Source organism: Microaerobacter geothermalis (assembly GCF_021608135.1).
GTDB lineage: Bacteria > Bacillota > Bacilli > DSM-22679 > DSM-22679 > Microaerobacter > Microaerobacter geothermalis.
The window spans coordinates 1-115,343 of the sequence record NZ_JAKIHL010000003.1; the positions used below are offsets into that span (position 1 = coordinate 1).

The 115,343-nt window shown below is 41.2% G+C and carries 107 protein-coding genes, 3 tRNA genes, 2 pseudogenes and 1 other annotated feature (1 of these 113 running past the window's edge); of the genes and pseudogenes, 91 read left to right on the plus strand and 21 right to left on the minus strand.

All coding sequences use genetic code 11. The annotated features are described in order from the left end of the window. Nucleotides 1-311: 311 nt before the first annotated feature. The 7 genes from L1765_RS02900 to L1765_RS02930 all read left to right on the plus strand — a co-directional run bounded on the left by L1765_RS02900 (nucleotide 312) and on the right by L1765_RS02930 (nucleotide 6,249). Nucleotides 312-986 carry a FadR/GntR family transcriptional regulator gene (locus L1765_RS02900; protein ID WP_407942190.1) on the plus strand — a complete coding sequence of 225 codons (675 nt, stop codon included), beginning with the start codon at nucleotides 312-314 and terminating at the stop codon, nucleotides 984-986. Between the two features lie 24 nt (nucleotides 987-1,010). Further along, a complete protein-coding gene (locus tag L1765_RS02905) occupies nucleotides 1,011-1,214 on the plus strand; it encodes a glutamate decarboxylase (protein ID WP_236404536.1) in 204 nt (67 codons plus the stop codon). A gap of 18 nt (nucleotides 1,215-1,232) precedes the next feature. Beyond that, nucleotides 1,233-2,096 (plus strand): acetyl-CoA carboxylase, carboxyltransferase subunit beta, encoded by an 864-nt coding sequence (gene accD / locus L1765_RS02910; protein WP_236404538.1) that lies wholly within the window; start codon nucleotides 1,233-1,235, stop codon nucleotides 2,094-2,096. Further along, a complete protein-coding gene (gene accA / locus L1765_RS02915) occupies nucleotides 2,089-3,063 on the plus strand; it encodes an acetyl-CoA carboxylase carboxyl transferase subunit alpha (protein ID WP_236404541.1) in 975 nt (324 codons plus the stop codon). The genes accD and accA overlap by 8 nt, the downstream gene beginning before the upstream one ends. A gap of 537 nt (nucleotides 3,064-3,600) precedes the next feature. Then, nucleotides 3,601-5,358 carry a pyruvate kinase gene (gene pyk, locus L1765_RS02920; RefSeq protein WP_236404543.1) on the plus strand — a complete coding sequence of 586 codons (1,758 nt, stop codon included), beginning with the start codon at nucleotides 3,601-3,603 and terminating at the stop codon, nucleotides 5,356-5,358. A 76-nt stretch (nucleotides 5,359-5,434) separates the two neighbouring features. Beyond that, nucleotides 5,435-5,854, plus strand: a complete 420-nt coding sequence (locus L1765_RS02925; RefSeq protein WP_268928668.1) for an acyl-CoA thioesterase — start codon at nucleotides 5,435-5,437, stop codon at nucleotides 5,852-5,854. After that, entirely contained in the window at nucleotides 5,854-6,249 is a 396-nt protein-coding gene (locus tag L1765_RS02930) for an FxsA family protein (protein ID WP_236404545.1), read from the plus strand. Before L1765_RS02925 ends, L1765_RS02930 begins: the two co-directional genes overlap by 1 nt. On the opposite strand, the gene ytvI is transcribed toward L1765_RS02930, so the two are convergent. Beyond that, the gene (gene ytvI / locus L1765_RS02935; protein ID WP_236404546.1) at nucleotides 6,237-7,373 is read right to left on the minus strand and encodes a sporulation integral membrane protein YtvI; all 1,137 of its coding nucleotides are present in this window, start codon (nucleotides 7,371-7,373) and stop codon (nucleotides 6,237-6,239) included. The genes L1765_RS02930 and ytvI overlap by 13 nt on opposite strands. 268 nt (nucleotides 7,374-7,641) lie before the next feature. Between ytvI and citZ the strand changes: the two genes are divergently transcribed. From citZ to pnpS, 12 genes are all read left to right on the plus strand, one after another. Continuing rightward, the gene (gene citZ, locus L1765_RS02940) at nucleotides 7,642-8,754 is read left to right on the plus strand and encodes a citrate synthase (RefSeq protein ID WP_236404548.1); all 1,113 of its coding nucleotides are present in this window, start codon (nucleotides 7,642-7,644) and stop codon (nucleotides 8,752-8,754) included. 139 nt (nucleotides 8,755-8,893) lie between these two features. Further along, on the plus strand, nucleotides 8,894-10,189 hold the full coding sequence (gene icd / locus L1765_RS02945) for an NADP-dependent isocitrate dehydrogenase (RefSeq protein ID WP_236404550.1): 1,296 nt from the start codon (nucleotides 8,894-8,896) through the stop codon (nucleotides 10,187-10,189). A 40-nt stretch (nucleotides 10,190-10,229) separates the two neighbouring features. After that, the gene (gene mdh / locus L1765_RS02950) at nucleotides 10,230-11,156 is read left to right on the plus strand and encodes a malate dehydrogenase (protein ID WP_236405060.1); all 927 of its coding nucleotides are present in this window, start codon (nucleotides 10,230-10,232) and stop codon (nucleotides 11,154-11,156) included. Between the two features lie 72 nt (nucleotides 11,157-11,228). Beyond that, on the plus strand, nucleotides 11,229-11,708 hold the full coding sequence (locus L1765_RS02955; RefSeq protein WP_236404552.1) for a hotdog family protein: 480 nt from the start codon (nucleotides 11,229-11,231) through the stop codon (nucleotides 11,706-11,708). Nucleotides 11,709-12,155: 447 nt separating this feature from the next. Then, nucleotides 12,156-13,841, plus strand: a complete 1,686-nt coding sequence (locus L1765_RS02960; protein ID WP_236404554.1) for a peptide ABC transporter substrate-binding protein — start codon at nucleotides 12,156-12,158, stop codon at nucleotides 13,839-13,841. 102 nt (nucleotides 13,842-13,943) lie between these two features. Continuing rightward, the gene (locus L1765_RS02965) at nucleotides 13,944-14,888 is read left to right on the plus strand and encodes an ABC transporter permease (RefSeq protein ID WP_329609981.1); all 945 of its coding nucleotides are present in this window, start codon (nucleotides 13,944-13,946) and stop codon (nucleotides 14,886-14,888) included. A gap of 24 nt (nucleotides 14,889-14,912) precedes the next feature. Next, nucleotides 14,913-15,812, plus strand: coding sequence for an ABC transporter permease (locus L1765_RS02970; RefSeq protein WP_407942191.1), 900 nt, complete (start codon nucleotides 14,913-14,915; stop codon nucleotides 15,810-15,812). Between the two features lie 13 nt (nucleotides 15,813-15,825). After that, the gene (locus L1765_RS02975) at nucleotides 15,826-16,845 is read left to right on the plus strand and encodes an ABC transporter ATP-binding protein (protein WP_236404565.1); all 1,020 of its coding nucleotides are present in this window, start codon (nucleotides 15,826-15,828) and stop codon (nucleotides 16,843-16,845) included. Further along, nucleotides 16,838-17,803, plus strand: a complete 966-nt coding sequence (locus L1765_RS02980) for an ABC transporter ATP-binding protein (RefSeq protein ID WP_236404568.1) — start codon at nucleotides 16,838-16,840, stop codon at nucleotides 17,801-17,803. Before L1765_RS02975 ends, L1765_RS02980 begins: the two co-directional genes overlap by 8 nt. Before the next feature lie 330 nt (nucleotides 17,804-18,133). Continuing rightward, nucleotides 18,134-18,592 (plus strand): hypothetical protein, encoded by a 459-nt coding sequence (locus tag L1765_RS02985; RefSeq protein WP_236404570.1) that lies wholly within the window; start codon nucleotides 18,134-18,136, stop codon nucleotides 18,590-18,592. Between the two features lie 14 nt (nucleotides 18,593-18,606). Beyond that, complete coding sequence (locus L1765_RS02990; RefSeq protein WP_236404571.1) at nucleotides 18,607-19,308, plus strand: response regulator transcription factor; 702 nt, start codon at nucleotides 18,607-18,609, stop codon at nucleotides 19,306-19,308. Further along, nucleotides 19,305-20,744 (plus strand): two-component system histidine kinase PnpS, encoded by a 1,440-nt coding sequence (pnpS, locus tag L1765_RS02995; protein WP_236404573.1) that lies wholly within the window; start codon nucleotides 19,305-19,307, stop codon nucleotides 20,742-20,744. The genes L1765_RS02990 and pnpS overlap by 4 nt, the downstream gene beginning before the upstream one ends. Here the strand turns inward: pnpS and L1765_RS03000 are convergent. The 3 genes from L1765_RS03000 to L1765_RS03010 form a co-directional block, all read right to left on the minus strand. Then, a complete protein-coding gene (locus tag L1765_RS03000; RefSeq protein ID WP_236404575.1) occupies nucleotides 20,718-21,113 on the minus strand; it encodes a DUF3899 domain-containing protein in 396 nt (131 codons plus the stop codon). The two genes, pnpS and L1765_RS03000, sit on opposite strands and share 27 nt — an antisense overlap. Before the next feature lie 155 nt (nucleotides 21,114-21,268). Further along, nucleotides 21,269-22,000 carry a SpoIVB peptidase S55 domain-containing protein gene (locus tag L1765_RS03005; protein WP_236404578.1) on the minus strand — a complete coding sequence of 244 codons (732 nt, stop codon included), beginning with the start codon at nucleotides 21,998-22,000 and terminating at the stop codon, nucleotides 21,269-21,271. Nucleotides 22,001-22,187: 187 nt separating this feature from the next. After that, nucleotides 22,188-23,165 (minus strand): DMT family transporter, encoded by a 978-nt coding sequence (locus tag L1765_RS03010; protein ID WP_236404580.1) that lies wholly within the window; start codon nucleotides 23,163-23,165, stop codon nucleotides 22,188-22,190. Nucleotides 23,166-23,432: 267 nt separating this feature from the next. Here L1765_RS03010 and hflK point away from each other — a divergent pair, with 267 nt between their 5' ends. The 18 genes from hflK (at nucleotide 23,433) to L1765_RS03100 (ending at nucleotide 39,707) form a co-directional block, all read left to right on the plus strand. Then, nucleotides 23,433-24,368, plus strand: a complete 936-nt coding sequence (hflK, locus tag L1765_RS03015) for an FtsH protease activity modulator HflK (protein WP_236404582.1) — start codon at nucleotides 23,433-23,435, stop codon at nucleotides 24,366-24,368. Next, complete coding sequence (gene hflC / locus L1765_RS03020) at nucleotides 24,368-25,300, plus strand: protease modulator HflC (protein ID WP_236404584.1); 933 nt, start codon at nucleotides 24,368-24,370, stop codon at nucleotides 25,298-25,300. Before hflK ends, hflC begins: the two co-directional genes overlap by 1 nt. Before the next feature lie 150 nt (nucleotides 25,301-25,450). Beyond that, nucleotides 25,451-28,087: a DNA polymerase I gene (gene polA / locus L1765_RS03025; RefSeq protein ID WP_236404586.1), complete on the plus strand. Its 2,637-nt coding sequence runs from the start codon at nucleotides 25,451-25,453 to the stop codon at nucleotides 28,085-28,087. Nucleotides 28,088-28,173: 86 nt separating this feature from the next. After that, entirely contained in the window at nucleotides 28,174-28,998 is an 825-nt protein-coding gene (gene mutM / locus L1765_RS03030) for a DNA-formamidopyrimidine glycosylase (RefSeq protein ID WP_236404594.1), read from the plus strand. A 97-nt stretch (nucleotides 28,999-29,095) separates the two neighbouring features. Further along, complete coding sequence (ytaF, locus tag L1765_RS03035) at nucleotides 29,096-29,734, plus strand: sporulation membrane protein YtaF (RefSeq protein ID WP_236404596.1); 639 nt, start codon at nucleotides 29,096-29,098, stop codon at nucleotides 29,732-29,734. 95 nt (nucleotides 29,735-29,829) lie between these two features. Then, a complete protein-coding gene (gene coaE / locus L1765_RS03040) occupies nucleotides 29,830-30,447 on the plus strand; it encodes a dephospho-CoA kinase (protein ID WP_236404604.1) in 618 nt (205 codons plus the stop codon). Nucleotides 30,448-30,458: 11 nt separating this feature from the next. Further along, nucleotides 30,459-31,019: a lytic transglycosylase domain-containing protein gene (locus L1765_RS03045; RefSeq protein ID WP_236404606.1), complete on the plus strand. Its 561-nt coding sequence runs from the start codon at nucleotides 30,459-30,461 to the stop codon at nucleotides 31,017-31,019. Nucleotides 31,020-31,122: 103 nt separating this feature from the next. Then, a complete protein-coding gene (locus tag L1765_RS03050) occupies nucleotides 31,123-32,157 on the plus strand; it encodes a glyceraldehyde-3-phosphate dehydrogenase (RefSeq protein WP_236404607.1) in 1,035 nt (344 codons plus the stop codon). A 146-nt stretch (nucleotides 32,158-32,303) separates the two neighbouring features. Further along, nucleotides 32,304-33,149: a polyamine aminopropyltransferase gene (speE, locus tag L1765_RS03055; RefSeq protein WP_236404609.1), complete on the plus strand. Its 846-nt coding sequence runs from the start codon at nucleotides 32,304-32,306 to the stop codon at nucleotides 33,147-33,149. 40 nt (nucleotides 33,150-33,189) lie between these two features. After that, a complete protein-coding gene (gene nrdR / locus L1765_RS03060) occupies nucleotides 33,190-33,642 on the plus strand; it encodes a transcriptional regulator NrdR (protein WP_236405073.1) in 453 nt (150 codons plus the stop codon). Between the two features lie 26 nt (nucleotides 33,643-33,668). Beyond that, nucleotides 33,669-35,345: an MBL fold metallo-hydrolase RNA specificity domain-containing protein gene (locus L1765_RS03065; protein WP_236404611.1), complete on the plus strand. Its 1,677-nt coding sequence runs from the start codon at nucleotides 33,669-33,671 to the stop codon at nucleotides 35,343-35,345. A gap of 38 nt (nucleotides 35,346-35,383) precedes the next feature. Further along, nucleotides 35,384-36,820, plus strand: coding sequence for a replication initiation and membrane attachment family protein (locus L1765_RS03070; RefSeq protein ID WP_236404633.1), 1,437 nt, complete (start codon nucleotides 35,384-35,386; stop codon nucleotides 36,818-36,820). Then, complete coding sequence (gene dnaI / locus L1765_RS03075; RefSeq protein WP_236404641.1) at nucleotides 36,817-37,737, plus strand: primosomal protein DnaI; 921 nt, start codon at nucleotides 36,817-36,819, stop codon at nucleotides 37,735-37,737. Before L1765_RS03070 ends, dnaI begins: the two co-directional genes overlap by 4 nt. A gap of 89 nt (nucleotides 37,738-37,826) precedes the next feature. Then, nucleotides 37,827-37,902 (plus strand) — tRNA-Ala (locus L1765_RS03080). A gap of 30 nt (nucleotides 37,903-37,932) precedes the next feature. After that, nucleotides 37,933-38,008 (plus strand) — tRNA-Phe (locus L1765_RS03085). A gap of 6 nt (nucleotides 38,009-38,014) precedes the next feature. Continuing rightward, nucleotides 38,015-38,103 (plus strand) — tRNA-Leu (locus L1765_RS03090). A 184-nt stretch (nucleotides 38,104-38,287) separates the two neighbouring features. Next, nucleotides 38,288-39,184 (plus strand): cation diffusion facilitator family transporter, encoded by an 897-nt coding sequence (locus L1765_RS03095; RefSeq protein WP_236404643.1) that lies wholly within the window; start codon nucleotides 38,288-38,290, stop codon nucleotides 39,182-39,184. A gap of 154 nt (nucleotides 39,185-39,338) precedes the next feature. Then, entirely contained in the window at nucleotides 39,339-39,707 is a 369-nt protein-coding gene (locus L1765_RS03100) for a hypothetical protein (RefSeq protein ID WP_236404645.1), read from the plus strand. Between the two features lie 174 nt (nucleotides 39,708-39,881). Here L1765_RS03100 and L1765_RS03105 read toward each other — a convergent pair whose 3' ends face one another. The 6 genes from L1765_RS03105 to L1765_RS03130 all read right to left on the minus strand — a co-directional run bounded on the left by L1765_RS03105 (nucleotide 39,882) and on the right by L1765_RS03130 (nucleotide 46,685). After that, entirely contained in the window at nucleotides 39,882-41,312 is a 1,431-nt protein-coding gene (locus L1765_RS03105) for a TRAP transporter large permease (protein ID WP_236404646.1), read from the minus strand. After that, nucleotides 41,309-41,818, minus strand: coding sequence for a TRAP transporter small permease (locus L1765_RS03110; RefSeq protein ID WP_236404648.1), 510 nt, complete (start codon nucleotides 41,816-41,818; stop codon nucleotides 41,309-41,311). The genes L1765_RS03105 and L1765_RS03110 overlap by 4 nt, the downstream gene beginning before the upstream one ends. Nucleotides 41,819-41,947: 129 nt before the next feature. Then, on the minus strand, nucleotides 41,948-43,027 hold the full coding sequence (locus L1765_RS03115; RefSeq protein WP_236404650.1) for a TRAP transporter substrate-binding protein: 1,080 nt from the start codon (nucleotides 43,025-43,027) through the stop codon (nucleotides 41,948-41,950). 306 nt (nucleotides 43,028-43,333) lie between these two features. Further along, the gene (locus L1765_RS03120) at nucleotides 43,334-44,380 is read right to left on the minus strand and encodes a TRAP transporter substrate-binding protein (RefSeq protein WP_236404652.1); all 1,047 of its coding nucleotides are present in this window, start codon (nucleotides 44,378-44,380) and stop codon (nucleotides 43,334-43,336) included. 15 nt (nucleotides 44,381-44,395) lie between these two features. After that, nucleotides 44,396-45,082, minus strand: a complete 687-nt coding sequence (locus tag L1765_RS03125) for a response regulator (RefSeq protein WP_236404654.1) — start codon at nucleotides 45,080-45,082, stop codon at nucleotides 44,396-44,398. Further along, complete coding sequence (locus L1765_RS03130; protein ID WP_236404655.1) at nucleotides 45,075-46,685, minus strand: ATP-binding protein; 1,611 nt, start codon at nucleotides 46,683-46,685, stop codon at nucleotides 45,075-45,077. Before L1765_RS03130 ends, L1765_RS03125 begins: the two co-directional genes overlap by 8 nt. 138 nt (nucleotides 46,686-46,823) lie before the next feature. Between L1765_RS03130 and L1765_RS03135 the strand changes: the two genes are divergently transcribed. The 5 genes from L1765_RS03135 (at nucleotide 46,824) to thrS (ending at nucleotide 54,570) form a co-directional block, all read left to right on the plus strand. Further along, a complete protein-coding gene (locus tag L1765_RS03135) occupies nucleotides 46,824-47,792 on the plus strand; it encodes an MBL fold metallo-hydrolase (RefSeq protein ID WP_236404657.1) in 969 nt (322 codons plus the stop codon). A 96-nt stretch (nucleotides 47,793-47,888) separates the two neighbouring features. Beyond that, nucleotides 47,889-49,736, plus strand: a complete 1,848-nt coding sequence (gene asnB / locus L1765_RS03140) for an asparagine synthase (glutamine-hydrolyzing) (protein WP_236404659.1) — start codon at nucleotides 47,889-47,891, stop codon at nucleotides 49,734-49,736. Between the two features lie 256 nt (nucleotides 49,737-49,992). Continuing rightward, nucleotides 49,993-51,099, plus strand: a complete 1,107-nt coding sequence (gene mqnC / locus L1765_RS03145) for a cyclic dehypoxanthinyl futalosine synthase (RefSeq protein ID WP_236404668.1) — start codon at nucleotides 49,993-49,995, stop codon at nucleotides 51,097-51,099. 200 nt (nucleotides 51,100-51,299) lie between these two features. Beyond that, nucleotides 51,300-52,229 (plus strand): putative sporulation protein YtxC, encoded by a 930-nt coding sequence (gene ytxC / locus L1765_RS03150; RefSeq protein ID WP_236404677.1) that lies wholly within the window; start codon nucleotides 51,300-51,302, stop codon nucleotides 52,227-52,229. A gap of 403 nt (nucleotides 52,230-52,632) precedes the next feature. Continuing rightward, nucleotides 52,633-54,570 (plus strand): threonine--tRNA ligase, encoded by a 1,938-nt coding sequence (thrS, locus tag L1765_RS03155; protein WP_236404692.1) that lies wholly within the window; start codon nucleotides 52,633-52,635, stop codon nucleotides 54,568-54,570. Nucleotides 54,571-54,655: 85 nt separating this feature from the next. Here thrS and L1765_RS03160 read toward each other — a convergent pair whose 3' ends face one another. Further along, nucleotides 54,656-54,958, minus strand: coding sequence for an MTH1187 family thiamine-binding protein (locus L1765_RS03160; RefSeq protein WP_236404694.1), 303 nt, complete (start codon nucleotides 54,956-54,958; stop codon nucleotides 54,656-54,658). Between the two features lie 127 nt (nucleotides 54,959-55,085). Between L1765_RS03160 and ilvD the strand changes: the two genes are divergently transcribed. The 4 genes from ilvD to rplT all read left to right on the plus strand — a co-directional run bounded on the left by ilvD (nucleotide 55,086) and on the right by rplT (nucleotide 58,103). Next, the gene (ilvD, locus tag L1765_RS03165) at nucleotides 55,086-56,756 is read left to right on the plus strand and encodes a dihydroxy-acid dehydratase (RefSeq protein WP_236405075.1); all 1,671 of its coding nucleotides are present in this window, start codon (nucleotides 55,086-55,088) and stop codon (nucleotides 56,754-56,756) included. Between the two features lie 70 nt (nucleotides 56,757-56,826). Then, nucleotides 56,827-56,940: a sequence feature (ribosomal protein L20 leader region), on the plus strand. Next, entirely contained in the window at nucleotides 56,936-57,496 is a 561-nt protein-coding gene (infC, locus tag L1765_RS03170; protein WP_236404698.1) for a translation initiation factor IF-3, read from the plus strand. (Overlaps the previous feature by 5 nt.) Before the next feature lie 15 nt (nucleotides 57,497-57,511). Further along, entirely contained in the window at nucleotides 57,512-57,712 is a 201-nt protein-coding gene (rpmI, locus tag L1765_RS03175) for a 50S ribosomal protein L35 (protein WP_236404704.1), read from the plus strand. Nucleotides 57,713-57,743: 31 nt separating this feature from the next. After that, nucleotides 57,744-58,103, plus strand: a complete 360-nt coding sequence (gene rplT / locus L1765_RS03180) for a 50S ribosomal protein L20 (protein WP_236404706.1) — start codon at nucleotides 57,744-57,746, stop codon at nucleotides 58,101-58,103. Nucleotides 58,104-58,161: 58 nt separating this feature from the next. On the opposite strand, the gene L1765_RS03185 is transcribed toward rplT, so the two are convergent. Beyond that, nucleotides 58,162-58,479 (minus strand): hypothetical protein, encoded by a 318-nt coding sequence (locus L1765_RS03185; protein ID WP_236404708.1) that lies wholly within the window; start codon nucleotides 58,477-58,479, stop codon nucleotides 58,162-58,164. A gap of 92 nt (nucleotides 58,480-58,571) precedes the next feature. Beyond that, complete coding sequence (locus tag L1765_RS03190) at nucleotides 58,572-59,465, minus strand: polysaccharide deacetylase family protein (protein ID WP_236404709.1); 894 nt, start codon at nucleotides 59,463-59,465, stop codon at nucleotides 58,572-58,574. A gap of 904 nt (nucleotides 59,466-60,369) precedes the next feature. Between L1765_RS03190 and ilvB the strand changes: the two genes are divergently transcribed. From ilvB to L1765_RS03220, 6 genes are all read left to right on the plus strand, one after another. Continuing rightward, nucleotides 60,370-62,100: a biosynthetic-type acetolactate synthase large subunit gene (gene ilvB, locus L1765_RS03195; protein ID WP_407942185.1), complete on the plus strand. Its 1,731-nt coding sequence runs from the start codon at nucleotides 60,370-60,372 to the stop codon at nucleotides 62,098-62,100. A gap of 3 nt (nucleotides 62,101-62,103) precedes the next feature. Continuing rightward, nucleotides 62,104-62,607 (plus strand): acetolactate synthase small subunit, encoded by a 504-nt coding sequence (gene ilvN / locus L1765_RS03200; protein ID WP_236404712.1) that lies wholly within the window; start codon nucleotides 62,104-62,106, stop codon nucleotides 62,605-62,607. A gap of 37 nt (nucleotides 62,608-62,644) precedes the next feature. Then, nucleotides 62,645-63,634, plus strand: a complete 990-nt coding sequence (ilvC, locus tag L1765_RS03205) for a ketol-acid reductoisomerase (RefSeq protein ID WP_236404714.1) — start codon at nucleotides 62,645-62,647, stop codon at nucleotides 63,632-63,634. Nucleotides 63,635-63,659: 25 nt separating this feature from the next. Continuing rightward, nucleotides 63,660-65,222: a 2-isopropylmalate synthase gene (locus tag L1765_RS03210; RefSeq protein WP_236404717.1), complete on the plus strand. Its 1,563-nt coding sequence runs from the start codon at nucleotides 63,660-63,662 to the stop codon at nucleotides 65,220-65,222. A gap of 113 nt (nucleotides 65,223-65,335) precedes the next feature. After that, on the plus strand, nucleotides 65,336-66,421 hold the full coding sequence (gene leuB / locus L1765_RS03215; RefSeq protein WP_236404719.1) for a 3-isopropylmalate dehydrogenase: 1,086 nt from the start codon (nucleotides 65,336-65,338) through the stop codon (nucleotides 66,419-66,421). A 209-nt stretch (nucleotides 66,422-66,630) separates the two neighbouring features. Then, nucleotides 66,631-67,887 (plus strand): M48 family metallopeptidase, encoded by a 1,257-nt coding sequence (locus L1765_RS03220; RefSeq protein WP_236404721.1) that lies wholly within the window; start codon nucleotides 66,631-66,633, stop codon nucleotides 67,885-67,887. A gap of 187 nt (nucleotides 67,888-68,074) precedes the next feature. Here the strand turns inward: L1765_RS03220 and pckA are convergent, their stop codons facing one another. Both pckA and L1765_RS03230 read right to left on the minus strand, forming a co-directional pair. Beyond that, nucleotides 68,075-69,658 carry a phosphoenolpyruvate carboxykinase (ATP) gene (gene pckA / locus L1765_RS03225; RefSeq protein ID WP_236404730.1) on the minus strand — a complete coding sequence of 528 codons (1,584 nt, stop codon included), beginning with the start codon at nucleotides 69,656-69,658 and terminating at the stop codon, nucleotides 68,075-68,077. A gap of 194 nt (nucleotides 69,659-69,852) precedes the next feature. After that, nucleotides 69,853-70,623, minus strand: a complete 771-nt coding sequence (locus L1765_RS03230) for a DUF169 domain-containing protein (protein WP_236404732.1) — start codon at nucleotides 70,621-70,623, stop codon at nucleotides 69,853-69,855. 179 nt (nucleotides 70,624-70,802) lie between these two features. Here L1765_RS03230 and L1765_RS03235 point away from each other — a divergent pair, with 179 nt between their 5' ends. After that, entirely contained in the window at nucleotides 70,803-71,882 is a 1,080-nt protein-coding gene (locus L1765_RS03235) for a DUF6687 family protein (protein WP_236404742.1), read from the plus strand. Between the two features lie 137 nt (nucleotides 71,883-72,019). Here L1765_RS03235 and fdhD read toward each other — a convergent pair whose 3' ends face one another. After that, the gene (fdhD, locus tag L1765_RS03240; protein ID WP_236404744.1) at nucleotides 72,020-72,826 is read right to left on the minus strand and encodes a formate dehydrogenase accessory sulfurtransferase FdhD; all 807 of its coding nucleotides are present in this window, start codon (nucleotides 72,824-72,826) and stop codon (nucleotides 72,020-72,022) included. 103 nt (nucleotides 72,827-72,929) lie between these two features. On the opposite strand from fdhD, the gene fdhF reads away from it, so the two are divergent. The 7 genes from fdhF (at nucleotide 72,930) to cimA (ending at nucleotide 81,793) form a co-directional block, all read left to right on the plus strand. Continuing rightward, on the plus strand, nucleotides 72,930-74,978 hold the full coding sequence (gene fdhF / locus L1765_RS03245) for a formate dehydrogenase subunit alpha (RefSeq protein ID WP_407942187.1): 2,049 nt from the start codon (nucleotides 72,930-72,932) through the stop codon (nucleotides 74,976-74,978). 173 nt (nucleotides 74,979-75,151) lie between these two features. Then, entirely contained in the window at nucleotides 75,152-76,654 is a 1,503-nt protein-coding gene (locus L1765_RS03255; protein ID WP_236404754.1) for an LCP family protein, read from the plus strand. 42 nt (nucleotides 76,655-76,696) lie between these two features. Beyond that, a complete protein-coding gene (locus L1765_RS03260; RefSeq protein ID WP_236404757.1) occupies nucleotides 76,697-77,782 on the plus strand; it encodes a 6-phosphofructokinase in 1,086 nt (361 codons plus the stop codon). Between the two features lie 120 nt (nucleotides 77,783-77,902). Beyond that, a complete protein-coding gene (gene modA, locus L1765_RS03265; RefSeq protein WP_236404759.1) occupies nucleotides 77,903-78,715 on the plus strand; it encodes a molybdate ABC transporter substrate-binding protein in 813 nt (270 codons plus the stop codon). Between the two features lie 15 nt (nucleotides 78,716-78,730). Then, nucleotides 78,731-79,408: a molybdate ABC transporter permease subunit gene (gene modB, locus L1765_RS03270; protein WP_236404761.1), complete on the plus strand. Its 678-nt coding sequence runs from the start codon at nucleotides 78,731-78,733 to the stop codon at nucleotides 79,406-79,408. Nucleotides 79,409-79,413: 5 nt separating this feature from the next. Further along, a complete protein-coding gene (locus L1765_RS03275) occupies nucleotides 79,414-80,052 on the plus strand; it encodes an ATP-binding cassette domain-containing protein (protein WP_236404778.1) in 639 nt (212 codons plus the stop codon). A gap of 124 nt (nucleotides 80,053-80,176) precedes the next feature. Next, nucleotides 80,177-81,793, plus strand: a complete 1,617-nt coding sequence (gene cimA, locus L1765_RS03280; protein WP_236404780.1) for a citramalate synthase — start codon at nucleotides 80,177-80,179, stop codon at nucleotides 81,791-81,793. 42 nt (nucleotides 81,794-81,835) lie between these two features. Here the strand turns inward: cimA and L1765_RS03285 are convergent, their stop codons facing one another. Further along, nucleotides 81,836-82,042 carry a hydrogenase maturation nickel metallochaperone HypA gene (locus tag L1765_RS03285; RefSeq protein ID WP_236404783.1) on the minus strand — a complete coding sequence of 69 codons (207 nt, stop codon included), beginning with the start codon at nucleotides 82,040-82,042 and terminating at the stop codon, nucleotides 81,836-81,838. Between the two features lie 188 nt (nucleotides 82,043-82,230). Between L1765_RS03285 and L1765_RS03290 the strand changes: the two genes are divergently transcribed. The 21 genes and pseudogenes from L1765_RS03290 (at nucleotide 82,231) to L1765_RS03390 (ending at nucleotide 101,449) form a co-directional block, all read left to right on the plus strand. Beyond that, nucleotides 82,231-83,499, plus strand: a complete 1,269-nt coding sequence (locus tag L1765_RS03290; RefSeq protein ID WP_236404785.1) for a 4Fe-4S binding protein — start codon at nucleotides 82,231-82,233, stop codon at nucleotides 83,497-83,499. A 69-nt stretch (nucleotides 83,500-83,568) separates the two neighbouring features. Continuing rightward, entirely contained in the window at nucleotides 83,569-83,949 is a 381-nt protein-coding gene (locus tag L1765_RS03295; protein ID WP_236404794.1) for a c-type cytochrome, read from the plus strand. Nucleotides 83,950-83,976: 27 nt separating this feature from the next. Further along, the gene (locus tag L1765_RS03300) at nucleotides 83,977-85,353 is read left to right on the plus strand and encodes a cbb3-type cytochrome c oxidase subunit I (protein WP_236404796.1); all 1,377 of its coding nucleotides are present in this window, start codon (nucleotides 83,977-83,979) and stop codon (nucleotides 85,351-85,353) included. Between the two features lie 189 nt (nucleotides 85,354-85,542). Continuing rightward, a complete protein-coding gene (locus L1765_RS03305) occupies nucleotides 85,543-85,698 on the plus strand; it encodes a hypothetical protein (RefSeq protein WP_236404798.1) in 156 nt (51 codons plus the stop codon). 209 nt (nucleotides 85,699-85,907) lie between these two features. After that, the gene (locus tag L1765_RS03310) at nucleotides 85,908-86,321 is read left to right on the plus strand and encodes an ArsR/SmtB family transcription factor (protein ID WP_236404812.1); all 414 of its coding nucleotides are present in this window, start codon (nucleotides 85,908-85,910) and stop codon (nucleotides 86,319-86,321) included. Beyond that, complete coding sequence (locus tag L1765_RS03315; RefSeq protein ID WP_236404819.1) at nucleotides 86,318-88,462, plus strand: heavy metal translocating P-type ATPase; 2,145 nt, start codon at nucleotides 86,318-86,320, stop codon at nucleotides 88,460-88,462. The genes L1765_RS03310 and L1765_RS03315 overlap by 4 nt, the downstream gene beginning before the upstream one ends. A 108-nt stretch (nucleotides 88,463-88,570) precedes the next feature. Beyond that, on the plus strand, nucleotides 88,571-90,283 hold the full coding sequence (locus L1765_RS03320; RefSeq protein ID WP_236404821.1) for a pyruvate oxidase: 1,713 nt from the start codon (nucleotides 88,571-88,573) through the stop codon (nucleotides 90,281-90,283). A gap of 56 nt (nucleotides 90,284-90,339) precedes the next feature. After that, nucleotides 90,340-90,495: pseudogene (locus L1765_RS03325) on the plus strand (heavy-metal-associated domain-containing protein); the annotation flags it as partial. Nucleotides 90,496-90,623: 128 nt separating this feature from the next. Then, nucleotides 90,624-90,875, plus strand: a complete 252-nt coding sequence (locus tag L1765_RS03330; RefSeq protein WP_236404840.1) for a phosphatase PAP2 family protein — start codon at nucleotides 90,624-90,626, stop codon at nucleotides 90,873-90,875. Nucleotides 90,876-90,903: 28 nt separating this feature from the next. After that, nucleotides 90,904-91,440: an RNA polymerase sigma factor gene (locus tag L1765_RS03335; RefSeq protein ID WP_236404842.1), complete on the plus strand. Its 537-nt coding sequence runs from the start codon at nucleotides 90,904-90,906 to the stop codon at nucleotides 91,438-91,440. 14 nt (nucleotides 91,441-91,454) lie between these two features. Further along, the gene (locus L1765_RS03340) at nucleotides 91,455-91,943 is read left to right on the plus strand and encodes an anti-sigma factor family protein (RefSeq protein ID WP_236404844.1); all 489 of its coding nucleotides are present in this window, start codon (nucleotides 91,455-91,457) and stop codon (nucleotides 91,941-91,943) included. A gap of 25 nt (nucleotides 91,944-91,968) precedes the next feature. Continuing rightward, the gene (locus L1765_RS03345; protein ID WP_236404845.1) at nucleotides 91,969-92,808 is read left to right on the plus strand and encodes a bactofilin family protein; all 840 of its coding nucleotides are present in this window, start codon (nucleotides 91,969-91,971) and stop codon (nucleotides 92,806-92,808) included. Nucleotides 92,809-92,837: 29 nt separating this feature from the next. Next, a complete protein-coding gene (locus tag L1765_RS03350) occupies nucleotides 92,838-93,461 on the plus strand; it encodes a DedA family protein (protein WP_236404854.1) in 624 nt (207 codons plus the stop codon). A gap of 25 nt (nucleotides 93,462-93,486) precedes the next feature. Next, on the plus strand, nucleotides 93,487-94,752 hold the full coding sequence (locus L1765_RS03355; RefSeq protein ID WP_236404856.1) for a VTT domain-containing protein: 1,266 nt from the start codon (nucleotides 93,487-93,489) through the stop codon (nucleotides 94,750-94,752). A 25-nt stretch (nucleotides 94,753-94,777) separates the two neighbouring features. After that, a complete protein-coding gene (locus L1765_RS03360; RefSeq protein WP_236404858.1) occupies nucleotides 94,778-95,347 on the plus strand; it encodes a YqaA family protein in 570 nt (189 codons plus the stop codon). 16 nt (nucleotides 95,348-95,363) lie between these two features. Next, nucleotides 95,364-96,023: a phosphatase PAP2 family protein gene (locus L1765_RS03365; protein ID WP_236404861.1), complete on the plus strand. Its 660-nt coding sequence runs from the start codon at nucleotides 95,364-95,366 to the stop codon at nucleotides 96,021-96,023. 444 nt (nucleotides 96,024-96,467) lie between these two features. Then, on the plus strand, nucleotides 96,468-97,412 hold the full coding sequence (locus L1765_RS03370) for a metal-dependent hydrolase (RefSeq protein WP_236404862.1): 945 nt from the start codon (nucleotides 96,468-96,470) through the stop codon (nucleotides 97,410-97,412). Between the two features lie 239 nt (nucleotides 97,413-97,651). Beyond that, nucleotides 97,652-98,554: a ubiquinol oxidase subunit II gene (locus tag L1765_RS03375; RefSeq protein WP_236404864.1), complete on the plus strand. Its 903-nt coding sequence runs from the start codon at nucleotides 97,652-97,654 to the stop codon at nucleotides 98,552-98,554. Nucleotides 98,555-98,572: 18 nt separating this feature from the next. Next, the gene (locus tag L1765_RS03380) at nucleotides 98,573-100,549 is read left to right on the plus strand and encodes a cbb3-type cytochrome c oxidase subunit I (RefSeq protein WP_236404875.1); all 1,977 of its coding nucleotides are present in this window, start codon (nucleotides 98,573-98,575) and stop codon (nucleotides 100,547-100,549) included. Next, nucleotides 100,546-101,151 (plus strand): cytochrome o ubiquinol oxidase subunit III, encoded by a 606-nt coding sequence (gene cyoC, locus L1765_RS03385; RefSeq protein WP_236404884.1) that lies wholly within the window; start codon nucleotides 100,546-100,548, stop codon nucleotides 101,149-101,151. Before L1765_RS03380 ends, cyoC begins: the two co-directional genes overlap by 4 nt. A gap of 1 nt (nucleotide 101,152) precedes the next feature. Beyond that, nucleotides 101,153-101,449, plus strand: coding sequence for a cytochrome o ubiquinol oxidase subunit IV (locus tag L1765_RS03390; protein WP_236404886.1), 297 nt, complete (start codon nucleotides 101,153-101,155; stop codon nucleotides 101,447-101,449). 22 nt (nucleotides 101,450-101,471) lie between these two features. Here the strand turns inward: L1765_RS03390 and L1765_RS03395 are convergent, their stop codons facing one another. Further along, on the minus strand, nucleotides 101,472-102,404 hold the full coding sequence (locus L1765_RS03395; protein ID WP_236404888.1) for a cation diffusion facilitator family transporter: 933 nt from the start codon (nucleotides 102,402-102,404) through the stop codon (nucleotides 101,472-101,474). Nucleotides 102,405-102,485: 81 nt separating this feature from the next. Beyond that, entirely contained in the window at nucleotides 102,486-102,830 is a 345-nt protein-coding gene (locus tag L1765_RS03400; RefSeq protein ID WP_236405081.1) for a YnfA family protein, read from the minus strand. Between the two features lie 86 nt (nucleotides 102,831-102,916). Here L1765_RS03400 and L1765_RS03405 point away from each other — a divergent pair, with 86 nt between their 5' ends. Next, on the plus strand, nucleotides 102,917-103,285 hold the full coding sequence (locus L1765_RS03405) for an ArsR/SmtB family transcription factor (RefSeq protein ID WP_236404903.1): 369 nt from the start codon (nucleotides 102,917-102,919) through the stop codon (nucleotides 103,283-103,285). Nucleotides 103,286-103,352: 67 nt separating this feature from the next. Here the strand turns inward: L1765_RS03405 and L1765_RS03410 are convergent, their stop codons facing one another. After that, nucleotides 103,353-104,237, minus strand: coding sequence for a LysR family transcriptional regulator (locus tag L1765_RS03410; RefSeq protein ID WP_236404905.1), 885 nt, complete (start codon nucleotides 104,235-104,237; stop codon nucleotides 103,353-103,355). Nucleotides 104,238-104,705: 468 nt separating this feature from the next. Between L1765_RS03410 and selD the strand changes: the two genes are divergently transcribed. The 6 genes and pseudogenes from selD (at nucleotide 104,706) to lgt (ending at nucleotide 110,567) form a co-directional block, all read left to right on the plus strand. Then, nucleotides 104,706-105,755: a selenide, water dikinase SelD gene (selD, locus tag L1765_RS03415; protein WP_268928670.1), complete on the plus strand. Its 1,050-nt coding sequence runs from the start codon at nucleotides 104,706-104,708 to the stop codon at nucleotides 105,753-105,755. Nucleotides 105,756-105,952: 197 nt separating this feature from the next. Then, a complete protein-coding gene (locus L1765_RS03420; protein ID WP_236404909.1) occupies nucleotides 105,953-107,242 on the plus strand; it encodes an MFS transporter in 1,290 nt (429 codons plus the stop codon). Nucleotides 107,243-107,551: 309 nt separating this feature from the next. Further along, a complete protein-coding gene (locus tag L1765_RS16165) occupies nucleotides 107,552-107,746 on the plus strand; it encodes a hypothetical protein (RefSeq protein WP_236404911.1) in 195 nt (64 codons plus the stop codon). A gap of 208 nt (nucleotides 107,747-107,954) precedes the next feature. Further along, nucleotides 107,955-109,352: pseudogene (gene merA / locus L1765_RS03430) on the plus strand (mercury(II) reductase); the annotation flags it as partial. A gap of 69 nt (nucleotides 109,353-109,421) precedes the next feature. Further along, nucleotides 109,422-109,757, plus strand: a complete 336-nt coding sequence (locus L1765_RS03435; RefSeq protein WP_236404913.1) for an ArsR/SmtB family transcription factor — start codon at nucleotides 109,422-109,424, stop codon at nucleotides 109,755-109,757. 36 nt (nucleotides 109,758-109,793) lie between these two features. Next, a complete protein-coding gene (lgt, locus tag L1765_RS03440; RefSeq protein ID WP_236404921.1) occupies nucleotides 109,794-110,567 on the plus strand; it encodes a prolipoprotein diacylglyceryl transferase in 774 nt (257 codons plus the stop codon). 301 nt (nucleotides 110,568-110,868) lie between these two features. Here lgt and L1765_RS03445 read toward each other — a convergent pair whose 3' ends face one another. Next, complete coding sequence (locus L1765_RS03445) at nucleotides 110,869-111,057, minus strand: type II toxin-antitoxin system HicB family antitoxin (RefSeq protein ID WP_236404923.1); 189 nt, start codon at nucleotides 111,055-111,057, stop codon at nucleotides 110,869-110,871. A gap of 204 nt (nucleotides 111,058-111,261) precedes the next feature. Between L1765_RS03445 and L1765_RS03450 the strand changes: the two genes are divergently transcribed. The 3 genes from L1765_RS03450 to L1765_RS03460 all read left to right on the plus strand — a co-directional run. Further along, nucleotides 111,262-112,206, plus strand: coding sequence for a C40 family peptidase (locus L1765_RS03450; protein WP_236404925.1), 945 nt, complete (start codon nucleotides 111,262-111,264; stop codon nucleotides 112,204-112,206). A gap of 167 nt (nucleotides 112,207-112,373) precedes the next feature. Further along, nucleotides 112,374-113,489: an aminopeptidase gene (locus L1765_RS03455; protein ID WP_236404927.1), complete on the plus strand. Its 1,116-nt coding sequence runs from the start codon at nucleotides 112,374-112,376 to the stop codon at nucleotides 113,487-113,489. 183 nt (nucleotides 113,490-113,672) lie between these two features. Continuing rightward, a protein-coding gene (locus L1765_RS03460) for a methyl-accepting chemotaxis protein (RefSeq protein ID WP_236404929.1) crosses the window boundary here: on the plus strand, nucleotides 113,673-115,343 show its 5' portion. 63 nt of this gene lie beyond the right edge of the window; only the first 1,671 of its 1,734 coding nucleotides appear in the window; it begins with the start codon at nucleotides 113,673-113,675; its stop codon lies off the right edge, out of view.

Genomic DNA, 115,343 nt, shown 5'->3' on the forward strand with positions numbered 1-115,343 from the left:
GATCAGAGACAAACAGTAATTTGATATTCGTGCTCGCAGCAACAGGAATTTGTGCTCAATGATCGATGCTGTCCGTTTAGTTCGCGGGGTCTGATATTGCTACCACCATAAAGATTTACGACTTACCATTCCCCTGTTCAATTTCCATTATGAGAAGATGACGATGATACAGTAACTAGGTAACTACTGGATGGAATTATTTTCATGAGAATTTGTGACCCTGCGGGTCATGTAAGTTTAGTTTCCTTCAATAGGAGAGAGGGAGGACATTTCCTCCCTTTTCATTGCATACGATGAAAGAGGTGAGCTTTTTGGCTGATGTCATCAGAGAAAAAAAGGTATATCATGAAATATTGCTTCATATCAATCAAATTATCATTGATGACAATTTAAAGCCGGGAGATAAATTACCTTCGGAAAGAGAACTCTCTGACAGATTAGGGGTTGGTCGTTCTTCTGTAAGAGAAGCTCTTCGAGCTCTGGAATTATTGGGACTCATTACAACCAGACGGGGAGAAGGGACTTTTATCCAACACTCCTCTACCCATCGATTAGTGGAAATTTTGGCTTTTTATATTTTACGGGATGACAAATCAAAAATGGATCTGATGGAAATGAGAAAAATCATTGAAGGAGACGCTGTTCGACTGGCTGCCCATAGGATTAATGAAGAACAAATTAGCCAGATGGAACAAGTTCTCCTTCGGGGGGAAAAACGTTGGATGGAAACGGGTGTGATTCCATCAGAGGAAGATTATTTATTTCATCGTCTCATTGCAGTATCAAGTGGAAACACTTTATTATTAAGGATATGGGAACCCATTGCCCAATTTAGTAAAACCATTCGGGAGGAGTCCCTTTCAAGAACTGGAAGGCCCGAGTATTCCTTAAAGGAACACAGGGAGATATTGGAAGCCATTAAAGAAAGAAATGAAAATAAAGCTTATGAGAAAATGAAAACACATCTTGAAAACAGCTTATTGTAGGGATAGGTAAGGAGGACATTGAAGATGTGGACGGTCATCTACATCGCTTCCAATTCCAATATGGCAGAGAGGATTAAGAACAGGTTGACGAATGAAGGGTTTCTTGTAAAAATAAGACAAAGCCGTTTATCCAAAAAGCAGTATGAGATATTGGTTCTTCAGAGTGAACTGGAAGAAGTGCAGGAAGTATTAAGTTTTATTCTTCAGAAGACCTCTAAACACGAATAAGTATTGTGAGGTGCGATTGTGTTAAAGGATCTATTTTATAAGAGAAGGAAATATGCAACCATTCCTTCTGAACAAGCAAAAAAAGAAATACCTGAAGGACTCATGATAAAATGTCAGGAATGCAGTACCATTTCTTATACAAAGGAATTGGTAAAAAACTTAAAGGTTTGTTCAGGATGTGGTTTCCATTTTCCGATGTCAGCCAGGGAAAGAGTACGTACCATTTTGGACGATGGGCACATTTTTGAATATGATCGAGAACTAGTATCAGCTGATCCCTTAAAATTTCCCGACTACTTGAATAAAGTAGAGAAGGATATGGAAAAGACAGGATTATCTGAAGCTGTCGTTACAGGAGAGGGAACCATTAATGGATATCCCGTCGTCCTTGGAGTGATGGATTCCAATTTCAGAATGGGAAGTATGGGATCTGTGGTTGGCGAGAAAATTACGAGAGCCATAGAAAGGTCCATTCAAAAAAAGTATCCCTTTATCCTCTTTTCAGCTTCAGGAGGAGCCAGGATGCAGGAGGGTGTCCTAAGTTTGATGCAAATGGCCAAAACCAGCGCTGCCCTTGCCAAACTCCATGAGAAAAAGATTTTATTTGTTTCTGTTTTAACTAATCCGACAACCGGTGGGGTATCCGCCAGTTTTGCCTCACTGGGGGATATCAATATTGCCGAACCCAAAGCTTTAATTGGTTTTGCCGGAAGGCGCATCATTGAGCAAACCATCCGCCAGAAATTGCCCGATGATTTTCAGACGGCAGAATTTCTTTTAAAGCACGGACAATTGGATATGGTTGTTCCAAGAAAAGATTTGAAAGGGACCCTTGCCAAGATTTTAGATATCCATATGGAACGGAGGGTGGTCCATGGCTAATGAACTTTCCTTTGAAAGGCCCTTGATCGAGTTGAGGGATAAAATTGCCGAACTCCGTCGTTTTACCGCAGAAAAAGGAATTGATTTTACCGATGAAATCAATCGGCTGGAAGAAAAGCTGCGGAAATTGGAGAATGATATCTATTCCAATTTAACCCCTTGGCAAAAAACACAAATTGCAAGGCATGCCGCAAGACCCACTACCCTGGATTACATCGGACTGCTCATAAAAGATTTTATTGAACTACATGGTGACCGGTGCTTTGGTGATGATCCGGCGATTGTTGGAGGGATCGGAAAATTTGAAGGAATTCCCGTCACTGTGTTGGGACATCAAAAGGGGAAGGACACCAAAGATAACATCGCCCGCAATTTCGGAATGCCCCATCCAGAAGGATACCGCAAAGCCCTTCGATTAATGCAGCAGGCAGATAAATTTAATCGCCCTATTATATGTTTCATTGATACCCCTGGAGCCTATCCGGGGATGGCGGCGGAAGAGCGAGGACAAAGTGAAGCGATTGCCCGTAATCTAAAGGAGATGTCTTCCTTCGGAGTACCCATTATATGCGTCGTTACCGGTGAAGGCGGTTCTGGGGGGGCTTTGGCTCTTGGGGTTGGAAATCATATCTATATGCTGGAAAATTCCATTTACTCTGTGATCTCCCCTGAAGGAGCTGCTGCTTTATTGTGGAAGGATGCCAGCCTTGCTCAAAGGGCGGCTGAAACGATGAAAATCACCGCCCAAGATCTGTATGAACTAAAAATTATTGATGGAATCATTCCCGAGCCAATGGGTGGGGCCCATAAAAATGTAAAAGAAACAGCCAGCCACATCCATGAATTTGTATCTAAGGCCCTTAAGGTATTGCGTCCCCTGTCACGAGAACAGCTGATTGAACAGAGATACGAAAAGTTTAAACAAATCGGTCAGTATATGACTCTGGAAGAAGTTTTTTCTTCTTGAAGGAGGCGCGGACGTGTAAATCTTTAGTTCCACTTCTATTGAGAAATGAGAGTCTATATAGACGGAACTAAACATCCATGACCTGTAGAGTCACAAATTGATATGAAAATGTATTTTCATATCAAAGAATTCACTAAGGATAGCCTTCGAGTTCGTACTTAAGCGAAGAGGCTAAAGAACGGGAATTAGCCCTCAAACTGTCTCCACCTTTGAAATACCCGGATGTTTTTGAGGGCTCCGTTCTTTAGACTTGAAGCGGACCTGAATCACTTCTATGCACGAACTCGACTAGCGACGTGGGAATCTTTAGTTCCACATCTATAGCATCGGATAAAAGAAATTTAAAAAACTCCCGATTTTCGGGAGTTTCTTGTTTCATGAACCAATATTAACCATCCAATCGCATTAAACCAGGAGAAATTGAAAATAGTCAACTGAACAAAAAAACATAAAAATTTATTTTGGTTCTTTAAAGGATTTAAGGTGAAATTCGTGAAATATTAAGGATGGAATGATACACAGAAGGAGGAAACTTTCATGATAAGAAAGACGAAAATCATATGTACGATTGGCCCTGCCAGTGAAGAGATAGAAACATTAAAGAGATTAATTGAATCAGGAATGAACGTGGCTCGCCTCAATTTTTCTCATGGGGATTATGAGGAACATGGAAGAAGGATTGAAAACATTAGAGAAGCAGCCAGACAATTAGGTGCCAATGTGGCCATACTATTAGATACAAAGGGTCCGGAAATACGCATCGGCAAACTGTTGGAAGAGCCAATTCAGTTACATGCTGGAGATCAAATCACATTAACCACCGAAGAATTGTTGGGAACTAAAGAAAAAATATCCATCACTTATTCTGGACTTCCCGGAGATGTACATAAAGATTCCACCATTTTATTGGATGATGGATTAATTGAGTTAAAAGTGATTTCAGTGACGAATAAGGAGATTTTGTGCCGTGTGGTAAACGGAGGTGAATTGAAAAGCAGAAAAGGGGTCAATGTCCCTGGAGCACAGATAAAACTACCAGGTATCACCAAAAAAGATGCCGATGATATTAAGTTTGGCATTTCCCGGGGAATTGATTTCATAGCAGCTTCTTTTGTCAGAAAAGCTTCAGATATACTGGAAATTAGGGAAATCCTTGAAAATGAACAAGCTGATTTCATTAAAATCATTGCTAAAATTGAAAATCGTGAAGGTGTAAATCATGTGGATGAAATATTAGAAGTAGCGGACGGAATTATGGTGGCCAGGGGAGATTTGGGTGTTGAAATTCCGGCAGAAGAAGTTCCCTTGGTACAAAAACAATTGATTAAAAAGTGTAACAATAAAGGAAAAGTAGTCATAACGGCTACCCAAATGTTAGATTCCATGCAGAGAAATCCGCGCCCAACAAGGGCTGAGGCCAGCGATGTAGCCAATGCGATTTTTGATGGCAGCGATGCCATTATGTTGTCCGGTGAAACGGCTGCCGGGAAATATCCCGTGGAAGCTGTCGACACCATGGTTAAAATTGCATTAAAAACAGAAGAGGCCCTTACGTACAGGGAGATCCTGACAAATCAGAGTCTGGCCCAGCAGAAAAATATAACTGATGCGATCAGCCAAGCTGTTGCCAATGCGGCATTGGATTTGGAGGCTTCAGCGATTATTACTTCAACTGAAAGCGGACATACGGCTCGAATGATATCCAAATATCGTCCAAAAGCCCCGATCATTGCGATTACACCTAATCCTAAAGTGATGCGCCATTTGGCATTGGTTTGGGGTGTGGTTCCTCTTCAGGGAATTCCGGCTGAAACAACAGATGAAATGTTGGATATTGCCATTAATACTTCGATTGATTCCGGCCTGATCAAGCGTGGAGATCTTGTCATCATCACGGCTGGCGTACCGGTGAGAGAGCCAGGTACAACCAATCTGATGAAAGTTCACATCGTCGGTGATATTGCAGCAAAGGGACAGGGGATTGGACACAAAGTCGTTACGGGCAAAGTTGTGGTTGGACTAAATTCAGAAGATATTCTCCAGAGATTTAAAAAAGGTGATATTCTTGTCACCTTGGGAACAGACAAGGATATGATGCCTGCCATTGAAAAAGCTTCCGCCATCATTACCGAAGAGGGAGGCTTAACATCCCATGCAGCCATTGTTGGCTTAAACATGGGTATTCCTGTGGTTGTCGGTGTGGAAGGAGCTACGAAAACTTTTCATGATGGGATGGAAGTAACCGTTGATTCCGAAAGGGGGCATATTTATCGTGGACATGCCAAGGTGCTGTAAACAAGCACCGACTTCTAACATCTGATAATCAACAAATATCGCAACATTGACTTTGTTCTGATAGGGAGTGAAAATATTGGGAAAAATATTTGAGACAAAATTGAGGGTTCGCTATCAGGAAACCGATAAAATGGGTGTTGTCTATCATTCCAATTATTTAATTTGGTTTGAAGTGGGAAGAACTGAATTAATTCGTTCTGTGGGTCTTCCCTATTCCCTTCTTGAAGAGAAAAATCTTCTTCTGCCAGCCATTGAGGCCAACTGCCGTTATCTGTCACCGGCACGTTATGACGATGAATTGCGAATTAAGACACAGATTGAAGAAATGACAGGTGTTCGTATCCAATTTAAATATGAAATATGGAGAATGATTGATCAAACTCTTCTGGTAGAGGGCTTCACCAAACATGCATGGGTAAATGAACGGATGAAACCCATCAGCCTGAAATCAAAGTTTCCCGAAATTTATCAATTAATTTTATCGGAGGCCTTATAATGTTGCGCATACTTTTGCTGGTGCTAATTGTTATTCCGATCATGGAAATTTGGGGATTGGTTACTGTGGGGGGATGGATTGGTCCCTTTTGGACCATTTTGCTGGTGATTCTTACGGGTGTATTGGGAGCATATCTGGCGAAGAAAGAAGGGACACAAGCACTGAAACGGGCAAAGGAGCAATTGGCCTATGGACTGCCCCCAGGTGAAGCGATATTGGATGGGATTTGCATTTTCGCTGGTGGACTTGTGTTGCTTACCCCGGGATTCTTTACGGATGCTATGGGGTTTCTGCTTCTTTGGCCTCGCACAAGGAAATATGCAAAAAATTGGATGAAAGAATGGATTAGGAAATGGCTGGATAAAGGAAGTTTTACCATCCATTATCGCCCATAGGTTCCATACTTGATATAGTGCCAAAGATCATGAAAGACATGTGCGCGGTGGAGTGCAGTGATGGTTACGACCAATGCAGGGCCAATGATCAGACCGATAAACCCAAACAGTTTCATTCCGGCAAATAGAGAAATTAACGTGATTAATGGATCAAGTCCAACGTTGGATGATAAAATTTTGGGTTCTATCATCTGTCTGATCATGACGATCACTCCGTATAAGGCGGATAAACCAATGACCAGAGCATAGTTCCCTGTGAAAAAGGAATAGGCAATCCAAGGGATAAAAATAGCGCCCGTTCCCAAATAGGGCAATAAGTCTACCAGACCAGTGAGCAATCCGATCGTGACGGCATACTTTACCCCTAGAATCAATAACCCAATCATCATGATCACGGCGGTAATAGAAATTAAAGTGAGCTGTGCTTTTAAAAAACCAAATAACGCATATTGAAGATCTTGGACGACGGCTCCAACACTCATTCTTGCTTTCATAGGAAGGAGCTTTTTCGTCCCCTTTTTTATTTTGGTCAAGTCTTTGCTGATAAAAAATGAAGCAAGGACGGAAATCACGATAAAGGTTGCTGCATTGGGAATTGCTGTTAATAATGATGCAATGGAGCCCAGTGCATGTTCTACTAAATTCCCTAAACCATTAACCAATTCGCTCATTCCGTCAGTCAGATATTTCTCAAAATTCCCTTGGAAGCCTGGATTTAACTGGTATATGATGGATTTCATTTGATAAGTTACATGCAACATAATATCTTCTGAAATAAGCTGTTGGGAAAATTCGGCTAGCTGAGAAAGGTATGAGGGAATAACCTTGGATAAATTTTTTATTTCTATCACAATTTTTGCAATGAGGATGGAAATTCCGGTAATCATAATACTAATAAAAAACATAAGGATAAAAAAAACAGAAAACCACCTTGGCATTTTTGTTTTTTGTTGAAAGAAATGGACAAAGGGGTCAATCAGGTATGCAATTATAAAGGCGATAAGAAAAGGGTAAAACAAAGGAAGAGTAAATTTTACTATAAGGATAAGCAGGATTAAGATAAAGGTGACGAAATAAAAACGTTCGATAGGCATCAAAGCTTCCCACTCCTCTAATAAATTCATATTGAACATGGGAGGAAATTGGATAATTCGTCATTGTTACAAATATATATTTTTATAATCCTGATCATAGGACAGGAATTTTGGAGAAACACTTTATTCACAAATGGACAAATTTAATTTATAATTGAAGAGAATTGAATACTTTTAAAATTGTCTTTTTTTGTCCATTTCATGTTTATCATCAGGGGGTTACGTCACAAATTGTCAGGGGAGTCCGTTTTGATGATTCCACATCAAAACCTTAAATAAAGAAAAGGAGAGATAAAGGATGAGTGGACGCGGATTAGAAGGAGTTGTTGCAACTTCATCAGCCATTAGTTCCATTATTGACGGTGTGTTGACTTACCGTGGAATTAATATTGATGAACTTGCAGAGAATGCCACGTTTGAAGAAGTGATCCATCTTCTGTGGCATGGAGAGTTGCCAAAAAAAGATCAACTGGATCAACTAACAAGGGACCTTGCCGAACATGCAGGAATACCAGAAGAAATTATTTCATTCCTTAAAGCTGTTCCAAAAACAGGGGTTCATCCAATGACTGTTTTGAGAACGGCAGTTTCCAACTTGGCTATCTATGATCAAGATGCAGAAGATATGTCACCGGAGGCTAATTTAAGAAAGGCTATTAAATTAATGGCGAAGACCGCTTCTATTGTTGCTGCGTATGCGAGAATACGGAATGGACAGGAGCCTGTTACACCGAAGAGCGGTTACAATTTTTCACAAAATTTCGTGTATATGCTGACGGGAAAAGAGCCGGATCGTGTTGCTGTTGAAGCCATTGATAAGGCGTTAATTCTTCATGCCGACCATGAATTGAATGCTTCCACATTCTCTGCCAGAGTAACGGTTGCCACACTTTCAGACATCTATTCTGGAGTAACAGCAGCAATTGGAGCTTTAAAAGGTCCTCTTCATGGAGGTGCCAATGAACAAGTGATGGCCATGTTGGAGCAAATCGGCGATATTTCCAATGTTGAATCTTATATTCAACAGAAATTGGATAATAAAGAAAAAATCATGGGATTTGGTCATCGCGTATACAAAGATGGAGACCCGCGGGCTAAGCATCTTCGGAAAATGTCCAAAGAACTGACGGCTCTGACTGGAGAACCTAAATGGTATGAAATGTCTACAAAAATTGAGGATCTTGTTGTTCGTCAAAAGGGATTAAAACCAAATGTGGATTTTTATTCCGCTTCTGTTTATTATAGCTTGGGAATTCCGCGTGATTTGTTCACACCCATTTTTGCCGTCAGTCGGATGTCAGGATGGACTGCACATATCATGGAACAATATGCCAATAATCGCTTGATCCGTCCTCGTGCAGAATACGTTGGTCCTGTTAACGCACACTACGTTCCGATTGATGAAAGATAGGGAATTATCTCAGAACTAGACGGGTAATACCTTTATTTTTTGGATAATATAAACCGGGAATAATCATTGTTGATAATGGAAACGGGGTGTTACGGTTTGTAACTCCCGTTCCTGTTTGTACTTTTAAGGAGGGTTTGGGATGTCACTTTTTGAAAAATTAGAAATGCCGACAGCGGGGGAGAAAATTACCATAGACAATGGGAAGCTGAATGTGCCCAATCATCCGATTGTTCCATTTATCGAAGGAGATGGAACCGGACCTGATATTTGGGCTGCATCAAAGCGAGTATTAGATGCAGCTGTCGAAAAGGCATACAATGGTGAAAAGAAAATTGAGTGGTTTGAAGTATATGCCGGGGAAAAAGCGTACAATACCTTTGGTGAGTGGCTACCGTCTGATACGTTAACGGCAATTAAGGAGTATCTTGTGGCCATCAAAGGTCCTCTTACGACTCCCGTTGGAGGAGGAATTCGCTCTTTAAATGTAGCCCTTCGCCAAGAGCTGGACTTATACGTTTGTCAACGTCCGGTTCGTTATTTTAAGGGTGTTCCATCTCCTGTTAAAGCCCCGGAGCTAGTGGATATGGTTATTTTCAGAGAGAATTCTGAAGATATCTATGCCGGAATTGAATGGGAAGAAGGAACCCCTGAAGTGAAAGAAGTGATTCAATTCCTGAAAGAAAAAATGGGAGTAAAAAAGATTCGTTTTCCTGAGACCTCGGGAATTGGAATCAAGCCAGTTTCCAAAGAGGGAACAGAGCGGCTGGTTCGTGCCTCCATTGAATATGCCCTTGTTCATAATCGCAAAAGCGTCACACTTGTACATAAGGGCAATATTATGAAATACACCGAAGGAGCCTTCAAAAACTGGGGTTACGATGTGGCGGAAAAAGAATACGGAGATAAAGTATTTACTTGGGCCCAATATGACCGAATTAAAGCGGAGCAAGGATCAGACGCAGCTAATAAGGCACAGGCTGCTGCAGAGGCGGAAGGCAAAATCATTGTAAAAGATGTCATAGCCGATGCTTTTTTACAGCAGATTTTAACCCGTCCTGCGGAATATGATGTGATCGCCACTCTAAACCTGAATGGGGACTATATCTCTGATGCCTTAGCGGCCCAAGTGGGAGGGATTGGCATAGCACCTGGTGCTAATATTAACTATGTAACCGGTCATGCTGTTTTTGAGGCAACCCATGGAACAGCACCTAAATATGCTGGACTGGATAAAGTAAATCCTGGTTCAGTCATTTTGTCCGGTGTGATGATGCTGGAATACATGGGATGGAATGAAGCAGCTCAGTTGATTGTAAAGGCTTTGGAGAAGACGATTGAATCTAAAGTAGTTACCTATGATTTTGCTCGCTTAATGGATGGAGCAAAGGAAGTTAAAACTTCACAATTTGGCGATGAGTTAATTAAAAATCTATAATCAACCTAATAAACTATAGGGTGAGGGAGGAATTTCTGTGATTAAGAGAAAAAAAATCACCATCGTTGGTGCTGGAAACGTGGGGGCTACAGCGGCTCATTGGGCAGCATCTAAAGAGTTGGGAGATGTTGTTCTGGTTGATATTGTTGAAGGGGTTCCTCAGGGGAAAGCCCTGGATTTAATGGAAGCAGCCCCGGTAGAAGGATTTGATTCCATTGTTATTGGAACAAACAATTACGAGGATACCAAAGACTCTGATGTTGTTGTCATCACAGCAGGAATTGCCCGCAAGCCTGGAATGAGTCGTGATGATTTGGTGAATACCAATGCCAAAATTGTAGGTTCAGTGGCTGAGCAAGTGGCGAAATATTCACCTAATGCGTACATTATTGTGGTTTCCAATCCTTTGGACGTCATGTGTGAAGTGGCCCGGCGTGCTTCAGGATTCCCTAAACATCGGGTGTTTGGACAGTCCGGTGTATTGGATTCCGCAAGATTCCGTACTTTTCTTGCCAGAGAACTAAATATCTCCTTTGAAGATGTTAGTGCATTTGTTTTAGGAGGTCATGGAGATGACATGGTTCCGCTGGTAAGATACTCTTATGCAGGGGGAATTCCTGTTGAAAAGCTGATTCCTAAGGAGCGCCTGGATGAAATTGTTCAGCGTACCCGTCAGGGAGGTGCAGAAATTGTGAACCTCTTAAAAACTGGAAGTGCCTACTATGCTCCATCTGCCTCTACCATTCAAATGGTGGAAGCCGTAGTGAAGGATAAAAAACGTATTTTGCCTACCGCCTGCTATTTGGAAGGAGAATACGGGGAAGAGGGAATTTATCTGGGTGTTCCTGCCATCATTGGTGGAAATGGTGTTGAAAAAGTTATTGAAGTAGATTTGACAGATGAAGAGAAAGCGGCCCTGAAAAAATCAGCCGATTCCGTTCGTAATGTAATGAAGGTTCTTTTTTAGGGAGATAATAAAGAAAAGTGGATGACCCGGGGAAGACCCCGGGCATTTCCATAAGGAAAGGGGATCTGAAACGTGTTGATCCTAGGGAAAAAGAGGGTAGAAGGAAGGCAGCTGGAAGATTTGAAAGTTGGAGAGGTTCGTAAAGTAAAACGGGAAATAAAGGATAAAGATATCCTTTTATATCTGGGTATTACTGATGATGCGAATCCAGTTTATATTCAACATAACTATACCGAGCGAACCAGCTATAAAAAGCCTATTGTACCCCACATTTTATTGGTGGGAATGATTACTTCTTATATATCGATGGAATTACCTGGTCCCGGTAGTGTGATTTGTGAACAGCGTTTGTCCTTTCCAAATGTTTTGTATCATTATTCAGAAGTGGAAATGACAATTGAAATTAAAGGGGTAGATACAGAGAATCGCTTAGTCACACTGGCTGTTTCCTGTGTGGATCAGGATGAACGGCCGGTGGTAACGGGAGAAGTCGTGCTCTGCCCTCCTGAACCCCTTAAACCGATATTGGAAAACGCTTTTGAAAATTTTTAAGAACATATATTTTGTATTGAATTCTCATTCATTTGCGATATAATAGAGCAGGAAGGAATAAACTGTATTATATCAATCAATCAGAAATTGACTATTCTATTTCATTGGGAATGTCTCTTAGAATATGTACATGTGCATGTATAGGGGAACTGCGAAGTAAGTTTAACTTCTGGAGAATAGTTTATAAATAATAGAAATCGGTTGCAATGATAGATTGATTTTTCTGAATCATTATACGAATCAAAAGTTATTTAAATAAATAGGTTACAAAATGTTTATCTGAAAGCTAACTGTTACTAGGATTTTCATTTTTAGTTCCACCTCCTGTAGAAACTAGGTGTGGGGGGTTGGAAGATAACACTTCAGGGTATTTTATTAAAGTTTTCGGCTTCAGCCGTTAACTTATAAATCCACTATTTTCATCTTTAAGAAGGGGGTCAAACTTTAATGAAGAAATCCAAATGGCTTTTGGTCATGCTTGCTATCGTGATGATTGCAAGTATCGCTCTGGTTGGCTGCGGAAAATCTGAAGAAGCCAATCCGCCGGCTGACAATAGCGGGCAGCAAAATGCTGGAACACAAACAGAACAGCCCAAACAGGAAGAGCCACAGGAATTAGTTCTTAATGCTTCAACTGAACCGCCAAGTTTAAATCCAAACACGGCGACTGACTCCACATCCGGAGAAATCCTCCGCCAGGTGATGGAAGGATTAGTTCGTCTGGATAAGGACAGCAAGGTAGTGAAGGGCTCTGGTATGGCAGAAGATTGGACGATTAGTGAGGATGGACTCACCATTACCTTTAAGATTAAGGATAATGTTTTTTGGTCCAATGGAGACCCGGTAACAGCTGAAGATTTTGAGTATGCTTGGAAGCAGGTATTAAATCCTGAAACGGCTGCTGACTATGCCTATCAACTTTTTTATCTGAAGAACGGGGAAAAATATAATGCTGGTGAAGTCTCTGCCGATGAAGTGGGCGTAAAAGCCTTAGATGAAAAAACCTTAGAAGTAACATTAGAAGCACCTGTTCCATATTTTATCAGTTTAACGGCATTCTACTCCTTGTATCCCGTTCCTAGCAAAGTGGCCAAGGAAAATCCTGACTGGGCTGCAGATGCTGAAACCTATGTGAGCAACGGGCCATTCAAGCTGACCAAGTGGGAACATGACAGTGAGGTCGTTGTTGAAAAGAATGATAAATATTGGAATGCCGACAACATCAAGTTGAATAAAATTACTTGGATGATGGTAAATGATCCAAATACCGAGTACCAATTATTTAAATCCGGTGATCTGGATGTCGCGGAGAATCCTCCATCTGATCTATTAAAGCAGCTTCTTGATTCCGGAGAAGCTAAGGCTCCAAACATCCTTGGCACCTATATGTACATGTTTAACGTAGAGAAAGAACCATTTAACAATGCCAATATCCGCAAAGCCTTTACTTTGGCCATTGACCGCAAGTTGCTGATCGATAATGTGACTCAGGGTGGACAGGTACCTGCCCTTGGTTTTGTACCGCCAGGCTCCAGCCCAGATTTAGGATTTGATTTCCGTGAGAAGGCTGGAAATTACTACAATGATGCTGATGTAGAAAAGGCAAAAGAGTACCTCAAGAAGGGTATGGAAGAGTTGGGTATTACTCAGCTTCCGGAAATCACGTTAATGTTTAATACCAGTGAAGGTCACCAAAAGATTGCCCAAGCCATTCAAGAAATGTGGAAAAAGAACCTTGGGGTTGAAGTAAAGTTACAAAACCAAGAATGGAAAGTATACCTGGAAACCCTTAAATCCGGGGACTTCCAAATCGGCCGTTTGGGTTGGTTAGCTGACTACTTTGATCCAATGACGTTCCTTGATATGTGGATTACTGATGGTGGTAACAACGACACCAATTGGAGCAATAAAGAGTATGATGATTTGATTGCCAAGGCGAAGAGCACCGATGATCAGTCTGTACGAGGAGAAGCTATGCTTAAGGCTGAAAAAATCTTGATGGATGAAATGCCAATAGCTCCCATCTATTTCTACACGGATGCTTATATGATGCAGCCATGGGTAAAAGGAGCCATTCGTCATCCTGATGGATCCAACGATTATACACAGGCTTATATCGAAGGCCGTAAATAATTGATTAAAATTAACAATAATTTTATGTAGATATGACATCCGAAAAGAGGTATACTCGTAAAGGGTATACCTCTTCTTTCGGAAGTTTTAGGGTGCTATTGGATGTTGGAGGTGAAAGGTTTGATACAGTTTTTGTTGAGGCGTCTCGGGATGCTGATTGTTACTCTGTGGGTGATTGTGACTCTCACCTTTATTTTAATGCATGCGATCCCCGGTGATCCTTTTTTACAAGAAAAGAAATTGCCAGCTCAAACCATTGAAAATTTAAAGAAATTTTACGGATTAGACAAGCCCTTGCCGGTTCAATATGTAAATTATCTGGGAAATTTGATGAAGCTGGATTTGGGTCCCTCATTTAAATCAAAGACGAGAACAGTAAATGACATTATCAAACAGAACTTCCCCGTGTCAGCCCAACTGGGAGCTCAATCTATCCTTTTTGCTCTCATAACAGGGCTAAGTTTGGGAGTTATCGCAGCTCTGAGACATAATGGAACCTTGGATTATACGGCGATGGTGATTGCGGTAATCGGAGTGTCTGTTCCCAATATTATTTTGGCGCCTTTGTTTATTAAGATATTTGCTGTAGAACTGGGATGGTTCCCCGTGGCTCGATGGGGTACATTCGCCCATACCGTATTGCCTTCCTTGGCCCTTGGATTTCAATCCATGGCGGTTATTGCCCGTTTAATGCGTTCTAACATGCTTGAGGTGCTCAATCAGGACTATATTAAAACGGCGAAATCAAAAGGATTATCTTCTGCGGTGATTGTTTGGAGGCATACAATTCGTAATGCCATCATGCCTGTTATTACGATTTTGGGACCGCTTACAGCTGCCTTATTAACAGGTACCTTCGTTGTTGAATATGTTTTTGGTATTCCAGGTATGGGCAAGTATTTCGTAACCAGTATTACAGATAGGGATTATCCTGTCATTTTAGGAACTACTATTTTTTATAGTGCCATTCTTATTCTAGCGAACTTTTTGGTAGATTTCGCCTACGGGTTAATTGATCCGCGGATAAAGCTTGGGAAGGGGAGATAGTTGATGGAACAAATTACAAAAGATATGTTTCGCCCAATGAAAGTTGAATCTTCCCAGGCAGAGCAAATCGTAAGGCCTAGTTTAAGTTTTTGGCAGGACGCCTGGAGAAGACTAAGAAAAAATAAATTGGCCATGTTTGGGCTATATATCATCATCTTTTTAGCCATTATGTCGATTATAGGTCCGTACATGCTTCCCTATAGCTACTCTGACCAGAGTTTGACAGAAGCGAACCAGCCCTTGTCGAAGGCCCATTGGTTTGGTACCGATGATTTAGGAAGAGATATGTTCGTACGGACATGGTATGGAGCTAGAATTTCTTTATTCATTGGTCTTACTGCTGCCATTATTGATTTGGTCATAGGTGTCATTTATGGGGGTATCTCAGGATACAAGGGCGGCAGGACAGATAGTGTGATGATGAGAATTGTTGATGTATTATATGGACTTCCTTACCTGATTGTTGTGATCCTGCTGATGGTGGTGATGGGACCGGGATTATTAACCATTATCGTCGCCCTCGCTTCAACCGGTTGGATTGGAATGGCTCGTTTGGTCAGAGGGCAAATTCTCCAGATTAAACAGCAGGAGTTCGTATTGGCAGCAAGAACATTGGGAGCAAGCACTTCGCGGCTGTTATTTAAGCATTTGATTCCCAATTCAATGGGACCGATTATTGTAAACATGACTTTAACTGTTCCATTGGCTATATTCGCGGAAGCCTTCTTAAGCTTTATCGGACTGGGAGTTCAGGTACCGATGGCCAGCTGGGGTACGATGGCAAGCGATGGAGTTGTTACCATTATCTCAGGACAATGGTGGAGATTGTTTTTCCCGGCGTTTTTTATTTCCTTAACGATGTTTGCTTATAACGTATTTGGCGATGGGTTGCGTGATGCCTTAGATCCGCGTTTGCGTAAGTAAAGGAGGTAAGTGAATGGAAAAATTGTTGGAAGTAAAGAATTTGGAAGTCTCCTTTATGACCTACGCTGGGGAAGTAAAAGCCGTACGTGGCGTTAATTTTGAAGTAAATAAAGGAGAAGCGGTTGCGATTGTAGGAGAATCCGGTTGTGGAAAAAGTGTAACGGCTCAAGCCGTGATGAGATTAATTCCTACGCCTCCAGGTGTGATCAAAAACGGAGAAATTCTCTTTGACGAAAAAGATATCGTCAAGTTAGCGAATAAAGAAATGGAAAAAATCAGGGGATCTCAAATGGGGATGATTTTTCAGGATCCCATGACTTCCTTAAATCCTACGATGACAGTGGGACGACAGATTTCAGAAGGGTTAATAAAGCATCAGGGATTAAATAAGCGAGATGCACGGCAAAAGGCTATAGAGATGCTTCGGCTTGTAGGGATCCCCAACCCTGAAGGTAGGGTAAAACAATATCCCCATGAATTTAGCGGCGGAATGAGGCAAAGGGTGATGATCGCCATTGCGCTGGCATGTAATCCAAAGCTATTAATTGCCGATGAACCGACTACTGCTTTGGACGTAACCATCCAGGCACAGATTATCGATTTGATGAAAGATTTACAGAAGCAGTTGGGAACATCCATTATCATCATTACTCACGATTTGGGAGTCGTAGCTGATATTGCCCAGCGGGTTATTGTGATGTATGCTGGCAAGATTGTTGAGACAGGTGAACTGGATGAGATTTTTTACAATCCGAAGCACCCATATACTTGGGGGCTGCTGCGCTCTGTTCCCCGACTGGATACAAAGGGTAAAAAGCTGGTGCCAATAGATGGAACTCCTCCAGATTTGTTTGCACCTCCAAAGGGGTGTGCATTTGCTGCCAGATGTCCGTATGCGATGGAGGTATGTCATCACGTTCAGCCTGAAACAACCGATATTACTTCCAGTCATAAGGTAAGTTGCTGGCTGGAACACCCTTGGGCACCAGAGGTGGAACGGCCTGTAGAAATTGGAGGGGTGAAGCATGCATGAAGTAAAAGATGAAGTCATTCTTGAAGTGAATGGATTACAAAAGCACTTCCGGGTTGGAGATGGAGTAGTTAAAGCCGTCGACGGCGTAACCTTTTCTGTCAAAAAAGGAGAAACGGTAGGTCTGGTTGGGGAATCAGGTTGCGGAAAATCTACGGCAGGGAGAACCATCATTCGTCTGTATGAGGCGACTGGCGGAGAGGTTATTTTTAAAGGGAAAAATGTCCATAAGTTATCCAACCGTGAGATGAGACAGTTTAATAGAGAAATGCAGATGATTTTCCAAGATCCTTACGCTTCCCTTAACCCCAGAATGACGGTAGGCGATATTATCGGAGAAGGAATAGATATTCATCAGTTGGCAACCGGAAAAGATAGGTTAGAAAAAATTTACTATCTCCTTGAAACGGTTGGATTAAACCGAGAACATGCCAATCGCTTCCCCCATGAATTTAGTGGAGGACAAAGGCAGAGAATTGGTATTGCAAGGGCTTTAGCCGTTGAGCCAGACTTTATAATTGCTGATGAACCGATATCAGCCCTAGATGTTTCCATTCAGGCACAGGTAGTCAACCTCATGGAAGATTTGCAGAAGGAAAGAGATCTAACCTATTTGTTCATCGCCCACGATCTTTCGATGGTAAAACACATCAGTGATCGGGTGGGAGTGATGTATTTAGGGAATCTTGTGGAAATGGCTGAAAGTATTGAATTGTATAGTGATCCACTTCATCCTTATACCGAGGCTCTTCTGTCAGCTATTCCGATTCCCGATCCAGAGGTGGAGAGGAAGAGAGAGAGAATTATTTTATCAGGGGATGTTCCAAGCCCCATGAACCCTCCTAGCGGCTGTCGTTTTAGGACTCGTTGTCCAAAAGCAATGCCGGAGTGTGCCGAGACTATTCCTCAGTGGAAGGAAGTAAAGCCTAATCATTGGGTTTCTTGTTTATTATATGAATAGATTATAGAAAAAGTACTGGATAGGCCAGTGCTTTTTTTCTCATATAGATAAAGCTATAATTATTACTATAGATCTATAGATCCGGAACTAAACGCCCATGCCTCTTCGGGCCACAAATTGATATGAAAATACATTTTCATATCAAAAATTTACACGTTTGCTTGTTGAGTCCTGCCCAGATGTGATTCATGTCCGCTTCGAGGCTAAAGAACGGAGCCAGAAAAAAGGAACTGGGTATTTGACGGTATTAAGAATTTACTTATAACATCCTTCCAGTTTTTACTCTGCATTCAACTAAAGCTCCAGATGATAGAGGGGAGTGATTAAAGAATGATAAAAAAATATGGGATCCTGTTGTTTGCTTTGCTGTTTATCTTAAGTGGATGCTCCCCAGAAATTACACCTGAAGAAAGGGAAAAAATTACGGTTCAATTTGTGAATAAAGCAAATGATATTCTTGAACAGCATGAAAATGGAAAGAAGATGCTGCAGCAAGTCATGGACCAGGTTTCCAAAGGAATGAAAAGAACCAAAGCTCAAAACGCCATAGATCAGGGAAGGAAAGTGACCGAAAGAATCAAGCAGGACTTGTTTGGGACCCCGGTTCCGGAGGATATGGTTCAGTTGAAAGAAAAAATACTTCTGGCCCTAGACAAGAGAATAAAAGGTTATCAACAATTGTTTAATTACTATGATTTTCAGGACGAAAAGTACCTGAAAAAGGGAGAAGAACTGTTAAATGAAGCAGACCAGTTATTTCATGAAGTCAAAGATAAAGTCAATCCATAATTGAGGTGAGATCAATGACCAAGGTTTTGGTGGTTGATGATGAACAATCTATTGTTACGCTGCTTCAATTTAATTTAACAAAGGCAGGATTTGAAGTGGAAACGGCAATGGATGGATTAATGGCTCTTCAAATGGTAAACCAATCAACGCCAGATTTTATCATATTGGATCTAATGCTGCCGGAATTGGATGGAATGGAAGTTTGCAAACAATTAAGGCAAGGGAATAATGATGTGCCGATTTTAATGTTGACTGCAAAGGATGATGAAATTGACAAAATCTTGGGCCTTGAATTGGGGGCTGATGATTATTTGACAAAACCCTTTAGTCCAAGGGAAGTGATCGCCAGAATTAAGGCAATCCTAAGAAGAAGCCAGGGAAGGGAAACGGATCAGCAAGCAAAAAAAGTGATCGAGATCGGAGATTTATCTATTGATATTGACAAGCATGAAGTACGGATAGACGGGCAGATGATTGATCTGACGCCGAAGGAATTTGAACTTCTGATATATTTAGCCCAGCACCGAGGAAAAGTCATGTCCCGGGAGCAGTTGCTGAATCAGGTCTGGAACTTTGACTATATGGGAGATACTAGAATTGTTGATGTTCATGTTAGTCATCTGCGGGAAAAGATTGAAGCAAACAGCCGTCAGCCTGAATATATAAAAACCATTCGAGGTTTGGGATATAAATTTGAGGGGCCTGGCAAAACATGAAATATTTAAGAAATCGTATGACCTTATCCTTTATGGTGATTATCGGAACGGCTTTTCTTTTGTTGGGAGTATATTTGGCAAAACTTATTGAAAATACTTATATGTCCCTTCAATCTGAAAACTTAATAAAAGAACTGTGGCGTAGTTTAGGGGTTACGCTATTTATAGCTTTTATATTAACTTCAATTGTCATTCGAAAATATGCCCATTCTTTAACACGGCCTATTGAGAAAATGACCGTTGTTGCGAAAAGAATTACAGAAAATGATTATTCCCTCAGGGTGAAAAAGTACCCCTTTAAAGATGAAATTGGACAATTGGCCCAAGCCATAAACATGATGGCTGACAGTTTGCAGAATCATCTTACGGAGATTAATGAAAATGAACAGCAGTTAAACAGCATTTTATCCAATATGGAAAGCGGAGTGCTTTTTGTAAAACGGGGCGGCAGAATTCAACTGGTTAACGATGCGGCAGAAAGAATATTAGGTGTGGAACGAAAAAAAATGGAAAATCGCCTCCATGTAGAAGCGATTCAAAGTTATGAGTTATCTCAATGGATTGATACCTGTTTGGAAGAAGGAGAACGATTAAGGAAAGAGGTACACTTGTATTATCCAAAGGAAAGAATATTTGATGTTCATTTTGCCCCCCTTTATCATGATCAGAGTACGATAGCAGGATGTGTTATCGTACTCCATGACATCACGGAGATTCGGCATCTGGAACAGATGAGAAGCCAGTTTGTTGCCAATGTTTCCCATGAATTGAAAACTCCAATTACTGCAATCAAGGGTTTTGCGGAGACTTTAATTGACAGTGAGACTTTGGATGAGGAGACAACTAGAAAATTTTTACAAATCATATACGATGAAAGCGAGAGATTAAATCGTTTGATTAAAGACATTTTGGATTTGTCAAAAATTGAACAAAGAGACTTTCCTTTGGAAATTACAGAGGTAAATATTACTCAAATCATTAATGACATCCTTGATCTAATGAGAGAGGAAATCACTCAAAAAAAATTAAAAATTGTTTTTGACGAAAATTCCTTACTATTAGAAGGGGATAAAGATAGACTCAGGCAAATATTTTTAAATGTAATTAGTAACGCAATTGTTTATACGCCTGAAGGGGGAACAATTTGGATCCGTTTTGGAAATATGGAAGAACATGTGGAAATAGAAGTAAAAGATACAGGCATAGGTATTCCAAAGAAGGATTTATCCCGAATTTTTGAGAGGTTTTATCGGGTAGATAAGGCGAGGTCACGTTCTTCTGGTGGAACAGGACTTGGATTAGCCATTGTAAAACATTTAGTGGATGCTCACCATGGAACAATCCGTGTAGAAAGTGCCGAAGGAAAGGGGACATCGTTTTTTATCATGTTGCCTCTGGTGCAGAGAGAATCAAAAAAACAACAACAGAAAAATTGATAGCCCAATAAGCATGAGTCCGCTGATAAAGGGAAGATAAACAAACCACTCGGTTTTTACTTCCCCTTTTAGCTTTTTCTTTATCTTCTCATCCTCATTTAACGGCTCTGCATCAAACCAAAATTCCGACTCTTTATCTCTGGAAAATAAGATTTTCCATCCTTTTGCGAAGGTGATAAAGAAGTCACCAAGGATGACCCAACCGGCACCTGCAATGCTCAATAGGAAAAGCCCAATTAAAAAGCTGGTGTTGAGTAAGTTTATAAAATAGGTATTCTCCCCGAGAAAGGATAGAAGAAGAGTGGCAAACAGAATAACCAAAAATGTAGCACCACGAACAACCCAGATCCGATTAATATGCGTATTCATAATATAGCTCCTTTATAATTATAGTTACCTACTATATATAATTATAAAGGAGAATACGGAAAAAATCCAAAAGACTATAGCCTTCTAAAAGAACTCGATTAGCGGACGTGTGGATCTTACGTTCCACATCTATAGATGAATAAGCTATTTTTAGCCTAATTGATCTGATTATCCTCTTTATCGTGATTTGAAGGTAGAGACACCGCCAACTGGGGTGAGTTTGTCTCAACTAAATAACGGTTAAAACTATCTATACTTTTAAAAATGGGAGTGGCCATTCCCAATTGTTTATTCCCTCTGATATATCCCCGTAAAGCTCCGATTAATTTGCCGTTCTGAATGATGGGTAATCCGCTCATTCCACTTTCAATTGTTTTCTCATTTTTTATTTTAAAAACGATAACATCTCTGGCAAGGGTAGGATTGATCATGTCAGTAAAGGAATAGGTGATTAAACGGATGGGTATATTCTCTTTGCCGTTAAGGATATATGCATCATCCAGTTTGATATATCCCCTGCTGACCGCTGTTATGGTTGGATTATTTACGGGATTTTTTATGAGTCCATACAATCCGTATTGATTATGAGCTAACAAATATCCACGATTAGGAATCGGTGAATCTATTTTCAAAATGAAAGAAGAATTTACATCATTATCATGTCCGGCCGCCATGACGTATTGCCCGTCATACATAGTTGTTTTTCCGAGATAGGCAACATGGCTACTTGTAATAATTACAGGTTCTCCCCCGAGCAGGACCTTTTTTTCTTTTTTTGGATAATATTCATTTGTCTGCAATTTACCATAAATGACCAGATCCCATCCTTGATAAAAGGTGAGAGGAAGTAACAGAACAAAACTGATAAGTAAAAAAAACCTCTTCATAGAATTCACCTCTATGTGGATATAGATATTTATCATCATATAAAGTAAAGCTATTTTAACATGAGAATAAATAATATTTACTTAAGATTTGAACTTTCAGATAATTAACGATAAAAAATAAATGGGTAATATTATATTACCCATTTATGATTTCGTATAAAACGTATATTTTAATAATTGTTATATTTTAAAAATTACTATTCGCAGGATGGGAATCCCTACAGTTCTCAAAGGAAGGATTGGTTTTTGTCTGTTCATTCCATTTGATAAAGGCGTATATTCCAAATAGAATTAAGGCCCCTCCAATATACTGGGTAGTGTTAATGACTTCCCCCAAAATAAAATAAGCAAGGATTGCTGAACCAATCGGTTCTCCTAATATACTCATGGAAATGGTGGATGCATTCAGCCAGCGGATCGCCCAATTAAATAGTGTGTGCCCGAGTAAAGTAGGAAAAAGAGCCAAACTTAAAAAGTATACCCAATCCATCGTTGGATAAGGAAAAAATGAATATCCTAAAGCTAGATTATAAATCACCAGGGTTAAGGAACTTGCCCCATAGACGACATAGGTGTAAGTTATCAGAGAAAGTCTTTTTCGTATGTCCTGACCGCAAAGCCAATAGGCTGTTACCATAATGGCCCCCAAAAGAGCCAATATATCACCAAACAAGGCCATGCCGCCTATCTTGAAATCACCCCAACCAATAAAAAAGCTTCCTGCAATGGCCAAACTTCCTCCGAGAATCGCTTTCATAGGAACCCTTTCCTTAAATAAAAAATAGGCTCCTATGACGGAAAATAATGGTTGAAGGGTAACGAGAACCACGGAACTTGCTACGGAAGTATAATTGAGTGACTCAAACCACAGGATAAAATGAAAGGCTAGGAAAACTCCTGAAAGAGTAGAAAATATCCAGTCTTTCTTCTTTATGTCTTTCAATTCATGCCGATAAAATAGTAGAAAAATGGGTGTCATGAGTAAAAAAGTAAACAACAATCGGTATGTTGCAATAATCGGTGCAGGAGCAGTAGCCAATTTAACAAATATGGCAGATGTAGAAACGGCACTCACTCCTATAATAAGGGTAATATATGGGTTTATGATTGGTTTCTCCTTATTTTTCATATAGCATTCCGCCTCTCTTGAATGGATATTATTCATATTGTAAATCCTCCCGTAGTCCGAAAACAATACCTTTCAAAAGTAACCATTATTTTTATCCAACTATATCGAAGATAGAGTCATTTTAATTCCCATCCTTTAGCCTCACAACTTGTATAAACTCGATGGCGGTTCATAATGAATTCTTTAGGTCTGTCCATATATTATCTAAAATTAAAATTTCTTTTGAATCTTTTTCTCCCTTTATTCGTATTGTACTGGTATGATAGAGATAAAATATGATAGAACACATTAAAGGAGGAACAAATGTTGACGATCAAGCAAGTTTATGCCACCTTCTTTGGAGGAATCATCTTACTCATTCTACTCCTGGTCGCTACGACCTCGTGGTATACGGTTGATGAATCAGAACAGGCGGCTGTTCATACCTTCGGAAAAGTAACCGAGCAAATTACACAACCGGGGTTGCATTTTAAGATGCCATGGCCGATCCAATATGTCACAAAGGTTTCAAAGGAAACGTTTAGTCTAACATTTGGATATGAAGAAAACGGAAATGGTCAAACCATAGAAAAAACAGAAGAAGCCAAAATGTTAACCGGAGACGAAAATATTGTACTGGCTGATCTCGTCGTTCAGTGGAGAATCGGTGATGTGGAAAAATTTTTATACAAATCTAATAATCCGGAACAGGTATTATATAATGCAACATCAGCGGCATTAAGGGGAGTGATTGGAAGCTCAAAGATTGACAGTGCTCTAACAGATGGGAAACCAGAAATTGAAAGAAGCGTGAAGGATCAATTAAGGAAATTAATCGATAGATATGATATTGGAATTACCATCATGGACGTTAAATTACAAGATGTGGATTTACCCAATGAAGAAGTAAGAAAAGCGTTCACCGAAGTAACCGATGCAAGGGAACAAAAGAATACAAAGGTGAATGAAGCCTTAAAATATAAAAATGAGAAATATAATGAAGCTCAGGGAACTGCTGCTGCTCGTTTAAGTATCGCCCAGGGAACAAAAATTGAGAGAATTGAAAGGGCGAAAGGGGATGTGGCCAGATTTGAAGCTCTCTACCAGGAATATGTGAACAATCCTAATATAACCAGGGAGAGATTGGTCATTGAAACTTTGGAAAAAGTATTACCTGGAGCAGAAATTTATATCATGGACGATTCATCAGAAACCGTGAAATATTTGCCTATTCGTCCTTTACAAGGGGGTAATCAGTAATGGATGACGAAAAAGTAATTGATATCAATTCAAGGAAACCGGAATTGGAATGGAAAAAATATTCAAAGGTTGGCTTTGCCATTTTAATACTGGTCCTCTTGGCCGGGTTAATCTTCAGTAATCTGTTTATTGTACAGGAAGGAGAATACAAGATCATCAGGCAGTTTGGTGAAGTGGTCCGAATTCTTGATGAACCGGGATTAAATTATAAAATTCCATTTATCCAAACGGCAGAATCCCTTCCTAAATTCCAGTTGGTTTATGATAGTCAACCTACTGAAATAAATACCAAGGACAAGAAAAAAATGATGATTGATAACTATGTCGTTTGGCGGATTGAAGATCCGCTTAAGATGATTCAAACTGCCAGAACGGTTGAAAATGCTGAAGCCAGGTTAGGAGAAGCGGTTTACTCCATTATTCGTGCAGATCTGGGTCAACTAAATTTTGATGAGATTGTAAATGATGAAGCCTCAGCAAGAAGAGGTTTTAATGAGATCGTCACCCAGAAGGTGGATGACGTTTTAAGAAGGGACGGATATGGAATAGACGTAATTGATGTAAGGGTAAAACGAACAGACTTACCTGATCAAAATGAACAGTCCGTATTTAATCGAATGATATCTGAAAGAAGAAGTAAAGCTCAAGAGTATTTGTCCCAAGGGGAAGCAGAGGCAACCAAAATAAAAGCGGAAACAGATCGTCAGGTAAAGGAAATGCTGGCTGAAGCGGAAGCGAAGGCTAAGGCAATCGAAGGGGAAGGGGAAAAGGAAGCAGCTAAAATTTATAATGAAGCTTATGGGAAGGACCCTGAGTTTTATCGTCTATATCGGACCCTTTTATCCTATGAGACGACAATGAAAGGGAAGCCAGTCATCGTACTTCCTATCTCTTCACCTTATGCCAAATTATTGATGGGAAATACTCAATAGTTTCCTTATCTCTTTAGACATATACGCTTCAAGACTAAAGAACGGAATAGATAATAGGGAGTACCTGGGTGCTTCCTTTTTTTTGTCCAATTTTATTCGTATCATAGGGTATGGTATGATGGGAACAGACAGAGAAACGGGGTGCTTGAAATGGATAAATTTTTATTGATCGATGGAAATAGTATTGCAAACCGGGCATTTTATGCCCTTCCGCTACTAACGAATCATCAGGGTACCTATACCAATGCGGTATATGGGTTTACCACCATGTTGTTAAAACTTTTGGAAGAAGAAAAACCCACACACATCATTGTGGCCTTTGATGCAGGGAAGATCACCTTTAGGCATAGCGATTACAAAGAATACAAAGGCACGAGAAGCAAGACACCTTCAGAGTTATCAGAACAGTTTCCGCTGATCAAAGAGCTCCTTACCGTTTTTGGCATTTCCCATGTTAAATTGGAAGGATATGAAGCGGATGACATCATTGGAACTTTGACCAAAGAATCTGAGGAAGATGGAATTGACACCTATGTGGTAACTGGAGATAAGGACATGCTCCAATTGGTTTCGTCAAAGGTACATGTGCTTTTAACCAAGAAGGGAATTACTGAGGTTGAAGCATATGATGAAAATCAAATCAAAGAAAAGTATGGGCTAACACCAAAGCAAATTATTGATTTGAAGGGGTTGATGGGAGATTCCTCAGACAATATTCCGGGGGTCCCGGGAGTAGGGGAAAAAACTGCCCTTAAACTTCTTCAACAATTTGGTACAGTAGAAGAAGTGATTGAACACATTGGAGAGGTATCGGGTAAAAAACTTCAGGAAAAGTTAGAAGGGAATAAGGATAAAGCGTTATTAAGCAAATCATTAGCGACCATCAAACGGGATGTGCCCCTGCCGATTAAATGGCAGGATACCAAGTATGTCGGATATCAACCTGCGAAGGTTGTTCCTTTGCTCAAACATCTCGAATTTAAATCCTTATTGGAAAAAATAGAAGTTTCAGAGATTGAAGAATCAGTTCGTGAAGAAATCACCTTTGAAATAGCCAATCAGAAAAATCTAGGAAAATTAGAGGAATATCTGACTTCTCCAGGATCTGTTGTCATTGAACTGGCAGGGGAAAACTATCATCAGGCAGAACTTCTTGGCCTGGGGATTAAGACGGATAAAGGGCAATTTTATGTTCCTGCTTCTATCCTTTATTCTTGGGATCGGTTAAAAAATTGGTTGCAGGATAAAAGGACAGAAAAGTGGACTTATGATGGGAAAAGGGGAAAAGTAGCGCTTCGTTGGAAAGGGATATCTTTCAGTGGTATTACGATGGATGCTCTGATCGCATCATATTTGATTAACCCTTCGGAATCCAGCCATCGATTATCTGATATTGCCCTTCGTATGGGCAGCAGAACCCTGTTGGAGGATGAGAAAGTATATGGAAAGGGAGCGAAGTTTTGTATCCCTGAAGAATCTGTACTTGCTAAACATGTGGTTGAGAAGGCCGTCATATTATGGGAAGTAATTCCCCGGCTAAAGCAGGAAATATGCAACTCCAATATGGAGAGTTTATATGGTGATTTGGAACAGCCATTAAGTTTAATTTTAGGGGAAATGGAATATTACGGGTTTACCATTGATACCGAGAGATTAACGGAAATGGGTAAGGAATTGGATATCCAACTGGCAAAGCTGTCGGAGGATATCTACAGAATGGCAGGTGAACCATTTAATATTAATTCACCTAAACAATTGGCTGAAATTCTTTTTGATCGACTAAAGTTGCCTGTTCTTAAAAAAACAAAGACCGGATACTCCACAAGTGCTGATGTATTGGAAAAATTGGTTGACCAGCACGAAATCATCCCTTGCCTGCTCCATTACCGTCAATTGGGCAAGCTGAAGTCGACATACATTGAAGGGCTGTTAAAGGCCGTTAACGAAAAAACAGGTAAAATTCATACGATTTTTAACCAGGCGTTAACGGCAACCGGCCGACTTAGTAGTACTGAACCTAATTTACAAAATATCCCTATTCGATTGGAGGAAGGAAGAAGGATCAGAGAAGCATTTATACCAAGCCATGAAGGTTGGGTCCTTCTTTCTGCAGATTATTCCCAAATTGAGCTGCGGATTCTGGCCCATATTTCCGGAGATGAAAAGTTAATTGAAGCCTTTAACGCGGATATGGATATTCATACTCGAACGGCGATGGATGTATTTGGGGTCCCGCAGGAACAGGTTACCTCTCTCATGAGAAGACAGGCGAAGGCGGTTAATTTTGGAATCGTCTATGGAATTAGTGATTATGGTTTATCACAAAATTTAAATATTACCAGGAAAGAAGCCGCAGAATTTATTGAGCGTTACTTCCAAATTTTTAAAGGGGTTAAAACCTACATGGAAGATATCGTCAAACAGGCGAAGAAAGATGGTTTTGTAACCACGCTTCTTAACAGAAGACGATTCTTGCCTGAGATCAATAGCAAGAATTTTAATCTCAGGAGCTTTGCTGAAAGAACAGCGATGAACACGCCGATTCAAGGGACAGCGGCAGATATTATTAAATTGGCCATGGTATCCATCAATCAAAGACTCATCGATGAAAAACGGAAAAGCCGCATGATTCTGCAGGTCCATGATGAACTGATTTTTGATGTACCACGGGAAGAACTGGGTGATATGATGTCTCTTGTCCCTGAAGTGATGGAGAAGGTTTTGTCCTTAAAAGTACCATTAAAAGTGGATGTAAGCTTCGGAAACACATGGGCAGAAGCGAAGTAAATAAATGGACGGTAATAAAGAATTCACTAAGGACAGCCTTCGTCTATAATATAGCCAATTGAAATTTAAAGAAAGTGTGAATGAGAATGCCGGAATTGCCAGAAGTTGAAACCATAAGAAAAACCTTAAAGTCATTAATTGTTGGAAAAGAGATCAAGGATGTCTTGGTTTATCTTCCCAAAATTATCAAATACCCCAATGATGTTGAAGAATTCCGTTTTTATCTCAAAGGGAAAATGGTAAAGGATATCGGAAGAAGAGGAAAATTTTTGCTTATCGAATTTGAGGATATGGTCCTTGTTTCCCATCTTCGCATGGAGGGAAGGTATGGTTTATACCTAAAGGATGATCCCGTAGAAAAGCATACTCACATCATATTTCATTTTTCCGACGGAACGGAACTTCGCTATCGGGATGTTCGTCAATTCGGAACGATGCATCTCTATCCGAAGGGCTCAGAAAACCATCGGGCGCCTTTGAATAAACTGGGACCTGAACCACTGGATGAAACATTTACCTTTTCCCAATTTGCGGCGAAAACAGCGAAAAGAGAGACTAAGATAAAACCTTTGTTATTGAATCAGGAATTTTTGGCAGGGTTGGGGAACATTTATGTGGATGAAGCTCTGTTTATGGCAGGGATTCACCCTGAGAGACCAGCCTCCAGTTTAACCTGCCAAGAGGTTATGAAGTTATATGAGGCCATCAGAAAGACCTTGGAGAAGGCCATTGAGATGGGGGGATCTTCAATAAAATCGTATGTCAATGGACAAGGAGAGATGGGCATGTTTCAGCAGCAGTTAAAAGTATATGGTCGGAAAGGCAATCCTTGTTTTCATTGTGGTACAGAAGTAATTCGTCTTGTAGTTGGCGGCAGGGGAACCCACATTTGTCCCAAATGCCAAAAATAAACATGTGTTTTCCACTTCTCATTTCTGGAATAGCACCACTCCCGGGAACCTCCCATATGATGTGAATGTATGGTAGGCATCAAAGGAGGAGAAAACGGTGCTTAATTTTTTATCGCTTCTCATCTTGTCTTTTGCCGTAAGTCTGGATGGATTGGGTGTTGGCGTGACCTATGGACTTAGAAAAGTAAACATTCCTCTGCGATCCATATTTATCATTGTTTTATGTTCGGCATTTGTTATGGTTTTGTCAATGCAATTGGGATTTTTTATTTATCGTTTTTTTGATCCATCTTTAGCGAAAATGATTGGAGCTGTCATCCTGATTTTGATTGGGCTTTGGGCAATTTACAATATGTATCGGGGACAACGTGAACAAGAAGAATTATATGCTCCGTCCCCCATTTTGTCCATTGAAATTAAAACTCTTGGATTAATGATCCAAATTTTAAAATCACCAATGAAGGCGGATATGGATCGTTCGGGGGTTATCTCCGGTATCGAAGCAACATTGCTGGGAATTGCCTTATCCATGGATGCCTTTGGTGCAGGGATTGGAGCTGCGCTCATAGGATTTTCCCCATGGATATCGGCACCATTAATTGCCGGGATGAGTGGAATTTTTCTGGTATCAGGAATGAAAATTGGGTATATATTTGGCAATGTAAAGTGGATGAAAAGAATATCTTATGTTCCTGGAATGGTTCTGATTATTTTTGGCCTTTTTAAGATGCTATGATGTTTTGATATGAAAATACAGTTCATATCCATTTGTGACCTGTTGGGTCATGTATGTTTAGTTCCGCAGCTATAGATTACTGGGGGGGTTAAAGAATGGTTATTGGCTTAACAGGTGGAATAGCCAGTGGAAAAAGTACGGTTTCTGCGATGCTTCGGCATCGTGGAGCCATCATTGTGGATGCAGATCTGATTGCCCGGGAAGTGGTTAAAAAAGGGAACCCCGCTTGGGAAAAAATTATTCAACATTTTGGGCAAGAAGTTCTGGATGTAAATCATGAAATTGAACGCAAACGATTGGGTGAAATTATTTTCTCCGATCCTGAAAAAAGGAGAATATTAAATGGGATCGTCCATCCTTATGTTAGAGAGGAAATGGAAAAGCAAAAAAAAGAGGGACAAGCCCAGGGGAAACTCGTGGTTTTGGATATTCCTCTATTGATAGAATCCAATTTATTTCATATGGTAGATCAAGTCGTTTTGGTGTATGTCCCAAAATCTGTACAGCTGGTTCGTTTAATGGAAAGAAATCAATTGTCCGAAGAAGAAGCACTGGCTCGAATCCACTCCCAAATGCCTTTGGACGAGAAAAAAAAATGGGCGGACTTTATCATATATAATGATGGGTCCAAAGAGGAGACCGAAAGGCAGATAGACCATTTGTTATTTCAACTATTTGGAGGAGCTAAAGAATTTGCTAAGGACAGTAAGTGAGGGGAGTAACCATGATTAAGTTGTCTAAAAGGGAAATCGTTTTATTTATTCTTTTAGCAATCGTATTTATTGCACTTAATACTCCCTGGGTATGGCAGAATATGTACCCCATATTTTATGTAGAAGAAGTGATGGAGGCCTCTAAACTTTTTGATGTAGACCCCTATCTTATTCTGGCAATTATTCAAATCGAAAGCAACTATGTAGAAACTACACAATCCAAGAAGGGGGCCATTGGACTCATGCAATTGATGCCGGAAACGGCTAAATGGGCCATTAAGGAAGGTAATTTTCCCAAAGAAGTGGTGGATAAGGTTAATGAACCGGAAGTAAACATTTTTATCGGAACATGGTATGTTTCCTTTTTAAAAAGGAAATTTAACGGAAATTATGCTGCAGTCGTGGCTGCCTATAATGCAGGTCCAGGAAACGTGGAAAAATGGCTGAGTCAGGGGATTTGGGATGGCACAATTGAAAAATCAGAATGGATTCCTTACGGGGAAACGAGGCATTATTTGCAAAGGGTTTTTTATTATTATGGCAGGTATCAGCGGATATATGATCAAAAATAAAAAAAGCGTATAATTTTTCCCGAATCAATTGCAAAAAGTGTTATACTTATTATAATAGTATTAAGAAAATAGTATGTAATATAAGTGGGAGGGAGAAGCCTATATGGCAACAAAGATTGGAATAAATGGATTCGGGAGAATTGGAAGAATGGTTTATCGAAAGGCTATTCATGATCCCGATATTGATATTATTGCAATAAATGCTAGCTATCCTCCAGAAACGTTAGCCCATTTATTAAAATATGATACCATTCATGGTACTTTTCACGGGGATGTTCAGGTGGATGAGGGGTCCATTATCGTGGATGGAAAGAGGACCATCGTTTTATCAGACCGGAATCCGGCGAATTTGCCCTGGGGAGAATTGGGCGTGGAAATCGTGATCGAGGCAACCGGAAAATTTAAGGATAGGGAAGGTGCAGGGAGACACCTTCAAGCAGGAGCCAAAAAAGTAGTAATTACTGCCCCCGGAAAAGAAGAAGATGTGACGATCGTTATGGGAGTTAATGAAGGAGTGTATGATGACGAAATACATCATATTATTTCCAATGCTTCATGTACAACTAACTGCCTTGCTCCTGTGGTTAAGGTGTTGGATGAAGCCTTTTCTATAGAAAATGGTTTAATGACTACGGTTCACGCTTATACAAATGATCAGAAAAATTTAGATAATCCCCACAAGGATCTTCGACGAGCTAGGGCTTGTGCCCAATCCATTATTCCAACTTCAACCGGAGCAGCCAAGGCTGTAGGAAAAGTGTTGCCGCATCTGGCCGGAAAACTGAACGGCCTTGCCTTAAGGGTACCGACTCCCAATGTTTCTATCGTTGATTTAGTGGTAGATGTAAGAAAACCTGTGACCCTTGAAGAAGTAAATTGGGTATTAAAGGAAGCTAGTCAAGGAGAAATGGATCGATATATTGAGTATATAGAGGAGCCTTTGGTATCAACTGATTTTAACGGCAATGAACATTCTTCCATTGTTGATGGGTTAAGCACCATGCTGATGGGAGATTTTAAAATTAAGGTCATGATATGGTATGATAATGAGTGGGGTTACTCATGCCGTGTTGTGGATCTGGTAAAGCATGTGGCTGCTTCCAAAAAAGTAAAGGAAGAAATAGTCACTCATTCGTAATGAACCTTTGCAAAACATAGGTAGTATGGGAATCCCTGTACTGCCTTTTTATTATTCTTTTGTCTCACATCTTAAGTACGAACTGGATGGCTGTCCTTAGTGAATTCTTTAATTTCATCTATATAATACTTTAAGGAGGAAGCTAAATGGCACTAGAGGAAATGCAGTTTTGGTTTACCGAAAGACAAACGAGGGGTTATCGCATTCAATGGCGATTGAAAGCCATTCTTCATCAGGAGAAAACAAAATTTCAAGAATTGGCCATCGTAGATACATATGATTTTGGGAGAGCCCTATTATTGGATGGGGTGATCCAAGTGACAGAAAAAGACCATTTTATCTATAATGAGATGATTTCCCATATTCCCATGTCCACCCATCCTCAACCTGAATATGTTTTGATTATAGGCGGAGGGGATGGGGGAGCATTAAAGGAAATCTTAAAGTACCCATCTGTCAAACGAGTTGATATGGTAGAAATTGATGAACGGGTGATTGCCAATTGCCAAAAATACCTGCCCAATATATCCGATCAAATGACCCATCCCAAAGCAAATATTATTATAGATGACGGATTATCTTTCATAAAAAACAAGAAGGATGCCTATGATGTGATTATTGTAGATTCATCAGACCCGGTGGGACCTGCCATTCAATTATTTGAAAGACCTTTTTATGAAAGCGTCCTTCAAGCACTAAAAGAAGACGGCGTGATGGTTTGTCAAAGCGAGTCTCCTTTTTTCTATGAGGATATTTTGGGAGATGTCACCAAAACATTGAAACATTTATTTCCAATCGTTAGGACCTATTTAGCGGTCGTCCCTACATATCCAAGCGGACTGTGGAGTTTTACATTGGCCTCGAAGAAGTGGGATCCTTTGCAAAAGGATATCTCTATTCTTCCTGAACCGGATACGAAGTATTATACGCGAAATATTTATCATTCAGTGTTTGCTTTGCCGAGAATGGTGGATGATATTGTTAGCTCATGATATATTTTCTATATAAATGGATGGAGGAAGGGGAACGAATATGCGGTGCCCATATTGTGACCATAATGGAACGAAGGTTCTTGATTCAAGACCTGTGAATGAGGGAAAGTCCATCAGGAGGAGAAGAGAATGTGAAGAGTGTGCCCGCCGATTTACAACCTTTGAGGTTGTTGAAGAAACCCCGTTAATGGTCATTAAGAAAGATGGTACCCGAGAGGAGTTTAGCCGTGAAAAATTATTGCGGGGATTGATCCGTGCCTGTGAAAAACGGCCCATTACGATGGATACCTTGGAGCAGGTAGTTGAAGAAATAGAAAGGGAACTGAAAAGCACCGTCAAGTCTGAAGTAGAAAGCAAAGAAATCGGTGAAATGGTGATGGAACGTCTTCATAAAGTGGACGAGGTAGCCTATGTTCGATTTGCCTCGGTATATCGTCAGTTTAAAGATATCAATGTTTTTATTAAAGAATTGACAGAGCTCTTGGAAAAATAAAGAAGAGAAAGGGGGGAGAGAAGGTCATGAAAATTACTTTTTTGGGCGGGGCGGGTACGGTAACAGGCTCTTGCTATTTATTGGAAATTGAACGGGATAAGGTATTAGTGGATTGTGGAATGTTCCAAGGAAGTAAGGAGATGGAGGGGTGGAATTTTGAAACTCCCATTTCACCGAATGAAATATCCACGATCATCCTGACACATGCCCATATTGATCACAGCGGTTTAATTCCACGCTTATATAAATTGGGATTTCGCGGCAAGGTTTTAGCAACCAAAAGTACGGTGGAACTTTGTAAAGTGATGCTTCCCGACAGCGGACATATACAGGAGATGGAGATAGAATGGAAGAATCGGAAAAGAAAAAGAAAAGGGAAGAAGGAATTGGAACCCCTGTATACACAAGAGGAAGCAGAAAGATCTTTACATCTGTTTCATCCTCTCCCTTATCATACTGTTGTAGAAATAAGCCCCCATATTCGCATTCGGTTCAGGGATGCTGGGCATATCCTTGGGTCAGCAATCGTTGAAGTTTGGATAAATGAAAAGGAAAGAGAATACAAGCTTTTGTTTTCCGGTGATTTGGGAAATCCAGGACAGGCTATTGTGAGAGATCCTGAGTATGGCATGACAGCGGACTACGTCTTCATTGAATCCACTTATGGTGGGAAATTACATCCCCCCAGAGAAGATGAGAAAAAGAGGTTTGTTGAAATCATTCATCGTATGCAAAAAGAAGGAGGGAATATCATCATCCCTTCTTTTGCGGTTGGCAGGACTCAAGAAATTTTGTATCTTCTAAACGAACTATTTTTGTCAGGGGAAATCAAGCCGTTCCCGGTTTTTATTGACAGTCCCCTGGCTGTTAAAGCTACTGAGGTGTTTCACCAAAATCAGCAATCCTATGATGAAGAAAGCAAAGCTTTATTAAATCGGGGGATTGACCCTATTGCTTTTCCAGGCCTTCAATATGTGCGAACTCCCCAGGAATCTCAAGCTTTAAATAAGGTGACCAGCGGGATCATGATTATATCAGCCAGTGGAATGTGTGAAGCCGGACGAATTAAACATCATCTGAAGCATAACTTGTGGATCAGTAAATCTCAAATTGTGTTTGTCGGATACCAGGCCAAGGGAACATTGGGGAGAAAAATTTTAGATGGATCAAAGCGGGTTCGAATTTTTGGAGAGGATGTCAAAGTAAACGCGATGATCCACAACCTGGAGGGCTTTTCTGCCCATGCAGATCAAAACGGATTGATTCATTGGATTTCCCAGGTAAACTCCCCTAGAAAGGTATTCGTTGTTCATGGTGAAGGGGAGCAAGCTAATTTACTGGCTAAACGAATCACAGAGGAATTGGCATACTCTACCCATATACCAAAAAGGGGGGAAGTATTTCATATTACTGAAGACTTAAGTGCAACCATAGAGAATATGGATGTTCATCAATTAGGATCCACCAATCAATTAGAGTCTGCTAATCCAATTTTTCATATGAATGATGCAGAGATTCAATCTATCTTTTTGGCATTGCAGCAAAACGTTTCATCCTTTGAAAAAATGATGAAAAGACTTCAGTTTACTTCAGAACAGAGAAAATGGATACTGGGGAAACTGGAACCTTTGCTCCATCAGCTATCAGAAACCTTTGACGATTTGGAACTAGGAGAAGAGGATGTACCCTTGGATAGAAACTGATATAATGGGATTAGTGAGTAAGAAGGAGATATGTACACATGTCTTTTTTATGGAATCAAATTGGTCCCAATGATCAATATATCGTAAAAACAAAAAGGCCTATTTCTATTTCGGAAATAGGCTTTGTTTCCCATTTATATCAACCCATAATCGGGCATACCGCTTTTTCATTATACCTTGCACTTTACTTCGAAATAAAAGAAGAACACTATTCCCCTGAATACGGACTTCATCGCTATTTGATATCCACCTTGAGCATTCCATTACATCAGGTTATTCAGGCCAGATATTTACTAGAAGCTGTCGGTTTATTAAAAACTTATCAATTAAAGGATCAAGAGGAAAACACATATTGGGAATATGAAATTTACCCTCCGCTATCTCCCTATGCATTTTTTTCAAGTGATGTTCTCAGCATCATATTATTAAATCGTGTAGGGAAGGAAAGATATAAACGAATTAGACAGCGGTATCTAAATAAACAAAGCCAAGCAATTTTTAAAGAAAGACAGGAAATCACACGTTCATTCAATGACGTATTTTCATCCCTGTCACCAACGGAACTGATTCCACAGCAGGAATCCAAGCAATTTTTGCTCCAATTGGATAAACAAGCTCCTCTTGCTCCATTGGAAGAGGTCACTGGCAATGAACTTTCGTTAAATGACCAAGTCTTGGATATATCGTTTATTAAACATGCCGTACCAGATAGTATCAGGGTACAGTTAAATAAACAGGTTGTTGAGGAATTAAAGCAGATTTCCTTTTTATACCAACTAAATGAAGTTCAATTAATCCGATTTCTTCAGGACCCAACGATTTATTCTCCCAAGGATGAGTTAAATCTTGATAAACTTCGACAAAACCTTAAAGCGTGGTATCGGAAGACATTCGGTGGTATACCACCTCAAATTACAGAAAAGGAAGCAGCTTCATTTAGGACTGAAACAAAGGATTTGTCAAAAGAGGAAGCCCATATGGAAACATTAAAAACGATCTCACCCTTGCGATTGATGGAACTTCATCAAAAAGGGGGAAAAGTAGCACAACCGGATGTAGGTTTGTTAGAATCATTATTGATTGACTTTAAACTTGCTCCAGAAGTAGTGAATGTGTTGATAGAATATGTGATGATTACCAATGATTACAAGTTGCCTAGAAATTTGGTGGAGAAGATCGCTGCACATTGGAAAAGAAATAATATACAGACGGTAACAGAAGCTCTTCAGATGGCTAGAAAAGAGCATCAAATCTATAAAAAATGGAATGAGTCATCAGGGAAAGCTGCCAAAAACAGAGGAAGAAGGCATACAAAGAAATCGGGTCATTATGTGGAAAAGCTTCCTTCCACTGTATCAGCCCAATTACAACGGGGAGAAGTGGGTCAAGAAGAAACCTATGAAGGTCCTGATGAGGAAATTTTAAAGATTTTATATGAATTACAAGAAAAAGAGAAGGGGAAGCGTGAATCGTGAAATCAATAGACGGTCACTTAATCCATTGGGTAGAGCAGGTGAAACAAAGAAAAGGGGAAAATAAAGGTGAAAAGGACATTCTCAATCATCCCTACGTGGTTTCTTTCCTTAAAAAATCATCTTTGTCCCCAGAAATGATTAAATCCCATTTACCGACAGTTATTCAAGTGGTTCAGGAACAGGAAAACTGTAAACAATGTCCAGGACTGGAGAAGTGTACAAATATGGCAAAAGGATATGCGGCCCATTTATCCCTCCAATCCGGAATGGTTTCTATGACGGTAAGAAAGTGCAACCTGTTACGAAGGGATGAGGAACAAAAATATCGACAATCACTGATCCGCAGCCATCATATATCCAGTGAAGTTCTTCATGCTTCCTTTCATACCATGAATCATGATAAATACAATAAGGAAGCGATAAAAGCAGCAGCACAGTTTTGTATGGACATGCAGATGGGAAAACCAGTGAAGGGACTTTATTTTTACGGTCCTTTTGGTGTGGGAAAAAGCTATATTATGGGTGCCCTTGCCCAACTATTGGCAAATCATCGCATAGCATCCTATATGGTATATGTGCCGGAGATCTTTCGGGAAATGAAAGAAGCCATACAAAAGGGGGAAGTCCCCGAAAAAATGAAAGCTTTAAAGGAAATCCCTGTTTTGATTTTGGATGATATCGGGGCAGAAAATGTAACCCCTTGGGTTAGGGATGAAATTTTAGGTTCTGTCTTACAGTATCGTATTTCCAATCATCTACCTACTCTTTATACGTCTAATTTTAACTATGAGGAGTTGGAAGAACACTTTACATATTCAACAACAGGCCAAGAAGAATTAAAAGCAAAACGGATTATGGAACGAATACGCTATTATACCCAGGATTACTTAATTGATGGACCCAATAGGAGGAAATAGTGGAATGATTTGTGCTTGATTTCGTCGTTTACTTATTATATAATTGCCCTTGTCAGCATAAAATACCTAAAATTAAGTTTCCTTTATGTGGGGCATTAGCTCAGCTGGGAGAGCGCTACACTGGCAGTGTAGAGGTCAGCGGTTCGAGCCCGCTATGCTCCACCAATTTTTTCTCCATTTTTGAATCTTTCATTAGGCTCGGTAGCTCAGTCGGTAGAGCAGAGGACTGAAAATCCTCGTGTCGGCGGTTCGATTCCGTCCCGAGCCACCAGCAATTGCCGGGGTGGCGGAATTGGCAGACGCACAGGACTTAAAATCCTGCGGTAGGTGACTACCGTACCGGTTCAAGTCCGGTCCTCGGCACCAACCGTAAAATTTCTTATAAGAAATATGTTGAGAGAATCAGGATGAATTCGAAATCCTGATTTTTTTATTATTGGTTCCTACGTATGTAGTAAAAGCCAATCCCGCTGATTATACGGCATGTGGAAGCATACTTTTTTATCTGTTATGGAAAAATGAAGGTAGTATACACTTCGGAGGAAAATGCATGGTCAACGAAAGGGAAAAAATAAGCTCAAAGATTGCCTGGATTAGTCTATGGAGCAATATTTTTCTAACCGTGAGTAAGTTGATCATTGGGCTAATTGCGGGAAGTAAGGCTTTGTTTGCTGATGGTATCCATTCTGCAGCTGATGTAGTTGCTTCATTAGCGGTATTATTTGCTTTAAGGATATCTGATAAACCTCCCGATAAGGAGCATCCATATGGTCATGGAAAAGTAGAAGTGGTATCCTCAGGTGTAGTGGGGGGTATTTTATTTTTAGTATCTGTTTATGTATTCATTGATGCGGTTATTGCATTTTTTAAACCGGTGGAAACTCCTAAGATGGTTGCTGCCTATGTTGCATTATTTTCATATATATTAAAAGAAACTTTATATCGTTATTCATTGGGACTGGGAGAAAAATTAAACAGCAAAGCCTTGATTGCAATCTCTCTTGATCATAAGGCGGACATTATTGCTTCATTGGCTGCTGCCTTGGGAATTCTGGTAGCTACAGGGGGAGAATGGCTAAATCTCTCTTTTTTACTTTATGGGGATATTATTGCAAGCGTAATTGTTTCTTATTTTATTTTAAAAATTGCCATACATATGATAGTAGAAGCATTTCATATCCTTCTTGAACGCTCGGTGGATGAAGAAATGATCCGTCAGTACCGTGAGATTATCATGAAACACAAAGAAGTAAAAAGAATTGATAAAATCAGGGGAAGGGAGCATGGGCACTACATCCTATTGGATCTGAGGATTTCCGTTGATCCATCCCTCTCTATTAAAGAAGGTCATGATGTGGGACGGGAGATAAAGCTGGAATTGATGAATCGTTTTGATAACATTGCAGAAGTCCTCGTTCATCTGAATCCGTACGATGTGGAATGGTAAATCATTATTTTTACGATTGCCTAATCCCTCTTTACACAAAACATTTGTTCTGATAAAATGTTCTAAAAAGGAACATAGTTAAAAAAGTGGCATAACATTACAATTCGTTCCTCAAACAGGTATAGTATAATGAAATAAGTGGGGGAATGTGAGGATGGAAAAGGAGATATTAACCAACATATTAAGTAAATTGGACAAGCTTGATCGGGGGCAACAAGAACTTAAAGCAGATGTGGGGGAGATGAAGCAGGATATCCGTAATCTTTATCAGGGACAGGATCATATTCGTAAGGATGTCATCAATCTATATCATGAGATTGGGACTCTTCGAAATGGACAAGAAGAACTACGAAGCGAAATGAGGGCTGGATTTAAGAGTTTGGAAGGGGCAATTAGAAGCTTAAAAACGAGTGTAGATTATCATACCCATACCTTACTCATAGATTATAAGGAAACAAAGGAAAGGGTGGATAAATTAGAAAAATTTAGAGAAGATTTAGGCAATATTTTTAATAAAAATTAAAAATAAGAGATTGCTTTTTGGTAAATCGTAAAATGGCTTGGAATAAAAAAACTCCAAGCCATTTTTATTAGCTAATAAAGAAGGTATAAATTTTTTATTTATACTTTCTTATGTTGCATAAGGGCAACTATGCCTCTGTCTTCGCCCAAGGGCTCGCCAATCGGCGAGTTTTCTTTATTTTAAGCTGTATAGGAAATCGGGCAACCAGAGACTGATCCCAGGAACATAGGTAACGAGAGCAAGGCCAATAATTACCGCAATCAACCATGGTATGGTGGCTCTGGTAACGTCAACTAAAGACATTCCCGTCAGGCCGCTGGCTACATAAAGATTCAGACCCACTGGAGGCGTAATCATTCCAACTTCCATATTTACTACCATGATGATTCCGAAATGGATTGGATCAATCCCAAGAGTGATTGCAATTGGAAACAGGATTGGAGCTAGAATGGTAATAATTGCTGTAGGTTCCATAAATTGTCCAGCTAGAAAAAGTAAAATGTTAACGAATAACAGGAACATGACGGGACCTACATTCCAATTTACAAACCATTGAGTAATTTCATGGGGGATTCGTTCTAGGGTCAAAATATGTGCAAACAGCATGGCCATAGAAATAATAAAGAATAACATGGCCGTCGTTTTTGCCGAATCAACTAGGATTTTTGGGAAATGCTTCAGCTTCAAGTCCCTATGGATAAATAGACCGACAATAATTCCAATAAAAACGGCCACGGCAGCGGATTCAGTGGGCGTAAAAATTCCGGCGTATATCCCACCAATAACCACGATAGGTAAAGTGAGACTCCAAATCGCCTCCTTTAGTGCTTTCATTCTCTCACCGAAGCTAGCCTTTTTTGAGCTTTTGTAATGGTTTTTCTTTGCAATAAAATAACTGACTATGGCTAACAGAGATGCCAGCATTATTCCTGGAACGATCCCGGCCAGAAACAGTTTTCCAACGGACTGATTAACGGTCACGGCATAAACAATCATGGGAATGCTCGGTGGTATTAGAATTCCTAATGATCCAGCGGTGCTGATCGATCCCACAGCATATTCCTTTCGGTACCCATATTTCATCATGGCCGGAATCATGATGGACCCGATTGCTACAACTGTGGCTGGGGAAGAACCGGATATGGCCGCAAATAGAGCAGAAGCAAAAATACCGGCAATGGATAATCCACCAGGGATATGTCCAACCCATGCATTGGTAAGATTAATCAATCGTCTCGCGACTCCGCCTGTCGTAAATATATTTCCTGCTAGAACAAAGAAAGGGATGGCCATTAATGGAAATGTATCTAAATTGGAAAAAATCTTACCTGCTAAGTTGGGTAACGGGTCTACGGTGAAGTAATAGATGGAAGCAAGGGAAGCAAGCCCAAGGGAAATGGCGATGGGAAGTCCTAGAAGAAGAAAGGTAAAGAGCAGTGAAAAAACAGCAATTCCCATGTTGTTCGTCATCACCGAGTATATGACACCGCTAACAGTCAAAAGAATGAAGAACAGGGATAACCCCCTTTTTATCGGTGATTGATTTTTTTTCAATTGTAAGTGTTCTGATCGATTGGGTTCCATTTGTTGGGCAATCGAGTTCATTGATGCATCCCTTCTTCCTCTTTGAATATCTCTTCAGGGGGTAATTTTATCTGTTTTACTGCTTCCTGGATAAAACGAAAAGTAATTAAACCAAAAGCAATGGGAATAATCATTCTTGGAACGTAGATTGGAATCTCCATTTCCGGTGTGACTTGACCAAAATTGACAAGATTTTGGACATGCATGATTCCCAAAATGGCAATGATCAATGTGAATATTGCACTTAATAGTAACCCGAAAATACTCATGATTTTCTGTAAAGGTAAGGGAAAAGTTTTAATGACAAGATCTACGCCGATATGAACCTTCTCCCGTACCCCAATGGAAGAGCCGATTAATCCGGTAAAAATTAAAAGAAAAATGGCCAACTCCTGTGATATTCCCAAACTGGAGCCAAATCCGTACCGTAGTATAACTTCAATAAAAGTAACGGTTGTTGCTATTGCCAATGATATGATTACGATGATTTCTTCTAAACGATTTAATATTCTGTTGAATAGTTTCATCTCATACACCCTTTCCTTTTAGTGAAAGGTAACAAAGTTGCAAATGGTTAAACTTTTAAAAAAGGGGCTTATAGAAGCCCCTTATATCATTTTGTCAACAAAAAGATGCATTCTTGATTAGAGAAGCGTTTATTTTCTCAAGGCTTTAATCGCATTTATCAGATCTTCTCCAACTTGATCTTTAAACTCATCATAAACAACATCCATCGCTTCCATCCAAGCCTTCTTTTGTTCCGGAGTTAATTCATGAATTTCCATGGTTCCTTCTGCCTTGATCTTTTCTAAGTTCTCACTATTAATCTTTTCTCCATTTTCACGTACCCACTGGGTGGTTTCATCAAGGGCTTTTTTCACTTGTTCACGAACATCAGCCGGCAGTCCTTCCCAGAACTGAGCATTTGTAATAACAGCATACCCAAGATATCCGTGGTTACTTAATGTCATATGCTTTTGAACTTCCTGATATTTTTGAGAGTAAATATTAGAAAGGGTATTTTCTTGACCATCAATTACCCCTTGTTCCAGAGCGCTGTACACTTCGCTAAAAGGCATTGGTGTTGGGTTAGCTCCTACAGCCTTAAATTGGGCTTCCAGTACTTTGCTAGACATTACGCGGAACTTCTTTCCTTTAAAATCTTCCGGCATAAGAAGAGGTTTATCCTTTAAGGTCATTTGCTTAAATCCGTTATCCCACATGGCTAAACCTAATAATTTTTGTTCTTTTAACATGCTAAACAATTTCCCGCCAATTTCTTCGCTTTCCATGGCCTTCTGAACGGATTCTACATCAGGGAAAGCAAATGGAAAGTCAAAGATCGTCCATTGTGGGAATAATTTAGAAACCTTTGATGTGGCAGGTGCGGCCATTTGAACGTTATTTTGCTGTAAAGCCAGTAATACATCATCATCATTATATAACTGGGAGTTAGGAAATACTTGAACTTCTACACGGCCATTGGTATATTGTTCAGCTTTTTCCTTAAACATGAGGGCTGCTTGCCCTTTTGGAGTACTTTCAGCAACGACATGGCTAAATTTAATGATGATTTTATCATCAGAGGCCGTTTGTTTGTTTTCAGTGTTTTGTCCCTTTTCGGTTTCTCCACTGCTGGTTGAAGAAGAATTGGATTGTTCAGAACGTGCTCCACAGCCTGCCAATAGTGATACTGCCATCACTAAAGCAAAAGTAAGCAATAGCCATTTTTTCATTATTTTTACCCCCTAAAAAATTTTGAAATATCAGGCTTTTCTCTCCATCCGATGTTTTAAGCCTGACTTCAGATTATCAGTTATTATGAGTATTGAAAATAATTTGACCATTTTGGTATTTTTGTTCTTTTTGGTCAAGAAGTGATTCAGATCCGCTTCAAGTCTAAAGAACGGATCCCTTAAAAACATCTAGGTATTTCAAAGGTGGAGTTAGTTTGAGGGCAATTCCCGTTCTTTAGCCTCACTGCTTAAGTACGAACTCGAAGGGTGGCCTTGGTGAATTCTTTAGTTCCATCCCATCATCGTTTAGGGTTTAAAGTTTTTTACCTCTTGGATTAAATCAGGGCTTAGGATAGAAAATAGCTCATCATAGACTAAAGATAATCGCTGTTTCCATTCTTTTCTTTCTTCAGGAGTTTGAAAGTGTATTTCAATATCAGGCCACTGTTTAATCCTCTTCAGAACATCCTCATTTAATAGTTTGGCATTTTCCCTTAACCATTTGGTAGATTGGTCCATCGCTTCCTTAATGATTTGCTGATCAGACTCGGATAATGAGTTCCAAAATTCTTCATTGGTAATAACGGCATATCCCAAGTATCCGTGGTTGCTGATGGTCATGTGTTTTTGTACCTGATAAAATTTTTTGGAATAAATATTGGATAGGGTATTTTCCTGTCCATCCAATTTTCCAGTTTCCAAATTTTTAAAAACATCATTGAAGGGAGTAGGAACAGGGGTCACTCCCAATTTTCTGAACTGAGATTCAATCAATAGACTGGGCATCACACGAAAACGCTGTCCGAAAAAATCATCAGGGTGAATCAAAGGTCCACTATTGCTGGTCATTTGCTTAAATCCGTTATCCCACAGAGCTAGTCCTTTCACTCCTTTGTTCTCTAGGGTGGAAAATAATTTGTTGCCAAGGGGACCCTCGAAAGCCCGGGCCACATCATTCTCATCTTTAAACAAGTAAGGGAGATCCAATATTAACCACTCAGGAAACAAGTCCGTTAACTTGGATGTAGCAGGGGCAATGATTTGCACATCCCCCCTTAATAAAGCATTTAATTCTTCATCATCCCGGTATAAAAGGCCGTTGGGAAAAACCTGAACTTCTATTCTTCCCTCACTTTTTTCATTTACAAGTTGGGCAAACCTTTGGGCTGCTATTCCTTTTGGTGTATTTTCGGCAACTACATGGCTAAATTTGATGATAACTTTTTCTTTTAAACCTTCCTGTTCCACATCGTATGCTTTAGGTTCAAGGGATTTTCCCATGCCAAAACCAACATAGAAGGCGCTGCCAAACCCTAACACGATAAAAATGAGGATAGCAAATAGATTTCTCATCATAAGCTCCCCTTTCTAAAAACCGTTAAGTTTATATCGGTTTATGGGTCTGCCGATGGTTCCGTATTTGATATCAATGTTAACCCGTCCAATTTTTTCTAGATAATCAAGATATCTTCTGGCGGTTACCCGGGCAATACCAACTCCCTCTGCCACTTCTTCAGCAGATAAAGGATCCTGTCTCTCCATAAGAAACTGAAGGATCTGATTCAGGGTATAATGGTGAAGTCCCTTTGGTAATTCATCATCGGGCTGTTGAGTATACTTTCTTAAATGGTCTATGTCTTCCTGTGTCAAGTCGCTTTGGTTCATTCGATGTTTTAGCATCCAATACTTTTCAAGGGAATGTTTTAATCTTTCATATTTAAACGGTTTTATAATGTAATCGATCGCCCCAAAGCGAAATATTTGTTGAATTGTTTCGGTGTCTCTGGCAGCAGTGATGGCGATGATGTCCACATCCATATTTTGGGTTCTAATCTCCTGAATGGTTTCCAAACCGTTCTTTTCCGGCATATAAATGTCTAAAACGACAAGTTGGACCTCCAATTCCAATAATCGCTTGATTCCTTCTTGTCCGTTGGATGCAACACCAACCACTTGAAAATTTGGTGTTCTTTCAATAAATTGCCGATTCACTTCCTGAACCATTGGGTCATCTTCGATTAACAAAACCTTAATTTTTTCATAATCATTAGACATATGCTTCCCTCCTCTCGCGGCTCATAGGGAAAGTAATGGTGATCGTGGTGCCTTCGCCTGGTTCTGACTCAACATAGACATTCCCATTTGCTTTTAGTACTTTTTCATGAACCAAAAACAATCCAATGCCTCTACCAGTAGTTTTCTTCGTGGAGAACCCTTTTTCAAACATGTGTTTTTTTGTAAAAGAATCCATTCCTTTTCCGTTATCTTCCACAATAATGGTCAATTGTTCAGGATCCTGATCAATTCTTACAAAGATGATTTTGTGATTCCTTTGAATCCCCTGGTAGGAATCGAATGCATTTTCGATTAGATTTCCAATAATAAGAACAAGGTCATGGTGATCTAAGGATTCCGGAATTTGATGGAGCTTGCTTTCTTTATCAACCTTCACGAAAATACCCAATTCCTTTCCTCTGCTAATTTTTCCCAATAGAAGTCCTGAAATACTGTGATCATGAATATGCTTGGCAAGAAATTGGGTCACTTCTTCCTGTTCTTCAGTCACCTGAAACACATACTCCAATGCTTTTTCCATATTTCCCAGTTGAATAAGGCCTGCAATGGTATGAAGCTTATTCATATGTTCGTGGTTCTGAACCCTTAAGGCATCAACGAAAGCTTTTACTCCTGTTAATTCTTCTGCAAGCTGGGTTACTTCTGTTTTATCTTGGAAAATGGCTACTGCTCCAACGGTTTTATCATCAACCCGAATCGGAATACGACTGCTGACAATCAATGTATCTCCAATGTAAAATTCCCGATGGTAGAGTGGATGTCCAAGCTCCAAAACTTCAGGAAGGCGGGTTTCTGGTATTGCTTCTCTTATCGGTTTCCCGATAGGATCTCCATGAATTTTCAGCATGTTTTTGGCGGCTTGGTTCATCACGGTAATTCTTTCAAACTGGTCAATGGCGATTACGCCTTCATGAATCGCATGGAAGGTGGCTGTCCGTTCATCAAGAACCCTTGCCAGTTCATGTGGTTCCAGTTGAAAGGTTTGCCTTTTAATATGGCTGGCAAGAAGCCATGAACCCCACACACCAAATACCAGGGATAATGTGATGGTTAAATAAAAATCACCTCTGACACTGAGAATGATTTCCCAAATGGATGGCAGGATATTACCTACCATGACAACGCCAACTTGTTCCAGATCATCATTCATAATCGGTGTAAAACTTCTGACAGATATGCCAATTTCTCCTTTGGCTTGAGAAGTATAGGTATGTTCGGCAAAGGCTGGTCCAGCATCTTCACCTTCGAATTTGGTTCCAATTTTCGAGGGGGAGGGGTCGGCATATCTGATTCGATTCATATCCATCACGACGATGTAATCGTCATCATTTATAATCCTTATTTTTTCAACAATGGGCTGGATTACTTTAGACCCGTTGGGTTTACCAATTTCTCTTTTTATTTCAGGCAGTTGGGCAACTACCCTGGCGGTTAACAAAGAACGGTTTCCCATTTCATTAATTCGTAGTTCAACCATATTTCCGATTAGTATAATAGCTCCCATAAGGATAGAGAATAAAACAATACCAAACGTAAAGATGGTAATTTTCCACCGTATTGGTAAATGGTAAAAGGGGACCATACTTCACCTCGTGTCTATGAAAACCCGTCAATTTAGTCCTATTTTATCATAAGTGTCGCTTTGTATCAGTGAATTTGATATATTCAGAAAAACAAAATATTGGTAAAATGAATGTGACAAACGTTTAAGGAGGAGTTTATGAATCAAGAAGAAATGATAAAACAATTGGGTCTCATTCAGGTGAAGATTCCGCTTCCTTTTAGGCTGAATCATATATATTGTTATTTATCTAAAGGGAAAGAAGGATGGACCATCATAGATGCCGGATTAAACCGGGAGGAAACGATGCGTGTTTGGAGAGGAGAGATGAGTAAACATCAATTTACACCAGAAGAATGTAGACAGATTATTATTACCCACTATCACCCGGATCATTATGGAGCAGCAGGAGGATTGCAGGAGTTGACAGGAGCTGTTGTGAAAATGTCTGAGACGGATAGAGACATGGGCCGAATGGTTTGGACAGAAGAGAATGTTGATTTTGTCTCTTCCTTTTATCACTCTCATGGAATTCCAGAGGAATTACTGATAGAAATGAAGAAAAATGTCAGGGGATTTTTTAAGTGGGTTAAGCCTCATCCTGAAGTTGAGTTCCTTAGTGAGGGAGATAAAGTAAAGATAGGCGATCAGATGTATCAGGTTTATCATCTGCCGGGACATTCCGAAGGACATCTTTGTTTCTATCAGGAAGAACTCCAGGTACTTATCGGAGGGGATGTGTTGCTACCCAAGATCACACCTAATATTTCGATCATGGGAAAAGGAGATCCTAATCCCCTTGAAACGTATCTTAGGACATTAGATAAATTGAAAAGGTTAAATATCTCTTTCGTGATTCCGGCCCATGGTCAACCTTTTACCCATGTAAAGGAACGGATTGAGGAAATCAAAAAGCATCATGAAACTCGTCTTCAGTATACACTGGACCTTCTCCCTGAAGGGGGAAGTACGGTCTATGAAATTTGCAGAGTTCTTTTTCCCCAAACCTTAACGGTACATGAAATTCGTTTTGCTATAGGGGAAACCCTCTCCCACCTGGAATATTTAGTTAATTTAGGAAAAATTAAAAAAGAATTTGATCGTGGAGAATGGAAATACATGAGGTAGACAAACACCAACCTTCCATATTAGGCGTATATTTGATATCGAGAAGAAATAAACAGTGCAAAATTAAATCTGAAGCCAATGTGGAGGGAACATGTTATGTGTGGAATTACCGGTTGGGTTGATTGGGAAGTAGACTTAAGAAATTGTGGGTCCATCATTGATAAAATGACAGATTCCATGACAAACCGTGGGCCTGATGCAAAGGGGATTTGGCTCTCGACTCAAGCGGCATTGGGACATCGCCGCTTAGTTGTTGTTGATCCTATAGGTGGCGGGCAACCGATGATTCGGAAGTGGGGAAATACAACTTATGTATTGGTCTACAATGGGGAGCTCTACAACACGGTTGAACTTCGTCATAAATTAATGGCGAAAGGACATCGCTTTGATTCTCATTCAGATACGGAGGTGCTGTTAACCTCCTATATAGAATGGGGGGCATCCTGTGTTTATCATTTAAACGGAATATTTGCTTTTGCGATATGGAATGAAGAGGAGCAACGTTTATTTCTTGCCCGGGATCGTTTGGGAGTTAAACCTCTCTTTTACTCCAAAAGTGGCAGTAGCGGATTTTTATTTGCTTCTGAAATTAAGGCTCTTCTTCAGCATCCGGAAGTGACACCGCAAATAGATGAAGTAGGTTTAGCAGAGATTTTTGCCTTGGGACCAATGAGAACCCCAGGAATAGGTGTGTTTCGTGGAATTTCTGAACTTAAGCCAGGATATTCTCTTGACTATGACAGAAAAGGGATAAGGACAACACAGTACTGGAAGCTTCATAGTGAAATACACCAGGATGACGAAAAAACGACGATTCATCATGTTCGGGATTTATTCAAAGATACCGTGGAAAGACAGCTTATATCTGATGTGCCTGTATGTACCTTGCTGTCGGGGGGGCTTGACTCAAGTGCCATTACTGCCTTTGCTGCCCATGAATTAAAAAGAACAGGGCAGGAAACCATGGATACCTATTCTGTGGACTATTTGGATAATGATCAATATTTCCAACCCAACCAATTTCAGCCTAACTCCGATGCTCCCTGGGCCAAGCTTGTATCTGAAGCATTGAAAACCCAACATCATGTGGTAACCATTGATACACCACAGTTGGTGGATGCTTTAAAAATGGCTGTTTTTGCCCGGGATTTACCTGGTATGGCTGATGTGGATGGGTCTCTTTACTTGTTCGCAAAGGAAATAAAGAAGAAGGCTACTGTTGCCTTATCAGGAGAATGTGCCGACGAAATATTTGGGGGCTATCCTTGGTTTCATCGGGAGCATTCCCTAAATGCAGATACTTTTCCCTGGTCAAGGAACTTTAAGGAGAGATCATCCTTTCTTTCACAAGAGCTAATAAGTAAGATACAGCCGGAGATTTATATAAAAGAGAGATATCTGGAGGCGCTAAAGGAAGTTCCCCGATTGCCGGGGGAGAATCCCCATGATGCTCGAATCCGAGAAATGTTTTATCTGAATATCACCAGATGGATGCCAACTCTGCTGGACCGGAAAGACCGCATGAGTATGGCTGCTTCTTTGGAAATCCGTGTTCCCTTTTGTGACCATCGTCTTGTTGAATATGCATGGAATATCCCATGGAAGATCAAGTGTCTGGATGGGAGAGAAAAAGGAATTTTAAGAACAGCTCTACAGGGTGTGTTGCCTGATAAGGTGCTGACCCGGCGTAAGAGTCCATATCCTAAAACCCATCATCCTGCTTATTTGGCCGCGACACGAGAGTGGATGTTGGAGATTCTTCATGATAGTGATTCACCCCTGCATCCTTTCATTAACGTTTCCAAGCTTCGGGAATTTGCCCTGTCGGATGTTTCTAATATTGATATGCCTTGGTTTGGGCAATTAATGAATGTGCCACAGCTTTTTGCTTACTTTGCCCAGGTGCATTTCTGGTTGAAGGAATATAAGGTTCAAATCGTATAAAGAAAACTTACTTCAGGTGAAGTGTATTTTTTCACCTGAAGTTTAGTGTTGCCTTACAGGACGTGCCAATGTTGACTATTGAGCAGGACGCTGTGGATGGAACTGAAGCATTTACTGCGGACGTGTAAATTTGTAAGTTCCATCGGTAGTTTTAGTGCCGCTTAGCCTTTTGTTTTTTCCATGAGTTAGAACAGGACATTCATTATGATCTGTGGTAGGATAAAAGATAAAGAGACTTAGGAACAGGGGGATCATCATGTCAATCGATTTGATTTTACATAAAGCGTTGTCAGGGGAACGGCTTCACTTTGAAGACGGAATGGCTTTGTTTCAAAGCGATGAAGTAGAAAAAATAGGATATGCAGCTAATAAAATGATGGAAAAATGGCATCCCGAGCCAATCACGACCTTTGTTATCGGTCGGAATATCAATTACTCCAATGTATGTGACACCTATTGCCGTTTTTGTGCTTTTTACAAAAGTCCTGGGGAAGAAGGCAGTTATGTTCTGAGCAATGAGGAAATTTATCAGAAAATACAGGAAACCTTGGATGTTCAAGGAACAGAAATTTTGATGCAGGGTGGAACCCATCCAGATCTTCCCTTTGAATATTATCTTAACCTGTTAAGGGAAATTAAAAAGAGATTTAACATTCATATGCATTCTTTTTCACCAGCTGAAATTGTAAAAATGAAAGAGGTTTCGGGATTGTCCTTGGAAGAAGTGCTGATTCAGTTAAAAGAGGCAGGATTGGACTCTGTTCCAGGGGCAGGCGCTGAAATTCTGGATGATCGAACAAGAATGAAAATCAGCCGTAAAAAAGGATCATGGAAAGAATGGATTGAAGTCATGAAGACCGCAAATCGCGTGGGGCTTCATACCACTGCAACGATGGTTATTGGTTTTGGGGAACTGCTAGAGGAACGAGTTCTTCATTTGTTACGTATACGGGATGCCCAAGATGAGACAAACGGTTTTTTGGCATTTATCCCTTGGACCTTTCAGCCTGATAATACCAACTTAAAGGGTGAGAGGATTTCCGCTGAGGAGTACCTGAAGACGGTGGCAATTAGTCGGTTGATGTTGGATAATATCCCTAACATTCAATCATCATGGGTGACGATGGGTCCTGATACAGGAAAATTGTCCCTGTCCTATGGTTGTAATGATTTTGGCTCGACCATGATGGAGGAAAACGTGGTCTCTGCTGCAGCCTGTACCCATAAGGTAAATACGAATGTCATTCTTCGCTTGATCCGTGAAGTAGGAAAAATTCCGGCCCAACGAAATACGAAATATGAAATCCTTCGCGTGTTTCAGGAAGGGGAATGGGCAGAAACAGATTTTGTCATGCAGAATTAAATATAATGTCTAAGCGAAATATCAATTAATCAAAAAGCTTCCCATTTTGGGAAGTTTTTTATTATCTGTAGAAGTGGAACTGCCCACGCCTAATTTTTGGACAAATTCTTGAAACGAATGGTTCCTAGTATACTGGTCATTTTGACACCATATACTATGGTAACCAAAATGATTTTCCCTTATAGAAGGGGGTAGAACAATTGGAGAATCCTATAGAAGTTACGATTCATGTTTCATCTGAAAAGCTGGGGAAAGGATTACATTGTTTCTTGGAGAATAAATTAAAGGGATTAAGGGAAGAAGGACTTTCTTATCTTACTTACTTTTCCGAAAAGCACCTGTCTATTTCCTGTCAATTTTCAAGTAATGACAATATATTTTCTAGAATTGTTGAGGAATTACGGCATCACTTAAGCCTCTTCTTGTCTGAATATATTTTAGTTCATATGGAAAAAGAAATCGTGAAACGTATTATTATCCAAGACTTTTACTATTCCGAACAAACTGAAATAGAAGGAATCCTTAGGTATGCAGAACATTTTTTAAAATCAGCAGAAGAATTTGGTGAATCCTCGGAATTACAGAGGATGGGACGTCAATGTAAAATTTATAAAAAGCTGTTTGATTTTTTTGAAAGGGAAAGAAAAGTGGTATTAGAAGGATTTATCCGATTTAGGCTGAAGGAATATTATGAAGATCTTGTTCGGGTTGTTGAACATAGCATTGATGAATATATTTTGGAGAGGGAGTATCAAGAGTTTATTCAGTTATTAAGGTATTTTGTTTCCATCCAAGAATCAAAAACTCCCATAGTCCATGTCGTTCATCTAAAGGATCGATTATTTTTGCTGTATGACGGAAACTTTCATCCAATTCATGTCAAAGAGCTGGACGAATGTTTAACTGACTTGTTGGATCATAATATGAACATGGACGATTTGATTATAACCACTCTTATTACCCTTGCACCTGAACAAATGGTTATTCATACAGGAGAAAAGGATCATCACGTGATTACGACGATGAGAAATATTTTTGAAGATAAGGTTTATCTATGTTTATCCTGTAACTCTTGCAGTGAAGTCATTCATAATCATTCGCGCATCTCGAGAAATCATTTCCGTCCTTGACTTATGTTATGTACATTTCTATAATATACATTAATTCATGTCTCATATAGAGAAAAACGATGACCAAGGACATGAACTTGTCTTACGATTTTCCAGAGAGAAGAACCGTGGCTGAAAGTTCTTTAAATACGAAGACTGGTTTACCACCTTGGAGTTGTAGAAGGGAACGACGGAAGGTCTAGTATCTTCTACCGGTTATCATTTACCGTTATGCCAATGAAGAATGGAGTCAACGAACAGTTCATGTTACTCCATTAAATTAGGGTGGAACCACGGCACGATCGTCCCTAGGAGGATATCGTGCTTTTTTTGTTTTTATATTAGACGGAACTAAACATCCATGACCCGTAGGGTCATGGATGTTTAGTTCCACATCTATAGTAAACATGAAAGGAGAAGAAACATGTCTGTTGTAAAGGTTACTCTTCCTGACGGCGCCGTTAGGGAGTATGATTCGGGAATCAATTTTGAAGATTTAGCCGGTTCAATTAGTACCAGCCTTAAGAAAAAAGCAATCGCTGGGAAGTTGGATGGAATTTTGGTGGATTTAAATACTCCAATAACAAAAGATGCCCAGGTAGAAATTGTCACCTTGGATTCAAAAGATGGTTTGGAAGTTCTCCGCCACAGTACTGCCCATTTAATGGCTCAGGCAGTAAAACGAATATATGGAAAAGATCGTGTGAAATTGGGGATAGGTCCGGTTATTGAGGATGGTTTTTATTATGATATAGATCTGCCGGAAGCGATTAGGCCGGAAGATCTTGAAAAAATTGAAAAAGAAATGAAGGTCATCGTGAAGGAAGATCTTCCGATTCGCAGAAAAGTGGTTACCCGAAATGAAGCGATAAAGATATACGAAGAGTTGGATGATCCTTTGAAATTAGAGTTAATACGGGAATTACCGGAAGATGAAGTGATTACCATTTATGAACAGGGGGAATTTTTTGACCTTTGCCGTGGGCCCCATCTTCCATCAACTGGGAAAATCAAGGAATTTAAACTGCTCAATATTGCTGGTGCCTATTGGAGAGGGGATTCCACTCGTCCTATGCTTCAGCGGATTTACGGTACAGCTTGGGAGAGGAAATCAGACCTGGAGAGTTACCTTAACAGATTGGCTGAAGCAAAGGAAAGGGATCATCGGAGGCTTGGTAAAGAATTGAAGATATTTACCGTTTCCCAGGAAGTTGGACAAGGCCTTCCCCTTTGGCTACCCCATGGAGCAACGGTGCGCCGTATGATTGAACGTTATATCGTGGATTTGGAAGACCGTTTGGGATATAAACATGTATATACGCCACATCTGGCCAATGTTGAACTCTACAAGATCTCCGGCCATTGGGATCATTATCAGGAAAATATGTATCCTCCCATGGAGATGGATAATGAACAGTTGGTACTGCGGCCCATGAATTGCCCCCATCATATGATGGTGTATAAGGATGATTTAAGAAGCTACCGAAACCTCCCCATACGGATAGCAGAGCTGGGAATGATGCATCGTTATGAATACTCAGGTGCCTTAACAGGATTGCAGCGAGTCCGGGCGATGACATTAAATGATGCCCACATCTTTTGCCGTCCAGATCAAATCAAATCTGAATTTACTGGTGTTGTAAAATTAATTATGAGAGTGTATGAGGACTTTGGCATTAAGGATTATTGGTTTCGACTTTCCTATCGTGATCCCCAGGATACAGAAAAGTATGTCCAAAATGATGAAATGTGGGAAATGGCTCAAAAAATGCTTAGGGAAGCGATGGATGATCTCGGATTGGAGTATGCGGAAGCAGAAGGAGAAGCCGCCTTTTATGGTCCTAAATTAGATGTCCAAGTCCAAACTGCCCTCGGAAAGGACGAGACTTTATCTACGGTACAATTGGACTTCCATTTGCCTAATCGCTTTGATCTCGAATATATTGGTGAAGATGGAAAACCCCATCGTCCTGTTGTTATCCATCGCGGTATCGTAGGTACCATGGAACGCTTTGTAGCTTTCCTTTTGGAATATTACAAAGGGGCGTTTCCCTTGTGGATTGCACCGGTTCAGGCTCGGATCATGACCATTGCTGAAGGGCACCAATCCTATGCTCAAGAGGTGGTTGAACAGTTAAGGGAACATGGAATTCGCGTGGAGTTGGATGATCGGAATGAAAAGATCGGTTATAAAATACGGGAAGCGCAGGTTCAAAAGATTCCCTATATGTTTGTTGTTGGTGATAAAGAAGTGGAAGCAGGAACGTTATCTGTTCGCAAGCGTGGACTCGGAGATTTAGGCTCCAAAGAGGTTAGTACCGTGATCTCCGAGCTGTTGGATGAGATCAAAAATAAAAAATAAACAAGGAAAAGGTGCCCTTTTAATGAAGAGCACCTTTTTTCCAAATTTATCCGATGGCTAACCGCCACTAAGACTCTCGATGGAACTAATAGTGAAGTTGTTCCTTCACATGAGCAACCTGTTCTACCATCGACATGGGTTTATCATGTCTGTCATCGATGGTCATGTTGGTGATCACCCGTGTGGACCCGTCTGCAAAACATTGGCTATGAATTTCTTTTGCCAATTCGAATAGTTGGTCCAGATTTCCCTCTATGACTGTTGCAGTTGGGGTGACTTGGTATTTTAGACCTTGACGTTCTATCACCCGGCATGCATTGGTTACACTTGAACTAAAACTGGTCGATTGAGTTCCCACCGGAACCACACTGATTTCCAGGATAGGCATTATTTTTCCTCCTTCAACATAAGATCTTTCGACACATATTATTATGCTTCCTTTTATCCAATCCTATGTTGACAGGCTGCAAAAAAGTGTTAAAATAGTGAAAACATTTGAAAATGGGGTGGAGTTTATGCGAAGTGATATGATAAAAAAAGGATTTGACCGTGCTCCCCACCGAAGTTTATTGCGGGCAGCGGGAGTGAAAGAAGAGGACTTTCATAAACCTTTTATTGCTGTGTGCAATTCATATATTGATATTATTCCCGGGCATGTTCATTTACAAGAGTTTGGAAAGCTGGTAAAAGAAGCGATTCGTGAAGCAGGCGGGGTCCCTTTTGAATTTAATACCATCGGTGTTGATGACGGAATTGCCATGGGACACATTGGAATGAGGTATTCCTTGCCCAGCCGCGAGATTATTGCCGATTCTTTGGAAACGGTTGTATCAGCCCACTGGTTTGATGGGCTGGTGTGTATTCCCAACTGTGACAAGATTACTCCTGGGATGATGATGGGGGCTCTTCGCGTAAACATCCCCACTGTTTTTGTAAGCGGCGGGCCTATGGCTGCCGGAAAAACCAAAGACGGACGTTCCATCTCCCTTTCCTCTGTGTTTGAAGGAGTAGGTGCCTACAATGAAGGACTGATCGATGAAGACCAGTTGACGGAACTGGAAATGTACGGCTGTCCATCTTGCGGTTCCTGTTCCGGTATGTTTACAGCCAATTCCATGAACTGTCTGGCTGAAGTTCTTGGTTTGGCTTTACCAGGAAATGGGACGATTCTTGCCACTTCACCTGACCGGAGAGAATTTGTAAAGCGTTCCGCAAAACAAATTATGAAGTTGATTGAGATGGATTTGAAGCCCAGGGACATTATAAATGAAAAAGTGATCGATAATGCTTTTGCCCTTGATATGGCGATGGGGGGGTCTACCAATACCGTCCTCCATACTCTGGCCATCGCAAACGAAGCAGGTATTGATTATCCTATTGAACGGATTAATGAAGTTGCTAAACGAGTTCCCCATTTGGCTAAATTGGCCCCCGCTTCTGATTGGCATATTGAAGACCTGCACCAGGCCGGGGGAGTAAGCGCCATCCTGCATGAGCTGATGAAAAAACCGGGGGCTCTCCATAAAGAATGCATCACCGTCACCGGCAAGTCATTGGAGGAAAATGTGGCCAATTGTGAAATTAAGAATCAGGAAGTGATTCGTCCTCTTCACAACCCATACAGTGAACAGGGAGGATTGGCCGTTTTATTTGGTAACCTTGCACCGGACGGTGGAATTATCAAAGTTGGAGCCGTCGATCCTTCAGTCAAACGGCATGTTGGTCCAGCCATTTGTTTCGATTCCCAGGAAGAAGCGATTGAAGGAATTACAAAAGGGAGGGTTAAAGAAGGACATGTCGTCGTCATTCGCTATGAAGGACCTAAGGGAGGTCCAGGTATGCCGGAAATGCTGACCCCTACCTCACTGATTGTGGGGATGGGCTTAGGTGCAAAGGTGGGATTGATTACAGACGGGCGTTTCTCCGGTGCATCCCGAGGAATCAGCATCGGTCATATTTCTCCTGAAGCGGCCGAGGGTGGTCCCATTGCCTTCATTGAAGATGGGGATCTGATTGAACTTGATTTGATTGATCGGAAAATTGAGCTGAAGGTATCCGAGGAAGAGTTGAACAAGCGTAGGGAAAATTGGAAAGGATTTAAACCGAAGGTAAAATCAGGGTATTTGGCCCGGTATTCAAAGCTTGTCACTTCTGCAAGCACCGGTGGAATTATGAAACTTGACTAGGTTTTAAGCTTATGATATTCTAGTCTGGTAAAAAATTGTGTCCATATCAAATGGCACGAATAAATCATGGATTACTAAGCAGAAGCGCCCGCTTCTCACCTGATTGACGCCTTTAGGCTGTTTACAGGTTAACAGATGATGATAGAACAGGTGTGGGCGTTTTTGTCCGCACTTTTTTATTGCTTTGCTTTGTAATCCGATCTTATTTTTGGAGGTGGCAGGCAATTATCAAAGAACATCAAATTAACGAGGAAATTCGGGCTCGTGAGGTCCGCTTAATTGGACCTGATGGGAGTCAGATCGGAATTAAACCTTTACGGGAAGCATTAGAAATTGCTGAAAGGTTTAACCTTGATCTAGTCAACATTTCCCCTAATGCAAATCCCCCTGTTTGCAGGATTATGGATTATGGGAAGTTTAAATTTGAACAGAGTAAAAAAGAAAAAGAGTCCCGTAAGAACCAAAAGGTAGTCAATGTGAAGGAGCTTCGTTTAAGTCCGACGATTGAGGAACATGATTTCCAAACCAAACTTCGAAATGCCAAGAAATTTTTGGAGAATGGGGACAAAGTAAAATTAACGATACGCTTCAAAGGTCGTCAGATTACCCATGCCGAAATTGGGCAAAAGGTTTTGGAGCAATTGGCCAAGGAAGTAGAGGATATATCCGTCGTAGAGAGAACCCCAAAAATTGAGGGGCGGAGTATGATCATGATTCTTGCTCCAAAGTCAGATAAATAGATAGGAGGAAGTCCCATGCCTAAAATGAAAACACATCGTGGAGCAGCAAAGCGCTTTAAAAAGACAGGAAATGGAAAGCTTAAGCGCTCCCATGCCTATACCAGTCACCTTTTTGCTAGCAAAACGCCAAAGCGTAAGCGTCAATTGCGCAAAGCAGCACTTGTAAGCAAAGGAGACCATAAGCGCATCAAGCAACTTTTAACTTACGTAAAATAATAACTTTGATTGAATATAGGAGGGAACGCATATGCCACGCGTTAAAGGAGGCCCTGCGACTCGTCGTCGTCGCAAAAAAATATTAAAATTAGCAAAAGGATATTTCGGTTCCAAGCACCGTTTATTTAAGACAGCAAAGGCTCAGGTCATGAAATCTTTGCTTTATGCCTATCGCGATCGTCGCCAACGCAAACGCGACTTTCGAAAACTTTGGATTGCCAGAATTAATGCTGCTGCCCGTGTAAACGGTATTTCTTACAGCAAGTTAATGCATGGCTTAAAGGTAGCTGGAGTAGATGTGAATCGCAAAATGCTATCTGATTTGGCCGTAAACGACAAGCAAGGATTTAGTGAGTTGGTTTCTGTAGCTAAGAAAGCCATTAATCAGTAAAAATTTATTTTAAACAAACCCGGAGAGAGATGATCCCCGGGTTTGTTTATATAAGGGTTCATTGATGCTGCCGTTCTATTTCATACTCCTGGGTGGTCCTAAACCAGATGTTTAAGTCGTTAATAATGCTAGCTAGTTCAGATATTTCACAATTCAACCTGCAGGATGATTCGAAATGTTCTTCCGTGGCCAATAACTCTTGCTTTTCTTTGATTTGTTTTTCCAGTTCAAGGATACGATCCGGGATTTTTCCCCGAATTTCTTCCCATTGGTGAATTATAGATTGCTGTTCTTCCCGGGATAATTCCTCCCACTCCACATGAAGTACAGGCAGAGAAATTCCTAATCTCTTATCATAAACGAATTCAACATTCACTTTTTTCAACCCCTTTGCATTTTTCATATTACCATGAAAGATACAAGGATTGAAACCGGATTATCGGTTTTCCGTGGGCTGACCGCCACAGATTATGGTCGCTTCCAGGGTATTCCTAATAGATCGGGGACTGTATAAAATTCTACCCGATCATTCTTTAGTTTATGAATAATTTCAGAAAGGGCTTTTACCGTCCCAGATAAATCTTCTCCTTTTCCACCAGCGCTGTGCTGAAGAATAATTGCTCCCGGAAATATGTTGCTTAGTACATTATCCGATACGGCCTCTTTAGATAGTCCTTTCCAATCCAAGGAATCGACAGTCCAACCTACTGCTGTATATCCCATTTTTCCTAACATCTGGACGGTTTCCTCAGTCATTGCTCCATAGGGTGCCCGAAATAACTTAGGTTTATAGCCAATGATGTTTTTAAGGGTGTTATCTGTTTGGATAATCTGGTTTCTAACACTTTCGATCGGAAGTTTCGGCAAATTGGCATGGTTCCAAGTATGATTACCGATGGCATGTCCTTCTCTTACTATTCTTTTTACGATTTCAGGGTGAGCTTTAGCACGGTTTCCTACAATGAAAAAAGTGGCTTTTACATTATGTTTTTTTAAAACATCAAGAATTTGCGGGGTAAACTGTAAATCAGGTCCATCATCAAAAGTAAGGGCGACTCTCCTTACATGGCTGGGACCGCTTAGTACGAAAATGTTTGGATATTTGGTTCTAAGATCGGACAAGGTTAACGGATGGGGTTCCCTGACTTCAGATTCTTTCCCTCCAGCTAAATCAGGGGTTTTGTTCTTTTCATTACTTAGGGGTTTAGTACTTTCTTCACCCTGAATCTGTGTTTTATCATTCGATGATTGGATATTTTCTTGATTATTCTCCTTTTTCTCATTGGGTTGAGCTTGCTGGTTGCATCCCCCGGCAAAAAGCAATGTAAGAATGAGAAGTAAAATGGTGATTTGTTTCATCATAAAATCCTCCTTCGATTAAAAATTCTATATGGTTGGAACTAAACATCCATGACCTGTAGAGTCACAAATTGATATGAAAATGTATTTTCATATCAATGAGGATGTGTATCTTTAGTTTGAATCATAGGGAGAGAAATCATCCAAAGTTATCAAAATGATACAAAAAAACTATTGACACCACCCTATAGTAGTGTCTATAATTACACCTAAATAATTTAAATAATACCTTATATCATTTAATCAGAAGGGTGTCTAGGGTTCCGCATTGGGCTTTCGTGAATGGAAGACGATCCGATGGTCTGTGACCAAGCGATACCAACATGATGGAATATCATGTACACCGTGAGGATAAAAACCTCTGCGGCAGGTTCTGATTCTTGTTTAACATGCAGGGATTGGAATTTGCTTCAGTGGTTTTTACTATTACAAATCAAATTTTTTTATAAATGCACATGTGATGACAAGGAATGCTTCTGTTTTTCTCTGCACCACCAGAGAGTCCGGGGAGCTGGAAACCGGGCAAGCATAGAAGACAGAGGGGCTCGCCTTTGAGCATTCTTTTTGAAAGGTTTTGCTGACTAGGAAAGAACGGTTGGTCCCGTTATCATGGCCAAGGTATAAATCCTCATTATACCTGTAGAGACTGGTTTTCGTGAGAAATCAGTGAATTTGGGTGGTACCGCGATCCCTTTCGCCCCAATGGATGAAGGAATTCTTCCGGGGTGAAAGGGTTTTCTTTTTTACACTTATAGCAAGAGGGAACGAAGGATTCTATACAAAAAATTTCTCTGATAAAAAATGTACTTGGAGGGATGGGTGAATATTAAATGACGGAATATTTTTAATTTGTGATGTTTATGTATTAAATAAGTTTCCTTTATAAATGGAGAGGAGGAGAAATCAGGTGAGTACAGAAACTGCGATGGCTGAAAAACGTTCATATTTCCCACAGGATCTGGGGAAGCCGATGACAGGAGCGCAAATTCTTTTAAGATCTTTATTGATGGAAGGTGTCGAATACGTATTTGGATATCCGGGAGGAGCCGTATTACCCATTTATGATTCTTTGTATGGACACGAACTGAAACATATTCTAACCCGGCATGAACAGGGGGCCATCCATGCAGCTGATGGGTATGCCCGTTCCACTGGAAAACCGGGTGTAGTGATTGCCACTTCCGGACCGGGAGCAACTAATCTTGTGACAGGGATTGCCACTGCCATGATGGATTCCGTTCCCTTGGTATGTATCACAGGTAATGTACCGCAAAATTTAATTGGTACCGATGCTTTCCAAGAGGCTAATATCTGCGGAATTACCTTTCCGATTACCAAACATAATTATTTTGTGAGGGACGCTGCTGAATTGCCGAGGATTATTCGGGAAGCTTTTCATATTGCAACAACAGGGAGACCAGGACCTGTACTTGTTGATATACCTAAGGATGTATCCAATCAAGTGACCAATTATTATTATCCTGAAAAGGTTCAGCTAAGGGGATATAATCCTACCACTAAACCAAATCGTCTTCAGATAGATCGCATGTGCCAAGCGATTAAAGGGGCAAAAAAGCCTGTCATATTGGCCGGCGGCGGGGTTGTTCATTCAGGAGCTGAAAAAGAGCTTCTAGACTTCGTCGAGAAAACAAAAATTCCCGTTATCACCACTTTGATGGGATTAGCTGGATTTTCCGGGCATCATCCCTTCCATCTGGGAATGCCAGGAATGCATGGTTCTTATACGGCTAACCATGCGATCCAGGAAAGCGATTTGCTCATTAGTATTGGAGCTCGCTTTGATGATCGGGTGACGGGAAAGCTTTCCACCTTTGCCCGGAATGCAAAGATTGTTCATATCGATGTTGATCCTGCTGAGATTGGCAAAAACGTAGAAACTTTTGTTCCAATCGTCGGTGACGTGAAGCTTGTTTTGCAAGCCGTAAACGAAAAAGCAGAACAGCCTGAAACGGAAGACTGGATTAAACAATTGATGGAATGGAAAAGGCAATATCCATATTCCTATGAAAATGATGATAAGGTCATTAAACCGCAATGGCTCATTCAAATGATTTATGAGTCAACAAAAGGAGAAGCCATTATTACAACCGATGTTGGACAGCATCAGATGTGGGTAGCGCAATATTATTTATTTGATAATCCCCGTTCTTTCATTACTTCCGGTGGTCTAGGAACCATGGGCTTTGGTTTTCCGGCTGCCATCGGAGCTCAGTTTGCCAATCCGGATAAAACGGTGGTAGCGATAACCGGTGATGGAGGATTTCAAATGAATATGCAAGAATTGGCGGTGGCTGCCGAACATAACATTCCTGTCAAAATTGTCATTGTCAATAATAGATATCTTGGGATGGTTCGCCAGTGGCAGGAGCTGTTTTCTCAAAGGAGATACAGCGCGGTAGATTTAAGTTCGGGCCCAGATTTTGTAAAACTGGCTGAAGCCTATGGTATCAAGGGTATGAGGGCTTCCACACCGGAAGAAGCTTTAGATGTGTGGAATAAAGCATTAAATCATGAAGGTCCTGTATTAATTGATTTTGAAGTAGAACCTGAAGAAAATGTTTTCCCCATGGTTCCTCCAGGAGCCGGTCTAGATGATATGATCATGGGGGGTGAATAGAAAATGAATAAACATACCATCTCGGTATTAGTAAATGATCAGCCTGGTGTTTTGGCCAGAGTGGCTATTTTACTGGGGCAAAGGGGTTTTAACATAGACAGTATCACTGTTGGACGATCAGAAGAAGCTGGGCTTTCCCGGATGATCATTGTTACCACTGGGGATGAGAAAATATTGGAGCAGGTGATGAAGCAGCTCCATAAACTGGTTGATGTGATTAAAGTGCAGCATTTAAGCGCCAATCCGATGGTAGCACGGGAACTTGCCCTGATCAAAGTTGGAGCAAACGCAGCGAATCGCAGTGAAATTTCTGGCATTGTGGAACCTTTTCGTGCATCCATCGTGGATGTTGGTCCAAACACTTTAGTCATTCAAGCTACCGGTGATTCCGGAAAAATTGATGCCCTTATTGAACTGCTTCGTCCTTATGGTATCAAGGAATTAAGCCGAACAGGGGTAACCGCAATGATGAGGGGGACCTCACTTGCCGCCAAAATCGCAAACTAATTTTTTATAAATTATTGAAACTTAAGGAGGAATAACAATGGCAGTTATGTACTATGAAAAAGATGTGAACAGAGGTGCGATCCAAGGAAAAACCGTTGCAGTTATAGGTTATGGAAGTCAAGGTCATGCCCAAGCCCAGAATCTAAGGGATAGCGGAATAAAAGTAGTCATTGGATTGCGTCAGGGACGCTCCTGGCAGCAGGCAGAAAAAGATGGTTTTGAGGTTTATACCGTGGAAGAAGCGGTGGCCCAAGCCGATGTCGTTCAAATTTTGATGCCTGATGAGACTCAAGCTAAAGTATACAGGGAGCAAATTGCTCCAAATCTTAAAGACGGATCTGCCCTTCTTTTTTCTCATGGATTTAACGTTCATTTTGGGCAAATTGTTCCCCCAAATTCCGTTGATGTCATTATGGTAGCGCCAAAAAGCCCCGGACACCTTGTTAGACGTACCTATGTTGAAGGATTTGGTGTTCCAGGATTGTTGGCTATTCATCAAGACGCAACTGGAAAAGCTAAGGAAGTGGGTTTAGCCTATGCCAGTGGAATCGGCTGTACCCGAGCAGGGGTAATCGAAACCACATTTAAAGAGGAAACGGAAACAGATTTGTTTGGAGAGCAATCGGTTCTTTGCGGTGGGGTAACCGCATTAGTGAAGGCTGGATTTGACACTTTAACAGAAGCAGGGTATCAGCCTGAAATCGCCTATTTTGAATGTCTACATGAATTAAAACTGATTGTAGATCTGATGTATGAAGGCGGAATGGCCAATATGCGTTACTCTATCAGTGATACAGCAGAATATGGAGATTACGTAACAGGACCTAGGTTGATTACAGAAGAAACCCGTAAAGAAATGAGAAAAGTATTAAAAGAAATTCAGGATGGTACGTTTGCTCGTAATTGGATTCTGGAGAACCAGGCAAATCGTCCATATTTTAACGCACGCCGCAGAAATGAAGCGGAACATCCCATTGAACAGGTTGGCAGCCAGTTAAGAGAATTGATGGCATGGATTAAAAAGTGAGAGGTAATTACGGGAGGTGTAAGGAATGCGGAAGATAAAAATTTTTGACACCACGTTAAGAGACGGGGAACAATCCCCTGGAGTCAACCTGAGCACCAATGAAAAGGTGGAGATTGCCCTTCAGTTGGAACGGCTGGGTGTTGATCTGATAGAGGCAGGATTTGCTGCTTCTTCCCCCGGTGATTTTCAATCTGTTCAGGCTGTCGCAAATAAAATTAAAAATTGTACGGTGGTTAGTCTTTCAAGATCTGTTGAAAAAGATATTGACAGAGCATGGGAGGCATTAAAAGGGGCGGAAAATCCATGTATTCACGTATTTCTTGCTACATCCCCCATTCATCGCCAATATAAATTAAGGATGAGTAAGGAAGAAGTTTTAAGACAAGCAGAAGCTGCCGTAAGATATGCAAAAAAATACATGAGTGAAATTGAATTTTCCCCAGAGGATGCAGGACGAACTGAAATTGATTTTCTGTGTGAAGTGACAGAAAGGGTGATTAAGGCTGGAGCCACAAGACTTAATATTCCAGATACCGTCGGGTATAAAACTCCTACCGAATTTGCAGATATTTTTGTTCAATTGCGTCAAAGAGTGCCCGGCATAGAAACTATTGATCTGAGTGCTCACTGTCATGATGATTTGGGATTGGCGGTAGCAAATAGTTTAGCGGCTATTCAGGCAGGGGTAACCGTTATTGAAGGAACAATAAACGGAATTGGTGAACGGGCTGGAAATGCTGCCATTGAAGAGGTGGCTTTAGCCCTTGAGACCAGAAAAGATTTCTACCAAGCGACAACGGGTTTAAATCTTAAGGAAATTGCCAGAACCAGTCGTCTGGTCAGCCGTCTGACAGGTATGATCGTTCCCGGAAATAAGGCGGTGGTGGGAGCTAACGCTTTCGCCCATGAATCTGGAATTCACCAAGATGGGGTGTTAAAAGAACAAACCACCTATGAGATTATCAGGCCTGAAACGGTAGGATTTTCTTCCAATAAGTTGGTGCTAGGAAAACACTCGGGCCGGCATGCCTTTAAGGATAAGCTGGTGGAATTGGGCTATGACTTAACGGTAGAGCAAGTCGATAAGTTGTTTGTAAAGTTTAAGGATTTAGCAGATCGAAAGAAAAATGTGACAGATGAGGATATTATGGCACTGGTGGAAGAACGTTTGGTGGATGTGCCAACCACTTATTCATTAGATTATGTTCAAGTTTCCTATGGTAGCCTTTCCGTTCCTACTGCAACGGTGAAAGTCTCCTATTTAGGAAGGGAAGCAAAGGAAGAAGCAGCCACCGGAAATGGCTCAGTTGATTCTATTTATAAAGCCATTGAAAGGGCAACCCAAGAGTCGGTTGAACTATTGGATTATAAAATTGCTTCTGTTACTGATGGTACCGATGCCTTGGGGGAAGTATATGTTCGCCTTCGTCAGAATGGAATCACGGTTCAGGGGCGGGGCGTAAGCACCGACGTTTTGGAAGCAAGTGCCAAGGCATATATTGATGCTATTAACAAAATTGTAGCCCGACGGGGCGATATAAAGGATGAGCTGGAGATAACCGGGAATATCAGCATTTCTGCCGGATAATTGTCGTATGAAACTAAACATCCATGACCCTACGGGTCACAAATTGATATGAAAAGGTATTTTCATATCAAAGAATTTGCCGAGGTCAGACGTGGTAAAAGGGGGTAAATATTATGGCTAATTTTCGTATTACCATTCTTCCAGGAGATGGAATAGGACCTGAAATTGTAGCTGAAGGTGTTAAGGTTTTAAAGGCGATTGAAGAACTATATCATCATCATTTTGAAATAAAGGAAGCTTTAATTGGTGGCATTTCCCTGGATCAAACGGGGATTCCATTGCCAGATGAAACCGTAGCATCCTGCCAGGCATCTGATGCTGTTCTCCTGGGGGCTGTGGGTGGACCAAAGTGGGATCAGAATCCTGGACACTTACGTCCAGAGGCAGGATTATTGGGTATTCGCAAAAAGTTGGGATTATATGCTAATTTACGTCCTGCCACCGCCTTTGAGAGCCTGGTCGATGCTTCAACATTAAAGCCGGAAGTGATTAGCGGAGTAGATTTGCTGGTGGTAAGGGAGTTAACTGGAGGGATCTATTTCGGCCATAAAGAACGCCGGGAAGTAAACGGAGTGGCTGAGGCTGTCGATACCCTTCATTATAACGAAAAGGAAATCGAAAGGATTGCCCACACAGCATTCCGATTGGCTCGCTTAAGAAGGAATAAGGTAACATCTGTTGATAAGGCCAATGTGATGGAGAGTTCCCGTCTTTGGAGAGAAGTGGTGATCCGCGTAGCAAAGGAGTACCCGGATGTGGAGTTGGAGCATGTACTGGTCGATGCTTGTGCCATGCAGCTGATTCGTACTCCAAAGCATTTTGATGTGATCGTAACCGAGAATTTGTTTGGTGATATTCTGAGCGATGAAGCTGCTATGCTTACCGGCTCCATTGGAATGCTTGCTTCTGCCAGCCTGGGAGAAGGAACCTTTGGATTATATGAACCGGTTCATGGTTCTGCTCCAGATATCGCTGGCCAGGGAATAGCCAACCCTATTGCCACAATCCTTTCTGTAGCGATGATGTTAAAGTACAGTTTAGGACTGAAGGTAGAGGCTGATCTAATTGAATTGGCGGTTAAATCGGTTCTAGAAAAAGGATATCGTACCGGGGATATTGCCTCAACTGGAGATGAAGTCAAAGGGACCGTAGAAATGGGACAATTGATCATCGAGGAAATGAAAGCATTAAAAAAGTAGAAATTCCCCATAAAATACGATTCATCACAATAAACGCCTTTTGTACTAATGGTGCAAAAGGCTTTCAATGATTTCCTGTTTAATATTGGCCGGTGAACATGATCCTGTCATTCCTTTGGATGAAGAATTTTAAAGTGAATTGGCAAATGATCTGACCTTGAAGTATTCACGCTGTTGTTGGTAAAAAATATTGACTTGGAGAGAAAAAAATGAGGATTGGATGGTTCAAATGGGGACTTTATCTCCTGTTTTTGATCGTGATGGTTGGTCTTTTATCGGCTCTATACAGCAAAAGTCCTGATCCTTCCCTTTATCCGCCCCCTGCAAACCCTGCTACATTTATGTCTGAGGAGCAGCTGAATAAGTCTATTGCTTATTCCAAAGGGAAATATGCCTTGTTTTTCATTGGTCATGCCTATACCTGGTTGGTTCTTCTATTTATCTTGATGACTGGAATGGCTAAATACCTGCAAAGGTTGGCCGAGAGAATGTCCGCCCGGTTTGTTTTCCAAGCTGCCTTCTTTTCTGTATTTCTCTTTGGCGTGATCTTTCTTTTTGACCTGCCGCTGGGATATTTGGCTTACCTATGGGGGAAAAGATTTGGCCTAACCACTCAGCCCTTAGAGGAGTGGCTATTGGATAACCTGAAGAATCTAGGGATTGGCTTAATCATCATCATGCCTCTAGTTTGGCTTTTCTATCTTTTAATTAGAAAGAAGGAACGGACCTGGTGGATCTGGGTGTGGTTGGTCTCTATTCCTGTTGCCGTTTTTCTTATTTTTATCCAGCCGGTAGTAATTGACCCCCTGTTTAACCAATTTAAACCCATTCAGAATGAAGAATTGAAAGCAAAGATTTTAGCATTGGCAGATCGTGCAGATATCCCAGCCAAGGATGTCTATGAAGTGGATATGTCAAAGAAAACAAACCAAATTAATGCCTATGTGAATGGAATTGGTGCCAATGCCAGGATTGTATTATGGGATACGCTGCTGAAAAGAATGAATGAGAATGAAGTTCTTCATGTGATGGCCCATGAAATGGGTCATTATGTAAAAAAGCATGTGTATTTGGGATTAGTATTGGGACTATTTGGCATTGCTTTTTTCTTATGGATACTCTCCTTTCTTTTACCTAGGGTTATTCGTCAATGGGGAAGACGATGGAACGTATTTTCCATGAAAGAATTAAGCTCTCTGCCCGTTATTCTTCTGCTATTCTACACCCTGTCTTTTGCTGCTTTACCGATCAATAACGTGATCTCAAGAAGTATTGAACAGTCAGCTGATGTCTATGCTTTGGAGATGCTAAATGATCCGGACGTGGCCATTTCAACATACCAAAAATTAGCGAAAGTAAATGCCTCCTATCCCAATCCCCCCTGGATGGTAAAAATCTATATGTATACCCATCCTACCTTGGCTGAGAGGATTGAGTATGCTTACCATGCTGGAAGTAAGAAGTAAGAAAGAACATATTGATTAGATCAGGAATAATAATTTTCGATAGATTCAGTTTAAAACTGAACTGTGAATTCTGGAGCAGAATTCTTTTATTTTACAAGTTAAAATAGGATAAACAATAAAGAAAAAGGGTGGAAGAAACCACCCTTTTTTTCATTATATATGGATACAACCTATATATAGGTATAATTTATTTAACTTTCGGTCCTGCAGCTTTGATTTCTTCTGAAACACCATCAAATTTAGCGAAATTCTTCACAAACCGGGCTGCCAAATCCCTGGCCTGTTGATCATATGCTTCCTTATCAGCCCAAGTGTTGCGCGGTTGAAGCACTTCACTGGGAACTCCTGGGCAGCAGTCAGGAACCAGCACACCAAAGACAGGATCGGGTGTAAAGTTGGCTTCTTCAAGGGTACCGTTAAGGGCTGCAGTAACCATGGCTCTTGTATAAGGCAGATTCATTCTATTCCCTATGCCGTAAGGGCCTCCAGACCAACCAGTATTTACCAAGTATACCCTTGCATCATGCTGGGTAATTTTATCTCCAAGCATTTCGGCATATACGCTGGGAGGTAGTGGAAGGAAAGGTGCACCAAAGCAAGTGGAGAAAGTAGCCTCAGGTTCTGTTACCCCTCTTTCTGTTCCTGCTAATTTACTGGTATATCCGGATAAGAAATGATACATGGCCTGCTCTTTGGTTAGTTTTGCAATGGGAGGCAATACGCCGAAGGCATCAGCTGTCAGAAAAACAACAACCTTGGGATGTCCTCCTATCCCTGGAATGACGGCTCCAGGAATGTATTCAACAGGATAAGCCGCACGGGTATTTTCTGTTAATGAATCATCATTATAATCAGCAATTCCGGTATTTTTATCAATCACCACATTTTCAAGAACAGATCCAAATTTAATGGCATTCCAAATTTGTGGTTCTTTTTCCTCCGACAGATTGATGCACTTGGCATAGCATCCGCCTTCAATGTTGAAGACACCATCATTTGACCAGCCGTGCTCATCATCCCCGATTAAATTTCGGTCAGGATCAGCGGAAAGAGTAGTTTTTCCTGTGCCGGAAAGCCCGAAGAAGAGGGCAACATCACCTTCTTTCCCGATGTTTGCAGAGCAGTGCATGGATAGTACGCCTTGTTCAGGAAGAAGATAATTCATCACGCTAAAGATAGATTTTTTCATTTCTCCGGCATACTGGGTTCCGCCAATGAGAATCACTCTTTTTTCAAAGCTGATGATAATGAATGCTTCAGAATTGGTTCCATCCATTTCCGGATCAGCCTGAAATTCGGGGGCACTGATGACGGTAAATTGCGGTTCATGTTGAGCAAGCTCCTCTTTTGTTGGACGGATAAAAAGCTGATGAACAAATAAATTATGCCAAGCGTATTGATTGACTACACGAATGGGCAAACGATAAGCTGGATCAGCCCCTGCAAATCCGTCAAAAACAAACAGTTCTTTGCCTTTCAAGTATTCCAACACTTTTTGATACAGATTTTCAAATTTCTCTGGAGAAATAGGCTGGTTTACAGATCCCCAGGCAATTTTATCGTGGACACTTGCCTCATCTACAATAAACTTGTCCTTTGGTGAACGGCCAGTATATTTTCCTGTTGTTGTCCGAATGGCGCCGTTTGATGTGAGAACGCCCTCATGACGTCTTAAGGAATTCTCAACGAGTTTAGCTACAGAAAGATTAAAATGTACCTGTTCCCCATTTAGTACGTCATTTAACTGGATTTTCCCTATTTTGGTTTCCATAATTCTCCTATCCTTCCCTCACTTATTCATTCAATTAGTCACTTTAATTGATCATGTTAATATGAAAAAGTATAGCACATTATAAGAATAGGCTACAATACTTTTGGTGAAAATGAGATATATTTTTTCGAAGTGAAAAAGATATAAAAAATGCCATCGAAATAAAATTACGATGGCATCGTTGGTGTAGAGGTCTAAGAATGATTCCACATTTGATTTAATTTCTCATAGGATGGGGGGAATTTTGCTTGATACTGAAGGAAAGTGGGAATTGGATAACGAACTCCTCCTTTTTGGGTTCCTGACAATCCATCGATAAACTCTTGGGACCGGTTAAATGGAAGGGTAAAGGCCATCTCATGATCATGGGTTTGTCCAAATACCCGGTCTCCGTAACAGGGTAGGATCACCTGGGGTTCATTGGTTTGTTTCGTACGGATAATGATGTCGGCACAATCTGCCCTGGCTGAAAAGCTGGAGGTAATGGAACCTCCCCTTTTGTATAACGCTGCTGCAACCATTCTCATGACTTGGGCAGAATTTCCGTAAACGAGAACCGTTTCAGGTTCAAAGGATATTCTTGAAAGTGGTCCGACAAGGATTATTCCGCTTTCATCATCTAAAAATTTAGGGACATCTTCTTCAGTTTTTTTGGCCGCTTCCATATTTTCTGCATACATTCCGCAGGCAAGATTTCCTTCCGAATAAAAAGGAAGATTCTCCTCAAATCCAAAGGCAACCTTGGCAATGGGACAGGATAAATCTTCACCGCCCATGGCCAGTGTCCATCCATAGCGGCGGGACATGGTGATGCCCTGACATATACTGATGCGAACGCCAAAATCTTTGGCGGGCCGTTTGGTTTTATCGGGAACAGATTCTCCCTTATCCAGCACTCGAATTCCCAAAGGGAAAGTATCCGGTCGCACATATTTTTCAATTTCTTCAGATAATTTTAGCCACATGAATTTTTACCCTCCTTTTTTCTCTCTATTATAATTCAACAAAAGGGTGAAAGGGTTTAAATTATAAAGATTTATGGGGAAAAGATAGATGAATTGCACATTATTGAATGGTTGTAAACAAGATGGATCTAATGATTAATGGTAGGATATAATCAATTGATGGAAAGGAATGAGAATGGATGATTCCCAATTTTTATATTATAGGAAGTGAAGAAAAAAGGCCATCCAGCAGAAGAACCATTTTTGCTGATGGCTCGGCAGATTTAACATACCGGCAGGACGTGGACATGGAATTAAGCCATTGGATACCCAACCGGACACCTGCTATATATAAGGCAGATACATCAACGGAAATTTGCATGAACTTTATTGAAAGAGAATCAATGGAGGAATGGGATTTAGCGATTAATAACCACCTTGATGTGGATGGGGTGTTATCCATTTTTACCTTGGTTCACAGTGATTTTGCTTTAAAGAATAGAGAAACGATTGTACAGGCTGCAGAAATGGGGGATTTTTTCGCTTGGGGAGGAAAACCAGCACAGATATTGTTTCAAGGATTAACATTATTGATGAATGAGCTGCATGATAAAAAAGTGGATATTAAAGAGATTTATAAGAAATGTTTTGGACAAGTTTTCGCGCTGATCGAAGGGGTGCAGGGTGAAAATCCTCCAATTAAGAAAGGGATCGAAGCTTTACTTCAGTCAGTTCAACGAATTGAATCAGGGGAAATTGAACGAAAGGTGTATCATGAGAGATTTGTGCATTACCATATTCCAAGAAGTCTTTCTGAGAAAAATCTGGAGAAGGCCATTACCATTCCACTCTTTAACGATTTGTTGTCAGATAAGCTATGGTTATGGCCCCAGGCACGAAATAAATGGGATAAGGAAAAAGTACAATTCCTCTCCGTTGAAGATAAAGAGGGTTGGTATTACGACCTCTGGTACCCAGGATATATGTGGGCGGAAACTCCCAATTCATGGAGAGCTCCCGGTTTTCAGTTCAAAGGCAGTACCAATGGCTATTACTACGGATATGAACCTTTAAATAAAGCTGTTCTCCAACTACAGAAGATGGATGAGGGCAATGGAATGTGGACCATAGCAAAGGAACTCTCACCCTTTTCAAGTATAAAGGGAAGGAACTTCCCAGTGATTCTTTCCTATATTGATGGAGATCAACATCCGGTGATCAGTAAAATTCCTCCTACTGAGGTGGCGGCTTTATTGGCTTCTGTATTCCAAGATGTATAGATGATGAAATGCCATCGGAGATAATTCCGATGGCATAACGATTATTGTGATGTAAAATCAATATACAGGGATATTTCACCGAATAAAAAGGAAAAAACTCCACCTAAAGTAAGTTCCCCTTTATAAGAAACTCAGATCTACAGTCCAATGATCCGATGGGGATGAGTATAAACATTCATCTGACCTCTGCGGATAAAACCGACGGTGGTAATTCCCAGGTCATGGGCCATATCTAGGGCAAGACTGGTTGGCGCAGATTTGGAAAGCAATATCCCGATTCCCATTTTAGAAACCTTTAACAAGATCTCCGAAGAGATGCGCCCGCTGAAAACGATTATTTTATCTTTCAAATCAAGTTGTTCCTTAAGGGCATAGCCAAATAGTTTATCCAGGGCATTATGCCGTCCAATATCATATCTGGATAGGATCAATTCTTTTGGTGAAGCCAGTGCCGCATTATGAACTCCGCCAGTTTGGAGAAATTCCAGAGACTGTGATTGCAATTGTTCCATCAAATAAAAACACTGCTTATACTCTAGGGTAATAGAACTGGATACTCTTTTGGCGGTTCTGGAGTCATTGAAGAAATAGAAGGAGGCTCTGCTTTTTCCACAGCAGGAGGAAAGGATTCGCTTATTGATCATTTCCCGGGAAAAGCCTTTTAGTTGAGCTAATGTGAGATATGCTTGTCCTTGTTTATCATTAATGGATAAATCCTGTATATCTTCCCGGTCAGAAATCATCCCTTCCCCCGCAAGAAATCCGATGATTAATTCATCCATATGATTCGGGGAGCACACCAACGTGGCAATTTCCTGTTCATGAATATAAATCGTTAAAGGATATTCCTTTACAACAAAATCCTCACAAGATTCTTTTTTTCCGGACAAATGAATTTTCGTCATTTGTTTTTTTTCGTGTTTTTCTAGTGAAAAATGTTTCATCAAAGACCCACTCCTATCAAAATTCATTATACAAAACATACAAGTGAAAAGTAAAAAATATCTATGATATAATGAAGGGGAAATATTGGGGGAGGTGAAATGAATGACCGATGTTCAAACCGTATGCAGCTATTGTGGAACAGGATGCGGTTTAACCCTTGAAGTGGAAAATAATGATATTATCAGGGTGAGGGGAGATAGGGAAGCGCCAGTCAACAAAGGGCAAACCTGTGTAAAGGGATCGTTTGCCTATAAATATGTAAAAAGTGATCGGCGTTTAAAGACTCCCATGATTCGGAAAAATGGGGTTTTGGTTCCCACTTCTTGGGATGAGGCGTTTCAGGTGATTATCAATCAATTTAATAAAATAAAGGCTAAATACAGTCCTGAAGCCTTTGCCATATTTGCCTGCTCCAGAGCAACCAATGAAACCAATTTTGTATTACAAAAGTTCTTGCGAACCGTCATCGGAAACAATAACATTGACGGGTGCAACAGAACTTGACACGCTCCCAGCGTTGCCAGTTTGGCAGCGGTTTTAGGTTCAGGTGCCCCAACAAATTCTCTGGATGAATTGGAAAGCGGTGAAGTGCTCTTATTGTTGGGCTCAAATACCTCAGAGGCCCACCCCATCATCGCCAACAAAATTAAAAAAGGCGTAAAAAACGGAATGAAGCTGATTGTGGTGGACCCCAGAAAGATTGATATGACGAAGTTTGCCCACACCCATCTTCAAATTCGTGTGGGAACGGATATTGCTTTACTAAATGCCATGGCCCATGTGATTATTGATGAATCATTACATGATCAAGCATTTATTGAGAGAACCACAACCAATTTTGAAGCCCTAAAGGAACAGGTGAAAAGATATACTCCTGAATATGCAGAAACGATTACCGGCGTTCCGGCAGAGTTGATTCGAGAATCTGCCAGAGTATATGCGAAGGCGAAAAATGCAGCCATTGCTTATACCCTTGGAATTACGGAACATCATCATGGCGTAAACAATGTATTCGCCCTGTTAAATTTAATGCTTTTGACAGGAAACATAGGGAAACCTTTTGCTGGAATTAATCCCTTGCGGGGACAAAACAATGTCCAGGGAGCAGGGGATATGGGGTGCTTACCCAATGTGTTTACGGGTCATCAAAAAATCACCGATCCCCAAGTTAGGGCACGTTTTGAAGCGGAATGGGGTGTTTCCCTTCCATCCAAACCAGGGAAAAACCAAACCCAAGTCCTCGAAGCAATGGAAACTGGGGAAATACGCTGTCTTTATGTCGTGGGTGAAAATCCCGTCGTTTCTGACGTCCATGCCAATAAAACCAGAAAACTGTTTGAAAATCTGGACTTTTTAGTGGTTCAGGATATTTTTATGACCCAAACTGCCGAATTGGCTGATGTGGTATTGCCGGTGAAATCATGGGCAGAAGTGGATGGGACATTTACCAACACGGAACGAAGAATTCAAAGGGTCAGAAAGGCTGTAGAACCAGTGTTTGATGTAAAGGAAGATTGGCAAGTCATTTGTGAATTATCTACTTTGATGGGATATCCAATGAGTTACTCCTCTGCCGAGGAAATTTGGAATGAAGTACGCCGATTGGTGCCGGAGGTATATGGAGGTATCAGTTATTCCCGCCTGGATCAGGAAGGCGGTCTTCAATATCCATGCCCGACTGAAGATCATCCGGGTACTAAATATCTCCATGACCGTTTCCAACAAGAAGTATTTTATGGACCCAAAGCTCCTTTTAAGCCGGTTGACTATGTTCCGCCTAAGGAGCTCCCGGATCAGGAATTTCCCTTCCTGTTAACGACAGGAAGACGATATGAATCGTACAATACCCATACACAAACTTCCTATTACGCGGATGGTGTGAAGCTGAAACAAACGGATGAAACTGTGGATATGAATGAGACAGATGCGGCAAGGATGGGTGTTGAAGCAGGAGATTGGGTACAGGTGACATCAAGAAGGGGAACCGTTAAGGTAAAGGTTAAGATTACAGATCAAGTCCCAGAGGGGCTGGTCTTTATGTCCTTTCATTTTAATGAGGTTCCAACCAATGTTTTGACCATTGATGCCTTTGATCCGGTAGCCGGAACTGCAGAATACAAGGCGTGTGCTGTAAAAATAGAGAAATTGTAAGCGGGGTTTATCTGGATGGAACCCACTTCTTTAAGATGAAGAGGGGCTGGTGAAAACCGGCTCTATTTTCATTTTTCCCCATTTGATTTTTTTGAAATTGAGAGTAAGATGAGATAGAAAAGTTTTTATTTTCTTTAGAAGAAACTGGATCGTTCGTGGAGGAAACAACAAACATGAATACATATAACTCTGATAAAAGACTCAGAAGGAAAAAGAGGAGATTCACTAACTTAAAATGGATCAGCATGTTTCTCATTTTACTTTTGATCGGTGCAGGAGGTATCATCTGGTGGCAAGTAGAACGGTTTATCGGAAAAATCACCACCGAAGAGGCCGCCGTTGTCATCGACCAGCCCATTGAGAAGGAATATACTTCAGAGGAATCGATTTCCCTTTTGATAATAGGTAAGGATACGCGACCAGAGACAGGCTCCTTAAATACAGATGTGATCATGGTTGCCGTATTAAATCCAAAAAATAAACAGGTAACCCTTGTTTCTCTCCCCAGAGATACCAAGGTCAAGGTTCCGGGATATAAGGGATATTCTAAAATAAACGGGGTTTATGCCAAGGGGGAACTGGAAAGAAGAGAAGCTGAAAAAGCCGGAAAACCTGTGGAACAAACAGGAATCACTTTGCTGAAGAAAACATTGGAAAGAATGCTGGGTATACCGATACAGCACTATGTGACCGTTGATTTCCAAGGGTTTATGGCTGTGATCGATAAGCTTGGCGGAGTAAAAATCAATGTAGATAAAAGCATGAAATATACCGATCCTACAGATGGCACACGGATTGATCTTGAACCGGGATTGCAAACGTTAAATGGAGAGCAGGCTTTAGGATATGTAAGGCATCGCCTGGATAACCGTGGTCCCAATTTTTACTCCAGCGATTTTGACAGAAACCGACGCCAGAAGGAAGTGGTTAAAGCTGCAGTGGATAAAATGAAGTCATTCAGCGGATTTGCCAGCTTCTTTGGAGTGATGGATGTAGCAGGGGACCATATCCGAACAGATTTGTCAAAAAGTCAAATCAAGGGAATCATCATGGACTTTCGCTCCCTGGACTCTTCACAAATCCAAAGTTTGGAAACCGGAGGGCATTGGGATAGTGCGTCAGCATTTACCATTCTCTCAAAGGAGAAACTTGACAATGTTCGAATTATTTTGCAACGGGAAATGAACATTGATCCGACAAAAGTGGATGAATTAGATGACAGTGCCACTATCGTCGAACCAAGGAAACCCGCACCTCCTCAACCTTCCCATCAGGAACAGACAGAAGGGAATACTGGCTCAACCTCTGCCCAAACTGAGAATGGACAAGAAAACCAACAAGAGGGGAATATCCAGGGGAATTCCAATGAAGCAAAAATCCAGGATGGAGAAAATCCGGGTGAAGGAGATTCAGGTGGGGAAAATCCGAATGGAGCTGGACCGTCCCCAGATGGAACTGTGAATCAGCCTGAAGATCCAACTCAATTAAATTCAACGCATCCCGATGGAAACCAGTCTGGAACATCTCAACCCGGAGAAAATACACAAACCAGTTCAGAACAACAGGGGACAGGTCAGCAAGATGCGGGACAAATCATAACACCGCCAGAAACAGATACTGGCGTTCCGGATCCAACCAATCCCACCGGACCTATTCCTGATCCCCCTGTACAGTAAACTGAAGATTTTATTCATTCGAAAATGGACGGAGGGATTGATTTGAATGGAAGAAGAATTGGCATTTTAACGGGAGGGGGCGATGCTCCCGGTTTAAATGCGGTGATACGGGCAGTTTACAAGGCGGGAAAACAGCATCATTTGAAGTTGATCGGGTTTCGAAACGGTTTTTCTGGAGTGATTCAAAGGGATTTTATGATCATGGATGATGAGGTTGGATCCGGGCTTCTGCATCGCGGCGGAACCATCCTGGGAACAAACAATCGAGACAACCCCTTTAAATATCCTGTAAGGACGGAAAAGGGAATAGAGTATAAAGATGTATCTCCCCAAATTATAAAAACTCTTGAGGAGATGGATGTGGAAGCGCTGATTGCCATTGGCGGTGATGGCACACTATCAATTGCCAAAGAACTTTACGAATTGGGCGTTCCTATTGTCGGTGTCCCAAAAACCATTGACAATGATTTGTCTGCAACCGATTGGACCTTTGGCTTTCAAACGGCCGTACAAACGGCTACCGATGCTTTGGATAAACTTCACTCAACAGCTGAATCACATCACCGGGTGATGATTTTGGAGGTCATGGGCCGATATGCCGGATGGATCGCCTTATACAGCGGTATGGCAGGTGGGGCCGATATTATTCTGATTCCCGAAAGAAAATGGTCCTTAGATGAGATCATCCAAGCCATTGAATACAGGAAAAAACTAGGCAAATCCTTTAGTATGATTGTCGTTGCTGAAGGAGTGAAACTTCCCGATGGTCATTGGGTTACTCAGGATATAGAAGAAGGAAGATCCGATCCCATCCGATTAGGGGGGATTGGTCAGATACTAGCCAAAATGATTGAGGATACAGGGAAAACCGAATCTCGATCCCTCGTCCTTGGACACTTGCAAAGGGGAGGGAGCCCCATAGCTTATGACCGGATTTTAGCCACCCAATATGGAATAAAAGCCCTTGATTTAGTGTTGGATAGGAGATATGGAAACGTTCCTGTTATGCAATCAGGGGCGATCACATCTATCTCACTCAAAGAAGCGACTTCGCAATTAAAAAATGTCCCAATGGAACACGAATTGATTCAATGTGCTAAAAAGTTGGGGATATATATTGGACATTGAGCTCTATACAGTGAATGCATATAATGGTAGGTGAAGCGGACATGAATCACTTCTTGGTAGATCTCGACTGGCGGACGTGTGAATCTTTAGTTCTGCATCTATAGAAAGTAGTGATTTTTAATGAAGATTCCAATACTATTAAAAAAAATAATATTCTCCTTTGTAGTTCTTGCTACTCTCCTTATATTTGCAGGTTGTTCAAATGGGAATAAAGCCGGACAAACTTCCGTAAAGCTTTATGTATCTGCTGCTGCCAGTCTGGGAAATGCGTTGCAGGAGATAGGAGATGCCTACAAAAAACTAAACCCTGGCATAGAGGTATACTTTAACTTTGGGGGTTCAGGGACACTGCAACAGCAGATTGAACAGGGAGCCCCTGCAGACCTCTTTATATCTGCTAATGAAGAAAAAATGGACCGACTGCAAAAAAAAGGTCTGATCATTGAGGAAACTAGGACAGATATTTTATCTAACGAATTAGTGCTTGTTACTTCTAAAGAACTAAAGGGAAAAATGACTGAATGGGATGATTTGGCTACTTCATTGGTTAACAAAATTGCCATGGGCGATCCTCAATATGTGCCTGCCGGTAAATATGGAATGGAAGCATTAAAAACCATTGGGATATGGGATAAAATCCAAAATAAATTGGTTTTTGCCAAGGACGTGACACAGGTTCTTACTTATGTGGAATCTGGTAACGTGGCAGCCGGCATTGTATACTCCAGTGATGTAATTCGGTCAAAGGAAATTGAAATCGGGTTTACCATAGATTCAACCGCCCATTCTCCTATCCTCTATACGATGTCGATTTTAAAAAATAGCGTGAATCAACAGGCAGCAAAAGATTTCTATCAATTTATTTTGGGAGAACAGGCGTTAGAAATTTTCAAAAAATATGGATTTCAGATGATCGAAAGATTGTCTTCGTAAAAGGATGTGAATGGAATGGAAATGATCCCTTTATACCTCTCAGTCAAAATTGCTTCCATTGCCACATCCTTTGTTTTTATCACAGCTGTTTTTATAGCCAGAATAATGGTACATCGCAGTTTTCCCGGAAAAATGGTTTTGGAATCCACTTTTATGCTTCCCCTGGTTCTTCCGCCTACAGTGGTTGGCTTCGGTTTGTTATTTCTTTTTGGCAAAAATGGATGGTTAGGCAAATGGCTGTGGGAATGGTTTGGAATTCAACTGGTTTTTACATGGTGGGCAGCCGTCATTGCTTCCATTGTTGTTTCTTTCCCCCTGATGTACCAAAGCGCGGTTGCTGCTTTTAAAACCGTGGATACCAATTTGGAGAATGCGGCGAGGACCATGGGGTCTTCGGAATGGAAGGTATTTTGGACCATTACTTTTCCATTGGGTTGGCCAGGTTTATTGGCGGGGTTGGTTCTTACCTTTGCCAGGGCATTGGGTGAATTTGGTGCTACCCTCATGTTTGCCGGTTTTATCCCTGGAAAGACCGAAACGATTCCATTGGCTATTTACTTTGCAGTGGAAAGGGGAAGTACTGCCCTTGCCATGTACTGGGTCATGATTATCATTTCTATGGGATTTGCCGCAATGATGTGGCTGAATTGGTGGAGTAAAAGAAACATGGATCGGCATCGCATAGAAGGGTGAGGCATATGCTACAAGTAACTTTGAAGAAACAACTTCCCAACTTTTTAATCGATGTGAAGTTTACCGTTAAACCAGGTGAAGTATTGGTTCTATTTGGCCCTTCAGGGTCTGGCAAAACAACGATTTTAAATGGGATCGCAGGCCTGATTTCTTTGGATGACGGAATGATTAGAATCCATTCCCGGACTCTTTATTCCAAGGAACAGGGAATTCATCTGTTGCCACAGCAAAGAAGGGTAGGCTACGTATTTCAGGAGTATGCCCTTTTTCCCCATATGCGTGTAAAAAGCAATATTTTTTATGGTTTGAAAAAGAGAAATAAGGAAAAGCTGGAGGGTTGGCAAAAAAATATCCTCGACACTTTAAGACTGGGTCCCCTTATGGACCGATTTCCCCATCAGCTTTCAGGAGGGGAGAAGCAAAGAGTGGCTGTGGCCAGGGCATTGATGACGGAACCGGAAATTTTGCTACTGGATGAGCCCCTTTCCGCACTTGATCATGGGATTCGGCAGGAGTGTCAGATTCAGTTGAAAGGTTTGATTCAGCAGTGGAAGATTCCCGTGATATTGGTTACCCATGATCAGGAAGAAGCCAGAACTTTAGGAGATCTTATCGTCTACCTTTCAAAAGGGAAAATAAATTAAAATTAATCTAAAATATTAACTTTTTTCTATGGATTGCTCCACTATCCTGTGATATACTGTTAGGCAATATATATTTTTTCGGAATATTAAATTATTGTCTTTGGAGGATAGGTGAGAGAGAAAAATGAACCAGATCTTTATCTATGATACGACCCTTCGGGATGGAACACAGGGGGAAGGAGTTAGCTTATCCGTTGACGATAAGTTAAAGATTGCCAAAAAATTGGATAAAATGGGATTCCATTATATTGAAGGCGGTTGGCCGGGGAGCAATCCCAAAGATATGGAATTCTTTCTCCGGGCAAAGGAACTGACATTTCATCATGCCAAGATTACTGCTTTTGGAAGCACAAGGAGAATGGGAATAAAAGCAGACCAGGATCAAAACCTTCAAATGATCCTGGACAGCGGTGTTGCCAGTGTGGCCATTTTCGGCAAGACTTGGGATTTTCAAGTGACCGATGCATTGCAGACCACTTTAGAAGAAAACCTGCAAATGATCTATGATTCCGTTTCATTTTTAAAGCGTCATGGGCTGGAAGTGATTTTTGATGCTGAGCATTTTTTTGATGGATACAAACGAAATGCGGCATACAGTTTGGAAGCGATAAAAAAAGCTTCAGAAGCGGGAGCCGATTGGATTACCTTGTGTGATACAAATGGCGGATCTTTGCCCCACGAAATATCTGCTATTGTGACCCATGTGGTGGAGCAAATGGATACACCGGTTGGGATTCATTGCCATAATGATGGGGAACTGGCTGTCGCCAATACCTTGGCAGCCGTACAGGCAGGAGCCAGACAGGTTCAGGGAACCATGAACGGTTATGGGGAACGATGCGGCAATGCCAATCTTTGTTCCGTGATTCCCAATTTGCAGTTGAAAATGGGCTTTCGCTGTATTGACGATGACCAGTTAAGCCGATTAACGAAACGTTCGAGATTTGTCAGTGAAATTGCCAATATTACTCCCCCCAACAACCAGCCCTTCGTTGGACGGAGTGCCTTTGCCCACAAAGGAGGAATGCATGTAAGCGCCATTTTAAAGCATCCGGAAACCTATGAGCATATTACACCTGAAGCAGTAGGTAATAAGAGAAGGGTTTTGGTTTCCGAATTGGCTGGACAAAGTAACTTGCTCTTCAAGGCGAAGGAATTAAAAATAGATATTCAAAGACAGGATCCCGCAACCAAGAAATTAATCCAAAAAATTAAGGAAATGGAGCATCGGGGATACCAATATGAAGGGGCAGATGCTTCTTTGGAGCTTTTAATCAGGGAATCCATGGATCAGATTAAGGAGATCTTTATTCTGGAATCCTTTAAGATCTTGGTAGAAAAGGAGAAAAACGGAGGAATTAAATCTGAAGCCATAATCAAAATTTCTGTGGATGGAGAAGTGGTGCATACCGTTGCTGAAGGGAACGGTCCGGTTAATGCCTTGGATAATGCTCTTCGCAAAGCTTTGGAATCTTTCTTTCCATCTCTTAAGAATATGTATCTCTCAGATTATAAGGTTCGCGTTCTGGATGAAAATGAGGCAACGGCGTCAAAGGTTCGCGTTTTGATTGAATCCACCAATGGTGATGAAAAATGGAGCACCGTCGGGGTATCTGAAAATATCATTGAGGCCAGTTGGCAAGCGTTGATAGACAGTATGCGATATGCTCTTTTGGGAAATGAAGAAGAGCGTGTCCACTATTCCGAGACCGTCGAACGTTTAGGAATCGTAAACCATTAAAAAAGCCCATTGGGTGGTCAAGTTGACCATCCAGTAGGCTTTTTATTTTACCACTTTAAATGTTTTGCCCCTCCGTTTGGCAAACCTTTCCCCACAGTAGGGACAAGTGACATAAGATTTAAAGGATGAAAAGGTTTGTTTACATTCAATGCATTTCACCTTTCCTATTCTAGAAAAGGATATCACCAACCATGTCCCGCCAATGACTCCTCCCAAGAGTGCCAATCCAAACATAATGTACCCGTACACCAGTATTCTCCTTCTTCATTCGTTTTCTGTCATCTCTATTATATTTTAAAAAAAAAGCAAATGGTCATAGAAAATTATTTTGAATAATTTTAGATTTTGTGAGATATGTCACTCTGGTTCCCGTATGAATTTATTACTATAAGTGTGAAGAAAGTGTGTAAGGAGATCTTGGGATAGGAGTGGATAAATTGGCAGCAAAGAATATCAGGCGAAGTCGAAGAGGTACCCAAGTCCTGTTCTTGATGTTTATTACGCTTCTGCCCATTCTTGATCTTTTTCGTCTGGATATGGCAGAAAGCCGGTTTGTGATATTAGGGAAATATTTCTTTATTAACCAGCTGTATTTGGCTCTTATCGCATTTATTTTATCTATTCTTGTTCTGGCATTATTTGCAAGAAACTTTGGTAGGATTTTTTGTGGTTGGTTATGTTTTCAGACGTTTTGGTCAGAACTTGGAGATTCCATCATAAAAAAATGGAGAAAGCTTAAAAAAAGTCGTAGCAAAAAGACCAAAATTAAGCATTTAATTCAGATCATTTCGTTGTTTTTCATCGTGTTTCCTCTGATGTGGGGCTTTTATACTGTACTGGTTTCCTATTTTGTTGCACCGAAGGTGATCTGGTCCTGGGTTAATTTGGGTCCCCCCATTTGGTTTCTAGTTCTTGGTGTGAAATTTAGTGTTTTTGGTTTGATAGATCTTTTGGTTATTAGGCATAGTTTTTGTCAATCCATGTGTCCTTATGGCATCATGCAACAAAAGGCGAAAAAAAATACTTCCTTAAGAATTGTATTTGACCCAAACCAATGCATCGATTGTAATTTGTGTGATCAAGCCTGTCTAATGGGGTTGAAACCAAGGGAATTGTCCAAGGAAGACCCTTGTATCAACTGCGCAGAATGTATCACAGCCTGCGGCATTAAGGCAGAGAAATTGGCATCCCGGGGGATTGAAAAGGGGTCAATAAACAGTTTGTCCTTTGCATTTCAATCGATTGGACCGGAGTCGAAGAAACCTTCTATATTTGATGGTAAAACATTAATATTGGGATCCATCTTTGTCCTGTTTACAGCGATTTTGCTTTTGGGTGTGATGCTGGATGACGGAGTTGATCTCACCATTAAAATGAAAGGGGATACCGCAGTTTCCACAGTTACATCATCTGAAAGTGTTCTTTATGATCTTCAGATCACAAATCGAACTCAGTCAACTATGAATTTTAAAATCATGTTGGAATCTGTTGAAAATGGATCCAGTCCTAATGGGGATGGAAAATCCAATCATTTTGAGATTAACCCTCAACTCTTTGAAGTACAGCCATTAACCAAACTGGAGCAGGAAGTGTCGATTTCCCCCAAGGGGACTCTTCCATCGGGGAGATACACGATGCTACTAAGACTGGTGGATTCCAGTGGAAGGGAGGTAGATCAAACCAAAACGGTTTACTACGTGTATTGAGGTGTTTAGAAAAAATAGTATTTATTAAATGGAATTTCAGGAAGGATAGAAGAAAGGAAGGTTTTAAAGATGAAGAACCTCATCATTTATGTTGGTGGCGGAGTTGTACTTTTACTTCTCTTTTTCGCAACAGCTTTTACTACTGTGGATGCCGGACTTCCTGCCGACCATGGTTCTCCATATTGGGGAACATCGGAGGTGGAAGTGGCCGGTGCAAAATTATTTAAGCAAGCCGGTTGTACTTCCTGCCATAGCTACCGAGGTCAGCAGGGGCAGGTAACGGGTCCCGAGTTGGATACCGTTGGGTTACGTTTAAATGAGCAGGCCATTGAGCAGTTTATTCGTCGCGGAACACAAATTATGCCCTCCTATGAAGGGAAATTGAGTGACGATGAAATCAAAACATTAGCGACTTGGCTCAGCAGCTTTAAGACACCGGCTGAGCGTTAATCATACTGAGTAAAGGTGGGAGAAAAAGTGAATAAGGCAGACATACTAAAGTTTTCCAATGCCGATAACGTGGCGAAGAAGTTTTTATTAACCAGTGCCTTTTATTTGATACTGGTCACTTTATTTGGTATCATCATGAGTATTAATTTGGTAAAACCTGAGTGGATCCCTGACCTCTTTAACTTCGTAGCCATGAGGGCACTTCATTTGCAGACGATTATATTCGGTTGGTTATCCATGGCCTTAATGGGTGCAATTTATTACATTGTTCCCCGTATCGTGGACAGGGATTTATTTAGCAAACCCTTGGGCAATCTTCATTATTGGTTAATGCATGTGGGAATTGCCTTAGTTGCTGTGACCATTCTGGCCGGTAAGATTGACGGACGCGAATATCTGGAACCCGTTTGGTGGGTGGACGTAGCCATCGCCGTAGTGTGGGTCATCTTTGCGGCTAACGTGTTCATGACGGTATTTAAGGGAAATATTCCGCACTTTTCACCTGCATTAAACTTTATTTTGTTATCTGTTCTATATTTGGGGTTGAACTTCGTTTGGGCAAACTTTATTCCTTGGAAAGGCGTTTATGATAACCTTGCCATCTGGACATTTGCCCATAATGAGGTAAATGGATGGTTTATGTTTGGCTTACAGGGAATATTCTACTTTATGATTCCTAAAATGACAGGCACAGAAAATGAAAAGCCGCCATATCCTGAAGTATTAAGTAAGGTCCATTTCTGGGCGGTTGCGATATTTATTCCACCATCTGTTCTTCATCACTTGCTCTATCAGGATGCGCCGGTAAACACATTCTGGAAACTAATGGGTGAATGGACCAGTGTAGGTATGTTAATTCCGACCTTTATCTGGTTCTATATTATCACTGTCAGCATCCGCAACAGCAAAAAACCACTGGGTGTTCCAGGAAAATTCGTTGTCGCAACCATGGTGTTCTATGTGATGAACTGTATCCAAGGGTCTTCTCAATCGATCCGCTTTATCAATGATTTCGTCCACGGATCCCAGTGGGTTGTCGGCCATGCTCACTTGGCACTTTTAGGATTTATCTCATTCGGAGTGTTTGCCTTCACTTACTGGATGGTGCAAACCTATTGGGGTGAGTGCTATGACGAGAAGCTGGCCAATGTTCACTATTGGTTGGTCATGATTGGATTCCTCGGTATGTTCATCCCACTCACCATTGCCGGTCTCGTCGAAGGAGCCATGGCGGGTGAAAACTTCTACACGATTCGTGAAGCCATTCGTCCATATCTTATTGTTCGGGGAGTTTCAGGTGCTATCGTAACTCTAGCAGCCATTGTATTCTCCATGAATATGTGGAAGGTGATAAAGGTAGCCAAAACAAGAGAAATTGGCAGCCATGTTACCCGTAGTGCATAAAGGAAATAGATGAACTTCATTTGAATTTGAACGATTGGGGCTGAGTTTTCTCAGCCCTTTACCTTTTTAAATATAGAAAGTTCTAAATTTCCTCCTTCAGAATAAACATAAGATTGTGTGAAAAAATCTAAATCATTTATCATGTCTAACCGATAATAAAGATAAGTAGACACGAAGGAGGAAATAAGTATGATGGTGAAAACCTGTCCTCATTGCGGGGAAGATTCATATAGTTCAGTAACCATCCAGACAACGTGGATATGCCCCTGCTGTGAAAGCGATATCTCAGAAATAGGCTCTGAGGTAGCAGAGGATCAGAAAAATCGATTGGTGAGGGCATGTTAATAAAACTTCATCTGAGGTAAGTTTCCTTTACAATGCAAACTCCTGAAGGATTGGAAAAATATCCATCAGGGGTTTATTATTTTTAATAAAATCAAACAATCAAATGCATATTTAATTGTTGACAATTTTAAAGGAGATCCGCATAATAGAAACGTATAATCAAATGATTTTTTTAATGTTTGAATAACATGGTGAAAGGGTGAAATATTATGACTGATGAAGGGATAAAGCATAAAGAAAATGTTGAGGTGGCTTATCGCAGTCCCGGAGCCGATGACGAATGTGAAACATTTATTTATGACCCTCAGAGGGTGGAACGCCGAAAGAGGCAATTGCATAGAACGGAAGGACTGGCTCCTTTGTTTAAAGCTTTGGCTGATGATACCCGGCTTAAGATTATTTACGCTCTCAGCCAGGAGAGTGAACTGTGCGTATGTGATGTAGCAACCATTATTGGATCAACAAATGCCACGGCTTCTCATCATCTTCGGCTGTTGAAGAACATGGGGCTGGCCAAGTACCGGAAAGAAGGGAAAATGGTTTTTTACAGCCTGCAGAGCCAACATGTCCATCATTTGATTCAGGAAGCATTAGGGCTGAAGGGAAAGGAGCAGTCCCTGTGAGTGTTGCAATCAAGAACTTGAACAAGGATCAGGTAAAACAAGTAATCCGGCTTTCCGGCATCACTTGAGCGGATTGTGCTGCTCAGTTTGAGCAGATGGTAAAAAAAGTTCCTGGTGTTACCGATGCACGGGTTAATTTCGCCGCATCGAAAATCACCATAGAAGGAACAAGGTTGAGTAAAGAAAAGATTGAAGAGCTGGGAGCTTTTGAAGGCATTAAGGTGGTGGAAGACGAAAAAGGTCAGGGGAAGGAAGTCAGTTACTGGGAGAAGAATCGCCAATCGATGATGACCGCCGTTTCTTTATTCTTTTTGCTTTTGGCCTTTGCTGCAGAATATTTGTTTACTGCCTCTGCTTCTCTTTCCATCCCTTTGTTTTTGTTGGCAACGGTTTTGGGAGGCTGGGAAAACTTTAAAAAAGGAATCCCCAATCTGTTTCGCCTCAACTTTACCATGAATACGTTAATGACCGTAGCGGTTGGCGGGGCCATTGCTATTGGATACTGGGAAGAAGCGGCTGTTGTTGCCTTTTTATTTGGTGTCAGTGAAGTATTGGAGCATTATTCAGCCGAGAAGGCAAGGCAGTCCATTCGCGGACTAATGGATATCGCCCCGAAAACCGCCGCCATTCGCCGGAATGGAGAAGAAATGGTATTGCCTGTAGAAGAAATTGAAATCGGCGATATCATGATTGTTAAGCCCGGAGAAAAGATTGCCATGGATGGAGAGGTGGTGAAGGGCAGCACGGCAGTGAATCAATCGGCCATTACCGGAGAATCGATACCTGCTGAAAAGAGGGTTGGAGACGAGGTATATGCCGGTTCACTCAACCAATCCGGTTCCATTGAAGTTCAAGTAACGAAGTTAGTGGAGGATACCACCATTGCCAAGATTATTACCATGGTGGAGGATGCACAGGAACAACGGGCGCCGTCCCAAGCCTTTGTTGACAAATTCGCCAAATACTATACGCCGTCGGTGATGGTATTGGCTGTATTGATTGCCCTTGTTCCCCCCCTTATATTTGGTGAACCATGGAAGCCATGGATCTATAACGCTCTAGCTCTATTGATTGTGGCCTGTCCCTGTGCCTTGGTTGTCTCAACACCGGTTGCCATTGTTTCCGCCATCGGTAACGCAGCCCGAAATGGGGTTTTAATCAAAGGCGGTTTGCATCTGGAAAATACGGGAGCGTTAAAGGCAATCGCTTTTGACAAAACCGGTACGCTAACCCGTGGGGAACCGGTGGTTACCGATGTGATCTCTTTACAGGGCAGAGATGAAGAACAAATTCTTTCTCTGGCAGCAGGAATTGAGAAATTTTCCGAACACCCGTTAGCAGATGCAATTGTGAATCATGCGGAAAAACAAGGGATTCCCCTGGTGGAAGCAGATGATTTTCAAGCAGTGATGGGCAAGGGGGCGAAAGCCCAAGTAAACGGGGAGACTTATTTGATTGGAAGTCCCCGCTTCTTCGAAGAAATAGGGATTTCGACTGTTGGCATGAAAGAAGAAATCAGCCGCTTGCAGCACGAAGGAAAAACAGCGATGATGCTGGGGACGGAAAAAGAAATGATTGCGATTATTGCTGTGGCGGACGAAATCAGGGAGACGAGCCGGGAAGCAATTAAACAGCTGAAACGGGCAGGGATTGAAAAGACAATCATGCTGACCGGAGACAACCAAGCCACTGCAAGGGCGATTGCTGCAAAGGTCGGCATAGATGAGTTCCGGGCCGAACTGCTTCCTGAAGATAAAGTGTCAGCCGTGAAAGAGCTGCGGGAGAAACATGAGAAAATTGGAATGGTTGGCGATGGGATTAACGATGCCCCTGCCCTTGCAACGGCGACAATCGGTATTGCCATGGGAGGGGCAGGTACGGATACGGCGCTGGAAACGGCAGATATCGCCTTGATGGCGGAAGATTTGTCCAAATTGCCCTTCACGATCCGATTAAGCCGTTCGGCACTCAGGATCATTAAGCAGAATATCATCTTTTCGTTGGGGATTAAAGCCATCGCTACCTTTCTTGTATTCCCGGGGTGGTTAACGTTGTGGCTGGCTATCCTGGCAGACACCGGAGCGACCATACTGGTTACGCTGAACGGCATACGCTTGCTGAAAATAAAGCCGGATGAATAAAGAAAGTGATTCAAGGATACCTGTGATTGATTCAGGTATCCTTTTTCGTATGTTTTCCTTTTATCATGAGAAAAATAAGCGTAAACACGTAGAGAGGGAGTGGGTTTCATGTTCGGAAAAACGGCCGGTGAAACATTGGTGGACTTGCTTATTCAATGGGGAGTGGATCACATTTATGGGATGCCGGGTGATTCTATTAATTCTCTCATTGAGCCTTTAAGAAAAAGACGGGAACAAATTCGCTTTATTCAGGTAAGACACGAAGAGGCAGGCGCATTGGCAGCGGCATCCTATGCGAAATTAACCGGAAAACTTGGGGTGTGCATGGCAATTGCCGGTCCCGGAGCCATTCATTTGTTAAACGGATTATATGACGCCAAGCTGGATAAGGTACCTGTTCTGGCCATTGCCGGTCAAGTGGAATCTGATCTTCTCGGTTCTGATTTTTTTCAGGAGGTAAACCTGGACCGGCTGTTTGATGATGTGGCGGTTTACAATCAACGGGTAATGTCGGCAGAGCAGCTACCTGTTGTCGTGAATCAGGCAATCAGAGTAGCTTATACAAAGAGGGGAGTATCGGTACTTGTCATTCCGGATGATATTCCGAAATTTGAAGTGGAACGGGAAGCGCGAATCACCAGCTCTTTCTTCGTCAGGTCTGAAATAGCTCCCCAAAAAACCGATTTGCTTCAGGCGAAACAAATGATTGAACATGCGAAAAAACCGGTAATCCTCGCCGGAAAAGGAGCCAAGGGAGCGGGAGGATCGTTATTATCCTTTGCGGACAAGATCGCAGCCCCCATCATCCTTTCTTTACCCGGAAAGGGGATTATTCCAGATGAACATCCTTTTTGTTTAGGAGGACTTGGATTAATAGGCACCAGGCCAGCCTATGATGCGGTGCGGGAAGCAGATACCCTGATCATGATTGGCACATCGTTTCCCTTTACCGGCTTTTTACCGAAAGAGGTGAAGACGATCCAGGTTGATATTGACCCGGCACAGATTGGGAAGCGTTATCCGGTGAATATTGGCTTAGCAGGGGATGCAGAGCATACGCTAAATTGGCTTACCGAACAGCTGGAAAGGCAGGAAGACCGTTCTTTTCTCCAATTGTGTCAGCAAAACATGAAAAAATGGTGGGCGAAATTAAGACTGAAGGAAACAGATCCTTCCGTTCCGATTAAACCTCAAGTGGTGATATCCGCCTTGCAACAGGTGGCAAATGAAGATAGTATATTATCTGTAGACGTGGGAAATGTAACCGTTTGGATGGCCCGTCATTTCCGGATGACCCATCAGCATTTTATTACTTCAAGCTGGCTGGCAACACTGGGGTGTGGACTTCCGGGAGCCATCGCGGGAAAAATCGCCTATCCTGACAAGCAGGTTTTTGCGATTTGCGGGGATGGGGGTTTTGGAATGACAATGAATGACTTCGTTACCGCGGTAAAATATGATCTGCCCATTGTGGTCATTGTTTTAAATAACCATAAGATTGCCATGATCAAATATGAGCAAGAAGTAATGGGTAACGCAGAATATGCCACCGATTTGCAGAATCCCCACTTTGCCCGATTTGCTGATATCTGCGGCGGCATCGGTTACCGGGTCGAAAAACCGGATGAATTGCTGCCGTCATTGCAGCAAGCAGTTATACAAAAAAAGCCCTGCATCGTAGATGTCGTGGTGGATGCCAATGAAGCTCCCATGCCGGCCAAAATCACTTTTGGTCAGGCAGCCGGATATGCCAAACATATGATGAAAGAGTTTTTCGAAGAAGGCAAACTTGAAGTGCCAACTACCATTTCGGGGAGGTGAGTGATATGGGTCAAATTACTCTAAATGTTCCCGGCATGACATGAGGTCATTGCAAAAGTTCCGTGGAACGGGCGCTTAATGGTGTGAATGGAATTCAATCCTTCAATGTTAATCTTGAAAACAGGAACGTTACCGTTGACTATGATGACAGCAAGGTAAACGTAGATGAAATCAAAAACGCCATCGAAGACGCAGGCTATGATGTGGAATAGTTGAAATACAATAGAGAAAGAAAAAGCCGTTACAACCGTAACGGCTAATTTTTTTGAACTTTTTTAGCTCAATTGATGTCTTTTTAGATAAAACCTTTAATAATAGATGTGGAAAGGTTGATGATAGCATGAATTTGGATTACTCTTTATTTCAACAAATTAATAATCTGGCAGGGAAAAGTTTTTGGATAGATCAAATTATTGGCTTCAGCAGAGTGTATGTTGGAACCCATTATCCTCTGGATATTCTGGGAGGTGCATTAACTGGTTTGGTTGGGACAGGATTTATCAAATGGCAAAGTGAAAGACTGGAACCAATGGTAAATTGGCTGATTAAACGATGGAGACAGATGGAGATTGCTATTCAAAAAAAGGAATAGAGCTTCGATGATTGGGGGTTGAGATTGTGTGGATCAGGAACTGTATCAAATAATAGAACAAGCAAAAAGGGGAGACAAGAAATCCTTTGAACAACTCATATCCGTATATAAAGGGAAAGTGTTCCGGCATGCCTATGCAATGCTGGGCGATTGGATGGAAGCGGAAGACGTCTCTCAGGAAGCCTTTATAAAAGCGTATGTTGCCCTGTCCAAATTACAAAGTGCATATGCCTTTTCTTCGTGGTTGGCACAAATTGTCTCCCATTTATGCCATAATCGTTTATCAAAAAAAGAGAAGGAAAAAATTAACATCTGGAAAAATGTGATTGACCTTCAGCAAAGATTAACAGATTCCAACAGAGCCATGGAACAGAAACAGTTGCAGATGAACATTGAAGAGGCAATGCAAAAGCTTTCATCGGAACAGCGTGAAGCCATTGTTTTAAGAGATATCCAAGGGTTTAGCTATGAGGAAATGGCTAACATTTTGAAAATTCCCGTTGGGACTGTTAAATCACGGATTCATGCAGCTCGCCTTGTAATGCGAGAAGAACTTGCGAAATAGAGGGGTGAAAAATAATGGAACATGTCAAAGAGCTGATTTCCGCTTATATCGATCATGAATTATCTGATTCGGAACGCCTGTTGGTTGAAAATCACTTAACCACTTGCAAAGAATGCCAAAGTTTGGCAAAAGAATTGTCTCTAATGAGTCAACAGATTACAAACTACTATCAATCGGTAGATGTTCCCGATGATTTTGAACAAAAGGTCTTCGCTGATCTGAACGGTTTAGCATCAGATCAAATATCAGACAACAAGACATTAAAGTGGATTGCCATTTTTGCTTCCGTATTGCTATTGGTCGTTTTTTTGGCTTCATTTTCCCCTATAGTGCTTATGATCGTTGGACTGGCATCATCCTTCTTCACAATTATGTATAGTTTGATACGGATTATCCCGCTGATAATTACCCAGATTCCATACTTAACAGGAGGAAGTATGATGCTTGCCTTTTTCGTAATGTTGCTTTCGGTTTGGTCACTCCGTCACTTATTAGTCAGATAAGCATTGGAATAGGAGGTTTTTAGGGGTGGAAAATATAACAAAAAAATGGATATCTTTTTTTGCAGTCATGATTTTCCTCCTAGTGTTGACTGTACCTGCCTTTGCAGAAGGAGCAAACCGTTTTGAAAGGCAGGACACCGTTATCCCTAAGGAACAAATTGCAGATAATGTGGTTGTCATAGGTGGAAATGCAACGATCTATGGTTCCGTTCGCGATGCTGTCATTGTGATTGATGGGAATTTGAGCATTAAAGACTCTGCTCGGATCATGGGTTTGGTTTTGGTTGTTGGTGGGAAAATTGTACAGGAACCAGGAGCTCAAGTGACGGATAACGTATTAAATATCACATTTAATGATACAGTTGTGAATAGCTTGCTTATTGGAGGAGCCCTTCTCATTGGAGTTTGGCTTCTGAGGATTGCCTTCAGTTTCATCTTGGTTATTCTGCCGTTGCTGACGATGCTCATCATGAAGGATAAGTTAACCCCATTTGAAGGGATGGTTCGCCAATCACCATTAAGATTGGTGGTTGTTGGTATGATAACCAGTTTATTATTGATTTCCCTTGGAATATTACTATCGATCACGATCATTGGTTTACCATTTGTTTTGATTCTGATGGTAATTTCATTTTTGTTTTTCATGATAGGATTGGCCGTTGTCAGCCAGATCATCAGCAATCAATTACCGGGAAGTGCCGATTGGCCTAAATGGCTTCAAGTCGGTTTTGGAGCCGTTGTCATCACTTCGGGCATTAATATTCCATTAATTGGGGGATTATTTCTTTTAAGTCTGATTTGGCTTTCCTTGGGAATCATGACTTTATGGATTTGGGAGAAGAGAAAGAGTCGCAGGAAAAGGTAATTTCCTTATGAATAAAAGGAGGCGGAAAATTGCTTCAGAATTTAATCCTCCAATTTGTTTCGGATTACGGATATTTAGGGATTTTTGCTTTGCTCGCCTTTGGAGTGATAGGTCTGCCGATACCAGATGAATTATTGATGACATTTGCAGGTTTTCTGGTTTCCCAAGGGAAACTGAATTATTCCCTTACGGTATTGACAGCCTTTTTAGGAAGCATTTCCGGTATGTCATTCAGTTTTTTTATCGGTTATCGTTTTGGACTTCCCCTTTTAACGAAATATGGGCAAAAAATTCGTATCACAGCAGAAAGATTGGATAAAACAAAGCATTGGGTTCAGCGTTTCGGGAAATTCACGGTTACAATCGGTTATTTTATTCCTGGGATGAGATATTTTACCGCCTATTTAGCAGGAATTGGAAAATGGCACTACCACACTTTTCTTTTCTATTCATTTGTAGGCGGGCTTTTCTGGGTTTTTACATTTGTCACTGTTGGCATGAAATTAGGAGAACATTGGTTTGTTATTTTAACAGTGCTGCATAAATATATGTGGATCATCATTTTCATCCTCTTGCTTGGATCTGTTTCTTGGTTATGTGGAAAGAATCGAAATAAAGGCAAGAGCAACAATAAGAATAAACAGATGTTCTGACAGTCAATGAATAGGAGGATTTAATTTGGAGTTTATTACCACATGGGTTGATCAATACGGGTATTATGTATTATTTTTTGCCCTAATGTTAGAATTGATCGCTTTACCGCTTCCTGGAGAAGTCCTCATGAGTTATACTGGCTTTTTAGTGTTTCAAGGAAAATTAAATTGGATGGAAAGTGTGTTAATGGCGGGGATGGGAAGCATCATTGGCATGACGATTTCCTATTGGATTGGTTATAAATTGGGAGCCCCGTTTTTTTACAAATACGGACCCCGCTTTCATATGGGGCCGGATCGATTTGATAAAACATCCAGATGGTTTGGTAAATACGGAAACAAGCTGCTGATTGTGGCCTACTTTATTCCGGGGATCAGGCACATTACCGGCTATTTTTCAGGGACCACACGGATTTCCTACCCTAGATATGCACTTTATGCCTATCTTGGTGCATTTATCTGGGTAAGCACTTTTATTTCATTAGGCAAAATATTGGGTCCCCAATGGGAACAGTTCCACAGTTCAGTGAAAAAGTACTTGATCATCGGAAGCATAATTGTCGGGATCATTTTGACCATATACTATCTCTATCGAAATTATAAGAAACAAATAAATGACGCTTTATTCACTGCATTGAACAGAGCAATTCAAATTTTTCACTCTCTTGGACGGGTTAGAGTATTGATTACGGGAGTAGGGGTTATTTTTTTGATCTTTTTCATCCTGATGATCGGATTAATCCAGGACTATCTGAGCAATGAATTTGAACTGTTTGACAAAATTGTGATGCTGTTGGTTCAATTAATCTTTCAACAGGAATGGTCTCCATGGATGAAGTTATTTGGTGCTTTATCCTCTATAAAAGTGCTGCTTCCCATAATTTTTATTACCTGGGTTTGGATTTTGATCAAAGGGAGAGACAAAATCCTTGAAACATTGTTTTTACTAATCGCAATTGTCGGAGGAGAAATTTTGGAAGAAGGTCTGAGATTGATTTTTCACAATACTTTTCCCAGTGAGCAGTCTCTCATCTCAATTGTCGTCTATGGTTTTGCAGGATTTCTGATTGTTCGCCATGTGGAGAAAATTTGGATACGGACCATCATGTTTTCAACTGTTTTCATGATTCCAATACTTATTGGATTAAACCTTCTGTTTTTTCAAGTTCAGAATCCCAGTGATATTGTCGCAGGATATGTGTTTGGCGGGGTTTGGCTGACGCTAAATATGGTGCTGTTAGAGGTTTTTCGCTTATTGCGAGGCCTTCAAACAAAAGAATCGGTTGATTGAATAAAAATCTAAAGGGGAAATGGTAATGTTAAGTGAATGGGCAACTTTTTTTCTGTCATGGGGGGGATTAGGACTGGCCATCATTTCTTTTGCAGAAGCCTCATTTTTCCCAATACCCCCGGATTTGCTGCTGATTCCTTTAGCGATTGCTGCTCCAGAAAAAGCAATCTGGTATGGGTTTATCACTACCCTGTTTTCCTCACTAGGAGCAATTTTAGGATATTATTTGGGGACTCACTTTGGGAGGCCGCTTCTTTCTCGCTTTGCCAAACCGACAACCATCTCCAGGGTAGAGAAGATGTTTCGCCAATATGGGGCCTTGGCTGTTGCCATCGCCGGCTTTACACCAATTCCGTACAAAGTGTTTACCATCGCCGGAGGTATATTTCGAGTTTCTCCTTTTTCTTTGCTCATTGGTTCGGTCGCTGGGAGAGGATTGCGATTTTTCGGGGAAGCCATTATCATTTTAATTTTAGGTTCAAAAGCCGAATCCTTTATTAACCGGTATGCGGGTGTTGGGACAATTATTATCGCTGTCGCATTGATTTTGTTATATATATTCATAAGAAGAAAATCTATTGGATGGAGATTATGAAGGGAGGAATGAAGGGGTGAGTGATAGGCTGGGAAAGTTAAGCTCTCATTTGACCTGGGGAATCTTTGTCGGCGTTCTTTGGCTTCTTTTGTTTGCAAAATTGGTTGAAGATTTGTTATTTCAAGAGTTGAGGCAATTTGACAGCCTTGTGACAAGTGTTGTACAGAATTTTACAAGTCCAATAATGACAAAGATAGCGATAATAATCACCAATGTAGGTTCTGCCTGGACGGAAATCAGTCTGTTTTTGATTGTGGGGGGTTATTTATTTTTTCGCCGGAAATTCGTTAGGGAAATTGTTATTTTATTCAGCAGCTTGGCAGGAGGATGGCTGCTGAATGAGGCGTTGAAAGCCATTTTCCATCGGGCACGTCCGGACATTCAACATTTGGTTGAAGTGGGAGGATATAGTTTTCCCAGCGGGCATGCCATGGTTTCCATGACTTTTTATGGAATGCTGGGTTACTTGTTTTGGTTTCATCTCCGCAGAAAAAACAGACCTTCATGGTATGTTGCTGTATTAACATCCTTGCTTATCTTCTTTATTGGTATAAGCAGAATTTATCTTGGCGTTCATTTCCCCAGCGATGTGATTGCCGGTTTTTCAGCAGGCGGCGTATGGTTAACGGCTAATATCATTGGATTTCACAAGATTTCAAGCCTCAGGCAAGGATAGCATAAGAATTAGGAGAAGAGATTAAGAAGGAATTTGTATGGATGGGTCTAAGAATTTATTACAGACATAATTCTTAGTTTCGTTTCTATAGATCTGGAATTAAAGATTTACACGTCCGCTAGTCGAGTTCGTCAGGAAGTAATTCAGGTCCGCTTCAAGTCTAAAGAACGGAGCCCTCAAAAACATCTGGGTATTTCAAAGGTGGAGTCAGTTTGAGGGCTAATTCCCGTTCTTTAGCCCCTTCGCTTAGAACGAACTCGAAGGCTGTCCGTATAAATTCTTTAATTCCGTCTATATGAGTAACTTTGGGAGAGAATGAGGGACAACACCCCTTATCATCGGGTTGATTGAGGGAATTTCCGACAGCCTGGTTAGCTTGTTGAAATTGGCTGCCGGTTAAACGATTTTCATCTTTTTAAGAAGGATGTAAAATGAGGGTAAACGATGGAGAGCGATCGTGGGGTGGAACTTGTGGATAATCTAACTCATGGGCTGCTTGGTTATACCGTATTTGCTGCGGCCAAAAAGGATAAATGGACAGAGGAAACAAAAAAGGCAATTTTCTGGGGAAGCATTTTGGGGGCAGAGGCTCCGGACATCGATGTCATCTCAGGATGGTTCGGGGATATTCCCAGTCTGCTGTGGCACCGCAGCTGGACCCATTCCATTCTCGGTTCATTTGTCATGGCTGGTTTGGTGATGGGACTTGTTCTTATATTTAATCGAAGGGCTGACAAGAAAACCTTGTATCTTTACTCATGGGCGGGTGTGCTGACACACATCATCAGCGATGCCCTTACTTCCTGGGGAACCCAGCTGCTTCTTCCCTTTTCCGACTTAAGAATATCTCTAAACGCATGGTTTATTATCGATTTGTTCATCTTGGTTTTATTGTTAAGCGGACTTTTCCTGAAAAAATTTTGGAATCGGGAAAGGGTATTTCGTTTCATTGGCACGGTGCTAACCGGATATATGGTTTTGCAGCTTCTTCTTTCATCCTATGCTTCTATGATTGCAAAGGAAGTCCATCCAAATGCAAAAGATATTGCCGTCATGCCGAACTGGCTTTTCGGCACCTATAAGGAAGTTGTGAACACCGGGGATCAGGTGGATGTTTATCTTTTTTCCTTATGGAACAAGAAGGAGATTTTACAAAGCTCCCTTGCTTCCCAGGATAACGAAGCGGTTCAAAAGGCTTTAACCACTGAGAGTGCTCAGGCTATTCTTACTTTTGCCAAAAACCGTTATTTCGTTACACAGGTAGAGGAAGACGATGACATATATGTCATTACCATCTTTGATCCCCGCTTCTTTGGCAGGGGAGAATACTTTGTCAAGGCGACGGTTAAGATGGACAAGGAGCTGAATGTGATTGAGGAATCGTTATAAATAATTGAAGGAAAAGACCTGATGAGGGACTTCATGTTTCCCATGTCGGGTCTTTTTTTTCTTCACTGGTTTTTGACAAAATCGACAGTTTCATGACAAAAGTTTGCATTTCACAAATTTAAGATAAAAATGATTTACAATAAGTAACGTAATTAATGTAATAACTATTTTTATATAATAAATAATTCAATGAATTCCATAATCTATAGGTGGCATTTATGAAAGAGAGGAGAGAGATAATGAAGTTAGGAAAGTTGTTGCATCAATCAAAAGTACTTTTTTTGGCAGCAACATCCTTGGTCTTATTAGCAGGATGCGGGAGATCTCAATATGTGGTACTGGATCCTGCAGGGCCGGTTGCCCAAAAACAGTATGATCTGATCATTCTTTCAGTGATTCTTTTAGCGGTTTTCATTATTCCCGTCTTAATTTTTTTCGCCTATGTTGTTTTTCGTTATCGCGACAAACCGGGAAATAGGGCTATGTTTAAGCCGGAATGGGATGATAATAAAACTCTTGAAGTGATCTGGTGGAGCATCCCGATACTTGTCATTGGTATTTTGAGTTTTTTCACCGTCCGGGATACCTTTGCCCTTTCTGAGCCTCCTTCAAAAGAGGGTAAACCCATGACAATACAGGTAACATCACTGGATTGGAAGTGGCTGTTTTTGTATCCCGAACAGGGTATTGCGACTGTGAACTACGTTAAGATTCCCACGAACACAGCCGTAAATTTTGAACTAACCACAGATGCTCCCATCAACTCGTTTTGGGTTCCTCAATTAGGGGGTCAGAAATATACGCTGCCCGGAAAAGTACTGAACCTTTGGCTGCAAGCTGATAAAGAAGGTTCATATTACGGAACGGCTAATAACTTCTCCGGTGAAGGATTTACGGAAATGAAATTTCAAGTGATCGCTGAACCAAAACAAAGGTTCGACAAATGGATAGAACAGATCAAGGAGACTTCGCCTGAGTTAACCCTGAAGGATTATGCCGTACTTCGCAAGCCAGGTCTTGTTGAAAAGCAACAGTATTCATCCTTTCCACCTAATCTGTTCAACGATATCCTCGATAAAAACGGCGGCCAATATTATAAAAGCATTCAAACGAAAGAACAGACAAGCATCCGACAGAACTGACGAGAGGAGGAATGAAGTATGTTTGAAAATATAAAGAAATTTGCATCTGAGTTTTTTGTGACTGGAAACAGCTTAATTTATGCCGCTGACGTTTCGATTGTGCTGACAAGCTTGGTCATCGTGTTTGTCCTTACTTATTATAAAAAATGGGGCTGGTTATGGCGTGAGTGGTTGACGACAGTTGATCACAAAAAAATCGGAATCATGTATTTGATTTCAGCTTTGCTGATGTTATTCCGCGGTGGTGTTGACGCGCTATTGATGAGGACGCAGTTGGCATTCCCCAATATGGAACTTCTGAATTCGGAACATTACAATCAGATTTTTACGACCCATGGCACGATTATGATTCTCTTCATGGCGATGCCGCTTATGTTCGCTTTGTTTAACTTGGTTGTTCCGCTTCAAATTGGAGCAAGGGATGTTGCTTATCCGTTTTTAAATGCTGTCAGCTTCTGGCTTTTCTTTTTTGGGGCCATGCTTTTCAACTTATCCTTTGTAATCGGGGGTTCTCCTGATGCAGGATGGCTTAGTTATCCACCGTTATCTGAAAATAATTTCAGCCCCGGACCAGGACAAAATTTTTATATTTGGGGAATTCAGATCTCAGGAATCGGGAGTCTTGCAACCGGCATTAATTTCTTTGTTACCATATTGAAAATGCGGGCGCCAGGAATGTCATTGATGAAGATGCCATTATTTTCCTGGTCTGTCCTTTCCAGTTGTATTATTATTCTCTTTGCTTTTCCTATTTTAACGGTTACGCTTGGCTTGCTATTTGTCGATCGATTCTTTGGTGCCCATTTCTTCACACTCGATGGTGGAGGGAATCCCATGTACTATATCAATCTGATCTGGATGTGGGGCCATCCTGAAGTTTATCTTGTCGTGCTTCCTGCTTTCGGCGTCTTTTCCGAGGTTGTAAGCACCTTCACCAAAAAGAGAATTTTCGGGTATAAGTCGATGGTTTTTGCTTTGGTCAGTATCAGCATACTTTCATTCTTTACATGGGTCCACCACTTTTTTACGATGGCGGGAACTACGGCTGATGCCTTCTTTGCTGTGACAACAATGGCAGTGGCAATACCGACAGGGGTTAAGGTCTTCAATTGGCTGTTTACGATGTTCAGGGGTCGTATTCAGATGAAGACACCGATGTTATGGACGATTGCTTTTATTCCAACTTTTTTAGTCGGAGGGGCAACAGGAGTCATGCTGGCAGTTGCTCCTGCTGATTTTCAATACCATAACAATTATTTTCTGATTGCCCATTTCCATCAGGTGTTAATTGGTGGAGTTGTTTTTGGATTTTTCGCCGGAATTTATTATTGGTGGCCAAAAGTATTCGGTTTTACGTTGAATGAGCATTTGGGTAAATGGGCTTTTTGGCTCTGGAATATTGGCTTTTACACGACGTTTATGCCGCAATATGCCCTAGGATTTATGGGTATGCCACGCCGTTCGTATACTTATGGATGGGATATGGGCTGGTGGCCGTTAAACTTTGTTTCCACCGTTGGCGCTTTTCTGATGGGAGCCGGGTTTATTTTTCAAGTGTGGCAAATTCTTTACAGTATAAAACATCGTGACAATCTCAGGGATTTGACTGGAGACCCCTGGGATGGACGCACTCTAGAGTGGTCAATTCCATCGCCTGCTCCCGTTTACAATTTTGCCGTTATTCCTAGGGTTGAAGTACGAGATGATTGGTGGTACAAAAAGCAAAAAGGAGTCCATAAAAAAATCGGGGCCAAAGCAAGAAACTACAAATCGATCCATATGCCAAAGGATTCAGGTATACCGTTTATCATGGGATTATTTTGGTTTGTAGCAGGGTTTGGGTTTACTTTTGAATGGGTATGGGTTGGCGTGAGCGGTTTGATTGGAGTGGCTGTCTCTATGCTGGCAAGATATTTTCAACAACATACAGATTATTACATTTCAGCAGAACAAGTGGAAGCAACGGAAGCATTGATCGGAGGTGCAAAGGGATGACAACTGCTGTAACTCATCATGCCCATGGAGAAGATCACGGTCATGACGAGAGCTCGTTAAAAATCTTTGGATTTTGGATTTTTATGATTACTGATTTAATCCTATTCGCCACATTGTTTGCCACATTTGTTGTGTTAAGAGTCCGGTATAACGGTGGCCCAACAGGTGAAGAGCTTTTTTCCGTACCTATTTTTACTGCAGAGACACTTATCCTGTTAACGAGCAGTTTTACAAGTGGCTTGGCGGTGTTGGGATTGAGAAACGGAAAAATCAAAAGTGTGGTGGTCTGGTTACTCATCACAGTGCTTTTAGGCGTGGCGTTTATCGGTTTGGAGATCACCGAATTTGTCAGCTTGGTTCATGAAGGAGCGACCATTTCGACAAGTGCATTTCTTTCTGCCTTTTATGTATTAGTGGGTACACACGGACTCCACGTTTCGGTGGGGATCATATGGATGATTGGGGCCACGATACAACTCATCCGTAATGGGATCAATGAGATGACAACCCGCAAGGTGAATGTTGTAAGTTTATACTGGCATTTTCTCGATGTGGTGTGGATCTTTATCTATACGGTCGTTTATTTGATGGGGGTGATGTGAAATGGTGTCGAATCAGCAACACCACGATTCATCGGCGAAAACCTACATCTTGGGATATACTTATTCGCTTATTTTAACAATCGTCCCATTAATTCTCGTGCTTAATGATTTGATAGAAAAAGTATATGTTATTGTATTTATCCTCATTGCCGCTTGTTTGCAGTTTCTTGTTCAGATTTATTATTTTATGCATGTAAGAGAAACGAAAAACCGCGGATATATTTTATTGACATTGGCTGTAGGCATTGTCATGGTCATTACAGTAGTAGGGGGTTCAGCCTGGGTCATGTCCTTTTAATAAGCCCCTCAACCAATTTTTTTTATATGTCGGGTTCATGTATCTTTAAATCCTCTGTTTCCAGCTGCAGAGTAACATGATCAATTCCATAGGCATCATGGATCAATTTTTTGCTGGCCAGAAGAATTTGTTGCGGATCGGCATCCGGATCAATGACAATATGACAGCTGAGAGATTCCATACCGGAAGTAATGGTCCAAAGGTGCAGATCATGGATACTGACAACCCCTTTGATGGTATGAAGCTTATCGTTTAGTTCATTGACATCAATATGCTTGGGAGAACCTTCAATTAAAATATGAACAGATTCTTTGGTTACCCGCCATCCGCTGAACAGTATTAAAGTGGCTACAATGATGCTGATGACCGGATCGGCGATGTACCAGTCGAAAAACATGATGAGCAATCCTGCCGCAATTGCTCCGATGGAACCCAGCATATCCCCTAGAACATGGAGAAATGCACTTCTCATATTGAGGTTTTCAGCTGTATTTCCCCTAGTCAAAACCCAAGCAGCGGCAATATTAGCCAGCAGTCCGATAAAAGCAATCAATAACATGGTGTTCCCCTGGACTTCCGGAGGCGATATGATACGTTGGTATGCTTCAAAGTATATGTAGACGGCAATAACAGCCAAGGTTACCCCATTGATAAACGCAGCAAGAATTTCGAAACGGTAAAATCCATAGGTCCGCTGAGGGGTAGGCGGTTTTGTTGTAAAGCGAATGGCAATCAGGCTGAGTGCCAAGGAGAAGGCATCGCTGAACATGTGTCCGGCATCTGACAGTAGGGCCAAGCTGTTTGAGAGAATTCCCCCGATAATCTCAGCGATCATAAAACTGATGGTAATCAATAAGGCAATGGTTAACAGTTTCTTATTGGTTGTACGAACATGGGCATGATCATGGTTGTGACCGTGATCATGCCCATGATGATGGCTATGGCCCAATCCCATAACATTCACCTTCCTAAAATATAAATATGAATATTTGTTCATGTATTAATTATATAGGAATCTCAATGAATAAACAAATTTCTATGTTCTGGGTCCCCACAACATCACAGACACCCCAATGGGACTAATCAATGCACCTAACCCATCATAGAAATCGGGAATTTTCTTATCAATTGCCCATCCCCAAAAAACAGCGAGTATGATAAATACTCCTCCGTAAGCGGCATATACTCTCCCAAAGTAAGGAAAGTCTTGCAAAGTAGGAATAATACCATACAGTACAAGAATTAGGCTGCCCATGATCCCATAACAAAAGGATACGCCTTCTCTTAGCCAAAGCCAAATGAGATAACCTCCGCCGATTTCGACCAAACCCGCCAGAATAAATAAAAAAAATTCCCTTGAGCATTCGCACTCCCCTTCTATTACGATGGGGAATCAATAATATCTGTCCAAGTTTTGATATAATGATGTTTAAAAGTGAAACATCAAACAAAAGGAGGGTGGTTAACGTGACGAAGGAACTGGAAGAAATATGTGCTGACCAATGTGGCGGTACGGTCAAGGAGGTTATTGCTGGTATTAAGAAAACAATGATAGATGAAGAGACTGCAGCAGGGATTGCCGATATTTTTAAAGCTCTGGGAGACCCTACACGAGTCAAAATTATATATGCTCTTCTGCAGAAGGAATTATGTGTCCATGATATCACAGTGATTCTTGATATGGGCCAATCTGCCATTTCTCATCAATTAAGGTATCTCCGCAATCTGCGGATCGTAAAAAGACGAAAAGAGGGAAAAACGGTGTTTTATTCTTTAGATGATCTCCATATAGAGCTGATTTTTAAGGAGACTCTTCAGCATGTTAAACATCAATAAGTGAACTCGAAATAAAAAGATCGCCTATCATTTTTGTCAAGAAGGAAAATGAGAAAAGCGGTCTTTTTTAGTATGAATTTTTCTTCAAAAAGGATGTAAATGCGAGCACTGCGGGAGACGGATAAGTGCCCTTATGATGTGCGATCCAAAACTGTCTTGTTGCTTTTAGATCATTTCCGTCTATGATTTGAAGCACTCCCAGTGTTACTTCTAATTCTACCGTTCTTTTTGGCAGAAAACTGATTCCCGATCCTGAGATTACTGCTTGTTTTATGGCTTCGGTTGAATTCAGTTCAACGGCAGAAGGTAATTTTAATCCGAATTTTTTGAAATGTTCTTCTATCGTCCTCCTTGTATTGGATCCCTCGCTGCGAATGATGAACTTTTCTTGCAGCAGATCCTTAAGGGAGATATTTTCTTTTGAAACAAGCGGATGATTTTTAGGAGCGACCAGAACAAGCTCATCCAGTAAAAAGGGCTCTATAAAAAGAGAAGATGTAGGGGTAGCCCCAGCAAAAATGGCCACGTCTAATATGTTTTTTTCAATCCCGTTTTGAATTTCCTCACTTGACTTAATTTCTAATGTGATTTCGATTCCAGGATACCGTTCAATAAACTTCATTACAATGGGAGCAATAAAGTAATTGCCGATGGTGGTGCTGGTTCCCACGTGTAGAGACCCTGATTCAAGGTTTCTCATGCTTTCCATGGCAGACTTTGTTCTATTTACAAGAGACAAGATTTGTTCACTCATCTGGTAAAGGGTTTTGCCGGGATCGGTCAGCACCACGCTGCGGCCTGCCCGGTGAAACAACTTTAATCCCAGGGACTGTTCCAATGCCTCGATTTGCCGGGAGACGGCGGGCTGGCTGATGGAGAGTTCTTCAGCAGCACGGGTGAAATTCATATGCTTGGCTACATGATAGAAGGTATTCAATTGATAAAAGTCCATTGAATTCACATCCTTGAAGTTACAGCTCCATAAAGGAAACTTTCTTCAGATGGAGTTTTATACTCCATCTGAAGTCTAGTTGAACTTATCCAGGGGCTTAGCGCCACTTCTTTCCCAAATATATGGATGAATGGAACTAATGAATTTACTAAGGACGCTTTCGAGTTCGTGCTTAGCGGAGGGCTAGGGAACGGGAATTAGCCCTCAAACTGACTCCATCCCTCAAACTGACTCCATCATCGAAATACCCAGATGTTTTTGAGGGCTCCGTTCTTTAGTCCCGGAGCGGACTTTAACTACTTCTCGCCGAACTCGACTCGCGAACGTGAAAATTCATTAGTTCCATCGGAGTCTTAGTGGCGATTAGCTATCGGGCAAAAAAACCGAATGGATAGTGTTTGAGTGATACAATTATATTATAATGCTATCAAGAGACACATGTACAGTTCAGGAAGGGGATACTCACACATGGAACAAATCCCACAGATCCGTTTAACCTCATTTTCGCCAGGCGCAGGCTGAGCGAGTAAAATCGGGCCCTCCGATTTGGCGCAAGTTTTGCGCTCTATGCCTGATCATCAAGATGAAACCATTCTCATTGGGAGAGGGGATGATGCAGCCATTATACGAATGGGAGATAGGAAATCGATCGTGCAAACCATTGATTACATCAGTCCTGTTGTAAATGATCCCTATGGGTTTGGGCAGGTAGCTGCCGCCAACGCATTAAGCGATATCTACGCTATGGGAGGAACACCTGCCTTTGTCTTGAATATCATTGGGTTTCCAGTCAATACGCTTCCTTTAAGCATAATGGAGGAGATTCTTCGCGGCGGTATGGATAAATTATTGGAGGTGGGAGTTCCCATAGTCGGCGGACATTCTTATGAAGACCATGCCCCCAAATATGGAATGGCTGTTACGGGGTACCTGGATAGGGAACATTATGTGACAAAGTCAGGAGCAAAAACGGGTGATGTATTGATTTTAACCAAACCCATTGGGATCGGAGTTATCACAACTGGTATCGATCTGCAGTTGACTACGCCCCAATTGGAGGAAGGGGTTCTAAGGATAATGACAACCTTGAATAATGGTGCATCTGAAGCCATGATGAAGGTTGGGGTAAATGCGTGTACCGATGTGACGGGATTTGGACTTTTGGGACATCTCTATGAGATCGTCAATTCAAGTATGGTATCCGCAGAAATCAGATTATCCCAGGTACCTGTCATCCCGGAGGCATGGGAGCTGGCTGAGAAACAAGCCATTTCAAACGGGACTCGAAACAACCAGCGCATACTTCGGGAAAAAGTAGAGTGGGATCAAGATATTCCGGATTCCACAAGATGGCTCCTCTATGATGCCCAAACATCCGGCGGGCTGTTGATCGCCGTTTCGCCGGAGAAAAAAGACCTCCTGATTGAGGAATTGCGAAAAGCCAACTGTATTGCGATTTCAGAAATTGGCCAGATCATAAATCGCGATGACGATCATCCGATTCGTGTAAAAAAATAAAAGAAGTGAATGGTAGAGGCAGCTGACAGGCTGCTTTTTTCTTATTAAACAATCAATCGATAATCAAAATGCATTAAAACCATTTATATTATGCATTTTACGGATACAAAAAACGATGAGATAATAGAAAAAAACGAAATAGAAGAAATATGGAAATATGAAAGGAAGGACAGGAGTCAGGGAAGGAGGAGGGCGGCATGAATAAATTATTTCGGTTCCATTACGGTTTTATTATCGCAGGGTTCTCATTAATCCTGTTGATTATTACATCAGGGATGATTCTGAGTATTGGTATTTTTGTTAAACCGATCTCCCAGGAATTTTTGTGGGATCGTTCCGTCTTTTCCTCCATCATCGCCGGTTTTATGATTGTCCAGGGTCTTTTTTCTCCTTTCTTGGGAAATTTAATCACGAAAGTGGGACCTAAAAAGGTGATTAGTATTGGGGTCCTCCTTCAAGGTCTCGTGTATATCAGCTTATCATTTCTGCAAAATCTGACACAATTTTTCTTATTGTATACACTGATCATGGCTGTTGCTTATGGCACAACGGCACTTGTTACGATTTCCGTTCTTATCTCCATTTGGTTTGAAAAAAGAAAAGGACTAATCATGGGTATTACCATGGCTGGACTGCCGTTGGGTCCCCAATTACTTACTCCAGTCATTACCTATTGGTTGATCCAGCTGGGATGGAGAAATACCTTTCTGATATTGGGAATGATTTTGCTCGGAATCCTTCTCCCATTAGGGCTTGTTTTTCTGAAAAACAAGCCCCAGGATATGGGGTTGTTACCTTACGGGAAAGAAGAAGGCTGTGAAACAGAGGAATCAAAAGGGTTGAGTCATCATGAGGGAAAACCGGTTTCCTATTTAGCCGTATTTCGAAATAAGGAGTATTACAAATTATCATTTTCTTACTTTGCCTGCGGCTACACATTAAGTTTTTTCAGTACCCATTTCTTCAGTTATGGGACCGATATCGGATTGGATCCTTTGGTTGCCGCTTTTGCTTTTGGTTTGACCGGCAGTGCTGCGGCGATAGGAACACCCTTGGCAGGGGGCCTGTCTGACAGGTGGGGGGGTAAAACCATGTTATCGATTGTATATTTGTTGAGGGCCATCTCATTCATTATGATTGGACTTGCAAGTGATAATTGGTATATCTATCTGGGAGCTGTGATATATGGTCTTTCCTGGACAGCGACGGGGCCCCTTACATCCATGTTAGCTGGAGAAATATGGGGGACATTTTCCTTAGGAAAGGTTTTTGGCAGTATATTTCTGGTCCATCAAATCGGAGCCGCTTTGGGAGCCTGGCTGGGCGGAGTCATTTATGATTACACGGGAAGTTATTTCTTTGGTTTTATTCTTTCGGCCATCGTATTAATCATGGGAGCCGTTTTAAGCCTATCTGTGAAAGCACAGAAAGGGATAAAACCGCATCTGGCGATCACACCTTCTGCAGGTACAGCAGATTTGTCCTAACATTAAAAAATATAATATGTCAAGGCTGTTGAGGTTTCCCAACAGCCTGTTTAATGTTTTCATTCAAAAACGCAGGGGTCTGGCTGCATTGTCGACATTGGCACGTGCTGTACATCGCAGCTAAACTACAGGTGGAGAAATACACTTCACCTGACGTAAGTTTTCTGATTATCTTACCAGCCTATAGAACGGATGGTGTACAGGATAAAGAATAAAGAAATGGCTGTCGAAATCCAAAGCAACTTGTTTCCCTTCTTCTTTCCGCGCCAGTGAAGGAAATGAGAAACCCCTAAAAGGACAAGGGTTAAGATGATAAAAATCCTGCGATACGGGGCAAAGGCTACGGTTAATACACTGCTTAAACCGCCCAGACCGAGCGGTACCAGAATCGCTGCCCCAATTCAGCAAATGGCGGAAACAAAAGAAGAAACCATGGAACTGATATTTGCCAATTTTTCTTTCATGGATGCCACTTCCCTTCAAAATATTATCATAATAAATTAAGATATTTAAATATATAAAAATGTTATCAAAAATAAACTCAGAGAGTCAAGCATTTATAATTCAAAAATTAAAGGAATGAAAAATTTGACAAGGACGCATTCGTTAAGTTAACATATCAATATATTAAGAAACGTTAATATAATGATCATCGAAATCGAGATCAATAAAAACTTCATTTATGAAAAGGTTAGGTGATATCATGATGGCTGAGCAGCAGTATGATTTACTAATTATCGGCTCTGGCGGAGCTGCATTTTCAGCAGCGATAAAAGCGGTGGATTATGGTGCCCGGGTGGCAATGATTGAGCGTGGGACAATCGGAGGGACCTGTGTAAATATTGGATGTGTACCGTCAAAAACTATGCTTCGTGCAGGAGAAATCAATCATCTTGCGGCCAAAAATCCGTTCTCTGGTTTGCAGACGAGTGCCGGTCAAGTGGACCTGGCTTGTTTGGTGAAAGAAAAGAACGCTCTTGTTGATGATTTGCGCTACAAAAAGTATGAATCATTGATTGATGAATATGGAATTGATCTCATTCGGGGTGAAGCCCGTTTTGTTGATGAGAAGACGATTGAAGTCAACGGACAACGGATTACAGCCCAATCCTTTCTGATTGCCACGGGTGCTTCACCTTTGATACCTGATATTCCAGGGCTTGAGGATGTTGATTACCTGACGAGCACCAGTCTTCTGCAACTGAAAGAAGTGCCGAAACGGCTTGCTGTGATCGGTTCCGGATATATTGCCCTTGAGCTTGGGCAGTTATTCCATCACTTGGGGGCAGAGGTAATCTTGATCCAACGAAGTCAACGGGTATTAAAAGAGTATGATCCGGAAATTTCAGATACCGTGACGCGATTTATCACCGAGCAAGGAATTGAACTTGTGACCGGAGTAACTTACGAACGAGTGGAGCAGATTGATGGCGTCAAGAGAGTACACGTTAAGGTGAATGGTGAAAGGCGTATAGTTGAAGCAGACCAGCTGCTTGTGGCTGCAGGTCGCCGACCGAATACGGATGCTTTAAATCTGGAAGCCGCTGGAGTAAAGCAAGGCAGACGGGGTGAAGTACTAATAGGAGATGATCTCAGAACCAACAATCCGCGGATTTATGCTGCCGGTGATGTGACGATGGGACCACAATTTGTTTATGTAGCAGCCTATGAAGGCGGAATTGCCGCTGATAATGCCATTAGAGGTTTAAACCGGAAGGTTGATTTAAGTGCTGTACCAGGGGTTACCTTCACCAATCCGGGAATTGCGACCGTTGGATTAACTGAGGAACAGGCAAGAGAAAAAGGATACCAAGTGAAGACATCGGTATTGCCCCTTGAAGCTGTACCACGTGCCATCGTAAATCGTGAAACCACCGGAGTATTCAAACTGGTAGCTGATGCCGAGAGTCTTAAAATATTAGGGATTCATATTGTTGCCGAAAATGCTGGGGATGTGATTTATGCAGGAGTGCTTGCGGTTAAATTTGGTTTGACTGTTGAAGATTTAGGGGAAAGTCTTGCCCCATACTTAACGATGTCAGAAGGGCTTAAATTGGCTGTCTTAACCTTTGATAAGGATGTGGACAAACTTTCCTGCTGTGCAGGATAAGAAGAGTTTTTTCATCATTAATTGGTATAAAATATTAAAAGTAAAGATAAAATTAAAGGAATGAGTGATGTGAATCAGAAGAAAAAAATGCAGGATGAAATTAGTGCAGAATTATATGCCAAATTCTTTCATGGGCTTTCCAATCCTACCCGATTAAAAATTGTTCAGTCTTTACTGGGAAAAGAAAAAAATGTGAGTGAACTTGTACAAGAACTGGGTATTAAACAATCTCAGATTTCCAACCAATTAGCTTGTTTAAAATGGTGCGGCTATGTTGATGCCCGCCAGGAAGGAAAATATGTATATTACCAGATTAAAGACGAAAGAATTAGGGAAATTCTCAGGCTTGCCACTGAAGTCGTGGGTGACAATGCCGCTCATATCAGTGAATGCACCAGAATGTAAACAATATAAATATTAATAACAAAAATGAGGTGTTTTATGTTTCCAGGACCGGTCCTTTTTAAAATTGGGCCGCTGCCCATTCATACCCTTGGTGTAATGATTGCCCTTGCAGCTCTTGTCGGGATGTGGATGATCACCAGAACAGCCAAAAAAGAAGGGATCAATCCCGATTATATGGTTGATTTAACGGTTTATGCCATGATTGGGGGAATTATAGGAGCAAGATTGTGGTATGTCGTGTTCATGTGGCAGAACTATGTGGACAATCCCATTGAAATTTTCATGGTATGGATGGGCGGATTAGCCATTCAGGGCGGAATCCTTGGCGGAGCAATAGCCGGAATTTGGTATGCCAGAAAGAGGGATTTGCCGGTTTGGCATGTGTCAGACATCGTTGCCCCGGCCTTGATCCTTGGAATGGCCATTGGCCGGATTGGGGATTTTCTGACCGGAGATGCTTATGGAATTCCCAGCAGCTCCATATTTGCTGTGACCTATCCCCCCGGAACTTTGGCTTACAGTATATACGGAGATGTGTCTATCTTGCCGATGCCCTTGTTTGAAGCGATAGGTGACGTGATCATCATGGGAATTCTTCTCTGGGTGAAAAAGAGGAAACCTTTTGAAGGGTTTCTGTTCCTCGCCATGCTGGCTCTCTATTCCTTATCCCGTTTCACCATGGAGTTTTGGCGGGGAGACAGCTTGCGCACCATCTTTGATCTGAAAGTGGCCCAATTGACAGCTATTGCCACGATCTTGATTGCGATAGGCTTTATGATTTACCGGATGAGACAGGAGAAAAAAGTTTAACTTAGTCCGAAAACATGGTAATCATAAGGTAACTATTTTCCATTGGAGGATTAATAACTCAGTGAAGTCTTCTTTTCATTGGTAACATTGGCGGTTTTACGAAAAAAACCTTGACAATCCATGTCAAGGTTTTTTTAATTCACAAATTCTTTTGTCCTTTAGCAAAACATTATTTCTTTGAAATAAAAAGTTGATTAAGTTCTGTATTTCCATCTTCTATGATTTTAATAAATCTTCAAATTCCTGTACCGTCATTTCAGCATCTTTAATAATCTTAAGTGTTAATCCGATCCCCAATTCTTTATGATTGGGCACCCAATTCGTCTTGATCAAGTTCTTCCAAACAAAGTTCGATTGCTTCTTTTATATTATCCATTGCTTCTTTCAAAGTCTTACCTTGCGTATAACAGCCTTTCAAAACAGGGCACGTTACTATGAAATAACCTGATTCATCCTGCTCAATAAGAACAGGTAATGTTTTTGTAGCCATAGGAATCACCTCATAACTATTATACGACATATAGAATATAGTTAACACTTCCTTTTTGATTTCTTCAAATCTTAGATGCCCAATCTGTCATCAAATTTAATAGTAAAATTTGGATTAATTTATATCAATTGGATTGTGCTACAGTTAAGATGCAATGATCGAAAGAGAAAAACAAGTACCGAAAGTGTAAAGGAGATGACAAAGATGAAGAAAAAAATGGCAACCAGTTTACTGGCAGCATCCCTTTTATTAACTCCTCTTTTTTCCAATGCCGGACAAGCAGTCACTGAAGGTCAGTCCATTGCTGACAGAGCGAAACAATATGTAGGGGTTTCTTATTCCGATTCCGATGGGTTTATTTATCAGGTCTTAAATAAAGAAGGAATCACCATACCCAGTTATATAAAGGGCCAAGTATCAGCAGGAAAAACCGTTTCCCTCGCTGATTTGCGACCAGGGGATGTGCTGTTCTACAAGGCAGGAAATCTGGAAGGCAACATGGCAGGCATATATATTGGGAGTAATAAGATCGTTGCGGCAACAAAATACTTCGGGAAAATCAGTGTCATTGACATGAATCTGGATTATCTGCAAAAGCAATTTTATACCGCAAAACGATACACCGATCAGGGAAATTTAACTGACCCAACAGCAAATCAGCCAACATCATCCCCCAAAAAAGAAACATCCGTAAAGCCAAATGAAAGCAAGATTAGACAGAATATCATTGCTGCAGGGAAAAAATATCTGGGTACCCCTTATGAGTTCGGATCGGACCGTTCCAATGCAAGAACATTGGATAGTTCAGAGTTTGTCAGGTGGGCCTATTTGGATGGAACAGGAATTAAACTGCCTTCCAATGGAAGAACCATAGCCAACTATATCAAACAAAATGGTAAGGTGATTCGTTCCATTGATGACCTTCAACCGGGAGATATCATGTTTATGATGTCCTATAAAGGATGGAAGGCCTCCGATTATGCAGGAATTGATGTTTCTAAACAAACTATTACCCATTCAGGAATTTATATGGGTGACGGGAAAATTATTCACACTTACTCACCTGAATCGGGAGGAGTCCGCATTGATACCATTAAGGGCAAGCATTGGGAGTACCGTTTTATTTTCGGGGGAAGTATCTTCAAATAAGCAACAGGAAATTTGCAGCTTGTTCTTTTCTCTGTTAAAAAAGGGAACTTATAGAGACTTGTAAAGCACGTCCTTAACGGACGTGCTTTTTCAAGTTTTTTTTGATATCATCAGAAATTGAGATCGATTTACATCATATCAACCATATAAGAAAGAGAGGGAATTCCATGCGAGATCCAAGAATTACACAATTAGCCAAGAATTTAATCGGCTACTCTATACGACTAAAAAAAGGAGAAAAAGTACTTATCGAAATGTTTGGGAATGCCACGGAACTGACCAAGGCATTGGTGGAAGAGGTCTATCATGCCGGGGGACTGCCGTTTGTCACATTAAGGAACCCTTCTATCGATCGGGCAATCTTGATGGGTGCAAAAGAGGAGCAGCTTCGCTTCATGGCTGATTTTGATGGCAACGTGATGAGAAATATGGACGCATACATCGGCATCAGAGCAGGGGAAAACATCAATGCCACTTCAGATGTTCCAGATGAGCAGAGATCCAATTATATGAAAATTTACGGGGAAGCGGTTCATGGTGAAATCCGGGTACCGAAAACCAGGTGGGTGGTGTTGCGATATCCCAATGATTCCATGGCCCAGTTGGCCAATATGAGTACTGAAGCATTTGAAGATTTTTACTTTCAAGTGTGCAACCTGGATTACAGCAAAATGTCAAAAGCCATGGACAGCTTGGTTCAATTAATGGAGAATACCGATGAAGTACATATTGTGGGAAGGGATACCGACTTGAAGTTTTCCATCAAAGGAATTCCTGCTATCAAATGTGCCGGAGAATTTAATATTCCAGACGGCGAGGTGTTTACCGCGCCTGTGAGAAATTCTGTGAATGGAAAAATTACCTATAACACCCCGACTCCCTATCAGGGATTTACCTTTGAGCAGGTAAGTCTGACATTTAAAGACGGCAAGATCATTGAAGCCAAAGCCAACGATACGGAGAGAATCAACAAGATTCTCGATACCGATGAAGGAGCTAGATTTATTGGAGAATTCGCCATTGGAGTAAATCCCTATATAAAAACTCCAATGAAGGATATTCTGTTCGATGAAAAAATTGATGGAAGTTTTCACTTTACTCCCGGCAGGGCTTATAAAGAAGCAAACAACGGAAACAAATCAGCGATTCATTGGGATATGGTATGCATTCAACGTCCCGAATACGGAGGGGGAGAGATCTACTTTGACGGGCGCCTAATCCGGAAGGATGGGAGATTTGTGATTCCGGAACTGGAAGCATTAAATCCCGAAAACTTGATATAGATCATTTGGAGTATAAGTAATGATGTCTTTAAAAATGAGCCCGGGTTGCCGAAGATTTTCGGAAATCACCGGGCTGCTTAATTTTAAAAAAATTCATAAAATATTTTCTTTGAAGGTCTCTTTCAATCGCATAGAATGGTAGAATAGAGGGGATTATATAGGGAGTAACGGGGGGAATTTGCAGTGGCGAAGCGGTTTATGATTGTCATCACGATCATTTTAATTGTATTATTTTCGGCATTGATCAGTCTGTTATATGTAAAAAGCATGGCCGATACAAAAGAGAATTTAAAACAACAAGCAGAAGCGTTGGCTTTACAAATTTCATCTGATGAAGGAACCTTTATATCCATACATACCAATAAAGCAAGAATGAACGAATTAAGCAAATCATCGGATCAAACCAGTCAGTCCGACCAATCCAATCAGCTTAAAGTCGGTCAAACAACATTTCCGGAAATGCTGCGGGATCCGAATAATCAACCGGATGAATTTGATCTGGAAGCGCTGAATTCCTTTAAGAAATTTTTGGAAAACGGAGATCAACCCCCTTATTCCAGGCTGGTGGAGCAAGACGGGGAAAAAGTATTGCGTTATGTCCAACCCCTTTATATGAAGCAATCCTGTACCACCTGTCATGGAGGTGTAAAAGGAGAGAAGGACCCCTTTGGATTTGATAAAGAAGGGCTTAAGGTGAACCAATTAAGGGGAGCAATTACCGTTAGTATTCCGGCAGATAAAGTGATTGATGAGGTAAAAAGCAATACAATTACCCTGATCATCGGTGTTGTTCTCATTATCTTTCTTTTAATCATCTCCATCTACTTCACCATTAAACGAACCATTGTGAACCCTATTCAATTCATTGTTCAACGTTTCCAAAGGATTGCCGAAGGAAATCTGTTGGATGACGATTTTAAGATTAAGAATAATGATGAGATTGGAGATTTAGTTACGGCATCCGATGAGATGAAAGGGAAATTACGAGATCTTATTTTTCGTGTTCAGGAGCATTCAGAACTCGTTTCTGCTTCTTCACAGGAGCTGATGGCAGGCGCTGAAAATACCAGCAGTGCTTCAAAAGAAATTGCCATTTCATTGGATGAGATGGCAAAGGGAGCAGAAAATCAAGCACAGAAAACAGATGCTGTTTCAGCCAAGATTGAGCATATTTCTGCCAACTTTCAACAGGTGGCTGCCAATACTTCCCATGTGAAAGAATTAAGTTCCAGAACTGAGAAAGATGCAGAGAAAGGTAAAGGATCCATTGAAGATACGATCAAACAAATTCATGTGGTGAAGCAAACGGTTGAAAAGCTCTCAGAGGTGGTCAAACAATTTTCTGAGCGATCAAAGGCTATTGATAAAATCGTACAAGCGATATCCGGCATATCAGAACAGACGAATTTATTAGCCCTTAACGCAGCGATTGAAGCCTCCCGGGCCGGAGAACACGGGAAAGGTTTTGCTGTAGTTGCCAATGAAGTGAGAAAATTGGCAGAAGAATCATCCAAGTCAGCTAAGGAAATTACTGATATATTAAGTGAGATTCAAAAAGATACCGACCAAGTGGTTAAACAAATGGAATTGGGACTGGCAGAAGTGGATAAAGGTGAACAAATTGCCTCCATTGGAGGGCAATCCTTTGAAAGTATTCTTGCATCCATTAAAACAGTGGTTCGGGAAATACATGAAGTTGCCCAAAGTACGGAACTCATTGCAGCAGATACGGATGAGATTTTTAATGCTGTTGATGAAATGAGAAGATTGGGTCAGCAATTTGCTGCCCATTCCGAAGAAGCAGCATCAAAAGTAGAGCAGCAGGACCGGGCAATGGATGAAATTGCCCAGGCG

Excerpts from the sequence above, each read along its gene's own strand:
- L1765_RS03310 (WP_236404812.1), top strand. The coding sequence starts at position 85,908 with ATGACTGATGAAGGGATAAAGCATAAAGAAAATGTTGAGGTGGCTTAT.
- L1765_RS03135 (WP_236404657.1), top strand. The coding sequence starts at position 46,824 with ATGAATCAAGAAGAAATGATAAAACAATTGGGTCTCATTCAGGTGAAG.
- L1765_RS03005 (WP_236404578.1), bottom strand. The coding sequence starts at position 22,000 with ATGAAGAGGTTTTTTTTACTTATCAGTTTTGTTCTGTTACTTCCTCTC.
- L1765_RS02965 (WP_329609981.1), top strand. The coding sequence starts at position 13,944 with ATGTTGGAGGTGAAAGGTTTGATACAGTTTTTGTTGAGGCGTCTCGGG.
- L1765_RS03065 (WP_236404611.1), top strand. The coding sequence starts at position 33,669 with ATGAAAATTACTTTTTTGGGCGGGGCGGGTACGGTAACAGGCTCTTGC.
- cimA (WP_236404780.1), top strand. The coding sequence starts at position 80,177 with ATGAACCAGATCTTTATCTATGATACGACCCTTCGGGATGGAACACAG.
- L1765_RS16165 (WP_236404911.1), top strand. The coding sequence starts at position 107,552 with ATGATAAAAATCCTGCGATACGGGGCAAAGGCTACGGTTAATACACTG.
- cyoC (WP_236404884.1), top strand. The coding sequence starts at position 100,546 with ATGACAACTGCTGTAACTCATCATGCCCATGGAGAAGATCACGGTCAT.
- hflC (WP_236404584.1), top strand. The coding sequence starts at position 24,368 with ATGGATGACGAAAAAGTAATTGATATCAATTCAAGGAAACCGGAATTG.
- L1765_RS03220 (WP_236404721.1), top strand. The coding sequence starts at position 66,631 with ATGAGGATTGGATGGTTCAAATGGGGACTTTATCTCCTGTTTTTGATC.
- L1765_RS03100 (WP_236404645.1), top strand. The coding sequence starts at position 39,339 with ATGGAAAAGGAGATATTAACCAACATATTAAGTAAATTGGACAAGCTT.
- L1765_RS03380 (WP_236404875.1), top strand. The coding sequence starts at position 98,573 with ATGTTTGAAAATATAAAGAAATTTGCATCTGAGTTTTTTGTGACTGGA.
- L1765_RS02990 (WP_236404571.1), top strand. The coding sequence starts at position 18,607 with ATGACCAAGGTTTTGGTGGTTGATGATGAACAATCTATTGTTACGCTG.
- mqnC (WP_236404668.1), top strand. The coding sequence starts at position 49,993 with ATGTCAATCGATTTGATTTTACATAAAGCGTTGTCAGGGGAACGGCTT.
- lgt (WP_236404921.1), top strand. The coding sequence starts at position 109,794 with ATGTTTCCAGGACCGGTCCTTTTTAAAATTGGGCCGCTGCCCATTCAT.
- fdhD (WP_236404744.1), bottom strand. The coding sequence starts at position 72,826 with ATGAAACATTTTTCACTAGAAAAACACGAAAAAAAACAAATGACGAAA.
- L1765_RS03390 (WP_236404886.1), top strand. The coding sequence starts at position 101,153 with ATGGTGTCGAATCAGCAACACCACGATTCATCGGCGAAAACCTACATC.
- L1765_RS03375 (WP_236404864.1), top strand. The coding sequence starts at position 97,652 with ATGAAGTTAGGAAAGTTGTTGCATCAATCAAAAGTACTTTTTTTGGCA.
- asnB (WP_236404659.1), top strand. The coding sequence starts at position 47,889 with ATGTGTGGAATTACCGGTTGGGTTGATTGGGAAGTAGACTTAAGAAAT.
- L1765_RS03455 (WP_236404927.1), top strand. The coding sequence starts at position 112,374 with ATGCGAGATCCAAGAATTACACAATTAGCCAAGAATTTAATCGGCTAC.
- L1765_RS03130 (WP_236404655.1), bottom strand. The coding sequence starts at position 46,685 with ATGGTCCCCTTTTACCATTTACCAATACGGTGGAAAATTACCATCTTT.
- L1765_RS03235 (WP_236404742.1), top strand. The coding sequence starts at position 70,803 with ATGATTCCCAATTTTTATATTATAGGAAGTGAAGAAAAAAGGCCATCC.
- polA (WP_236404586.1), top strand. The coding sequence starts at position 25,451 with ATGGATAAATTTTTATTGATCGATGGAAATAGTATTGCAAACCGGGCA.
- L1765_RS03420 (WP_236404909.1), top strand. The coding sequence starts at position 105,953 with ATGAATAAATTATTTCGGTTCCATTACGGTTTTATTATCGCAGGGTTC.
- L1765_RS03105 (WP_236404646.1), bottom strand. The coding sequence starts at position 41,312 with ATGAACTCGATTGCCCAACAAATGGAACCCAATCGATCAGAACACTTA.
- L1765_RS02985 (WP_236404570.1), top strand. The coding sequence starts at position 18,134 with ATGATAAAAAAATATGGGATCCTGTTGTTTGCTTTGCTGTTTATCTTA.
- L1765_RS03045 (WP_236404606.1), top strand. The coding sequence starts at position 30,459 with ATGATTAAGTTGTCTAAAAGGGAAATCGTTTTATTTATTCTTTTAGCA.
- pckA (WP_236404730.1), bottom strand. The coding sequence starts at position 69,658 with ATGGAAACCAAAATAGGGAAAATCCAGTTAAATGACGTACTAAATGGG.
- nrdR (WP_236405073.1), top strand. The coding sequence starts at position 33,190 with ATGCGGTGCCCATATTGTGACCATAATGGAACGAAGGTTCTTGATTCA.
- L1765_RS03050 (WP_236404607.1), top strand. The coding sequence starts at position 31,123 with ATGGCAACAAAGATTGGAATAAATGGATTCGGGAGAATTGGAAGAATG.
- L1765_RS03125 (WP_236404654.1), bottom strand. The coding sequence starts at position 45,082 with ATGTCTAATGATTATGAAAAAATTAAGGTTTTGTTAATCGAAGATGAC.
- L1765_RS03070 (WP_236404633.1), top strand. The coding sequence starts at position 35,384 with ATGTCTTTTTTATGGAATCAAATTGGTCCCAATGATCAATATATCGTA.
- L1765_RS02960 (WP_236404554.1), top strand. The coding sequence starts at position 12,156 with ATGAAGAAATCCAAATGGCTTTTGGTCATGCTTGCTATCGTGATGATT.
- L1765_RS03330 (WP_236404840.1), top strand. The coding sequence starts at position 90,624 with ATGAATTTGGATTACTCTTTATTTCAACAAATTAATAATCTGGCAGGG.
- L1765_RS02970 (WP_407942191.1), top strand. The coding sequence starts at position 14,913 with ATGTTTCGCCCAATGAAAGTTGAATCTTCCCAGGCAGAGCAAATCGTA.
- rplT (WP_236404706.1), top strand. The coding sequence starts at position 57,744 with ATGCCACGCGTTAAAGGAGGCCCTGCGACTCGTCGTCGTCGCAAAAAA.
- L1765_RS03295 (WP_236404794.1), top strand. The coding sequence starts at position 83,569 with ATGAAGAACCTCATCATTTATGTTGGTGGCGGAGTTGTACTTTTACTT.
- L1765_RS03000 (WP_236404575.1), bottom strand. The coding sequence starts at position 21,113 with ATGAATACGCATATTAATCGGATCTGGGTTGTTCGTGGTGCTACATTT.
- L1765_RS03370 (WP_236404862.1), top strand. The coding sequence starts at position 96,468 with ATGGAGAGCGATCGTGGGGTGGAACTTGTGGATAATCTAACTCATGGG.
- L1765_RS03320 (WP_236404821.1), top strand. The coding sequence starts at position 88,571 with ATGTTCGGAAAAACGGCCGGTGAAACATTGGTGGACTTGCTTATTCAA.
- L1765_RS03360 (WP_236404858.1), top strand. The coding sequence starts at position 94,778 with ATGTTAAGTGAATGGGCAACTTTTTTTCTGTCATGGGGGGGATTAGGA.
- rpmI (WP_236404704.1), top strand. The coding sequence starts at position 57,512 with ATGCCTAAAATGAAAACACATCGTGGAGCAGCAAAGCGCTTTAAAAAG.
- L1765_RS03255 (WP_236404754.1), top strand. The coding sequence starts at position 75,152 with ATGAATACATATAACTCTGATAAAAGACTCAGAAGGAAAAAGAGGAGA.
- L1765_RS03395 (WP_236404888.1), bottom strand. The coding sequence starts at position 102,404 with ATGGGATTGGGCCATAGCCATCATCATGGGCATGATCACGGTCACAAC.
- leuB (WP_236404719.1), top strand. The coding sequence starts at position 65,336 with ATGGCTAATTTTCGTATTACCATTCTTCCAGGAGATGGAATAGGACCT.
- speE (WP_236404609.1), top strand. The coding sequence starts at position 32,304 with ATGGCACTAGAGGAAATGCAGTTTTGGTTTACCGAAAGACAAACGAGG.
- L1765_RS03010 (WP_236404580.1), bottom strand. The coding sequence starts at position 23,165 with ATGAATAATATCCATTCAAGAGAGGCGGAATGCTATATGAAAAATAAG.
- L1765_RS03230 (WP_236404732.1), bottom strand. The coding sequence starts at position 70,623 with ATGTGGCTAAAATTATCTGAAGAAATTGAAAAATATGTGCGACCGGAT.
- modA (WP_236404759.1), top strand. The coding sequence starts at position 77,903 with ATGAAGATTCCAATACTATTAAAAAAAATAATATTCTCCTTTGTAGTT.
- L1765_RS03110 (WP_236404648.1), bottom strand. The coding sequence starts at position 41,818 with ATGAAACTATTCAACAGAATATTAAATCGTTTAGAAGAAATCATCGTA.
- L1765_RS03275 (WP_236404778.1), top strand. The coding sequence starts at position 79,414 with ATGCTACAAGTAACTTTGAAGAAACAACTTCCCAACTTTTTAATCGAT.
- modB (WP_236404761.1), top strand. The coding sequence starts at position 78,731 with ATGGAAATGATCCCTTTATACCTCTCAGTCAAAATTGCTTCCATTGCC.
- coaE (WP_236404604.1), top strand. The coding sequence starts at position 29,830 with ATGGTTATTGGCTTAACAGGTGGAATAGCCAGTGGAAAAAGTACGGTT.
- pyk (WP_236404543.1), top strand. The coding sequence starts at position 3,601 with ATGATAAGAAAGACGAAAATCATATGTACGATTGGCCCTGCCAGTGAA.
- L1765_RS03115 (WP_236404650.1), bottom strand. The coding sequence starts at position 43,027 with ATGAAAAAATGGCTATTGCTTACTTTTGCTTTAGTGATGGCAGTATCA.
- ilvN (WP_236404712.1), top strand. The coding sequence starts at position 62,104 with ATGAATAAACATACCATCTCGGTATTAGTAAATGATCAGCCTGGTGTT.
- hflK (WP_236404582.1), top strand. The coding sequence starts at position 23,433 with ATGTTGACGATCAAGCAAGTTTATGCCACCTTCTTTGGAGGAATCATC.
- mutM (WP_236404594.1), top strand. The coding sequence starts at position 28,174 with ATGCCGGAATTGCCAGAAGTTGAAACCATAAGAAAAACCTTAAAGTCA.
- L1765_RS02975 (WP_236404565.1), top strand. The coding sequence starts at position 15,826 with ATGGAAAAATTGTTGGAAGTAAAGAATTTGGAAGTCTCCTTTATGACC.
- icd (WP_236404550.1), top strand. The coding sequence starts at position 8,894 with ATGTCACTTTTTGAAAAATTAGAAATGCCGACAGCGGGGGAGAAAATT.
- L1765_RS03210 (WP_236404717.1), top strand. The coding sequence starts at position 63,660 with ATGCGGAAGATAAAAATTTTTGACACCACGTTAAGAGACGGGGAACAA.
- L1765_RS02930 (WP_236404545.1), top strand. The coding sequence starts at position 5,854 with ATGTTGCGCATACTTTTGCTGGTGCTAATTGTTATTCCGATCATGGAA.
- ilvC (WP_236404714.1), top strand. The coding sequence starts at position 62,645 with ATGGCAGTTATGTACTATGAAAAAGATGTGAACAGAGGTGCGATCCAA.
- citZ (WP_236404548.1), top strand. The coding sequence starts at position 7,642 with ATGAGTGGACGCGGATTAGAAGGAGTTGTTGCAACTTCATCAGCCATT.
- L1765_RS02905 (WP_236404536.1), top strand. The coding sequence starts at position 1,011 with ATGTGGACGGTCATCTACATCGCTTCCAATTCCAATATGGCAGAGAGG.
- ilvD (WP_236405075.1), top strand. The coding sequence starts at position 55,086 with ATGCGAAGTGATATGATAAAAAAAGGATTTGACCGTGCTCCCCACCGA.
- L1765_RS03450 (WP_236404925.1), top strand. The coding sequence starts at position 111,262 with ATGAAGAAAAAAATGGCAACCAGTTTACTGGCAGCATCCCTTTTATTA.
- L1765_RS03410 (WP_236404905.1), bottom strand. The coding sequence starts at position 104,237 with ATGGACTTTTATCAATTGAATACCTTCTATCATGTAGCCAAGCATATG.
- thrS (WP_236404692.1), top strand. The coding sequence starts at position 52,633 with ATGTCTGTTGTAAAGGTTACTCTTCCTGACGGCGCCGTTAGGGAGTAT.
- L1765_RS03340 (WP_236404844.1), top strand. The coding sequence starts at position 91,455 with ATGGAACATGTCAAAGAGCTGATTTCCGCTTATATCGATCATGAATTA.
- L1765_RS03120 (WP_236404652.1), bottom strand. The coding sequence starts at position 44,380 with ATGAGAAATCTATTTGCTATCCTCATTTTTATCGTGTTAGGGTTTGGC.
- L1765_RS03445 (WP_236404923.1), bottom strand. The coding sequence starts at position 111,057 with ATGGCTACAAAAACATTACCTGTTCTTATTGAGCAGGATGAATCAGGT.
- L1765_RS02980 (WP_236404568.1), top strand. The coding sequence starts at position 16,838 with ATGCATGAAGTAAAAGATGAAGTCATTCTTGAAGTGAATGGATTACAA.
- ytvI (WP_236404546.1), bottom strand. The coding sequence starts at position 7,373 with ATGAATTTATTAGAGGAGTGGGAAGCTTTGATGCCTATCGAACGTTTT.
- L1765_RS03160 (WP_236404694.1), bottom strand. The coding sequence starts at position 54,958 with ATGCCTATCCTGGAAATCAGTGTGGTTCCGGTGGGAACTCAATCGACC.
- L1765_RS03305 (WP_236404798.1), top strand. The coding sequence starts at position 85,543 with ATGATGGTGAAAACCTGTCCTCATTGCGGGGAAGATTCATATAGTTCA.
- accA (WP_236404541.1), top strand. The coding sequence starts at position 2,089 with ATGGCTAATGAACTTTCCTTTGAAAGGCCCTTGATCGAGTTGAGGGAT.
- pnpS (WP_236404573.1), top strand. The coding sequence starts at position 19,305 with ATGAAATATTTAAGAAATCGTATGACCTTATCCTTTATGGTGATTATC.
- L1765_RS03095 (WP_236404643.1), top strand. The coding sequence starts at position 38,288 with ATGGTCAACGAAAGGGAAAAAATAAGCTCAAAGATTGCCTGGATTAGT.
- L1765_RS03190 (WP_236404709.1), bottom strand. The coding sequence starts at position 59,465 with ATGATGAAACAAATCACCATTTTACTTCTCATTCTTACATTGCTTTTT.